Origin of the sequence: Streptomyces sp. NPDC002054 (assembly GCF_040296685.1) — a bacterium.
Lineage (GTDB): Bacteria > Actinomycetota > Actinomycetes > Streptomycetales > Streptomycetaceae > Streptomyces.
Window position 1 is genome coordinate 1 of the sequence record NZ_JBEOXT010000005.1, and the last position, 112,748, is coordinate 112,748.

The window sequence follows — 112,748 nt, forward strand, 5'->3', positions numbered from 1 at the left end:
GGTACGGCGGAGCTGTCCGACCGAGGAGGGAACCCCGCCCAGGCCCGTTGTGGCCGGGCCCGGCCGAGCGAGTGCGGGCCGACGGTGGGAAAAAAGGCCAGGTCAGAGCCCATATCCGGGTTGACCCAACCCCTAGAACATGGTTTAATTAGTGATGTCGGAAGGGGAGGGCAACCCCCGGCCGGCGAACGGCAGGCCGACCGGCCGCCGACAATCTCTCTCACCAGGAGACTGATGATGAACACGCCTCTCACCGTCGCGGAGCTGTCCCACCCGATCGCCCTCGAACTCGGCGGGAACTGGCGACCGCAGCCCGCGCGCCACGGCGTCCAGGAGCTGGACCACGCCGCCACGTTCACGCACCTGGACGGCCGACAGCTCCACCTCTCCGAGCGGTTCGATGACCCCGGACACCTGCACATCCGGGGCGCGTTCCCCGCTACCGACTACCCGTTCCGCAGGGGTGAGCGCGACACGGTCCGAGTCGCCATGAGCGAGGACCCGGCGGACATCGCGGCCCGGATCGCCGCCGATCTCATCCCTGTGCACCGTGACGTTCACGAGCGCGTGAAGGAACACAACCGCGCACAGGCCGAGATGCGCCGGGACGTTGAGGAGGCCGCACGTGATCTCTCCGCCCGGCTCCCCGGAGCGCGAACCCGAATCGACGGCACAACCGCCTTTGTCTACATGGATCTTGAGCCGGGCGAAGTCCGTATCGGACTCGACGGCGACACCGTGAGTCTCGTACTCAATGACGCGCCCCGGATTATCGCCGACGCCGTCGTATTCGCGGTGAGCCGATTCCTTCCCCACGTCCAGACCCCCGAGGGGGAGCGCGGCGAATACGTCGACGGATACACCCTCTAATTCCCCGTGCGTTGCGGCGGCGCGCTGCCCAGCGCGCCGCCCTGCCCAGAAAGGCCCAGGATGAGCGCCGACGTATTCACGATCGAACCGCAATGGATTGTGCAGGCCCCGCACCTCCGGTGCACCCTCAAGCGCGCCCTTGCGCTCCAATCCGTACACAATGTGTGGTCCGGTACGGAGCACATCAACAACGCCGTTGCGATGGCCTACGGCAATGAACTCCCGGATTCCGGCCGATGGGAACTCACCCGCTCCCAACTCCGCACGCTCAAAATCGCCATCGAATGGCGCAGGGTCACGCGCGCGGCCAGCGACAAGAAGACCGCCCCCGATATCCTCGAACGCTGGACGCGAATAGAGGACGAGGTCATAGCCGCATACCGCGCCGTGAGCAACGAGGCGGGGTTGTACTGGATTTAGGGGGTTGCCGATCACCCAAGAACATGGTTTAATTAGTGGTGTCGGAAGGGGGAGGGCAACCCCCCGACCGACACCTCCGAGGGTCAGCCGGCCCCGGATACCTATCTCTCACCAGGAGGACCGCGACATGTCCCGTAAGCCGAAGATGACCGACGAAGAGCGCCGGGCCTACTCCGCCAAGATGCGCGGTGAACTCGAAGCCGTCATGGATCGTGCGTACGGCGCGATGGTCGCCAGCGAAGACTTCTGGGCCGCCGTCATGCGCACGGCCGCGAACCTCACCCACACGGACCGCGACGACCGGAGCCCCACCAACTGCATCGCCGTCGCCGCCCAGCACCCCAACGCCACCCACATACTCAGCTCCGGTGACTGGCGAAAGGTCGGACGCTTCCCGGCCAAGGGCTCCACCTCTCTCCGCATCTGGACGCCGATCAAGTGGCGGCCCGAGGGGGGCCAGGAGGCTACGGCCGCAGCCGCCGACGGCGGGCAGCGAGAGGCCACCGACGAGGCTGCCGGGGGTGGGGCGCGCAAGGCGTCCGGCTTCAAGGCCGGGCCGGTTTTCGACATCAGCCAGACCGACGGCGACGCCTACGAGCCGCCCGCCGCCGCCCCGCTCGCCGCCGAGGCCATCCGCGATGTCCTGGTGAACCAGTACCGCGACCAGTACCACGAGGACCCCGAGCAGGCCGGGGGATTCGACTTCGCCCAGGAAGCCGCCGACAACGCCGTCCGCATCCTCCTGTACGGCCACGCGTGGCGACGCATCACCGAGGCGGACGCGCCCCTTCCCGGCCAGCACGCCGCCGAGGTCGCCTCAGCCGCGCACGTTGCCGCGCTCATCCTCGGAATCACTCCGGGCCCCGCCGTCATGCCGCCGCTCGCGGGCATCATCACCCACGACAAGAAGCCCCCGGTTCACGAGTCCGCCGTACGAGCCATCGAGACCGGCCGCGCCATCGCCCGCGCCGTCAGGGCCGCCGCCGAGCACCCCCGCGAACTTGCCGTGACCGGTTGACCTAGACCCAAGAACATGGTTTAATTAATGGTGTCGGAAGGGGGAGGGCAACCCCCCGACCGACACCCCCGCCGGGGCCGACCGGCCCCGGCGGAACCTCTCACCAGACAGGACACGACATGCTCACCACCGTCCAGAAGCCCACCGTCCAGGACTTCCCCACCGCGACGCTCGTGATCGCCGGACCCTGGCACCGGGGCCACCAGCTCGACACCCGCCCGGCCGTCGTCGTCGGCCCGTTCGGCGGGCCGGAGTTCGCGGATGAGGCCACCATGTCCGTGGTCTGGTACTTCACCCACGGTGCCCCGCAGCCGGGCGACTCCGTCCAGGCGATGTTCCCGCACGAGCTGACCCCGCTGGACGACACGCTCACCACGATGCACCAGGACACGTTCCGCGACATCGTCCGCAGCCTGCGCCGGGGCCGGTTCGCCTACGACGACGGGGACGCGCTCCGCGCCGCCGTCCGTCAGGCGTGGCGCGAGCGGACCGGACTGGCCGACGCCGACCCGGCCGCCCGCCACACGCTCCACCGCAGCTGACACCGAGGCCCGCCGGTCCGGGGGAGGGCAACCCTCCGGATCGGCAGGCCCCCAGCACCCAAGCGGACACCCCTTCGGGGCGGCAGGACAGGTCCGGTGCGTTCACCGCCGCCGGCCGACTCCGCCGCAGGCGGCTCCGCCGACCGACGACGGGCACCGGACCGCAGCGGACGCGCCCCGCGGGGGCGCGACTGCCCCTGTCGCCGCGCAGGCGCGACGACCCGCGAGCCGATCGTCCCTCACGGCCCGCGCCGGTGGTGCAGCGCCGCTGCCAACGCACGGTCCGCCCTGCGGCCGGACCACAAACTCTCACCAGAAAAGACCAGTTCAGTGACTATCGAGATCACCCACACCCGCCGAGAAGGAACCCTGATCGAGGGGACCAGCCGGGGCGACGGATCGGCCGAGATCCTGCGACTCCGTGAGTACGGTCGCACCCAGCGCCAGCCCTTCCGCTGGAGCAGGAACCTTGACTGCTGGTACCTCCCGCACAGCCGCGACCACGCCACCTACACCCCCTCGCTCGAACTCCTCGCGCAGCGACTCCGGGAGAAGGGGTTCGAGGTCACGCTGACCGTCGACAACGCCGACCGCCGCAGCTTCAGCGAGGCCGAGGAGGAGCGGGAGGAGAAGGCCGAAGGCCGCGCGGATCGGTTCGGCGGGTACGCCGCCAGCGCCGCCCAGTCCTCCGAAGCCGCGTGGAAGAAGAGCCACGACATATCCGAGCGGTTCGCCTTCGGTCAGCCGATCCTCGTCGGCCACCACTCCGAGGGCCGCGCCCGCCGCGATCACGCGCGGATGGACGACGCGATGCGTAAGAGCATCGGCGAGAGCGACCGCGCCGCCCACTGGACCGGCCGGGCGCAGGCCGCCGCGAACTACCAGCAGTTCAAGAAGGACCCCGGCCGCACGCTCCGCCGTCTCGACAAACTGCGGGCCGACCTCCGCGCGGTCGAGAAGTGGCAGCGCGGGGAGTCCGCCAAGGGGTTTTCCCGGAACCCGGCAGACCCGGAGCTGGAGATCGAGCATCAGGAGCTGACCGAGGAGATCGACCACTGGGAGAAGGTCATCAAGGACGCCGAAGCCGAAGGCTTCAAGGTGTGGTCGCGCGCCGACTTCACCCGCGGGGACTTCGTTCTCTACCGCGGAACCTGGTACGAGGTTCTGCGCGTCAACCCGAAGTCCGTGACCATCCCGCACATCCACAACAGCATCGGCAAGCGCATCGTCCGCGCCACCGGCAACCAGTACGACGACTGGACGTGGACCGCCCCCTACGACGGCGTGTCCGGGCGTAAGAGCGCCGACGAGATGCAGCAGCCGCCGCAGGCCCCGGCCACCGAAGCGCAGGAACCGGCCGAGCAGTCCCCGGCGGTCGAGGAACCGGTGCCGGTCGGGAAGCCGACCGCCGCAACGGGTGCGAGCTGGCTGGATGGCATGGCACTGGTGCTGATCGCCTCGAAGCACTCCCCGCGCCGTCGCAAGCGCGCCTTGTGGGCGATGACCCGCCGTGAGGCACAGGCCGTATGCGGCGACCCTCGCACCTCCGGCCGCTCCTACATGCTCACCTGGACCGAACAGCCCGGCACCGAGGGCGCCGACTGGGAATGGGTCCCGGACAACGGCAGCCACGCCCCGGTCCTCAACGAGCTGGGCATCACCCCGCGCCGTGAGTGGACCGCCGCCGCCCCGCAGGCCCCAGCCGCCGAGGCCGCGTAACCGCGCCCCCGCCCGCCCCGGCGGCCGAGCTCGCCGGGGCGGGCCCCCTCTCACCAGAACAGGGCACCACCATGACCACGCAACTCCTCGAACGACCCTCGACCATCACCGTCCCCGACACCGAAGCGGGCAGGCTCATCGTCCCCGCGACCGGTGGCAGCAGCACCGTCCCGACGTACCGCGTCGGCACCCCCGACATCCAGTGCCGATACCCCGTGATCATTGGCGAAGACCAGGTCATCGGCCGCGCCTACCGGTGGCACCGAGACTGGCTCGTCCTCACCACCGCAGGCGAACGCAACCTCCGCCGCCCGCCCAAGGGAACCCCCGGCACCGACATGGCCGCCGCCCATCTTGCCAAGGAGTACGCCGCCGGTCGGATCGGCACCGTCCCCCTGGAACAGGTGCTCGCCGAGGCCCCCACGCCCCTGTGCGGACCGGTGCCCCTCCTGCACCCGCGGATGCCGGTCAACGATCGCAACACCGACGGCGCGCAGATCGCGTTCGCGGGACTCGCTGCCCACCACTGGCGGGCAGTCCTCACCGGGTTCCCCGGCAGCGATAACCACTGGTACCTCAGCTGTGAATTGTGTGACTGGGAAGGCCCGAAGTTCTGGAGCCACCTGCGCGGGCGCAACGGAGAGCCGCCGAGCGCGCGCCGCCACAAGGGCGGGTGCATCGGGGAGGACAAGGTCCGCCGACTGATCCCCGCTTACCACTAGCAGCCCGACCGGGGGCGGCGGCAGCGCGTCGCCGCCCCCGCCCTTCCAGAAGGACAGCACCGTGCCGACCCGCCACACCCCCGAGAGCATCGTCATCGCGGACAACCCCGCCGCGATCCTGGAATGGGCCGCGCGCCACATCGAACACGTCGGCATCCACCAGGGCCCGCGCCTATTCGACGGCCCCGGCCGCACCGCCACGTTGCCGTGCTGGCCGCGCGGCGCCCTTCAAGTCGCCGCCGGCCACGGGCGGGGAGCCGCCGGCCGGACGTACGACTGGGACCGCATCGACCGCGCCCGCGACCAGGCATTCGGCATCCTCGCGGAAACCCTCGCCGGTCACCCGGTCCGCGCCGACGACCCCGCCGCCTCCAAGGCCCTGCACCGCCAGGTCATCGACCGGTGGAGCGCCGAGCCCGGACGTACGGCCGCCGACGCCGCCCGCGCCTTCCGAACCGCCGCCGCCCGCGCCGAACACGCCCTGTTCTGACCCCGAAGCCCGCCAGCATCCCGAGTCATCGAAGGCCCACACGATGGACGAGACGACAGAAGACCGCAGCACCACCAGGACGCCGAGCCGCCGAGGAGCCGCCACCCCCAGCCGGGACGGCGTCCACCGACTCAGCATCCCCCTCCACCCCCGGCTCAGCGCGACCGAGCTGATCCGCGTACTCCTCGCGGCCTCCGGAGAAACCGACCTCCCCGCCCTCGACCCCGTACAGGTCCGATCGCTCATTGCCGACGTGCTCACCCAACACGGCTATGACGTGCTCGACCGATCGCCGTACTACCCGGAGCTCGGCCGCCACCAGGACGCCCGCCGCGCCGTGCGCCGCGCGTACGGGCCCCGGTTCCTCGACGCCCCCGACGAACAAGCCGTGCTCGCGGACCCGCTCCGAGAAGTCCTCGCCGCCGGAAGCAGAACGTCGTGACCGCCACCATCGCCGAGCCGACCGGAGCACGGGCACGGCAGACGTACTACTGGCGAGTGCGCAACACACGGACACGCCACCGACCCGAGAGCGCGGCCCAGGCGTGGCACATCCAGCCCGGACACCCCGGCGGCGCGTACAGCGATCTCGGCCACGAACTGGACCCGCCCGCGCAACACACCCCTACCCTGCTCTCCCGGAGCCGGCCGACCGGTCGCCGGGGGGAGAAGCAGGAGTTCCGCGGCGGGTGTCTCGCGTGCCAATGGGAGGGCCCCGTGCACTGCGGCGACGGGTTCGGGGACGGTGACAACGAGGCGGTGGAGCAGGCGCACGACCATGCGTTCCCCGGCTGGAGGACGCTGCCGCCGATCACCACGGTCGAGGACCGATGGGCAGTGCCGCGGAGCCGGAGCCGCTGGGCTCAGCTCACTGCCCGCTACCCGGCCGGCTGGATCGACCAGGGCGCTCCCGTCGTGGCGTGGAGCCGGTACCGCAGCGAAGCTCACGCTCCTCCGCACGCGGGACGCCCCCGCTACGAACTCCGCGTCACCCGGCCACCCATCGACCGGGGCCGACGCCCCACAGATCAAGGGGCCCTCTTCTGATGACCGCCGTCGTCCGGATCAGAGCCCCACCTCGCTCAACTCAAAGGTGGTTTAATTACTCCGCCGTCAGCGGAGCGGGCAACCTCCGACCGGCCGCGCGTCCCACGGGCGCGACGCACCCCAGACAACAGACGACGGCCAGCGCACAAGGGCAACAAGGCGCTGGCCGTCAGTGTTCTCTCACCAGAAAGAACCTCACCATGCTATGCGACCGACACCCCGACTGTCCCCAGCCCGGCGACATCGCCCAGCTCACCAGGGGTAACAGCATCGGCGCCGACCCCGGCGACAGCTTCGTCATCGTCGAGGACTTCCCGCCCACCGGCCGACACCTCGTGCTCAACCTCCCCGGCGACCACCCCGGCCGCGCCGACTGGGCCGCCGCCGTCCCCCCGACCGACATAGCCACCCTCACCCGGCTCGAACCGACAGGCAGCCGTACGTGGGCGCCGGCCCCGGACCCGGACGACATCCAGTGACCACGCCGAGCGGTCACGACCCCGACCAAGAACAGGAGGCGACCGTGCCCCGTAAGACCGGCCGCACGCTCTACTCACGCGCGGACCTGCGCAAGCTCCACGGCATCAGCGAGCCGACGCTTCAGAACCTCTGGACCGACCGGGAGAACAACGGGCACCCGCCCGTCGCGGACACCATCGACGGCGTCATGCACTGGGACGGCGACGCATGGGCGACGTGGCACCACGAGCTTCAGCGGCAGCGCGCCGCCGCCAGCACCACCAACCCGCCGAAGCTCGACGGCGATCCCGAAGAGATGGTCGGCCCCGCCGAAGCCGCGAAGGTCTGCGGGTTCGCCGACTCCACCACCGTCTCCCACTACGTCAAGAACCCGCCCGAGGGGTGGCCCGAGCCTGACGACTGGGACGAGCTTCCGACCCGACGGCGTCCGAAGTGGAAGCGCTGGCGGCTGTGGCAGTACCTCGCGGACCGCAAGGGGCGGGGGCACGCCGGCGGGCGGCCCACCGGCCGCCGCGGACTGGCCTACCCCTACCAGGGAGACGAACGGCTGACCCTCGCACGGCAGGCCATCGCGGCGAACCCCGGCGCGAAGAACGCCGACCTGATCCCCCAGCTCCAGGGGCAGACGGAGAAGACCTACTCCCGCCCGACATGGAACCTCATCCTCAAGTCCGCCCGCGATCACCCCGAGGAGTGACCCGTGCCCGACGTCCGCTGTCCGCGCTGCGGCGGCCCGCTCGGTGACCGCCCCGCACGTTCCCGGCTGACCACCGACCGCGAGGTCTTCATCTGCACCACATGCGGAACAGACGAAGCCGTACGCGCGGCCCACGGTCAGGCGCCGGTGCCGTTCGGCGAGTGGCCCCTGAACACGTAGCCGTCGGCCGAGACACACGGCCACCATGACGAAGGTCCCCGCTCCGACCCGGAGCGGGGACCCTTCGTCATGTCGCATGGCGCTCGTGGGCGAGCAGGGCCCCACCATGACCGCACGACCTGACAGCAGGCGACGGATCAGCGGCTACAGCCCCCACTGAGCGGGAGACCGCTCCGCCCCCGGCCGATCGCCCCGGCTGCGGGGGCGGAGTCTGACGTCCCGGTCCGAACCGGCCCGCCGCGTCGCCCCCGTACGCCGGGGAGTCCGAGGACATCCAGTACGGGCCCGACAACTCGGCGAACCGGCGGGAAGCCGCCTGGTACGGGGTGAGCTCCATACCCGGACCAACGACACAGCCCCGCGCAGGTGCCGCACCGACATCGGATCGTCATACCGCCTCAGCCACGTACGGCACCTGAGCCCCCGCACCTCTCGCAGAGGTAACAGTCCAACAGGATCAGGCTCCACGAGCCTGTTCCTCAGGAGCTACCAGGCCACTCCGAGTGCCCGAGGCTCCCCCTCGTTGATCATGATCTTGATTTGAGAGGACCAAGGTATCGTCACTCCGTGACGATACAATCAGCCAAGACGACCGAAACTGACCGAATGAGACCGGGGGGTGAGTGGGCCGATGGGATGGGTGACCATGATCGGCCCCTCCGACGAGCAGGTTGAGTACCGCCTTACCGGCGGCCACGGATGCGGGAAGTCCGTAGCGGTCGACGCCGCGCCCCTCATTGCCGCCATCGAGGCGAAGGCCGAAGCCGCCGGTGCCCCCGTCGCCTCCCTTCTCGCGAACCGCGAGGCCAAGCGCGCCTTCTTCCGCGCCCGCGGACTCCTCCGCAGCAAGGGCGCTGCGCGGTTCACCGGGTTCGACGCCGTCGAAGTCGCTGCCGCAGCCGGGCTCGACGCCCGCGACCTCTACGGTGAACAGGCCCTCCCCGCTCGGCCCGCGGACGGACAGGTGGACTACCACCTGGACGCCAGCGAAAGGCCCCTGGTCTGGATCGGCGGCGGGCTCACCGAGTTCGACATCACGCCCGGCAGCACCCTCGCCCCCGAGCAATTCCCGGCCGCCCGGCGCCTCATGCTCGGCGAAGACCCCCGGACCGGGCAGACCCTCGTGGACCCCAAGCTGGCCATCGCGCCGGCCGCAAAGCTCCCCGCCGCCCCACTGGCCCGCGCCATCCGCCGCGCCGCCGCCGAACGCAGCGTGAACCCGGCCTCCCTGCTCGACTCCAAGCGCAAGCAGGACGCCTTCCGTCGGATGGAGAGCCAGCTCAAGCGGTTCGGCGAGACGCACCGCGTCCCCGTCTCCACGGTGCTGAAGCTCGCCGACGCCGTCGGCATCAACGCCGTCGACCTTTACGGCGAGGACACGGTGGAGAAGGCCGTCGCCGCCGAGGCGGGCGGCCAACTGGACGCCCGTGCACTCCTGCGCGCGGTCGAGGCCCGCGCCACCGAGACCGGACAGCAGCCCGCCGACCTGTTCGACGCCGCGTCCATGAAGCGCCGGTACGCCCAGACCGAAGGCGAAGGTGCACGTCGTCTCCGGGACCTGCCGATGGACGTCCGGGAAGCCGTCGCGATGGCCAAGGCGGCAGGGCTCACGCCCGAGGACGTGTGGGACGCCGAGGAGATCAAGGCCGCCCTCCTCGAAGGCCGCGTGCAAGTCGGCAACCGCGGTGCCGACGTCACCTTGGACCTGGCGAAGTCGAAGTCCGCGTTCCTCGCCTACGCGCCCGAGGAGATCGCCGCCCAGGTCGAGGGCATCTACACGGCCGCCGGCCGCGAGTCCATCGGCGCCCTGGAGCGGTGGACCGCGTACGCCATGCGCGGCCACCACGGCGACGGCGACGAGGCCGAGACCGTGAAGACGAGCGGGTTCTCCGGCTGGATGATGGTCCACCGCGCCGCCCGCCCCGTCGACGGCGCCACGTACGGAGACCCCCACTTCCACCTGCACTTCACCCTCGCCAACATGGTTAAGGGCACCGACGGCAAGTGGTCCACGATGGCCAGCGGAGGCCGCGACCTCCACCGGCACACCCGCGCGACCCAGTCCCTCATGAACGCCCGCATCCGCCGCGAGCTGACCAACGAGTTCGGCATCAGCTTCCGCCGAGAGGAACGCACCGGAGCCTGGGAGATCGCAGCGATTCCCGAGGCCACGATCCGGCTGTTCAGCAAGCGCGACAGCCAGGTCCGGGACCTGCTGACGAAACTCGGCATCGACTACGACAGCGCCACGACCCGCGAGCGCACTGCCGCTTCCACCGCGTCCAAGGCCGCGAAAAACGGCGAGGCCGCCGGGGTCGGGGACGATGTTCTCCGCGCCTACTGGCAGGCCGAAGGCCGCGCGGCCGGAGACGACCCCGACGCCATCGCAGCCAGCGCGATGGAACAGGCCCGAGCCGACCAGAACCCTGGATTGGACGAGCTGTGCGCCCAGGTCTTCGACCCCAAGACCGGCTTGACCAGCCACTCCAAAGAGTTCACCCACGCCGCCGCCATCGCCGCCGTGCTGGACGCCCTCCCGTACGGCGTCGCGGATGCCGCCGAAGCCGAACAGCTCACCAACTCCGTACTCCGGCACGCCGGATACGCGGTCCAGCTCAACCCGAAGGGCGCCCAGCACTTCGCGCACGCCGACCGGTACACCACGGCGGATGTCGTGGCGGCCGAAGCGCTGATCGTCTCCGAGGCCACGAACCGGCTCGGGACTCAGGCCGCCGTCGTCAGCAGCGACACGGTCGACATGACGCTGTCCACCGTCGAGGCTCAGCACGGTGGCAGCTTCACGTTCTCCGATGAACAGCGGGCCGTCCTCGAACGGCTGCTCACGGCCGGGCACGGAATCGACGCCGTCGTGGGCATCGCCGGATCGGGCAAGACCACGATCATGGACACCGCGCGCCAGGCATGGGAGGCGCACGGTCTCGTCATCGCCGGCGCGAGTACGGCCGCCGTCGCCGCCGCGAACCTGAAGGCCGAGGCGGGCATCGAGTCCCGAACCCTCGCGTCCTGGTTGACCGGCATCCGCAACGGAGGCTCCGGCCTCACCGGCGTGGACGTGTTGGTCGTGGACGAAGCCGCGATGTGCGATGACCGCGACGTCGCCGAACTCCTCACCCACGCCGCGGAAACCGGCACGAAGGTCGTCGGCATCGGTGACCCCAAGCAGCTCCACTCGCCCGGCATCGGCGGCAGCTTCGCCGCCGTGCACCACCTCGTGGGCGGCCTCACCCTCAGCCAGAATTTCCGCCAGAAGGACATGGTCGAGCGCCGGGCCCTGGAGCTGTGGCGCGACGACAACCGTGTGGAATCGCTCCGAACCTTCGCCGGGACCGGCCGCGTGCACGCTCTCGCGGACAAGGACACCACCCTCGCCGCGATGCTCACCGTCTGGGCCGACAAGCGGGCCGCGCACACCGACGACCACACCGCCGTGCAGCAGCTCCTCATGCTCGCCGCCACCAACGAGATCGTCGAAGAGCTGAACACCGGCGCCCGCGCACTTCGGAAGGAGAACGGCGACCTCACCGGTCCCGAGCGCGCATACGCACTGCCCGGTGGCGGCGAGCTGACCCTGTCCGTCGGCGACCAGGTCCTCCTACGGGTCAACGACTACCGAGGCAAGAAGAGCCGAGGGCAGAACGAAGACGTCCTGAACGGCTACCGCGGAATCGTGCGAGCAGTGGACGAGGAACGCCGGGTGCTGGTGGAGTGGCGGGAGAAGACCGAGGACGGTCACCGCGACGTTGCCGAATGGGTGGACGCCGACTACATCGCACAGGGCGGGCTCAGCCTCGGATACGCGATCACCGGCCACAAGTCGCAGGGCCTCACCGTCCAAGAGACTCTGGTCTACGGACCCGGCGCTCAGGCGAACGCCCTCTACACGATGATGAGCCGCGACAAGAAGGAGTCCCACCTCTTCCTGCCGCTCTCCGTCTACGAGACCGACGCCGACCGCGCCCGCCACGGCGACGCACTCACCGACCAGGAACAGCTTGACCGCGCCGTCGCGGGCCTCATCCGCGAGATCGAGAACGGCACCGAGGAACGCATGATCCTCACCGAACTCCCGGAGAACGCGGTCCCCGCCCACGTCCGCCAGGTCGTAGCGGACCTCCCGATCCCGCGCGCCCCCGGAGCCGATGAGCACCACGACGCAGACACTCCCGAAGAGGCTCCGGAGCACGAGGACCGCCCCGCACCGGCGAACGCCGAGCCGACCACGGAGCCGGCCACGCCGTCGGCCCCCGCGCCGACGGCTGACCGTCCATACGCGCACCTCGGTAACCCGGCGCTGCGTGACGCCGTGCGCAAGGCCGCCATCGCTGCCCGCGCCACAAGGACGGCGGCCGAGAAGGCGGAGGCCGCCGCCGATCGTGCCGAACGGGAGGCTGCTGCCGGGGCAGGCCCCAATTCACTCGGGCTCCAACGCCGTCATCAGGACGTTGCCGAACGGGCCGCAGCGATCCGCGAAGTCCGAGCGCTGGACGGCCCGATCGCGGAACGCACCGTCCGACTGAACGCCACGCAGGCCCGTATCGACAGTCTTGAACAGCAGCTGGCCGCGACGGGTCGTTTCGGGCGGTCGGCGCTCCGCGGTGACGAGCGTGCTGCGGTCGAGGCTGACCGGGAAGCACTCCGTCGTACCCGTGAGGAGACCGGTCAGGAGCTGGAGCAGATGGACGCGCGGCTCCAGGAAGTTACCCGGCTGGCGGGACCCGTCAATGAGCACGAAGCTGTGCTGACGGAAGCGGACATGCCGCAGCAGGAGAAGGCCGCGCTGCTTCGGCGGGCCAAGACCAAGGACAACGAGGCAGCCAAGCAGCTTCGGGCCGAGGCCATCAAGGCTCGTAGCACTGCTCACGGCGCAGACCACCGCGTGTCCGGCCTCCAGAAGGAGGCGACTCTGCGAGCCCAGCACGGGCGTCAGCACGTCGATGCCGATGAGTCAGTGGCGCCCTCATCTCCGAAACCCGATTCCTCGTACGCCAACCGAACCGCGATGGACCACACACAGCCCGCACCGCCGGACAGCGTTCACGACGCACCGCCCGTGTAAGAAGGGCACCCCGTACCTTCCTAGGCCGGCGGAGCGAAGACCGCGTTGTCCGGCATCCGGTCGCGGAACGCAGCCGGGATGGTGCCCATGAGCCAGAGTCGGCGCGTCACGTGCACGGTGCCTGTCGGGTCGTCGAGCAGGACGTAGCGGGACTCCCCGCTCCCTACGTAGCCGATCTCCGGCGGGAACCCCTGCTCCTCGGTCCACGACAGGTAATGGACGCCGTCGATCCGAAGGGCACGCCGACCGTTCGGGTCTTGGTCACCGAGCATCGCGTACCCCAGGCACATCAGCCAGAAGTCACACGAGCTACACACCCGATACGCAGCCATCCGCGCACCGACACCTCGGATCTCCCGGTCCGTCCCCTTGTTCGGGCACAACTTGCACTGGAACACCGCGCCCTGCACGGTCGCGGGGCCCGGCCTCATGCGCCGGACCTACGCCGGATGTGCTTGCACCTAACACCGCGCTCGACATCCTGAAGTGAGGGCCTGCGGCGTGCCCCGCAGTCCATGCACTCGCTTTCCCAAGGCATCGAGCGAGCACCGGGGTAAGGCCCCTTAGGCTCGTAGCCGGCCGCTCGCATCACCTCCTCGGTCTCCCGCTCAGCGGCGGTCACCTCGGTGGTGGGCGGGGACCCGGCGACGGGCGGCGGGAGCTCGAAGCTCTGTGTGTTTCCCCCGAACAGCAATCCGAGGCTCACCCATTGCTTCTGCCGCGATGGAATGGTCATGGCAAGTCCTATCTCGCACGACTATGGGTCGCTTCCCCTGGGCCTACAGCTAGTGGCCCCCGGCGGTTCACACGGCTCGCGGCCGACCTATGTCCCACTTTCCTGGTGCAGGATCGCCGCCCTCGCTGCCCAGGCCAAGACGCTCTGTCCCCGCATGGACAGCCCAAGCCGGTTCCAGTGAAAGATCACGTGGTAGCTGAGCACCTGCCTCAGCCCCCGGTCGAGTGTCCCGTCCTGTACGGCACGGCGGAGTTCCTGCCCCGTGCTGCGGAAGGCGGCGGCCCACTCGGCGACGGGCTCCAACAGCCCGCCGGGGCGAAGCAGGACATCACTGTCGGCGAAGAGCAGCGGCCGGATCTCCTGGGCGCGGGCGTCGAGCCGGTCTGTCGGGACGTCGCTGACGGCCGATCGGTGCTCCTCCGTGATGACGCGGTGCCACACGTCACCCTGCTCGTACCACTCCAGGCCCGCGGCGCGCATCATGATCGTGCAGAGGAAAACGGACAGCTCGCGCGGTCCCACGCGCAGGTCTCCGCGGTGCCTCAGTTGCTGCGCCTCTCGGCTGTCGGTGACGAACAGTGCGTGCGCGGCCGTCATGCTGACCGCGCCCCCGAACGCTGCGGTCTCCGGCTCGTAGATCCCGGGCCACCACCGTTGCAGATGCCCGTCGGAGACGAGACGGTCGAAGCCGTCGCCGAGGGTCAGTTTGGTCCCGGTCTCGGCCTGTAGCCGAAGGCGCAGGCGCCAGCACGGATGCTTGCGGGTGTACCACCAGCCGCCCATGATCCCCGCGGCCCCTGCCTCCCGGAGCACGGGGAGCACGTGCGCGGTGAAGGTGGTGTCGGCGTCCGCCCAGTCGGTGAAGTGGAGATACACCTGCCACCACTCGTTGGTGGCGGCGTGGCGGTCCAGGGCCTCCCGGCCGGCCTGGTCGTAGATCGCCACCGCGTCGGAAAGGATCGTCGGTTCCATCCCGTACTGGGCTGCGACCTCGGGGATCGGCAGGCCGGCGAGAGCAGCGGAGACCGCGCGCTGGATCGGGCTCGGCTCCGTCAAGATCAGTTGATCAAGAGACATGCGTCCCATCCGGAGATCGGGGCCTGCTGTGAGGCGTAGGTGGTGAGGGCGAGCGCGGTACCGGCGTCGCCGTTGATCAGGCCGGGCTCGGGAAGGCAAGGCTGGGCGCTCGCTGCGAGGGTGTCGCCGAGGCGCTTCGGGAGGGTCTGAAGGCGGGGGTCGCGGGCATCGGCAGCGGCGCGGGTTGCGGTCTGGTAGATGCCTGCCCAGCCGTGGCACAGACCCGAGTCGGTGACGTGGGCGAGCTGTTCGGGGTCGGTCAGGGCGCGGTACAGGGCGTCCTCGTAGAACGCCTGGACGTCGGGGGCACGTAAGGCGAGCCCGGCGAGTTGCCCGGCCCGTGCGATGCCCGTGGTTCCGTAGCACCAGCTCGGCCGCGTGGGCGCGTCGTGGTGCGGGCGCCCGAGGTCGAGATCGCGGCGCGAGATGTGCTCGGGCCACCAGGGACCGGAGGGACTGAGCTGGCACCAGGCGTCAAGGTGTTCGCAGATGCTCCAGATGGCTTCGCGGTGGCCGCTGACGGCGATGCCGCGGCGCATGGCCTGGGCCAGCAGGAGGAGCGGGCCGGTGATGCCGTGGGCTGCACCGAAGTTGCCGTGGCCGCCCGGGAAGTGGGGGGACTCGCCACGGGCCGGGTCGTGGCGGACCCACCAGCCCGGCAGGCCGCGGCCGTCGGGGACAAGGGGGCGGGTCAGGGCAACGAGGTACTTCAGGACCCGTTCCAGGGGGAGCCCTTCGGGGTCGGTCCGCAGGAGGTACGCCCCGATGCCGGTGAGGCCGTAGAACAGGTCGTACTCGGCGAACGTGGGCAGGTCGCCCTTGCGGATGCGGGTGAGAGCGGCGTCCACCCGGCGGTGGGTCAGGTCGGTGATGTGCTGGTGCAGGGTCCGGCGCGCCGGTTCGTACAGGTGTTGGAAGGACGGCGGGACGGTGGTGAGGACGAAGCCTAGGGCCGGGGCGCCGAGGAACAGCCCGGCGGTGTCGGCCGCGCTGATGTGCCCGGCCGCTGCGGCGGTGATCCACCGGTGAGCGGGGCGCCAGGAGCCGCCGTGACGACTGGCCATCTCGATGTGCAGCAGGCTGATTCCGGCGGCGCCGTCGGCGAGGGACTGCACCGCCCAAGGCTCGTCCGGGGGCGGCGGAGTGGGTTGTGCGAGGTGGGCGGTGTACTGCTCCAGGATCGTCGTGGTGGTGGCGGCCGGCGCGGTCATCGGGCGGCCATCCTGTGCTGGAGGGCTGCCGTTCGTACGAGCCGGATCGTGGTCTCCTCGGCGCGCGGGTCGACGCCCAGGGCCCGGACGTGGTGCTGGTGCAGGAGAGACCGGGCGACGCCCAGGGGATCACGCTGGCCGGTCAAGGCGTTCCGGTAGGTGTCCACGGCGGCGGCGCGGGCCCGCCATGCTTCGGCGACCGCAGGGCCGCCGGGGAGGGCCGCGAGCGCGGAGGCGCCATTCGGCGCTGCGAGTTCGAGCACCTGGGTACGCAGGGCCCGGTTCAGTCGCCCCGTGCTCTGGGGGAGGTTGCGCACCAACCACTCCTCGGCCGCCGCGTTGTTCGGCGCCAGGGGGGTGACGAGGTGCAGGGCGCTGGCCGCGGCGAGGGCCTGCGGGGCGAAGGCGTCAGTGCGCTCGGTGAGCTGGATCTGTGTGAGGGCGGCGGCGGAGTCTGCGGCGAACACCTGGTGCGCGGCGTCCATGGCTGCCTCGCTGCCGAAGCGCCCAGTCTGCGGCTGGTAGGGAGCCAGGACGAGCCCGGCCGCCAGACCGGTCCCGTGCAGGCTGTCCGCCCAGGTACGAACGTGTTGGGCGGCGGCCCCGTATGCGTCCGGCGGCAGGTGCAGCGTGAGGTCGAGGTGCTGGTCGGCGTCCGGGCGGGCCATCTCCCGGTGCCGGGTGAACCACCAGACCGGCGGGGTGTCGCCGAACGCGGCGAGGAGGCTGGGCAGGTGGCGGCTCAGGATCTCGTCGTAGCGGCGCGGGTGGGCGTGGAGCTGCGCGAGCAGGACGTCACCGGCGCCCGGAAGGTGCCGCCCGGGGGTCGGCGGGGCGGCGGGGCGCGGCCGGGGCACATCGGCGGTGTCCGGCTGCAACCGGCCCAGGGAGAGCCAGATCTCGTGTGCCCGTCCGATCCAGCCGTGGGCGTCTGCGTCCGGGACCTCGCGCAGTTCCAGGCGCCGGGCGTTGTCGAGGTGGGCGCGCAGAGCCCGGCGGTGGACCGGGTGGGACAGGTCGAGGGGAAGGCGCTGGTCGTACTCGATGATTGCGACCTGCATGGGGACCCGTAGCCGGTCCCGCCAGGCGGTGAAGGCGTTCTCCCACTCCTCGGTCGAGGCTTTGCGGCCGGGCAGGTCGGCGGCCATCAGCAGCCATCGGGCCTGCGTGAGGATGGTGCGGCGGTAGCGCACGCGTGGGAGGAACGGGAGCCGGGAGCCGGCGCCGAAGTCGAACGGCTTGTAGGCGGCGTACCGCCCGTTGGCCACTTCGGCGAGGAACCGGGCCAGTGGTGGTGTCTGTGTCCCGCCTTCCAGGGCGTGCAGGACCCGCACGTCGATGCGCCGGCCGGTGGAGAGCTGCACGAGGTGGAAGCTGCGCGGGTCCGCGGTGACGGCGATGTCGGCGAGCGGGATCGTCGTCTCGTCCGTCTCCTGGTGGCCGGACAGCTCGATGACGTGCGGCAGCAGCCGCGGCGTACGGGTGACGTTCTCGTTGCGGTGGCGGCGCGGTGGGAACACGAGTTGCGCCGTGAGGGCGTCCGGCGCCCCGTGGTACGTGGCGGCGAGCGCGTCCTGATGCTCGGGCGGCAGGACGTGGGCGAACCGGCCGGCCATGCTGCTGCCGGGGCGGGGGACCGCGGTGAGGAGGACATCGAAGGTGCCGCTGGACAGTGCCCGGGTGCTGGGTGAGTGGACTTCGAAGGCGGCCTCCACCCGGGGCACGAACAGCCGCTCGTCCTCTCCGGCGGCCTTCTCCAAGGCGTCGACCATGGCGTCCGTCAGCCGTAGTTCATCGCTGCCGTCCAGGAGGACTTGCTGCATCAGCGCGAGCAGCAGTTCGTCGCGGTCGGTGCGCACCTTCAGGGCGGCGCCGCGTTCGGAGCCGACGTATCCGGCGGGCAGGCCAAGGCCGCTGTCGGCGACCAGGTCCATCACCGGCACCAGGGCGCCGACGCCGTACCGGGCCCGGAAGCGGCGGTGGTAGTCGCGCCAGTGCTGGTAGCCGTAGGGCTGCGGGGTGGTCCGGTAGAGGGCCGACACGGCTGCTTGCACTTCCGCGATCACGGACTGCGGGAGCTGGGTCTCGCAGTCGAGGGCGGTGTCAATGAGCAGCGGTGTCGGGGTGACGGTGGTGAGGTCGCGCATCCGCACGGCGACGGCGCTCACGCTGGTGTCGGAAAGCGTCGGCTGGTGGGCGGACACGTCGTCGCGCAGCGCGTACAGCGCATGGACCAGGTCCCGCACCTCGGGGACGTCGTCCGCCTGGTGCCGGTCCAGTTCGCGGCACAGGTGCTGAAAGCCGTCCACGGTGGTCATGGGCGCCCACAGGCTGGTGATGAGGAACTGCTGCTCGACCAGGCTGGTGAGAAGGGCGTCGATCTTCTCGGGTGTCGCTTGCGGGAAGCGGTCGCGCAGGTGGCTGTGGAGGTCGCCGTAGGGGATGGGGGTGCGGGCGGCGTCCATGGCGGCGGCCACCGGCCGGGCGTTGCGGACGGATATCTCGACCGGGGCCAGCAGGACGGCGTGGCCGTCGGAGGGCGGACCCGGTGCCACGAGCCGGTCGCCGCGTGCGCGGGCGGCGTTGTTGGCGAAGAGCGGTAACCGCTTCAGCAACGCGGGGGTGCGCTGGAGCCGGAGAACCATGTCGGTGACCCATTCGGCGTCCGGCCGAATCATCGCGCGGTGCTTGTCGCGCCACCGCGCGCTCGCCCGGGGCCCGACCGACACCGGGGCGGTGCCGGCGAACAGCCCGAGCGGGGTCGGCCGGTGCTGCCACCGCAGGAGGTAGGAGACCGTCGACAGCGCGGTGCGGCGGACGTGACGGGGCTCGGTCTGCCGGCCCCGGACGACGGCCTCGATGGCGTCGGACAGGACGGGGGTGGCCAGCTCCAGCGCGCTGCGGAAGTCCTCGCGCTGCCAGATGCGGTTCAGCCATCCGCGGGTGACGGCCACGTTGTCCAGGTCGAGGGTACGGGGGATGTCTGCCGGCCCGGGGCTGGTGGTGGCGCGCAGCATCGCAACGCCTTGCCACTGGTATCCGGCGGCTGCTCGGGAAGCCATGATGCCCTTCCATGAGGCGGCGCGGGGAGGGGGAGAGGGGCCTGTGGGCCGGGCGAAGCGCTTCGCCCGGCCCACAGGGGGTCGGCCTGGATCAGGCCGGGTCCTCGGTGAAGGAACCGCAGGCGGAGGCACCGTTCGCGCAGGTGGTGCCGCAGCCGTCGCCCGTGGTGCACATGAGGTGGCCGTACGAGTGCTCGGCGATGACGACCTTCACGTCCAGGGGCGCGAAGTCATCGTCGTCCAGGTCCGCCGACGGCGCGGGCGCGACCGGGGGCGGGGCGAGAGTGGCGCTCGTCATGATGTGCCCTTCTTCCTGTTGGGGTGGTGCGGGATTTCCTGGCTCCCGGTGTTACGCCGAGGGCCAGAAGAGCGAGACCCGGCTGTGCACCTTGTCGATGACCCGGTCGGCCGGGATCTGGTCATCGGGGGTGCCGGCCGGGTAGACCCGGATGACCGGGCTGGGCCCGCCGCGCCGGTTGGCCTCCCAGTCGCGGAGCACGTCGGCGATCTTGTCGGCGAACTGCTCCGCGTGCGGGCCGAGGGCGTGCGCGCCGTACTCCAGGTGCTTGTTGTCCTCGGTGCGGCGGGTGACGAGGTAGGCGAAGGTGTCGTCCTCGACGGCCGCGAGGGCGAACCGCTTGTTCACGGGGGCGACCAGCCCCGAGTCCGAGTGCTCATCGACGGCCATCGTGCAGAAGCCCGGCAGGGAGATCGCCATCGCCATCTGAAGGGTGTCGATGAGTTCCTGGATGCGGACGGTGACGCCGGTCCACAGTTCGTGGCGCGGAAACGTGACGGCGTTGTCGAGCCGGTGCGGGTCGGCCGGCAGGCCGTCATCGAACTTGAGCCCGATCTCCGGGGTGCCGTTGACCAGGAGGAGTTCTTCCCGGTGGGCGGTCGAGCCCTGCATCGGGACGAAGCCGCAGATCCGCGCCGACTCGCTTTCCAGGTAGGGACCGTGCTCGCCCGTGACCTGGATGAAGGCGACCGACCGGGTCAGGCCGCGCATCCGCAGCGGGACGACGAGCCGGCCGCCCTGCTTGAGCTGCGCGGTCCACGCCGGGGAGACGTCCCAGGCCCCGGCGGTCACCATCACGACGTCGACCTCACCGAGGTCCGGGATGGGCTCAGCGGCGTCGGCGGTGACGACGTGAACTCGGCCGTAGCCGTGCTCGTTCAGGAGCTGGCGCGCGAGATCGGTGACGACGGGGTCGATGTCCACGGTGACGACTTCACCGTCCTCGCCGACGAGTTCGGCGAGGTAGGCCGCGTTCAGCCCGCCCGAGCCGATCTCCAGGACCCGCATCCCAGGCTTCACCTGGGCCTGCTCCAGCATCATGGCCTGGATCTGCGGGGCGGAGACGGAGCTGAGCTGCACGCCGTGCTCGTCCGTCTTGGTGATCACGGCGGCGTACGTGTCGTACGCCTTGTCCAGCGGCGTGTCGGCCGGGGTGAACTCGTGCCGGGGCACCGTGCGCATCACGGCTTCGATCTCCGGGGAGGAGATGTTGCCGTCCGCGCAGAGCTCGTCCACCACCTTGTTCCGCAGGCGGGTCGCCTCGTCGGGCTCGACGGTCGTGTTCGTCATGGACTTCCTTCGGTCGTTCGTGTTCGGGGGCGGGTGGGCCGGCATGCGTGCCGGGGGCCGGGAGGCTATCGGCGAAAGCTCTCCGTTCTCGTCGGACCGCCGAAGGTTGGCGGGTTCGTGCTGGTGGACGGCGCGCGAAGGTCCAGCGCCGGTGGTGAGCCGCCCGGCGGTCCTGTCTGTACCACTCAGGAGAGCCGGGCGGCCGTCTAGGCGGCGGGCACAAGATCGTCCAGGTTGACGACCTTGTACTCCCGCAGTTCCCGTACGAGCTGGGAGGCCAGGAACATGCCGATCTGGGGATGGCGGTAGGGGATGGGGGAGTCCATGTCCGAGAGGGCCTGTAGGCCGTTCGCGCTCCACTGGTACGCGTGGCCGATCACGCCGTACAGCGGGAAACGTGTGGCGAGAAGCGCTACGTGGCCCCTTGCCCTGAGCCGTGGGCACCGGCCTGCCGCCATCCGGGCGTGCTCCAGACAGACCGGCGGCTGCGCGGTCTTCAGTGGACCGTCGTAGCCCTCTTCACCCGCCGTTTCCAGGAAGAGGATGCCGTCGGTGCGCTTCAACTGGACGGTGCATACCTGGCACCGCAGCAGCGCCATCGTCACGCGTTGACGGTGCGGGTGAACCATCCGCCAGCGCGGTGTCCCGCAGGGCTGCCCGAAGGTGTCGAGCGACATGGAGTAGCGGGCCCAGAGCACGCCCTTGAGGTCCCGGTCCGGCGGCGCCTCATCCACGTATCGGAGACGTGGCCGGCCGTCCGGCCCGCGGCCCATGCGTAGATTGAGGAATGAGTCGGCCTCTTCGCCCTCCCGGGCGGTGATGTAGGGCACGACGATCTGGGGAGCGGTGGTCACGCGGTGCTCCCGGCGGCGAGCGCGACCGGCCGGTGCGGAGCGACGATCTGGCCGTCCGGCAACAGCTCGCCGGTGTCCTCGAAGAGCAACACCCCGTTGCACAGCAAGCTCCAGCCCTGTTCAGGGTGGGCCACCGTGGGGCGGGCGGCCTCTCGGTCGGAAGCCTCGGCCGTGGGACACGGCGGGGTGTGCTGGCACATCGTACTCGTCGTCCTCTCAAGGCAGTGTGGGGAAGTTGGGCCCTCTTCGGCGACTACGAAGCCGTGGGGGAACACGGAGTGGAGGTTGCCGAAGAGGGTGTCTGTGGGCGTGCACGTACAAACGAGGTGATGGCGGACTCGCTGTAGCCGTAGAAGCGGCCGAAGACCGCGTCGTCCTCCCACCACTCGGGAGCGGGATCGCCCCACTCGACGGTGTGGCAGGTATCGCGGTACGGCGACCATCGGACGCGGAGGTCCGGAAAGCCGGGTTGATCCGTGAGGAGGCAGCGCGCCGCCGTCGCCAGAGTCAGCAGGTCGAAGGACATGTATCCGCCGCGGCGCGGCCCACCGACGGGAACGGCGAGGAGGGGCGCCCGAAAGACACGGACTGCTACGGCGTCAGCGAGAAGAGCGGGCTCCGCGAGACGGCTACGAAAGTACTCGTAGTCGTACGCTTCCGCAGCAGGGCGAAGGGAGATGGTGGGTGGGCGCGTCAGCGTCGTGACGGTGGTCAGCATTCGACCAGCCCCTTCACGATGCCGGCTTCTTCCAGGCGTTCCGCGAGCTCCAAGGTGACCCGGCCCAGCTTCCGCAGGAACGTCAGGGCCTCGTGCTCGTCGCCGGGCAGTTCTTCGGAACGCAACGTACGTGCTTGTTCGATCAGGTCGGCGATGTCCTGATGCTTCTTGTTGGCGTCGTCACGCAGACCTCGGTTCACGAGCTGCATGAGCGCCCCGCGGAAGCGCTGGGCGAGTACTTCGGCTTCGTCGTACCCGGGACCAGCGGCCCCGGGCCGGCTGCTGCCGCTTGCACCGGCCGCGTGGTGGCTGACTTCCTCGTTCAGGACGGTGTCCAGGCCGTCATAGACCGCATCCCAGTCCACAGGCTCCCAATTGCGCACAGCGCTCAACAGGTCATGGAGACCCAGCCTGCCGAGCGGCGGCGACCAGGGGTTCGTCGGGACCGTCGGGTCCTTGATGCGGACCGGCATGGTCTCCGGTCTCGTCGTCTCGTCGCGTAATGCGGTGTTCGTCATCAGCACGCCACCAAACTCAGCTCGCACCACGTGGTGGCGCCGTTGTCGCTGACACCCCACGCGCCCTGTCTGCTTCGGGCGATCTCCTGCACGAGGACCAGGCCGCGACCGTGTTCGTCGTCGTCTTCGGGGGTCTGTGCCGTGGGGCGGGGCCCTGTCACGCCATCGTGGACGCGGATGCACAGGACGCCATCGCGAAGGTCAAGGGTGAGCTGGATCTGCCTGCCGCCGCTGTGCACGATGGCGTTGGTGATCAGCTCGGAGACGATGAGGGTCGCGTCGTCGGCGACGCAGGCCAGACCGCGAGAGGTGAGTCGTTCCCGGGTTACGTGCCTCATGGCTCGGACGCGGGACTCATCTACCGGTGGGGGGAGTTCGCCGGGAGAGCGCTCGGTGATGGGGAACTTCTCCTCCACCAGGCCGCCGGGGCGAGGCGCGGTCAGGCGCTGCGGCGCCGGGCCGTTCACCGCTCCGTTCCGATCCGTGATGCTCCCTCGTGCCCAGCAGCGGGGACATCGAGCGAGGCGATGGGGTTGGCCCGGTGCCGCTGGCCGGGGACACGCCGCAGCAGACCCGCGAAGGCGGGCATCGGGGTAATCGAGGCGTCGGCGAGATTGCGTCGGCGCGCTCGATCGCCGGGGGTTCGCGCGGTCATCGAGCCTCCCCGTCCGCGATGGGGAAGAGCGCCCCGAGCTTGCCGTGAAGGTCAACCACTTCATCGGCCGTCAAGACCAGCGGAAGGGTCGCGGGCTCCGCGGTCCCCTCGTGCAGGTCGAGGGGGACCGCGAAACGACCGGCCTCCGTGTGCGCGACCCCGGCCTCACGAGCAAGGCGGAGGTGGCGCTTGGCGGGCGGTAAGGGCGCCGCGCCAGCTTCCGTCTGAGCGTGACTTGTCGTCATGACCCGTAAACGTAGGGCCACTTAGAAGTCCCACCCCTGAGAAAAAATCAGGGCTGAGTAACGCTCAGGGTTGTCATATGCCTACGCGGCGAGCCCGATGTGCTTCGCCACCGCACGCAGGTCGTCACGCCACATCGGCTTCTCACGCTTCAGCAGGTCGGCCACTGCTTCCCTGACCAGGGGTGAGAACACGATCTCCTCCGGCGACTGCTTCAGTAGCTTGCCGAGGATATGCACCGTGGCGTAGTCGTCCCGCTGGATGCGGTTGAGGTTCATTACCTCAATCAGGTACCGGGTCCGACGTTCAAGCGGGACCTCTTCGTTGACAGCGACGTGATCGGCAGCGCGGAGTGCTTCGCTGGTGTCGCCCTCCTCCGCCTTCAGATGTACCTCGTGCATGGCGAAGTTCGTCGGCCCGAAGCATGTGTGCCAGTGGTTGAGATCGCCGCCGACCCGGTCCACGGCCTGCTGCGCTCCGTTGTAGAGGTCCCAGGCCCCCGGGCCCTTTGTAGCGCGTACGGCGGCGACGGCGCCTTGCAGGTGCAGTGCTCCGTACGCGGACCAGTGTTCCGGGTTGGAGTCGTCGTGTGGCCGGCACTGGGCGATGGTCTGCCGGGCAAGTTCGTAGCTGTCTTCCACGTCTCCAGCGGAAGTGAGAACGCAGGCCAGGTTCCAGGCCGCAGCTGCGAGGAGGGCCGGGTCACCGGCGTTGTCCGCGAGGGAGAGGCCGCGGTCGGCCGCGATGCGGGCGAGGGTCGGTTCACCGACGCGGCGAAGCCAGATCTGGTGCAGGCCGTAGAGACTGATGAGCTGCCGGAGGACGGTGCCCTCCTGCTCAGACGAGGCGTCGCGCAGAGCGGCATGTCCCTGCCGCAGCAAGGTGGGCAGCCGCTCGCCGACGTCGCGGTACCGGTCGTCAGCCTGTGTCTCGTAGACCTTCCAGGCGTCCGTAACCGAGGACTCGAAGTCGTCGGAGGTGACTGACCCGATCCGCTGCGGAAGGAGGGAGGCGGGCAGCGACAGGGCCTGTCGGATGAGCGGAACGTGCTCGTGCTCCGTGCCTGCCGTAACGATTCCGGACACGTAGCCGCCCGTCAGGTCCTCCAGACTGCATCGCAGCTGCTTACTCAGGGCGATCAGGATCGGAAGCCGGTCCAGGGGCATCCGGTCATTCTCGATCTTGTAGACCCAGTTCTCTGACCTGCCGATTAGGTCTCCCAGCATCCTTTGGGACAAGCCCCGGCGCTCACGCCACCACTTGATCCGTTGGCCGATGCTGAACAACTCTCCGTCATACACCATGGGTTGACCGTTCGCCGTAGTGGACAGGGCACTCGCGTCAAGCGTAGGCCCAGGTGCTTCGGGGAGGGGCGATACTGGGGGTCTCTCCCTCTGGGGAGGGCACTCAACGGTCCCCCTGTCGCCCTGCGGCCGGGGGACCGCGTACACGTACGAAAGATCGGCAAGGAGGCCGCTTTGCCAGCCCCATACCGTGGCCTGATCCTCGACTTCGGTGGTGTGCTCACCACTCGGATGCGACTGAACGGGCAGGCGTTCGAGAGGACGGAGGGATTGACGCCAGGCGCGTATTTCGCGGCGCTGAATGAGCATCCCGACGGCGTCGCGATCTACGCAGCGCTGGAGGTCGGTGAGGCAACCCAGGAGGACTGGAACCGTGTCATCGGCGGCATCCTCGGTATCGACTCCACCGACCTGATGCGGCGCGCTCTGGCCAACCTTCACCCGGAGCCTCAGATCGTCGCTGCCGCGAAGCGCGCTCGCGCGGCAGGGATCAAGGTGGCCATGCTCAGCAACTCGTTCGGGATCGAGCCCTACAACCCGTACGAGGACAAGGGCATGTGGACGGACTTCTTCGATGCCGTGATCTTGTCGGAGCTGGAGGGCGTACGGAAGCCATCGCCGCTCATCTATCAGCGTGCGCTTGACGCCCTAGACCTGACCGGTCCTGAGTGCGTCTTCGTTGATGACCACGCGGAGAACCTGCCGCCCGCCGAGACCCTGGGCATCCGCACCGTGCACCACACGACCGACCCCACCGGCACAGCTGCCATCCTCGACTCACTTCTCCTCGATCCCGCTCCCGCCTGAACGAACAGAGCGAAACAGCTCGCCGGGGACGTCACGCCGGCCAACGAACGGTAGCAGCGTTCGAGGAACCCCTAGGGGCTCCTCGAACGCTGAAGGACAGGTACGGGCTCTTGCTGGAGGACGTTCTAGATCGCTGGGGACTCGGGCCCGTCGGGTTCAACCGGCCCCTCTGAAGGGGACACTCCCCCGTACGTAGGGCGCCTGGTGTCCGCTCTTCCAGGCTGATCATTTTTCGTGCCCGGGTCGGGGGTGACCTCACCAGGCTCCCGGGCGGCGACCTTCGTGAACACCTGCTCCGCGCGATCCAGGGTCAACCGCATCGTGCCGTATGGCCCCGCGGCGTATCCGGTCCGGTGCCCATGCAGGTGCAGTTCCTCCACTGCCTGAATGCCGGCGTCGACCTCCGGCACGTCGTCCGGTGGGACGAGGGCGTGCAGTTCCTCCGTCCACTCCCAACCGAGATCACGGAGCACGGTCCGGGCTTCCTCCTGCTCCCAGCCGCTTCGCGCCACCAGTCCGTGACGAGGGTCCGTCGAGAAGACCATGTTCGGGTCCGTCATCATCCGGCCACCATCTCCTCGACTCGTCCCGCAGATCCCGTCTCCTCGCCCTTGGCCGTGGGCCAGGCCGCGAGCTGGAAGCGCGCCGGACGGTCGTCGTGCCTGCCGACGCGGCATTCGTCGCCTGCCTTGCCCAACGTCTTGTTCATTCGGATGAGGAAGCGGTCGTACTGCTCATGCCAGATCACGGACGAGCCCGCCTCCGTGTACGCGTCTCCCCTTGCGAAGGCCAGGGCCACGATCTCGTATGCCAGGCCCCCGTGCTTCGCCCAGCATGGCGGGATGACGTCCTGCGGCTGCCAGGCGTACGTCCGGTTCAGCCAGCGGCACACGGAATCGAGCCACGCGGGCATCGGCTTGATCAGCTCCGCTGACAGGGCGCCGATGTCCCATGGGACGGGACCGTCGGCGGCCACGGACTCCTCCGTGCTCCGCTCCGCGATGTACTCCAGGATCAGTGCGGGCGGCTCGGGAAAGGGCTCGAATCGGGTCAGGGTCTCGGTCATGCGGCAGCCGCTCCTTCACGGCCGGCCCACGCCACCGCGTGGGCCTTGGCCCGGTTCTTCTTCTCCGTAGCCCGCCGGGTCCGCTCGGCTTCATTGGCGGCTCGAAGGTCACGGACGTGACCCTCGATCTCGGCCCAGGAATCCCAGGTCCACATGCCGTCGAGCCGGGTGACGATCGGCGGGAGGTTGTCCGCGAGGACCAGGGCGTGCCCCTCGGGAAGGCCCCTGATCTCGTCTCCTCGAAGGACGGGTTCGAGCGCCATGTGCGTGGCCGTCGAGTGGCCGCCGCGGTCTCCGCCGGACGTGGTCTTCGTCGTGCGCTCTCGCTCGACCTGACCACACAGGTCGGACATGTCCTTCAGGAAGTCGGGGTCCTTGTCCCCGGGCAGGACGATGACGTTGTTGGTGAAGGCCGCCAGCTCCTTGGCGGTGTCCTCGCCGAAACGGGCACGAGCCGACGCCCACGCCTGGAGGCCGTAGACCACTGTGATGCCTCGGCCCCGACCGTCGGCGACGCGTTGGCGGAGGGAGGGGATAGGCGCGATGTTCGGTGCCTCGTCCAAGGCCGCGAGGAGTGCGGGGTCGAGCCGCCCGGCCGGGGACGCGAGGGCGTGCGCCTCCGCGAAGTCCAGAAGGTCTTCGGCTATCGCGGTGGTCAGCGGCGCGACGCTGTTCACCTCGCTGTCCTTGCCGAGGAGGTAGAGGGTGCCCCCGGCGTCGAGGAACGCGCCGAAGTCCGTGGGGTCCTCTCCGTCTCCCTGAAGGGCGTTGATCACCGACTGGTGCATGAAGGGTTCGAGGGCCGCGTCGAGGGTCGAGGCGGTGTTGCCGACGGTGCGGCTGTCGCCCGTGGTGGCCGTGCGGAGCATGTCCGCCCAGCCGGGGCCGGCGCCCGGGTGAGCGTTGAGGATGCCGAGGGGTGCCGGGTCGGTCAGCTTGCGGGCCCAACGCAGAACCCAGTCGAGTGAGGCGCCGTCGAGGGCGGCGGCGTGGAAGAAGGCGGCGAGGATCTTGGACGCCTGCCCCTTGTAGAAGGCGCTGCCCTCGCTGGACTGTGCCGCACCGTTGGGGGTGCGCGAGCCCGCGACGAACGCCTTCCCGCGCATCATCGCCACCTCTGTGTCGGCTGCGCCGTTGATCGGCGTCCACCGGAAGCGCGGGAGGCTCGGCGCGATGTTCTGCGGGTCGAAGACGGCGACGGGGCGGCCGCCCCGCTGTCGCGCGTCGAGGGTCAGTTCGACCAGATCGGGCTTGGTCGAGGTGGCCAGGACCGGCCCGGCCCAGTTGCGGACGAGCGGGGCGAAGAACCGCAGAGTCTTTCCGCTGCCCATTGGGCCGATGACCCGGCATGCCTTGTCGGCGCGGGACCACAGCTCGACGCCCGTCGGGCGCTGCGACGTGCCCAGCGAGTAGCCGAAATCGTGAGGATCGAGGGGGTGGTGCATGACGTACTCCGGAGCGAGGTGGGCGGGCGACGAGGAAAGAGGGTCAGCGACCGGCGGGGCGGTCCTTCGCGAAGCTCACCCCGGTTGCGCGGCTGGAGTGGCGGTTGTCGCTGGTGAGGGAGGGGCGGATCTCGGTGGCCTTCAGGACTGCTTTGGCCGACATCTGGCGCTTGAGCTGTCCCTTGCTCGCGAATCCGGCGTTGCGCCGTCCGCGGTTCAGCAGGAACCAGAGCGTCACCAGGGCTACCGCGCACACGGCCGTCACGGCGTACAGGACAAGGGAGATGCCGCCGGGCATGATGTCCATTACTCGGCCCTCCGGGCGACGCGGGCCGCCAGGTAGCGCATCCGCCGGCCGCACAGCCGCGACATCGACGCGTCGGGCCCGGCACAGCGCGGGGGCGCGGTGTGAAAGGCGCTGTGCAGGTCCTCGGCGGCTCGCCAGATGTGGGCGACGGCCGTACGTACGCGTCCTCCAGCGGCGGAGTAGTCGCCGTGGTCCAGGACGAGGGCCAGCTCCTTCATACGCCGGGCGAGGTCGAGCGCTTCGGCGTGCAGCTGGTCGAGGTCCTGCCGCACCGCGCGCTCGTCGGCGGGAAGCGCGGTGTGGTCGGTGGTGACGGTCATGGCGAGGGCTCGTTCCGAATCTGCGTGGAAGGGGTCGGCGGTCGACAGGAGGCGGTGCCTGCTCATTCGGCGTCCGGGGAGGTGCTGGTCAGGTCGGTCATCGAGCCGGAGGAGAAACACAGGTGCTGCTCGGCCTCCACCAAGAGGTGCTGGACGCCGGGGTAGATCACCTCGCCGACCTTCCACAGCGCGATTCCGCGGCGCAGGCGCATGATGTGCTCGGCAGTCCAGGACGGCAGACCCAGCCGGGCCACCGTCGCTTCGGCCTCGGCCTTCTTCTGGCTGTAGATCACGATGGTGTCGGCCATCTTCAACGCCGCTTGGGTCTCCGGGCTGTCGTCGATGTCGGACAGGTGATGGACAATGAAGATGCAGCTCAGCCCGTATCCCCGCGCGAATTTCAGGAACTTCTCAAGCAACGAAGCGAGTTGGGGGGTCCCGAGGATGTGCCAGGCTTCCTCGCAGACGAGGATGCGCTTGCGCTGCGTGTAGCGGCGGCAGCCGGAGGCGGGGTTCGGCCCCAGCTCCCAGGCTCCGGAGTTCGCGTCGACCACGACGCGGTCGTGCTGTCCCGGCTCCGTCCCGCATTCGCACAGCGGGCGCAGCCAGACCTCTTCGAGGAAGACCGAGATCACGGCGACGAGGATGGTCATGGCGACGCCGCCCGACGGGACCTTGGTCAGGTCGAAAACGATCATGTCGGCGTCGAGATCCACGCCCAGGCTGGTCGGGCCGTCGAGCATGCCCGTCAGGTCGCCGGTGTCGTCCTGTTCGCTGCCGCACAGACGGTCCAGGACGTAGGACGCCTCCAGGCCGTCACCGAGAAGTTCGTCCCGCGTACGCTTCTTGGCCGTCGCGTCGGACTCCTCCGGGGACCGCAGCGCGGCGGAGACGTCGGCCAGGACCGGGGTTCGGCCGAGTTCTCCCGCCCGCTGGTGGGCCCTGCGGATCGCGATCCGCAGGGCAGAGCCGGCGAACTCGTCCAGGGCCTTGCCGAGGCCGAGTTCAACGATCGTGCGCACCAGCTCGACTTGCCGCTTACCCGCGATGGCCGGGTCCATCGGGTTGATGCACGAGGCACCACGGCCGCCGCCGGGCGCGAACTTCACCGGGGCCTTGCCGGTCAGCGAGCGGCCGAGCGCGGCCCACTCGCCTTCCTCGCGCTCCTTCTGCTCCTTGGTGTCGAGGACGACCACCTGACGCCCGAGGCGGATCTGCCGGGCCGCGTACGTTTTGGTCAGAGCCGACTTGCCCCGGCCCGTGTCCCCCATGACGATCATGTTGCCGCCGGGCAGGCCGTCACCGAACGCCGAGAACGGGCAGTAGATGAACGCCTTGCCCGAGTACAGCTCCCGGCCGATGATCGCGCCCGCCGTGCCGAGGGTCGGCGGGGCGATCGGCAGGTACAGGGCCTGGCTGGTGGTCGTCTCGGTGTAGAGGGGACGGCGCACCGTCTCGTGCATCGGCGACAGCGGGGCGAGGTCGAGGAGGTCGGTCACTTGATGCCTCCGGCGAGGGGCAGGGTCGTGGCGAAGGCACGGGCGTGTTCGAGGTCGAGCCATTCGATCCGCAGGTGCGCGTTGCGGGCGCGGGAGGCGGTGGTGCGCTTGGTGCGCTCCAGCTCTTCGGCGCTGCGCGAGGAGATGGTGATGTAGCCGACGACGGCGGAGCCGGCCGCGCCGGAGGAGGCCAGGGTCATGCCGCGTGATCCGGTGGCGCTGGCGGCGATCTGGTCGCGCGGGTCGATGTTCTTGCCGCGCTTCCGGTCGCGGTCGATTTCGGCCTGGTTGTTCGTGTCCTCCGCGAGCATCCGCTCCACGGCCTTGTCGTTGGGTTCGAGCTGCTGCGTGATCGAGATAGTGCGGATGACGTCGGGCATCCCGATCAGCAGAGGCGAGAGGAAGTCGGGGCCGACTGGGGTCGTGGGCCATCCGACGACGGCGGCCGTGGCGTGGTACCAGCTGTCCGTGGAGCCTGCCGCGCGGGTGGCAACGTGGGCACCGTCGCGGACGTCGACGTTGCGGGGGAAGGCGTGCGCCTGTCGGAGGTCGGTGTCCCAGATGGCGTGGTCAGGGTCGTAGGAGTTGCGGATGAACGCGGTCATCCGGCCTTCGTCCAGAGGCGCGATCACGGAGAGGTCGGCGTCCTCCGCGCGGGACCACAGCTCATCCAGGTACGCGGCCATGGCCGCGGCGATCCCTTCGTCCCCAGTGCCGCGGGCGGCGCCCTCGGCCGCCAGGTCGCGGGTGAACCGGGCGTGGATGGTGATGTAGTAGCGGTGTTCCTCGGCGCTGGTGGAGACGGCGTTGGCCAGTACGTCGTACGAGTCCTTCAGCCACTGCGGGGCGTCCGTCGTAGCGGCCGACTCGTCGCGCTGCGCGATGTAACGCTGGTGGGCGTAGGGGTCCGACTTCATCTGCCGGGCCAGGACCTGGATGCGCTTCACCGGGTGTTCCTCGACGTTCCCGAAGGCGTCGAGAAGTTCGCCCCAGCGTTCCAGGGCCACGATCTGCTCACCGACTTCCTTGCCGCCGAGGCCGGGAGAAGCGATCTCCAGAGTGGCTGTGACGCACCCGGCCTCAGGCTGGAGGACCACGACGGCCCGCTGACCGCGGACCGTGACCGGCACCCACGTCATGCCCGTGACGCCTTCCGGCTCCACAAGAGCGGCGTCCGGGGGCGTGCCGTTGGCTCGCACGCCGGCCTCGACAGCCGGGGACACCCACACGCCGCCGGTACGGCGGAGCGCCTTGCGGTAGTAGCGGTTGATCCGCCACCAGCGGTAGAGGGTGCGCCGCTGGGACGTGCCCTTGGGCCGGTACGGGGCGTACACGATGACCAGGGCGAGCAGGATCGGCAGGACCAGGCACGTCGCGGCGATAGCCGTCACGCCGTTGAAGAGGTAGCCGAAGAGGATGCCGGTGACGGCGCCGCCGCCGAGGACGACCTGTTCGCCGAGGTCGCGGCGGCCGACCAGCCCTGTGGGGCGGTGCTTTCCGAACTGATACGTACGAGTCGACATGGAGGGTCACTGATCCTTGCTGGGGTTCGGTCGTCCGGGTGCCTGGCCGCCCGAGGGCCGCGACGGCGGCGGGGGCGTGACGGAGGGCCCGGTGCCCGAGTTGGTTCCTGATGCGGAGGAGGGGGAGGCGGGTGGTGTCGGGCCCGAGGTTCCCGTGCCGGTTGACGGCGGGGATGGCGGCTGTGCTGTGCTCGGTGCCCCGTTGGCTTCCGGTGCGCGTCCGGCCGAGGCGTGGCCACCGGCCGAGGACCAGTCCGGAGAAGAGCTGACGACCGGGTCGGAGGTCGCTCCCTGGGGACGAGCGGCGGCCGGTGCACCGGACGTTCCGGCGGTGTCCTCGCCGCCCTGCTGGCTTTCGGGCTGTGCGGGCTTGCCGCCGCCTGCGGCGTCGGTGCCCTGCGCGCCCGGGGAGCTGGTGGCCTTGTTCTTCGCCATGTCGACGCCGGCCTTGGCAATGGCGGCCCCGGCCGCGACCGGTCCGGCTACAGCAGTTCCGCCGCCCATCTTCGCGCCAGCGGCCTTGGCGCCAGCGGTCTTGGAGCCGCCGACCAAGGAGTCCTGGACACGAGCACCCATCGCCCTGTTGGCGTGCTGGGCGGGGCCGTCGATCGCGGCGGCCGGGCCGGAGGACTGTGCACTCTTCCGGTCGTGGTGGAGGCTGGCCATCTCGTCGCCGAAGGCGGGCACCCACTTGTAGAGCGTGGCGGACGCGAAGACGGCGAGCAGGAGGATCAACGCGCCGACCAAGGTCTTGGAGACCGCGTCGGACATGCTCCCCGATGTGTCGCTGAGGATCGCGCCGCCCAGGCCCAGCAGGGCGAACAAGATCGGTTTACTCAGGCCGATGGCGAAGATGGCGCCGAACCACTTCTTCGACTTGCCCCACAGGTCGCGATCGACCAGCCCGGCGTTGACGATCGGCCCGAGCGCGACGGCCACGTAGATGGCCGCGCTGCGGATCAGCAGCTCGATCCACATCAGCAGGGCGCCGCACATCATGATGAGGTTGACGACGAGCAGCTGTCCCACGCCCTCCGTGGGGTTGGCTGCCATGACCTTGAGGATGTTCTCCAGGAACGGCTTGAAGTTGCTCGTCGCGTACGGCTCGAAGACGGCCGTGACTTCGTCAATGGCCTTCATCAGCAGCGCGATTGCGCCCGGCGTCATGGCGTTGACCACGAACTGGAGGAGCAGGAAGCCGATCGCCTCGGAGACGGCGGTGGTCAGGGCGACTCCGCGGACCGCCCGCTTGGCGACAGCGATCAACCAGAGGGCCACGGTGAGCAGGCTGGAGGCCGCGAAGATGATCGCGTACTGCTTCAGGAAGCCGGGGCTCGTCAGGTCGATCTTCGTGGTGTTCTGGATCAGCTCCAGCATCTTGCGCAGGAACCAGATGTTCGCCTCGGTGAGCTTCTGGAGCAGGAACCCCAGCGGGTCCTTGACGAAGTCAATGGCTGCCTTCGCCTCACACACCATCGGGATGTAGCAGAAGGGGTTCGCCACCGCCGAAGGCACGAACACGAACCCGATGATCACGTTGACCATCGCCACCGCCTGGAGGCGGCGGCGCCAGCGCCCCGGCGCTCCCCGCTCGATGGTCAGCAGGCCGGGGGCGTCGTCACGCAGTCGCAGGCGCATTGCTGGCACCCCCCACGTCCGCGAAGCTGTCGGCCGGGGTCGCCTCCTGCATGGCCGGCGGAGACGGCACGAGCGGTTCGGACGGCGTGACGGCCGTCGTCTTCCAGGTGCCGTCCTCCCAGACCAGATCCACGGTCATCCGCAGGAAGGCGACCTGCGGGCGCTGCGTCTCGTCCTTCCCGGCGACGCCCCCAACCGACGCCGTCCACAGCTCCATGCTCGCGGCCTGGTCGGAGTAGGAGATCGAGCGGGTGGCGAGCGCCGCAGTCCGCGTGATCAGCTCGCTGCCGTCGGCGGTCGTCCCGTCCGCACCGACACCGCGGTTCTCCATGACCAGACGAGCCGTCGAGTCGGTGTCCGAGGTGACCGAGTGCAGCACGCTCGACGCGGCCGTGGCCGACAGCATCCGGTGCCGCCAGTCCTCATCGGTGAAGAACCGCGGGTCGCCGTAGAGCATGGTGGCGCTGACGGCAGCGGCACGAGCGCCGCGCTCGTTGTGTCCGTACGGTGCCGGGAATCCACTTCGGTCTTCGGCGCCGCTCAGCACGGGGTCTTCTGCAGCGCCCGGGGCGTAGTCCGAGAAGTCGGCCGGCACGTTGGACGCCTGCCGCACGTCGATCGGAGCGACCAGCCCCTTTGAGGCCGAGCTGTCCTTCAGCTTCCAGTCGTTGTCCTCCCAGGTGAGCGTCACCGTCACCGACTGGAAACCCGTCTTCGGTGTCTCGTGCCCGGCCGCGCTGCCGCGAACCGTCGTGGTCCACAGCCGCACCATCGCGCCGTGGGCGTCGAAGCCCAGGACGTGAGCCGACAGGACCCCGGTACGGGTGATGGCCTTCTCGGCGGAGACCTTGGAGGTGTCGCCTCGCAATGAGCCAACCGCGTTCTCCGCCGCGTGGTCGGCCTTCTTCACCACCGTTCCGGCCGTGTCCTTGGCCGCCATGACGGCCACCGCACGGTGCCGAGCGTCCTTGTCCATGAGGAACCGGGAACTGCCGACGATGGTCGTGTAGTTGGCCGCCGCGGCCTTGGCACCGGATCGAGTGCGCGGATAGCCGACAGGGACGCCGTGCAGCTCACGCACGCCTTCGCCGCTCGCCTGCGGAGCTGAGTGAGAGGGTGCTGACGCGGAGGGGGCCGTGGCCGGAGAAGTGCCTGTCGTCATGCTGACGACCACCCCGGCCGCGGTGACGACTGCCGCGCCGCCGGCCGCGATGCCCCAGAGCTTGGCCGACGAGCGGCGCACTCCGCTGGCTTTCGAGGAGGAAACGTTCCTCCGGGATCGGATAGGCATGGATCACACACCCATGCCGTACGTGATGGCGAAGATGGTTCCGAAGCTAGCCACGAGGAAGACGCAGGTCAGACCGCCGACCATCATCCCCTTGCCGCGCGAGCTGTCCATCGTGGAGTGGCCTTCGCCGAACCAGCCCTTCGACTTGCCGACACCGGCCAGGAAGGCGCCGGCGCCGACGACGAGGACGACGGCCGCGATGACGCCGAGGATCACCTTCGCCGTGCCGCCGAGCTTCCCGAAGGGGCCCCAGTCCGGCTTCACGCCGGACACGACATCGGCACCGGCGGCGAGGGTCGTGTGCAGGGAGGGATCGGCGGCGGCAGACAGGAGGTTGTGCATTTTCAGCCCCTTGGTGCTGTAGGTGTCTTTTTTGGATGTTTTGGTGTGATTAGCCGACGTGCCGCATCGCGATGATCTGCGGTTTCCAGTAGCTGAGCGGCTTGATCCGCACCTGAGCCCCGGTGCGCGGGGCGTCGATCACCTGGCCGCCGCCGATGTACATGCCGACGTGCTCAGGTCCGGCGCTGCCGGGAACGGTGAACAGCAGGTCGCCCGGGACGAGTTGGGAGATGTCCTTGACGGCGGTCCCTGCGTGGACCTGGTCGTACGTGGTGCGCGGCAGGTTCACTCCCGCCGCCGACCAGGCCATCTTGGTGAGCGAGGAGCAGTCGCAGCCGCCCGCGCCCTCGTACGGCATGACACAGCTGCCGCCCCAGCGGTACCAGGTACCCAGGGCCGTCTTCGCGGCCGAGATCGCGCGGGCGGCACCCTTGCCGGCCGGTGCGTCCGGGCTGACGGCGTCGGCCCATTCCGAGGCCAGCGCGCGGATGATGCGCACGTAGTTACGGGTCTCGGAATACGGCGGGATGCCGCCGTACTTGATCACCGCGCCGCCGCCCGCGTTGTAAGCGGCCAGCATGTTGTCCGTCGAGTCGCCCGGCACCTTCTTGACCTCTTTGGCCAAGGTGCAGTCGTACGCGGCCTGCGCGGCGATGGCGTCGGCAGGGTTCCGGACATCCTTGACCCCGTCTCCGTCGCCGTCCTTGCCGTGCTGAGCCCAGGTCCCCGGCATGAATTGCGCGATGCCGAGGGCGCCGACGGGTGACGTCGCACCGGAGTTGAATTTGCTTTCGGTGTAGAGCTGAGCAGCAAGGAGCGAAGCTGTGACCTGCGGGCACTCTCCTGCGTGCTTGTTGATCAACTCGCGTACCCAGCCCGGTACGGGTGCGTCCGTCTTGATGCCCCCGCCCGGACCGGTCTCCTGCGCCGAGGCGCTGTCGGCCCCTCCGAACGTGGTCAGCATGGCGACACCAGTGATGAGCCCGGCCGAGACGAGTCCCAGGCCAGCTTGCGTGCCCTTGTTCATCGCGGCCCCGTCACGCCCAGGGCAAGGCGGTGACGCGCCAGCCCTTGGAGGTGTGCTCCAGGCGGAGCGCGAGCTGTTCGCTACTGCTGCGCGGGTGCCCGGACTTGGGGGAGGTCGTGAGGATGTAGCTCACGCGGACGAGAGCGGAGGAGGCCGTCATCGCGGGTGCGCCGTCGGGGACCACGGCGGCCGTGATCTTGGCCGTCTGGCGAGCCTTCTCGTCCCGCAGGGCGGCCCAGGCGGCGTCTTGGCCCGGCCGCTTCTGGGCGAGCACGCCCGCGAGTTCCCCCGAGGCGAGCCGGGCGGCCCGAGCGCCGGCATCCGCGTACGAGCTGTCTGCGCCGTCGCGGGCGTCGTGCTGCGCGTAGGCCACAGTGAAGGCCCGCGCGGTCCGCTCAACGTCGTTCGGCAGGCCGGTAGTTGACGCGGATGCGGTAGCGCCGCTGTGCGGTGTCGCCGTGTCGGGGATGCCCGTCGAGACGGAGTGCGGCTGTGCCGACGCGGTCGGTGCCGCGGAGGTGTCGTTGGCCGAGCTGGAGCAGCCGGTCGACAGGAAGGCCAGAGAACCAGCCACCCCTATTGCGGCCGATATAGGTATGAAACGGGTCGATCGAGGCATGCGGGGACCACAACCTTGGTGCATTGGATTTCGGAAGTGCGAGCGGCGCGGCCCTGCGGGGGCGGGGGCCGCGCCGCTCCTTCGCAGGAAGAAGGGGGATTCCTCCTGCGGGCTTTACCGGCGAATGCCGGGGAATTCGCAGAGCAGGCCGGAGCGTGAAGCTCTATCTGCCTGTCTCATCTGCGGAAGGGTTCGATCGTGTTTCGCATCTGCGGGACGGTTGAGCTGTCGGGCGCGTTACTCATATCAAGGCCATCAGCCCCTTCCGTGAGTCGGGCGAGATCGTGAGTGATCTCTTCGGCCGGAAAGTGCCTTGTGGCGTTGGCCGTGCCTGAATCCTTGCAGGGGTTCGCGGACAACTCGAATCACGCAAAAAGCCGGAACTTAATTCCTGGAATTAAGTTCCGGCTTTCGTCCCGAGGGAGGTTTTGCGGCTCTATGCGGACCCGTGGCGAAGGTGCTCGATCGCCACGCCGACCCACGGTGCGGCGAGGCCGGACAGGAGCAGGGGTGCGCACGTGCTGTACGAGAGCACGACGGCGGGCGGTTCAGCGGCGACGCCGGTCAGGAGGGCGTGGTCGAACGGCATCCACTCACGGGCCCCCACCGGCAGGAGCCGAACCCCGGCCGAGGTGAGCACCACTCGGGCCGCGGTGTGATCGCGCCACTGGGGAAGGGCGGCGTCCTCCGCTTCCTGCCGCCGACGGGCGTCGAGGCGACCGTTGGTCACCCACCGCCGGCCGAAGGTCGGGTGGTTCTCGAAGTACCCGGTCGAGGTCGGATAGTCGACGCCCGTCCCGTAGAAGCGGGCGGCGGAACACATCACGTCCGCGAAGGCGACTTCACCGGCCGCAAGGGCAAGGCCGTTCACCTGGACTGGCCCAAGACCGCCTCCGTCCTGGAGGTGCCGCGTGAGCGCGGACGCTGCCTGTGCGGCATCGGCGCGGACGGCGTCCTCCGCCCGGTCGCGTCGGCGAGACCACATCGTCGTTCCTTCCTGATCAAGCGGGCCGGCCGGGGCCCGCACGGCGCGAGCCGCACAGGCCCCAGGCCCGTCATGAGATGCAATCACCAGAGGGCACTGGAGGCGGCGGCGGGTGCCTTGGCCCCCTCGTCGTCGTCTTCCTTCAGCCTCCCCAGCAGCACACCAAGGCGGTCGTTGCTGATCGCCTGATGCTTGCGGACGGCGTCGCCGACAACCTCACGACTGATCCGTCCGGCCCGCTCGGTAGCGGCCCGCGCGATCGGCAGCAGTTCCGTCAACCAGTCGTCGTCCGCATCCCGATCCTGCGAGCCCTCCGGTCCGTCCGGGACGGACGACTCTTCCCCGTCCGCAGCGTCGCGGACCGCCGCCGGAACGGACGGATCGGCTGCCAACGAAGGCGCGGTGGTCGGCCCCTGACCCGGTGAGCCAGGAACCGGTCCGTCCGCCGTCCCGCCGTCCGTCTTCCCGCCGTCCACCTCCCCGGACGGGGGGACCGCCGTACCGGCAGCGTTCGCATGGTCCTCGGGCTGAACCGCAACTTTGCGCAGGTCAACGGCGGCTGCGGTGGACTGCACCGGTGCGGACGGACCGCCCGGCAACGGTCGGGGAGCCGTCTGCACGGGTGATTCCCGCGGACGAGGACCCGGCTCGACCGCGACGCGTTCGAGCGTCGGAGTCACCTCCCGGACCGGTCCGGGACCAGTCTCCGTCCCGTCCGGGACCGCCCGCTCAGCCGTCCGCGCCATCAGGATGTAGAGGTGGACCGATCCCGCCAGCGCGAGCGGCGCGAGCATCGAAAGCACGCCCACGACGCTGTCCGCCAGGTGCAGCGCGGACCGTCCGGCCTCCGGAGAATCGTTCAGCGTAATCGCGTGCAGAGCGTTCGCGCCGAGGCTCGCCCCGGTCGCCGAAAGGAACAGGACCCACGCGTAGAACCGCGCGGCGAACCGCTCGTGACGCAGGAGAACGATCGCCCGCACGCCGTAAGCAATGAACCCGTCGATGAACACCGGGAACAGGTAGGACAGGTTCTCCCTGGCGTGAATGGCGAGGGCGATCTGACGCAGCGCGTCGTACGAGAAGGCGAAGCCGGCCGCGCCGAGCAGGATGATCGCGCTGCGGTCCCAGGCCGTCATGCCGCGCAGGTTGTAGCCCTGACGTTCGGTTCCCGCCGTCGTGTCTATGTGCGTGTGCGACATCAGAGGTTGCCCCCTTCGCGGGGCGCGATGTCCTGCCAGGCCGGGGTCTGCGAGAGGAGCCGTCCGAGCTGTTCCAGAGACGTCACCTCGTGCACGTGCTGACTCGGGCAGCTCACGCACGAGACCCGCAGCGAGAGCCGTTCCCTGCCGCCTTGGTCGGTGTAGTAGAGCTCCAGGTGCTGGCCCGCGGTCGTGTCGAGCGAGGCGAAGGCTTGCAGGTGCTCTTCAAAGCTGAGCAGGCCCAGCACCTCCCAGTCGAGCGTGACTGCGGCATCCCCCAGGAGGGCGCGGGCGTACTTCGACGCGGCCGTGATCGACCGTGGACCCCAGGTACGGAACGCCGCCTCCCGAGCGGTGTTGCGCCGGTCTTCCGCGGTGGTGAGGTGCTTGGCCGCAGCGAACATGATCGGGTGACTCATCGGGGGCCTTCCAGAAGATCTGTGGTGCGGAGTGCGGTTCCGTCGCCGGACTCGTTGGCGAGACGGAGGAGGACGTCTGCGTGGCACGGAGCATCGAGGGGGCATGTGCACATCAGGTCGAGCCCGTGAAGCGCTCGGGCGAAGCGAGCGGCGTACTGGCGGCCTACCGGGCCCCGGAGCGTGGCGGCGAAGAGATCCACCGCTTCCGCGCCGTCCATCGGAGAACCGAGCGGGGAGCGCACCCCGGCCGTGAAAGGGTTCGCGTACCGGCTGTGGGGGCCGACGTATGCACAGGCTGTGGACAACGCTGCGGCGTCGCGGCGCGCTCCGCAGAGGCGTACGGGCATCAGGCCGCCCTCCCGCCACGGCGCCTGTCGGCGCCGATCATCGGCACGAGGGTCGTGACCATCTCGGCCAGACGGCTCGCCACGCGGGCCCCGACGAAGTCGCTCAGGTCCGGGCCGCTCTCATCGCGGGCCGGAAGGTTGGACGTGATGATCGTCGGCAAGCAGTGGTTGTACCGGTAGTTGATCAGCCGGTACGTGACCTCTTCGGTCCATTCCGAGGTCTTCGCCGTGCCGAGGTCATCGAGGAGCAGGTACTGAACCCGGCTGAGCCGTTGCAGCTCGTGTTCTGCTGCCCCCATGACCTGTGACGGGCGCAGGTTGCCGTACATGTCCGCTGAGTTCACGGCGATCAGCTCGAACCGGTCCGGTCCGCCGGCCGCGATCCTCCGCATGGCCCCGTACGCCTGGTGCGTCTTGCCCGTCCCCGTGAGGCCGGTGAGGAGAAGCGCACCAGCGGCAGCGTTGTCCGTGAGTGCCCGGTCGGCCCAACCGATGACCTCCGGCAGCGTGGCCTCAGCGTCACGGAACCGGGGAGGGGTTGCCCTCTGCCAGCGGCTCACGGCGTAGTCGGCCCGAGCCCGGCAGTGCCACTCACGGTCTCCGGGGTTCTCTTCCGGTGCCTCGTCGGCGGGGGCGGTGTCCGGCACGACCTGAAGTCCTTTCGCAGCGAGTATTCGTTCCATTGCGCGCATCGACTTGGCGCTGCCCGCGCGTTCCGGCTCTGCCATGATCAAAATCCGTTCTGGTAAGCGCTCGGGGCAGCGGTGTTCTGAAAGGGAATCCAGCCTCCGGACTGCCGACGCAACGGCACAACATTCCCCTGGGAGGCTGCTGCGGGAGCGTGCGAGGGCAGATCCGCCCAGATACGCAGCAGATAGCGGGCGGACTGTGGCGGGCGGTCGGCGTTCCATCGCCGCGCCACCATCTCGACCAGCCGTTCATTTCCCCAACGTGCTGCGAGAGCTGTTACCCGATCCCATTCCGATTCGGTCAATCGCCAGCCGACGAGCATTCCAGCGCTTGTTATGGCTGTTACCAGGTCCTGGGCTCCGTCTGGAACCTTCACCGAGTCCTGCTTGGCGGTGGTGTTCTCTCGACGTGACCCCAGCAAGCTAGCTTGCTCTTTGGTGGTGGTAATACTCCCGTAGGGAGTATTACCACCACGTGCGCGCGAGGAAGAAACTTCCGAATCTGTGTGCTGAAACTTCCCACTTCCGGCTTCCGAAGCGGAGTTCTGGGAGAGAAGTTCCTGGAACCTAGTTCCCTCTTCTGAATCTTCAGGGTTGGAAGCAGGAAGTTCTTTCTCTGAACCGATACGGCCGACACCATCGCCGCACAGCAGTATCGAGTAGGTGTTCGGGTTGGAGGCTCCCCCTCCCCGCTCGTGGCTGAGTTCCCCGAGCTTTGCCAGCTCTCCGAGGCACTTCGTTATCGAGCGAGGCGTAAGACGGGTGAGCGTGGATATTTCCTCCAAGGTCAGCGTGGCTTTGCCGTCGTCGTCCGCCTCACGGGCCAGGGCCAGCATGACGAGGCGTGAGCCCCTGCACGACTTTGATTGTGACCAAATCAGTTCGGTTGCTATGTCGCTCATCGGTGCTCACCGCCAACTATTGCTATGCGACGGTGGAGGGAAAGGCCGAAAGAGTGGTCGTCCTCCGGGATGTAGCCGTTCTGGTGCGGCTCCGGGGTGAGGTACAGCGTTTCGGTAGGAAGGTAGAAATCGTGGGCAAGACGCCAGTCTGCGACCTTGCCGAATTCGCGCCTGACCATGCGTGCCACTTCTTCTTCGGTCCTGCGGTCGATAAGCATGCGGTAGAAGTCCGATTCGAAGAGGTGGGTAACAGCGCGCTCGGGATAGACCCGCACGAGTGCGGCTGTAGGTGCAATCTCACGGATTGCGGCACTGGTATTTGCGCGCCGAGATCCGGAGGGGCCGTTCTGAGGCATTGGGAGAACTCCCGTGAACGCAGGCTCCGCCGTGCGGAGGAATCGTTTCCTCGGGGGCGTGTCAGGCCGCGTCTGAGACGACGTGGACCGAGGGCGCGCCCCGCCTGGCCTGCGACTTTCGGTAGCGACGGGCGAGTTTCATCAGATACTCGTGCGTCACGCCAAGCCCGCGGGCGACGGCGGCAGCGTCCAGTGAGGGATCAGTGGCGAAGCGCGCAATCACCGCGTCCCGGGCGGGCTTGGTCAGGGGCTCGGTGCACCCTCTAAGCGCGCCTTCTACAGCTTTTTCGGTGTCCCGGTCTTGCCAAGCGCGCCGCAACTCTGAGCGCTCCGAAGCCAGAAGACCGCCGCGAATTCCGTACTCGTCGTCATCCTTGAGAGATTCCACCAGGCACCGGGCCGCGACGGCCACAGGGCATGACGCGCAGAAATTGCGAGGACGATTGAGGGAGATTCCCGACTTGGCTTTTACCAAGTCGGGATCTTCCCGTGGGCCGTCTGCGAGAGGGACGAACATGTCGATGTCCTGGTTAGCGCATTGGGCAAATTCGGCCCAGTGCTTACCCGAAGCTCTCTTCGACTCCTCCAGAAGGGGCAGCCAGTTTCCCTGGTGCACAGCCTTGATAAGACTGGATATGTCAGTGCTCATTTGTGTCTCGCGATGTTCGCAGCGCCGCGAATTGTTGCTTCGGGCGCGAGAGGAGATCAGAAACGCTTACGAGAGCGCTTGGACGGCTGAAGCGCCATCAGTGCCGACTCGTCATCCCTCTGGGTCCTTGCGCCAGGGTTGACGAAGTGCATATCGGAAATCGAGTGGAGGTCGTCCTCCGTAAACTGCACGAATTTCCCGAACTTCCGGTGTGGGAGCGTCGATATACGCTCACGGAGCCACTTTTCGGGAATGTTCAACCGTTCAGCGGCTTCGCTGTACCCGATGTGCAGACGCTTGTCGCGGGACTCTGTAGCCCGACTGCCCAACAAGGCGTCCAGGCCGCCGGCCTGAGCCAAGAGGCCGACCATGGCCGCGAGTCCCTGCAAGTCCACGGCCGGGCCCGCGTTCGCCGGTGCCACGGCTGCCATCACGCCTCCAGCCCGCGCAGTTCGGCGGTCCGCAGGTCGAAGGCATGCCCGCCGGAGGCCGCCCATCCGGCCTGGGGGAACGAGCGAATGATCCACCGGGCGATGGTGAGCGCCTTCGCCCGAGGGATACGAAGGGTTCGTCCACGAGCGTTCACGGCGGTCAGCCCGAGGTGGGGCCACAGGGTCCGAGGCCCCTGAAGGCGAACTTGTACGACAGCGGCTTCCGGCAGCATGGACGCCAGTTGCGCCGCCAGCCGTTCGGCCGGGCCCGAAGGGATCTCCACCTTCGGGTTGCAGTCCGTAGTAGGGGACATGCGACACTCCTTTATGTGGTACGCCGCTCCGTCGTGCCGTGCGAAAGGACACGGAGTGGCCGTGCGAGTGACCAGCGCCCCTGTAGGGGGCCGCGGGTCACGAGCTGTCTGGCGTCCGAGAGGTGCGAACTCTCGGGCGCCGATGGCGTTTTGAGGGGAGGAACCGCGCCCGAGTGATGCGCGGTAGCCCCTCTCCACCAAATCGGTCCACGATGGGAACCGCAGGTGGGCGAAGGCTGAGAGGGGTGCGAACCCCCTCGTTTTTCGCTAAGATGAAGCTATCTTGGTTCGCATCAAATGTCAACAGTCCGAGATTTCCTCGGGTCACCCAAAAAACGAGGTCCGATGCCAGCTCGCCGTTTCGACAGAGAACGTGTGCGCGCGGTACGTCGAGCCGCCGACGTCTCGCAGGCCGACGTGGCGGCTGCCCTCGGTGCTGCGGACTCGACCGTGGCGGGGTGGGAGTCGGGAGCGACGACACCCGATCAAGAGAAGCTTTCTGCTCTCGCCAGGGTGCTGAACCGGGATCTGGACGACCTGTTCCCGCGCGACGGCTTGCCCGATCTGACCGACCTGCGGTGCGACGCCGGCCTCTACCGGTACGAGACGCGGGCGGTCATCGGGACCAAGAGCGATGGGCCGGTGGCTGGAGCTGAGCAGGGCGTCCGACGGCTCAAGGACCGGTACGTCCCTCTCCTAGCGGCTGCGTATGGGGTGACCGAGGACGAGCTGAAGCGCGCCCAGGATCGGTCTTTCGGAGAGGCTGACGAGGGCGCCGCCGAGGCCGAGAAGGTGCCGGAGACACTGGCTGAGAAGATCACTCTCCTGCTGGAGCGCTCCTACCCGGGCAGAACCGCTCCGGGGGATCAGGAGATCGCGGACTCGGTGAACGCCTACGCGGGCTCCCAGGTCACATCGCCCGAGGACATCGAGGCCCTGCGGACCGGTGGACACGACGCACCGGTGCCCGTGGTTCTCGAAGGGCTGGCCAACTTTTTCGACGTCTCCAAGCTGTACTTCGAGCCGAACGAGTCCGTCGCCCGGCAGGTCTACGAAGGGCTCCGCCTCATGTCGGCGGCCAAGCAGGGCAAGGTGGGCCGAGTCCGGGCACGCGGAATGGGTGCCGAGGGCCTGCCGGCCGATGTCCTCTCGATCCTGAACGACCTCGCCAGCGAGCTGGACAAGAAGGCCGGTCCAAGCACCAGCAATTAGTGCCGCATCAGGCAACGTTCGCCCTGGGCTTTGGTGATCGTCAGGGCGAATGGACGAGCGGGGTCAACTGCACGCCGAGCTGATGTTCCGGCTCGGCGTGCGGGACACCGTCCGCGCCAAGGAACAGGTAGAAGTATTGCGTCGTCAACGACCTCGACGTCGAGGTCCCGCCCTCTGTGGAGCCGCTCAGGGCCCCAGCAGAGTAGAAGTGCGGCAGCCACTTGGGGCCCACGATCGCTTCCACCCAGGCCCGCGCCTCCCCCGGGTCAACTGCCTGGCGAGTGCCGAGCTGCTTGTGCCGTGCGGCGACCGACAGTGTCAGCACAGCCCCCTCCCGGCCGGGACGGTCCAGGAGTAGGGCTTGGTCGATGATGTCCCCGCCGATAGTGAGGACAGCGTGCCGGTCGGTCACCGAGCGCACCGGTCCGAAGCGATGCGGCACCGTCCTACCCTCCGCCCGCAACTGCTCCAGCACGTCATTGGGCAGTGCAGAGGCCAGGCCGCTATCAGCCAGCTCCGTAGAGAACAGGTTCCGGCGAAAGCGCCGCAGCTCATCCTCCTGCTTACGCAATACAGTACGAATATCCACAGACATGCCACTTACGGTACAAGTCGTCATGATAGGCATCGAACCACCCGGCTGTCCTGAAGCGGCACTGGTGTCCTGTTCCCCGGACCCGCGAGGGCCAGGAAACGGGGCACCAGCGTGAGGTCCCTACTGCCCCGTGCCGTTCGGTTCGTGGCGCAGACCGGAGGCGAACACGGTTTGGACTCCGCTCAGTGCGGAGAGATCCGCGAGCGGGTCACCGTCCACCAGGAGGAGATCCGCTCGGTATCCGGGAGCGACCTTCCCTGTGATCTCGCCCAGGCCCAGGGCAGCAGCCGCTTGCGACGTCGCCATGTCGATGATCGAGGCGTTCGACAGACCCAGGTGCGAGTAGAACGACAGGGCCTGAGCAAGCCCGTCGAAGCCAGCACGCTGCACGCCTGCATCTGTCCCCGCGATCAGGCGGACTCCGGCGTCGGCCATCTGCCGCACCAGGTCGAACATCGCGTTGGCGCGCTCCTCGCCGAAGAAGCGCGGGAGCATCTGCCAGTGCGGGCTTACGGCCGGGCAGACAGTGATGTCCTTCGCGATGATCTGCTGAACCACGTCGGGCCGGAAATCCAGGCCATCGCTCGACATCCAAGTGCAGTGCTCGATGGTGTCGACGCCGGCCTCTACGGCTGAGGCGATGCCGTCGGCACCGTGCGCATGGGCCGCGACAGGCACGCCCGCCTTGTGGGCTTCCTCCACAAGGGCGGCCAGCTCCTCCGCCGTGAACTGAGACTGGTGGCTCCTGGGGCCGTCCTTCGTGAGGCCGCCGCCGGTGACCATCGCCTTGATGACGCCTGCCCCGGCCGCGAGATTGCGCCCTACGAGCTCGCGGATCTCGGTCTCGCCGGAGACTTCGCCGCCGAGGAAGTGGCAGTGTCCGCCCACGGTGGTCGCCGGGGTGCCCGCGGAGACGATCCTCGGTCCTGGTGTACGCCGATCACTGATTTCCGCAGCCAGACGAAGCGCCAGTCCGCCACGGTCGCCGAGATCGCGGACGGTGGTGACGCCGCTGCGCAGGAGCTGTTCGCCGCGGCGCCGCATGTCCTCGAACAGGGCTTCATCCGTCGAGCCCTGGAGGGTGGACACCGGATCAGGCCCGCCATCGAAGGCCAGGTGAACGTGAGCGTCGATGAGCCCCGGCAGCACGGTTCCGCCGAACTCGAATCGAGGCACGTCGGCCGCGGCCCGCTCCTCGATCTCCTTGCGCGGCCCGACGGCAGAGATCGACTCACCCTCGATGAGAACGGCACCGTCTTCCAGGTAGGTCCCCGAATCGACGAGCACTCGTCCACCGGTAATCAGCATCGTGACTCCTTGATCTTGCGAGGTCATGCGGCTGCGCGCAGTTCGTCGGATACCGCAATCAGTTGTTTCACATCCGACTCGCGGTCGCTCCCCAGCGCCATCGCGAGCGGGACCGCGCGGCGGGGCGCGGGGACCCCCTTCTCGATCCGAGCGGAGGCCCGGCGGAGCCTGGCGGCGAGCTCGGCGGAGTCGATGTTGAGGACTGTGCTGTCGTCACCCTCGTCCAGCAGGTACGGGCTGATGTCCACCAGGCCGTCGCGGCACTCCACGATGCGGCGGTGGTAGCGCCGGTGCACGCCACGGGCCCGCCATCGGTCCAGTGGAGCAGAGGACGCCGGCCTCAGCACGTTGTCCGGATACGCCTCCGTCAGCAGCTCCCACAGAGGCGAGAGGCGACGGTGATCACGCCGATGTTGTAGCCAGAGTCGTAGGGAGGAAATTCGCGCTCGGGCTCCGGAGTAGGTGACACCCGCGGCGAACAGCAGGATTGATGCGACCAAGAGGAAGGCCACGGCCGCCATGAGGGGATGTGGCACGTCCACGTCCGCCGAGCGAACGGCGACGATGACGGCTCGAATCGCGCACGCTACGGCCATCGCTCCCAGACCGACGGCGGTCATCCAGAGCCCGGTGGAGTGCGGGCGTCGGGACATGCGGGCGTAGCGACGCGTCCACCGAAACGCCATGCCGAGGGCATACATGAGGTAGAGGCCAGCGCCACCGTAGAAGAAGGCGATCTGGGGAATCGTCATGTCGGCTGTGCTGAAGCTGCCGGCGAAGACCTCGTGTGGCACCGACACCGCAGCCACAGTGATCGCGACTGCGACGAACCCAACGAGCACGGCTTCCCTGCGTGCCCGCCGACGCCCCGCTTCTTCGTCAGCGGCGGAGTAGAGGTAGAAGCACATGAGGAAGTAGACCGTCAGGAGCAACAGGACGTTCTGAATCAGCTTCGCCGTCCCGTGGCCGGCGACGGTGTCCACTCCGGACGCGCCGCCGGGCATCGCTACGGGGTACGAGAGCGCGGCACAGAGCAGGCAGAGGGTGACCGAGCGAAGAGGTGCGTCATGAGGGCTTCGCTTCCACTGGTAGAGCTTCCAGACCAGCGCGGCCAGGAGCCCCAGGAGCAGGAGTTCCACGAGTTACAGCCATCCTCGCCGGTCGCCAAGAGCCGCCTCGACCCGGCGCAGGGCGGGATCATCAGCCGGAGGGGTGGAGTTTGCGAGCAGGGCCGACCACTCCAGGATGATCGTCGCCACGAGTTCGACGGAGCACTCCTCGCCGTCGTCGTACGAGCAACGCTGGGCGACACGCTTGACCGCCTCGGTCCCGAAGACCGGCATCAGGGTGGCCCACCCCTCCACGTCGACGGCCGCCGCGTCTTCATCAGGGGCGGTTTCCGGCGTATCCGTCTCCACCTCGCGGGCGGAGTCCTCGGCTGCCTTCTCGTTCTCCGCCACGAGGATGTGTCCGACCTCGTGCAGGATGATCCCATCCTGGTGCAGCTCGGTCGTCTCCTGCTGGTAAAGAATCACGTCGTAGGTGTCGTACTCCGCCCACATGCCCGAGGGGCCGGGCTTGGGCAGCGGAGCTGCACGCAGAAACAGTGGACGCCCGCGCCGCCGGCTCAGCTTCTCGCAAAGATCGTGAACGTCGAGCGGGGGAGTGACCCCGAGGTCTTGCAGCTCCCGCCGAATCAGACGGTGCAGATCCTTCTCCACCGTCCGGGCCGCGGCTGAACGCCAGCGTCCAAGACGTCGGCGGTTGACTCCGTCCTGAGCGGGAACCTTGGACTCCGCCGAGTCTCGACCACTCTTATCCGACCACACTGAGTAATCCCTCCAACCGGCAGGTGATGGCTCCCCCGAGCCAGGCGACACCGCGCCCATGTCGATGACGTCCGGTTCCCGGCGCCGAAAGCGACCGCAGTCGGCTGCGCCTGCGCCCCACAAAACCCCCTTGCAGGGGGCAGGGATGCCAGGCATCCAGGGCTTCCCGTCGGTACGGATGTCACGTAGGTGAACACCCGCTGACGCCCCGAGCGGGGCCGCCCCGTGGAGCTCCCGGGAACCTCTTTGGACAGTACGTGACGCTTCCGACAAGGCATGGCCTGAAAAGCATGATCGATTCGTGTAGGCGGCAGGTAACTTCGGCTGGTCAAAGCGACGTAAATCAACCTTGTTCAATCCCGTACGAGGCTCTGAACTGGGGCTTTGTTGTCTGGCGTGAACGGATCAACTCTTGCGAGTCGCTGGGGGACTCCGTTATCAACCTGAGACTTCAGGTGGGCCGGGCACTCTCGCAAACGCCCTCGAAGTGGACAAAGTGGCTGATCGGAGGGGGTGTGGCGGCGGTCACTCTGGGGCAGTTCGGGCAACTGAGGCGTTTACGCTTTCAGCCATGTCGAACGCGATATCCGCCCAGCCGGACAGTTACCTGGAGTTCTGGAACGAGTACCATCTGTGCACATTGACCACACTGCGGCCCAATGGGCGACCTCATGTCGTACCCGTCGGCGTGACGGTAGATGTCGCCGCTGGAGTGGCCCGAGTTATCACCCGCAAATCGAGTCGTAAAGTGGCCAACATTCTCGCGGGTAGGGGCGAAGCCCGCGTGGCCCTGTGCCAGGTCGACGGAGGCCGATGGGCCACGCTCGAAGGGGTGGCGGAGGTGTGCACCGACGAGGCTGTGGTCGAAGACGCGGTTGCCCGTTACGGAAAGCGATATGGCCGTACGCCGGCCCCGGACCCTGAGCGGGTCGTCATCCTGGTCTCGGTCGAACGGGCACTGGGTCAGACCTTGGGCGCCCGACCCCAGGCAGCCCAGGTCTCTGCGTAGCGTCAAGCGACCCACGACATAGGCATATGCAGACCCTGAGCGTTACTCAGCCCTGAGTTTTCCTCAGGGGTGGGTGACCGAAGTGGCTCTACGTTTGCGGGTCATGACAACAAGTCACGAACAGGCGGACCCCGGCGCGGCACCCTTACCGCCCGCGAAGCCTCACCCCGCGTTGAGCACGGCTCTGCCCGACGGCACTATCCGTAGCATCGTCGCGCGTCTGGACGCCCACCTCAAGGAGCAGGACGTAAGGCCAGCGTCGCCACCCGCGCTGGCTCTCGGCATCTTCGAGAGGGTCGGATCGAACTGGCTGTCCGACTCGTTGCGCGGGGCAATGCCGCAGCACAACGAGCCTTTCCGCCAGCAGCTCGGTCGCGAACACCCGTTGTCGCCTGGTAACCGCGTGCCGCCGAGTCTTCAGGGAACCGGACTCAGCGGCTTGGGCTGGCACCATCTCCTGTGCGCGCTCAGCGACCTGCACGGGCAACCCCGGCACTTGGTCAAGGAGACGAATCTCTTCTTCGCCACGGACACCGTGCTGGGCATGTTGCCTGAATCGCCGGCCGTCGTCCTGACCCGGGCACCCATCGGGATCGCTTCCTCGTTCGCCCGAGGTCGGCTCTGGGACCGATGGCGCTACGGCGACCGCTACGCGCAGGTTGCCGCGACGGCCCGCGCACCCAGGTGGCGCACGGTCTTCGCCCCGCTCCTTCCGCAAGACGATCCCGAACCGGCCACCGCTTTGGGGCGGCTGATCGTCGTGAACGCGCTGCTGCTCGCCCGCGCCCTCTCCGACGGAGACGAGCCGTCCCGCCGTCCCCGCCTGGTCATCCCGTACGAACAGCACGTCAGCGATCCCGGACGTACAGAAGTGGGCCTCACCCAGTTCCTCGGTATCGGAATGCCGGAACCGGCCGACGAGTCGCCTAACGCTGCTGGCGCCACGACTGCGACGGACACCACCTTCGCCACCACCGGACGCAAGGACACCTTGGTCGCCGAATTGGCCGCCGGTGTGGTGGACCTCGTCAGCGCTGCGGTAGAGAAGACGGTCGCCCAGGCTCGCCAACAGCTCGACCCCGAAGTGACCGAGACCGTCACCCAGTGGCTCGCAGGTGACGATCAGTACGAGGTGCACGAACCCGTGCTCCGGCCCAGCCGCCGCGTCCGCCCCCAACCTTCTCCCCAGAGGATGGCCAAGCCGGCCTACAGGCCAGTAGGGCAGGCCCAGTGGCGCAATCTGCTGGTCACCAACGCGGAAATGGCCGAGCTGCTGACCATGCTGCACGCGGGCGGGGCAGTGAACTCCCGGCTCGGTACCAATCTCCTGGTGTGCCCGATGCCCCACGAACGTGGTGGACGACTCCACCAGGACCCGGCCGATCGGCGCTGGCGGGTCAGCCGCGGATACGAGTCCCATCCCGCGTACTGGGTCACGTGGATCGGGGCGGCCGTCGCGGCCGCCTGGTTCGGAGCGCGGTTACCCAGCCGGGCCGAAGCCTTGGCCGCCACGAAAGGAGCGCGGGCGCACAACAGCGGCTATGTCGTGGGCGACAGCTGTCCTGTGGTGGAACCCGGCCTTGGCGATCGGGAGATTCACCACCTGATCGGCAACGTTCAGATCTGGTGTGGCGATGGCCCCCCGCTGCCCGAATCCCAGCCCATGCAGCGGTACTTGTTCGGTGCGGCCTGGAACACTCCGAGCACTGAAGATGCGGTGTCGGCTGTCCGCTCGCGCTACCTGCTGGGCTCGTCACGAGGCGTTGGGGTTCGCTTGGTGCGCGACCCCCACACCACCGATGCCGCCCGGCTCGGAGCATGGGAGCTGGCGCACCGGCTCAATCAGTGGGTCGACGCCGTCAACGAGTCCGCCCGGACCACGCCGGGCGGACTCGACCGGCTGCTGATCAGTTCGCTGGGCTTATAGGCCGATCGCGGACTTCGGCCCCATGTACGAACCCGCGCCCGGGAACCGGTCCCGGCAGAGCTTCACGAACACGTCACTGAAGCCTCGGTCGGGCAGGTCGTCCAGCGCCACGAACTCGACGCCTCGGATCGGCCGCGTGTCCGCACCCTCCTTGACCGCTCCCATCTCTCCGCCCACGATGCGGGCCTCGAAGGTGATGTGAACGACGTGAGCACTCGTGTTGTCGCACAGGTACAGCAGCCGGCCCACTTCAACCTCGGCGCCGGTCTCCTCCTTCATTTCTCTGATCAGCGCCTCTTCCAGAGCCTCGCCGTCCTCGACCTTGCCGCCGGGCAGGGACCAGGTCCTGGGGCCGTCGGTGTCCTGGTTGAGCACCAGGATCTTGTCGTCCTCGATGACGATGCCCGTCACACGTGTATGCATCCGCCGACGCTATCGCTCGGGGGACCGGCCCGAAGGGGACACCGATGAATCTGCCGACAGCCTCTGCGGTGCCCCCCGTGGTTATCGCCGCAGGCGGACTGGGCACTCGGGTGGGTAGCTGGTCGCCGTACCTGCCCAAGGAGCTGCGGCCGGTTTGTGGTCGGCCGGGTCTGGCGCACATCGTGGATGAAGCCGCCGCCCTCGGCAGTGCCCACGCTGTAGTGGTCCACCACCCCTACTACACGCCGCTGATCGACTGGACCCGCCAGGTCCTCGCCCCCGGAGCCTTGGCCCACTACCAGACGCTCACCAACCAGCCTCCAGCCCAGCCCTCGGCAGCTGACTGCCTTCAAGTCGACTTCATCGCCCAGCACGGCAGGTACGCCGACATCACATCCGTGCTGAACGGTGCCGAACACCTGCGCACGGGGGACTTCTACGTGGTCTTCGCTGACAACGTCGATCCCACGCACACGGCGCTGTCCACGCTGGCTAAAGCGACGCCACTGGATACCCCCGCGGTGCTAGCCGCACCGTTCAACGTGGACGCGGCGAGCAACTACGGAGTGATCGTCTGCACGGGCGATGCGCCTGCACAGAGGATGGCGGGGCTGATCGAGAAACCCGACCGTGAGCAGGCGGCCCTACTGGAGGCTGAATGCGGCATCGCCAACCTCCGACTCCTCCAAGGGCGGATGCGAGTAACGCCGGGCCTGCTGGACTACCTCGCCGTAGGCACGCGGAAGGCGGCCAGCGAGCCGAAGCTCTCTCTGGCACTGGCGTCCTACGCGCAATCCCATCGCGTCGACGTGGTCACCAGCACGCAGCCCTTCACAGACCTCGGCCTGCCGAATACGGAAGGAACCGTTGACGACGCGATTCAGACGTCAATGCCTGCTTTGGGCTAGTCCGGCTCCGTGACCGTCGGGTGCGCGCACACTGTTTGCGCGTTTGCCGGACGCGGGGCGGCTGAAAGCCTACAATTCTGGGGTTGAGAGGCGCATCCGAGTTGCAGCCGCAACGGGTTTTGAGGGTGTGCCCACCAGTGGGCACATCGAGTCGGGGCAGCAGGATCGAGCAGGATGGAGCGGGACGGAAACGGGTCGGAAAGTCCGATTCTCTCGCAAAGACTTGGTAAAACCGCAGGTCGGAGCGTCGTCCGTTTCGGGTTCGACTCCCCTAGGCTCCACTCTCACACCCCCTCCGACCTGCGACAACGCGGTCGGAGGGGGTGTTTTTTTCGTGCTCTGGGCCCCGTGCTGTGCGCTTCCCCTGCACCGCCGGTGGTCCGCGCCCCTCCCTCCGGCGGTCTGCGACCGGCCGCGCGGCGCATCGTGGCGGGTGGGGAGGGGTGCGGGGTGGCCCAGCGTGCATCGGGTGGGGCCAGGTGTGTGGTCGGCGCACCTGGGCAACCCCCGGGCCCGGGGCGCACCTTTGAGGTCCTGCCGGTAGCGGCGGGCCGCTGACGGAGGGGGAGACACGGGGATGCGTCTCGTTCGGGAAGAACAGATCGGCCACCGGGTGCCGGAGAGTGCTGTGGGGGCGCTGTGCGCGGAGCTTTTCGCTCCGCTGCCGCGCAGTGACCAGCGGCGCAAGGGCGAGCTGTATGTGCGGGGGCTGCTGTCGGCCGGGGGCCGGAAGTCGATCCGCAATATCGCGGCCTGTGTGGGCGACCGGGCGGCGGAGCAGAGCCTGCACCATTTCATCTCCTCCTCCACCTGGGACTGGAGCCTGGTCCGGGAGGCCCTGGCGCTGCGCCTGGAGCGGTCCCTGCGGCCCCGGGCCTGGGTGGCCCAGTCGGTGGTGATCCCGAAGGCGGGGCAGCACACGGTGGGGGTGGAGCGCCGGTTCGTGCCCAGCCTGGGGCATGTGGTCAACAGCCAGCAGGTGTTCGGGATCTGGGCGGCCAACGACGAGCTGAGCGCCCCGCTCAACTGGCGGCTGATGCTGTCCCAGGAGGACGCCCGGGAGGCCCGGGACGGGCGTGAGGAGCCCGCCTCCGGCCGGTCCGCCGGGGGCGGTCTGCCGGTGACCCCGCTGGAGTGTGTGGCGGGGGCCGCGCTGGAGGCGCAGAGCTGGGTGGGTGGGCGGGCGCGGCCGGTGGTCATGGATCTGCCGGACAGCGAACCGGCCGCGGTGGCCCGCCGGTTCGAGGCGGCCCGGATGCCGTTCCTGGCCTCCGTACGGGGCTCCACGCGGGTGCTGCCCGCGGCGTCGGCCATGCTGGGCTCCGCGCGGCCGGCTTCCGCGGCTCCGGTGCTGGCGGGCCATGACAGCCGTGAGCTCTCCGCCGATCAGCTGCTGCGCATGCTGCGGACCCTGCGGCGCCCGGTGACCTGGACGGATCCGGCGAGCATGGCGGTCCGGACGAGTCTGGTGGCGGCGGTTCCGGTGCGGCTGCCGGGCACCCGGCGGCCCCTGCTGCTGATGGGCGAGTGGACCGGCCCGGGGGTCCGGCCGCAGCAGTGCTGGATCACCGATCTGAGCGCGGTGCCCTGGGGCGGTCTGCTGCGGCTGGCGAAGCTGACCCAGCGCGTCGGCCGGGACTTCGCCGGGATCTCCACCCGGGTGGGCATGGTCGACTTCGAGGGCCGGTCCTTCGAGGGCTGGCACCGGCACACCACCCTGGCGTCGGCCGCGCACGCGGTGCAGGCGCTCACCGGGGCGCAGACGCAGCCGCAGGCGCTGGCGCCGGCCGGGGTGAGGCCGCTGGCCGGGGTGCGGGCAGCTCAGCCGGAGGCCCGGCCCGCCTGATCCCGGCGTCCGCGGACCAGTGCCTGGCGGGTGCGCTGCATCTGCAGGGCCAGCTGGACTTCCAGGGCCTGCGCGGGCTCCAGCCATTCGGGGCCGAGGAGTTCGGTGATCCGTTCCAGCCGGCGGGAGACGGTGTTGGGGTGGACGTGGAGGCTTTCGGCGGCCCGGGTGGGGCTGCAGGCCGACGCGAAGTACGCCTCCAGGGTGCGGGCCAGGTCGGTGCGCTGCTGGGTGTCGTAGTCCAGCACCGGGCCGATGGTGTTGTTGATGAACCCGGCGGTGTTGGGGCTGTCGGACAGCAGCAGGCCCAGGAAGCCCAGTTCCCGGGGCGAGGCGGTGCCGCCCCGGCCGCCGAGTGCGGTGAGGGCGTCGAGGCAGCAGCGGGCTTCCTGGTAGGTGCGGCTGATCGCGGTGAGCTCGGTGACCGGGCCCGCGGTGCCGATCGTGACGGCGTTGTTGAGGGCCGTGGTGAGTTCGTGGGAGACGGTCTTGCCGATGGCCGAGGGATCGGTGCCGGGCAGCAGCAGGATGATGCAGCCGCCGTCCACGCTCTTGAGGCCGGAGTGCTGGTGGGCGTAGGAGGAGGCCCAGATCACGGCCCGGCCCAGGGAGCCGCCCTCGGGGCGGGCCACCACGACCACGTGTGGGCCGTCGAGGTTGACGCCGAGGCGGCGGGCGCGTTCGGCGAGCTTGGCCGCCGGCAACTGGTCCTCCTTGAGGAGGTCGTTGAAGAGCTCGTCGCGTACGTGGCCCTCGGCGGCGGCCGTGCTGCGCTGCATCAGCAGGACCAGGGCGGTGGCCTGGGCGACCAGGGCGAGCAGCTGGATGGTCTCGGGGGCGTCCGAGGACGGCTGCTGGGCCGCCGGGTCGGGGGCCAGCAGGAGGGTGCCGAGGATCTCCTGGCCGGCGAGGGCCGGGGTGACCCAGAGGCCGTCGGCGGAGCGGACCGGACGGCGTTCGGTGTGGGCGTCCAGCGAGGCGGCCCGGATGGTGTTCTCGTCCAGCGTGGGGAACTCGCCGACGGTGCTCATGTCGCGGCCGGTGTGGTCGCGGATGATGAGGGATCCGCCGAGGAGCGGGGCGGCCTCGGCGGCGAGGGCGGGCAGCCCGCCGCCTTCCAGGACCAGTTCGATCAGCCGGCTGTGGGTGTCCCGCAACCGGTGTGCGGCGGCGGAGGAGTGCTTGGCGCGGGTGGTGTCCAGCTCCAGGCCGGCGACCTCGTTGCGGACCCGGTCCAGCAGGCGGGTCTTCTCGATGGCGACGGCGACCAGGTCGGCGAGCGAGCTCATCAGGGAGAGCTCGTCGGGGTCGAAGTGCCGGATGCGCCGGCCCGCGACGTACAGGTTGCCGAGGTCGGTGGATTCGTGGCGGAGCGGCACCGCCATGATGGCGTGCAGGCCCTCGGCGCGTACCACGTTGTCGATGATGTCGGAGTGGACGAAGCTGTCGTCCCGGAGGTAGTCCGCCGACCAGAAGGGGGCGGACCGCTGGCTGGCCTGGCGGCCGACGCCGCCGTTCATCGGGACGGCGAAGCCCACGGTGATCGCCGAGGTGTGGCCGTCGGCGGCGCGCACGATGGAGCGGGACTCGGGGAAGTCGTGGAAGGTCACCCAGGACATGTCGAGGCCCAGCAGCAGGCGGGCGCGGCGGGTGATGATGTTCAGCAGGGTGTCGAGGGTGTAGGGGTGGGTCAGGTCTCGGGCGGTGTCGACGAGGGCGCTGAGGCCGGCCTCGCGCTGCTGGCGGCGGGCGAAGAGGCCGCGGATGTTCAGGGAGAGGTCCTTGGCCCGGGTCAGGCGGGCCAGCTCCTCGTCGGAGGCCCCGGAGTTCCGTGCTTCGTACACGAGCCGCTCGAATTCCTCGGCGGGTGCCTCTCGGGCCAGCAGCTCCAGCATTTCGGACACATCCGTATGCCGCTTTTGACTCCCCGACATCACAATCGTCCCCCTCGACGTACCGCTGTGCTGCCTGCCCCGGTGGAACGTAATGCGGTCAACAGGGCCTGGTCAACATTAACTTGAGTCAAGAGTGCCAGGTCAGAGCGGCGCAGTGTGGCTCGGGCACCGTTCGCCGCAAGTGATGCGGTTGTCTGGCCACCTTCTGGGAGGACCTGTTGCAGATCAGTCTGGTTGGGCGCCAAGTCCGGCGCCGTGCCACGGGTTGTGACGGGGGTCCGATGACGCAGGTCCAGAACTTTGAGCGGTCGCTCCACCGGGTGTTCGCCCCGGTCTTCTGCCCGGCGACCGAACGGGCGGTGGACTTCCTGGATCTGGATGTGCCCGGGGCGCCCCCGCGCGGCGGGTCCTTCCTGGACGTGGGCTGTGGGACCGGGGTGATCGCGGTGATGGCGGCCGTGGCCGGATACGACCGGGTCGTTGCCGCCGACATCAGCCCGCGGGCGGTGGAGAACACGGCCGCGAACGCCCAACGGCACGGGGTGGAGGACCGGTTGAGCGCGCTGCACAGCGATCTGTTCTCCGGTCTCGGGGACGGCGACCGCTTCGACACCATCTTCTGGAGCTCCCCCTGTGTGCGGGCACCGGAGGGCGACCTGTCCGGGGCGCCGTACGGGCGCACCCACCGGGATTCCGGCGACCGGGCCTACCGGCGCTATCTGGAGCAGGCGCCGTACTGGCTCGCGCCGAACGGCTCGGCGCTGCTGCACTTCAGCGACCGGGGCGATGTGCCGGGCCTGTACCGGATGGCCGAGGAGTGCGGGCGGGAGCTGAAGGTGCTGCGCAGTCACCGGGTGCGGGAGGGAGAACCCGGCCGGGAGGCCGAGTACGTCGAGCACCTGCTGATTCAGATCCTGCCGGTCAGGATCTGAGGACCCAGGCGTGCTGGAGCCGGTTGAGCTCCACGGTCTCCAGCACGTCGGCGACGTCCGCCATGCGGACCCCGAGGGTTTCCAGGATGTCCAGCGCGCGGCGGCCCTCGATGTGTGCGTTCAGCAGGGTGTCCCCGCGCAGTTCCACCTGCGTCGCGGCGCTCTCCAGAACCTCCAGGGAGGCCGCGTGGGCGGTGTTGGTGCCGACGAGTTCGCTGATGTGGCGGGGGCGGACCGCGGTCCACAGCAGACCCGGAGGGAGCGCGCCCGCGGCCCGGAGCACCCGCCACCATTCGCCGCTGAGCCGTTCCTCCCGGAGCCGGTAGATCTGCCGGGCGAGGGCGACGGCCGCGGTGTCCTGCGCCCGGACGGCGGGCCCGCTGCGGGAGGGGAGCGCGGAGAGGCGGGCGTTGACCTCGGCGTCGAGCAGACCCACCGGCACGGAGGCCACGGCGGCTATCCCGTCGAGCGGCCGGCCGGCCGTGAGGGCCCGCTCCAGACCGTTCAGGTAGGCGCCGATCACCTGGTCGTACCGTTCGACGGAGAAGACGAGATCGGCATCGACACCGATGCCGAGGGCCACGCACTCCTCCAGGGCGAGGAGTCCTGCCTCGGTCGCCGGGATGCGCAGGAGCAGATTGGGCCGGCCCACCTCGGCGTGTACGGAGCGGGCGTCCGCCACCATGGCCTGCGCATCGTGAGCCACCCGCGGGTCCACCGGTACGGACACCCGCCCGTGCCGGCCCTCACTCGCCAGGTAGGTGTCCCACAGGGTGTCGCAGGTCCGCCGGGCGGTGTCGGGGTCGGCATCGGTGGCCACGGCGCCGTGGAGCAGCGCCGCTTCGGCGGGGCGGTACAGCGCGCCCGGCATGAGGTCCGCGTTGCTCGCGGCCAGCCAGGGCGATACTCCCTCCGCCGCCAACTGCTTCAGCAGCGCCATGGCAGGTTGGCTCATCATGAGCCGAGCGTAGGCGGGTGCGCCCCTTTGCTGCTGATTTTCCCCGGCTCCTTGTCAGGTCGGCGCGGGTCGAGATCTCGACTACCGAAGATTGTCTGAAAACCGCTCCAGAAATCGTCAGGATGCAGTGGCGGGCGATGCCTCGCGTTTCACGTGAAACATCGTCGGTGGATCCCCCGGACGGACCCGTCACCCGGCCGACCGGCCCCAGGTGAACGACAGTGGATAAGGGGCACACGGCTCAGGGGGGCAACCACGCCGGAGGCGTACCACCATGGGAATCTTCGACTTCCTCAAGTCCGACCGGAAAAAGGCGCAGGAAGCCGCCGGGAAACCGGCGGAACAGGCCCGTTCGGCAGCTCCTGCCGCGCCCCCCAGGCCCGCGCCCGGCACACCGACCACCCACACGCCGCCGGAGGCGGCCAAGCGCTCTGCCCCACCGCAGCACACCCCGCTGCCCGGCGCCGCCCAGCCGAAGCAGGTCACCCCGCACGTCCCGCCGGGTACCGCCAAGCGCTCCGCGCCCAAGCCGCCTCCGCATCCCGAGAAGCACCCCGACTAGCGGAAGAAGGGGCCCGGATTCGGGCCCCTTCTTTTCTTTCTTCTCCTGCGCTGCTCAGTGGTTCTTGTCGGCGTCGGCCTCGGCCTCCGCCGCCTCCTTCGCCTGGAGCTCGTCGTCGAGGTTCGGCGGCTCGCTGTCCCGCGCGGACAGCTCCGTCGCCGCCGGCGGCTCCACCAGCCAGTCCGGGTTCGACTGCCGGTCCCACCACTTCCATGCCACGAACGCCGCCCCGGCCAGCAGCCCGACCAGGGCCACCCCGCGGAGCGCCCGCCCGCACTTCTCGCGCCGTTCCCGACGCCGCACCAGCCGGTGCACTTCCTTCGCCGACACCTTGCCGCTCAGCGCCGCGTACGCCGCGGCCGACCGGGACGCGGCCTCCTCGGCGACCGGCTGCGTCGCGGCGATCGCGTGTTCGATCTTCGGTGTCGTGTAGTCGGCTGCCTGCCGGGCGGCCTTGCGGGTCTGCAGTACGGCAGTCGTCGCCGCCCGGTCCACCGGCGGCGGCACGTGCGTACGGGCCTGCTGCATTCGTGGATGCAGGTGGGTGTCATAGGCCGAACGGGCCTGCCGTGCCGCCTCTTGGGCCGCGGACGACACCATGGGCGTCAACCGCACATTCGCCTCGTGCGCGTAGCGCACCGCTGCTTCCTTGGCGGTCTCTGCGTACGGCACCACCACGTCCGCGGCGTAGCGCACGGTGTCCTTCGCACTATCGGCCGCTGCGCGCACGCTGTCCTTGCGGGTCGTCACAGGATCCTCCTCCTCGGTGGCGGACACAGTTCACCTTTCCACCCTTTGTCGGATCATGCCTCCCATAACGCCTCGCGGCATGCGTGACAGGGCATACGGGTGGCCGATTCCGACGATTTCTTGACCAAGCGGCACACCGTGCGAGGATCTGGAACCGACAGTGATGACTATGGAAGGCAGATCCGTGGCCGAGAAGCTCTACGCCACCCTGAAGACCAACCACGGCGACATCGAGATCGAGCTGCTGCCGAACCACGCGCCGAAGACCGTCCGCAATTTCACCGAACTCGCCACCGGCGAGCGTGAGTGGACCCGCCCCAGCGACGGTCAGAAGACCACCGACCGTCTCTACGACGGCACCGTCTTCCACCGGGTCATCAGCGGCTTCATGATTCAGGGCGGCGACCCCCTCGGCAACGGCATGGGCGGCCCCGGCTACCAGTTCGCCGACGAGTTCCACCCCGATCTCGCCTTCACCGAGCCCTACCTGCTCGCCATGGCCAACGCCGGGCCGGGCACCAACGGCTCGCAGTTCTTCATCACCGTCGCCCCCACCGCCTGGCTGACCCGCAAGCACACCATTTTCGGCAAGGTCACCGGCAAGGCCGGCCAGGCCGTCGTCGACGCCATCGCCAAGCTCCCCACCAACCCGCGCACCGAGCGGCCCCTGACGGACGTGGTCCTCGAATCCGTTGTGATCGAGAAGCGCTGACCCGCGCCCGGGAACCATTGCGCCCTGTCCGTCCGTACTCGATACGTACCGGACCGGCGGGGCGGCGTCCCGCCTTCGTCGCCGCCGACCGAGGGAACCGATGGACACCTGCTACCGGCATGCGGACCGGGAGACCGGCATCCGCTGCACCCGCTGCGAGCGGCCGATCTGCCCCGACTGCATGATCAGTGCCTCGGTCGGCTACCAGTGCCCCGAGTGCGTCCGCGGAGCCCCCGTCGCCGTCCCGCGCAATGTCGCGGGCGCCGCCCTCACCGCGGGCGACCCGCACCTGGTCACCAAGATCCTCATCGGGATCAATGTGACCGTCTTCCTCGCGGTGCTGGCCTCTCCCGCCCTCGCGGTCCATCTGGAGCTGCTGGGCCGGTATGTGGAATACATCGGCGGACCGGTGCAGGGGGTTTCCACCGGTGAGTACCACCGGCTGCTGACCTCGGTCTTCCTCCACCAGGAGTGGTGGCACCTGGCGGGCAACATGCTGGGCCTGTGGGTGGTCGGCGGCCCGCTGGAGGCGGCCCTGGGGCGGGCCCGCTATCTGAGCGTGTACCTGCTGTCCGGCCTGGCCGGCAGCGCCCTGGTCTATCTGCTCACCCCGCCGAACCTGGCCACCCTCGGCGCCTCGGGTGCCGTCTTCGGCCTGTTCGGCGCCACCGCCGTGCTGATGCGGCGGATGCGGTATGACATGGCGCCGGTCGCCGGCATGCTCGTGCTGATGCTGGCGATGACCTTCATCCCGTCCGGTGTCTCCTGGCAGGCCCACATCGGCGGCCTGGTGGCGGGAGCCCTGGTCGGGGCGGCCATGGTGTGGCCCACGGCCGGCGGCCGGAACCGGGTCGCCGTGCAGTGGGCCGTCTGCGTCCTGGTCTTCTGCACATCCGCCGCGATGATCCTGCTGCGGACGGCCGAGCTGACTCCCTGACCCCCGGCCCGACCCCCCGGCCTGCCCCCGACCGACTGATCACACCGGCGTCAACCGGGGGCCGCCCACTTACTTATCCACAGACCTTCGTATCTTTTCCTCAGGTGTGGATAGCGCTGTGGATAACTAAGGGGAGAGCTTGCGCCGGAACCCCTGGAGTGCTTCGGCTCGCGCGGCTACTTCCACTGGGTGGATACGCCGAAACCCGCCGCAATAAAGCCGAAACCGACTACAATGTTCCAATTGCCCAGTGCCTCAATCGGCAGCTGGGTCTCCGTGACATAGAAGACGACGATCCAGGCCAGCCCGATCAGGAACAGTGCCAGCATCACCGGAGCGACCCAGCTGCGGCTGGTCAGCTTGATGGCCTGCGCCTGCCTCGCCGGCGGCGGCGTGTAGTCGTCCTTCTTGCGGATACGTGACTTCGGCACGAGGGTCTCTCCTGTCGATGCGCTGGGGACCTTGCCTCCCCCGGGCGTCCGTTAGCGTAGTGGGTCTTCGGCGTGTTGAAGGAGAAGGGTACGTTGAGCAATTCCGACGGCTCCTCCGCGGGTCCCCGTCGCCGGGCCAGACCGGTCCGGCTGCTGACCGCCGCCGTGTTCGCCCTGGCCGGCCTGATTTTCGTGACCAGCTTCAACACCTCCAAGGGTACGAACATCCGCACGGACGATTCACTCCTCAGGCTCTCCGACCTGATCCAGGAGCGCTCCCAGAACAACAAGGAGCTCGGGGAGGGCACCGCGGCCGTCCGCCGCGAGGTCGACGCCCTCGCCGACCGCGACGACGGCAGCACCCGGGCCGAGGACGCCAGGCTGCAGGCGCTGCGCACCGCCGCCGGCACCGAGGAGCTCTCCGGCAAGGGCCTGACCGTCACCCTCAACGACGCCCCGCCCAACGCCACGGCCAAGATCCCCAACGTGCCCGAGCCGCAGCCCAACGATCTGGTCATCCACCAGCAGGACCTCCAGGCCGTGGTCAATGCGCTCTGGCAGGGCGGAGCCAAGGGCATCCAGGTGATGGACCAGCGGCTGATCTCCACCAGCGCGGTGCGCTGCGTCGGCAACACCCTGATCCTGCAGGGCCGGGTCTACTCGCCGCCGTACAAGGTGACGGCCGTCGGGGACCAGGACCAGCTGAAGAAGGCGCTGGCCGCCTCCCCGGCGCTGCAGAACTACCAGCTGTACGTCAACGCGTACGGGCTGGGCTGGAAAGTCGACGAGCACAAGGCGGTGACTCTGCCCGGCTACTCCGGCACAGTTGACCTCCACTATGCGAAGCCCGTGGCAAGCGCCGAGAGTTCCGCGTGACGTCGTCGTCCGCCTGGTGGTCCGGACGTTCAGCGAGGTGTGCCTGACGGTCGGCACGGTGATCGTGCTGTTCGTGGCGTACGTCGTGTTCTGGACCGGGGTGAAGGCCGACCGGGCCATGGACGGCGAGATGGAGCGGCTGCGTGGCCGCTGGGCGGCGGCCCCGCAGGCCGGGCAGGCTCCGGGCGCTCCCCGGCCCTCCGGCGCCCCAGAGCCCCCTCTGGCCCCGCAGGAGCCGGTCTCTCGCCCCCGGGGCCGGGCCTTCGCGGAGATGTACATTCCGCGCTTCGGGGCAGACTGGGTCAAACCGGTCATCGAGGGGACTGGTGCCGAGCTCCTGAAGAAGGGCCTGGGCCACTACGAGGGCACCGCACCGCCGGGCGGAACCGGGAACTTCGCGGTGGCCGGCCACCGGCGCACCTACGGCGACCCCTTCAAGGACTTCCCCGAGCTGCGCCCCGGCGACACGGTGGTGATCAAGGACGCGACCAGCTGGTACACGTACACGGTCCGCAACCGGCCCCTGCGCACACTGCCGACCGAGACCGGGGTGGTCGATCCGGTACCGAAGCGCTCCCCGTTCACCGGCCCGGGCCGCTACCTGACACTGACGACCTGCGATCCGGAGTGGGGACACAGCCACCGCCTTATCGTGTGGGCGGAACTGACCGAGACAAGGCCGGTGAAGCGCGCCAGCCTTTAGGCTGTTCCGGAACACCCACGGGGGGTACGGGAAGGACAACGGGCGGTTATGTACGGCTGGATCTGGCGGCATCTGCCGGGCAACGCGTGGATTCGCGCGCTGATTTCCCTGGCGCTGGTGCTCGCCGTGGTGTTCGTGCTGTTCCAGTACGTCTTCCCGTGGGCCGAACCACTTCTCCCGTTCAACGATGTGACAGTCGACGAGGGATCGGGAGCCAATCGGTGAGCGCGCGCATTCTGGTTGTGGACAACTACGACAGCTTCGTCTTCAACCTGGTCCAGTACCTGTACCAGCTCGGTGCCGAGTGCGAGGTGCTGCGCAACGACGAGGTGGAGCTGTCCCACGCTCAGGACGGCTTCGACGGCGTCCTGCTGTCCCCCGGCCCGGGCACCCCCGAGGAGGCCGGCGTCTGCGTGGACATGGTCCGGCACTGCGCCGCGACCGGCGTCCCGGTCTTCGGCGTCTGCCTGGGCATGCAGTCCATGGCGGTCGCGTACGGCGGCGTGGTGGGCCGCGCCCCGGAGCTGCTGCACGGCAAGACCTCCCCCGTCACCCACGAGGGCCTGGGCGTCTTCCAGGGCCTCCCGTCGCCCTTCACGGCGACCCGCTACCACTCGCTGGCCGCCGAGCCCCAGACCGTCCCGGACGAGCTCCAGGTGACGGCCTGGACCGAGGACGGAATCATCATGGGGCTGCGGCACCGGGAGCACGACGTCGAGGGTGTGCAGTTCCACCCGGAGTCGGTGCTCACCGAGTGGGGCCACCGGATGCTGGCGAACTGGCTGGTCCGGTGCGGTGACACCGGGGCCGTGGAGCGTTCGGTGGGACTGGCCCCGGTGGTGGGCAAGGCCGTCGCGTGACCGCGTACGCGCCGCCCGTGCCCTCCGGGGGCCGGGCTGCGCGGCGCAGGGCTGCCCAGGAGGCGGCCAAACGCGCCCGCCGGCGCCGGCGGGGCGGCCCGCTGGTGATCGCGAGCCGGGCGGCCGGGGAGCTGTTCATCACGGCCGGCCTGGTGATGCTGCTGTTCGTGACGTACCAGCTCTGGTACACGAACGTGCTGGCGGAGCGGCAGGCGAACGGGGCGGCGGGCTCGCTCCGGGAGGACTGGGACGCGGGCGTTCCGGGGCCCGCGGTGTCGGAATTCTCGCCGGGCCAGGGATTCGCGATCATGTACATCCCCAAGCTGGACGTGAAGGTGCCGGTGGCCCAGGGGATCAGCAAGCCGAAGGTGCTGGACCGGGGCATGGTCGGGCATTACGCGGACGGTGCGCTGAAGTCGGCGATGCCCGGGGACAAGGCGGGGAATTTCGCGGTGGCCGGCCACCGGAACACCCACGGCGAACCCTTCCGGTACATCAACCGGCTGCGGCCCGGGGACCCGATCGTGGTCGAGACCCGGGATGCGTACTACACGTACGAGATGACCTCGATGCTGCCGCAGACGCCGCCCACGAATGTGTCGGTGATCAAACCGGTGCCGGAGGGGTCCGGGTTTTCCGGCCCGGGCCGGTACATCACGCTGACCACGTGCACGCCGGAGTTCACGAGCACCTACCGGATGATCGTATGGGGCAGGATGGTCGACGAACGCCCCCGGAGCCAGGGCGCTCCGCCCGTGCTCGCCAGCTCGTAGAGGACCACCGCAGTGTCACACGCCGTCCGTCCCCGTCGTCACCGGATCGCGGGCTTCCTGAGCCTGCTGGGCGAGCTGCTGATCACGGCAGGCCTCGTGCTGGGCCTGTTCGTCGTGTACTCGCTGTGGTGGACCAATGTCCTGGCCGACCGGACCGCTTCGGCGAAGGCCGATGCCGTCCGCGAACGGTGGCTGGCAGCACCGGCGCCTTCCGCGCCGGCCGCGGGGCCGGGCGCGCTGGACACGGCCGGCGGGATCGGCTTCCTGCACGTGCCGGCGCTGCGCAACGGCGAGGTGCTGGTGAAGCGGGGGACCTCGGCGGAGGTGCTGAACGACGGGGTGGCCGGGTACTACACGGATCCGGTGAAGTCGGCGCTGCCCTGGGACGCGTCGGGGAACTTCTCGCTGGCGGCGCACCGGGACGGGCACGGGGCGAAGTTCCACAACATCCACAAGCTGCGGACGGGTGATCCGATCGTCTTCGAGACGAAGGACACCTGGTACGTGTACCGGGTCTACGCGGAACTGCGGCAGACCTCGAAGTACAACGTGAACGTCCTGGCCCCGGTACCGAAGGAATCGGGCCGGACGACGCCGGGCCGGTACATCACCCTGACCACCTGCACCCCGGTGTACACCTCGAAGTACCGGTACATCGTCTGGGGCGAACTGGTCCGCACGGACAAGGTCGACAAGAACCGCACCAGGCCACCGGAACTCCGCTGACCAGCTGACCCGCTGACCGGCCCGCGGCCCGGCCCGCCGGCTCAGCGCAGCGCCTGGAGGGCAACGCCGGAGCTCCAGGCCTCGAGCAGGCCGCGGTGGACGGCGGTGACGCCGGTCTCTGCGGCGATGGCCAGGGACTCGCGAGTGAAGGCGCAGGTGGCCACGAAGAGGGCCACGTCGGCCTGGTGGAGCACTTTGGCGGCGCCGAGGAACTTCTGCATCTCGGCGCTGAGGACGTGCCGGAACGGGGCGAAGTTCTTGCACTGGACGGCGACCTTGCGGCCGTCGGCGGTGCGGGCGCTGATGTCGACGCCGCGGTCGCCGTGGCCGCCGTGGACGACGACGTCGGTGCATCCGTCGCGCCGGAGCAGGCCGGCGACGTGGTGCTCGAACTGCCGCCAGTTCATGGCGTCGATGGTGCCCATGATGCCGGTGAGGGCGGGGACGCCCCGGGCGGGCTCGTGCCGGTCGAGTCGCTGCCGGATCCGGTCCACGTCCTCGCGGAGCGAGATGAGCTCCTTGCGCTGCTCGCCGGCGGTCTCGATGAGCGCGTTCAGCATGGGCGTGACGGTCATCCGGAGCACGTCGGTGATGCGGTCGTCGATCCGCTCGTCGATCGCCTCCCACGGAGGCCTGTGGACAACTTTATCCACAGGCTGCGTGCGGGCCGCGTGCTCGGTGTCGAGGAGATACGTACGCACCTGACGTGCGACTTCGCTGTCCCGCAGCAGCATTCCGATGTTGAGGACGGCCCGCCTGCTGTAGATGGTGAGGCTGCGGCGGTGCGTCGAGAGTGACAGGTTGTCACTCTCGAATTGTCGCATTTGCTCGCCCTGGAGAACCGTCATTCCGTTGATCGAGAGTTCGCCGCGGTGGCGTTGGGAGAGTTGCCGGATCACGTTGTCCGTGACTTCGTAGTACGCCGCCACCATCGCCGTGGTCACGTGCAGCCCGTCCGGCAGCAGGGAGAGTGTCCTCACGCGGTCCAGCACGTCTGTGCGGTCCAGGACTCCTGCCCGGAGCGTCTGCGATTCCAGCAGTACCGATTCGTTGATCACGACTACTCCCACCCTTCCGGGCGGAGTCCGACACCCCACCCCATTCGGATCAACGAGTCCCGACATATGAAGACACGATCGGGCTTCGTGGAAATGTGCGGAGTGCGGTACGCCATACAAAAAGCACATAGCCCGGCCCCTCCTTGGAGGGGCCGGGCTATGTGTTGGGCAGGGGTGGGTCTCAGCGGCGGCCGAGGCCGAACCAGCCGCTGTTGCTGCCGTTGGCGCCGCCGTCCTGCTGCTGGATGATCGGGGTGCCGGGCAGCGTCCAGACGTTGACCGCGCTGTTCGGGGCGACCGGCTGGTTGGCGCCGGGCACGGAGACGGTGATCCTGGCGGTCTCGTCCGTGGGGCCGGTGACCGTGCCGAGGGTCAGGCCCCTCTGCGCGAGCAGGGCCGTTGCCTCGGCGAGGGTCCGGCCGGTCAGCGGCGGCACCGTGATCTGTGCCGCGGCCTTGGCGATCTCCACGTTGACCGCGGTGTTCGGCTCGACCTCGGAGCCTGCGGTCTCGCTCTGGCCGACGATGCTCTTCGGCTTCTCCGCGGACTCGACCTCGGTGGTGCTGCCGAGCTTGAGGCCGTTCTCCTGGAGCTTCTTCTTCGCCTCGTTCACCGTCAGGCCCTTGAGGTCCGGGACGGTGGCCTTCGACACTTCCTTGGACACGGTCAGGACGACCGTGGAGCCCTGGTCGACCTGGGTGCCGCCCGTCGGGCTCTGCTTGATGACGGTGCCCGGGGTGCGGGCCGACTCCTCGGTCTTCCGCTCGACCACGAAGCCCTTGTCCCGCAGGTCCTTCTCCGCGGCGTCGGCCGGCACGTTGAGCACGTCGAGCATCGCGATCTTGGGCTTGCCGGTCGAGACCTTGACCTTGATCTCGCCGCCCTTGTCGAGGCGGGAGCCGTTGGCCGGGTTCTGCGAGCACACCATGCCCTTGGGCTGGGTGTCGCAGGCCTCTTCGGCCTCCTTGACCACCTTCAGCCCGACGTTGTCTGCGTTGCGCACGGCCTCGTCGAAACCGATGCCGACGAGCTGGGGCACGCTGGGCCGGTTGTCGGCATTGCCGCTGAACAGCGAGCGGCCGATCAGTATGGCGCCGACCAGCACCAGGATGCCCGCCGCGACCAGCAGGACCGTGGAGGCCCGGCTCTTCTTCTGGCTGCCGCGGCGGCGCTGGCCGCCCTGGTCGTAGCCCTGGTCCGGGTAGTAGCCGCCGTCCCCGGGGGGCATCGGCGGCATCATCGAGGTCTGGCCGGGCTCAGCGGCGCGCAGGGCGGTGGTGGGCTGGTCGTAGCCCTGGTGCCCGTAGCCGTGGTTCTGGTCGGGGTAGCCGTAGCCTCCGGCGTTCATGGAGGCGGTGGCGGCGACGGGCTGGCCGTCGAGGCAGGCCTCGATGTCGGCGCGCATCTCGTCGGCGCTCTGGTACCGGTAGTCGGGGTCCTTGACCAGCGCCTTCAGGACGATCGCGTCCATCTCGGGGGTGATCTCGGAGTCGAAGTTCGACGGGGGCTGCGGTTCCTCGCGGACGTGCTGGTAGGCCACCGCGACCGGGGAGTCGCCCACGAAGGGCGGCCGGACGGTCAGCAGCTCGTAGAGCAGGCAGCCGGAGGAGTACAGGTCGGACCGCGCGTCGACCTGCTCGCCCTTGGCCTGCTCCGGGGAGAGGTACTGGGCGGTGCCGATGACCGCGGCGGTCTGGGTCATGGTCATGCCGGAGTCGCCCATGGCGCGGGCGATGCCGAAGTCCATCACCTTGACCTGGCCGGTGCGGGTGAGCATGACGTTGGCGGGCTTGATGTCGCGGTGGACGATCCCGGCCCGGTGGGAGTACTCCAGGGCCTGGAGGATGCCGATGGTCATTTCCAGGGTGCGCTCGGGCAGCAGCTTGCGGCCGGAGTGCAGGAGCTCGCGCAGGGTGGATCCGTCGACGTACTCCATCACGATGTACGGGATGGAGATGTTGTCGACGTAGTCCTCGCCGGTGTCGTAGACCGCGACGATCGCCGGGTGGTTGAGCGAGGCGGCCGACTGGGCCTCGCGGCGGAACCGGGCCTGGAAGGACGGGTCGCGTGCGAGGTCGGCGCGCAGAGTCTTGACGGCGACGGTACGACCGAGCCGGGTGTCGTGGGCGAGGTAGACCTCGGCCATGCCACCTCGGCCGAGCACGTGGCTCAGCTCGTACCGGCCGCCGAGGCGACGCGGCTCTTCCATAACTTCCAGCCCTCTCCGTCAGTCCCGACCGCACCGGTGTGTGGTCCGGCGGTGTGCTGCTCGCGCAAAGGCTACCGGCCGATCGTGGTCGATCGGCTCGTGACCACAGGCCGATACCGGACCGGTACCGTCTGCGGTCGCCTCCACCGGCCGGTGCCGGTGCGCGTGCTCAGCTCTGGCTCTTGAGTACGGCCTCCATGACGGCCTTGGCCACCGGGGCGGCGAGGCCGCCGCCGCTGATGTCCTCGCGGTCGGCCTCGCTGTCCTCGATCACGACGGCGACGGCGACCGGAGAGCCCTGGTCGGTCTTGGCGTAGGAGATGAACCAGGCGTAGGGGCGCTTGGCGTTCTTCTCGCCGTGCTGGGCGGTGCCGGTCTTGCCGCCGACCGTGACGCCCTTGATCTTGGCCTTGCCGCCGGTGCCGTTGTCGACGACGTTGACCATCATCTCCTGGACCTTCTGGGCGTTCTCGGCGGAGAGCGGGCGGCTCATCTCCTCCGGGTCGTTCTTCTCGACGAGGTCGGCGTGGGGGGAGGTGAGCTGGTCGACCATGTAGGGCTTCATCAGCTTGCCGTCGTTGGCGACCGCGGCGGCGACCATGGCCATCTGCAGCGGGGTGGCGGCGGTGTTGAACTGGCCGATGGAGCTCTGGGCGTTGCCGTCCCGGCTCATGGTCTTGTCGTAGACGCTGGCGAAGGCGCGGACCGGGGTGTCGATCTTCTCGTTGTTGAAGCCGAACTTCTCGGCGGTCTTCACCATGTTGTCCCGGGTCACCTTGTCGCCGAGGTTGGCGAACACGGAGTTGCAGGACACCTTCAGTGCCTCGTTCAGGCTGGCCTTCTCGCAGCCCTTGGCGTGGTTGACCATCGGGGTGCGGGTGCCGGGGAGGATGTACGGCTCGGGGGTGTCGGTGGGGGCGTTGATGTCGGTGACGACACCGTGCTCGAGGGCCGCGGCGGCGGTGACCACCTTGAAGGTGGAGCCGGGCGGGTAGGTCTCCCGCAGGGCGCGGTTGACCAGCTTCTTGTCCTCGCTGTCCTTGAGCGCGACCCAGGCCTTCTCGTCGTTCTTGGAGTTGCCGGCGAAGGACGAGGGGTCGTAGGACGGGGTGGAGACGAGGGCCAGGATCGCGCCGGTGCGCGGGTCGATCGCGGCGACGGCGCCCTTGCGGTCGCCGAGCTTGTCGAAGGCGGCCTTCTGCGCGGCGGCGTTCAGGGTGGTGACCACGTGGCCGCCCTGCTTCTTGTCGCCGGTGAACATGCCGATGGTGCGGTCGAAGAACAGCCGGTCGTCGTTGCCGGTGAGGATGCCGTCCTCGAGGGATTCGAGCTGGTTGGAGCCGAAGGCCTGGGAGGCGTACCCGGTGACGGGGGCCCACATTGGGCCGTTCACGTAGGTGCGCTTGAACTTGTAGTCGCTGCCGTTGGTGACCATGGAGCCGGTGATCGGCTCGCCCTGGACGATGATGTTGCCGCGTTCCTGGGCGTACTGGGCGATCTGGACCCGGCGGTTCTCCTTGCGGGTGGAGAGCTCTTCGGCCTGCACGTACTGGAGCCAGTTGGTGCGGATCATCAGCGCGAGGACCAGCAGCCCGCAGAAGATCGAGATGCGGCGCAGGGGCTTGTTCATGACGGGCGGACCACCTGGGTCATCTCGGAGTCGGGGGACGGTGCGGGGGCCGGGGCGGGGCGGCGTGCGGTGTCGCTGATCCGGATGAGGATGCCGATGAGGGCCCAGTTCGCGAGGACGGAGGAGCCGCCGGAGGCGAGGAAGGGCATGGTCATGCCGGTGAGGGGGATGAGTCCCATCACACCGCCGGCGACCACGAAGATCTGGAGGGCGAAGGCGCCGGAGAGGCCGATGGCGAAGAGCTTGCCGAAGGGGTCGCGGGCGGCGAGGGCGGTGCGTACGCCGCGCTCGATGATCAGGCCGTAGAGCAGGAGGAAGGCCATGACGCCGGCGAGGCCGAGCTCTTCGCCGACGGTGGCGAAGATGAAGTCGGAGTTGGTGGCGAAGCCGATCAGGTCGGAGTTGCCCTGGCCCCAGCCGGCGCCGAGGACACCGCCTGAGCCGAAGCTCATGATCGATTGGGCGATCTGCTCGCAGGCGCCGGCGTCGGCCTCGGCTCGCTGCCAGCAGCCGAAGGGGTCCATCCAGGCGCTGACACGGGCCCCGACGTGGCTGGAGAAGGAGGCGACCACGACGGCGCCGCCGACCGACATCAGCAGGCCGATGATGATCCAGCTGGTCCGCTCGGTGGCCACGTACAGCATGATCACGAACATGCCGAAGAACAGCAGCGAGGTGCCGAGGTCGTTCTCGAAGATCAGGATGAGCAGGCTCATCGCCCAGATCGCCAGGATCGGGCCGAGGTCGCGGCCTCGCGGCAGGTAGAGCCCCATGAACCGGCGGGAGGCCAGGGCCAGGGCGTCGCGCTTGACCATCAGGTACCCGGCGAAGAAGACCGCGAGGACGATCTTGGCGAACTCGCCGGGCTGGATGGAGAATCCGGCGACGCGAATCCAGATCTTGGCGCCGAAGACATTCGCGCCGAGGCCGGGGACGAGCGGCAGCAGGAGCAGCACCAGGGCGGTGACCATGGAGATGTAGGTGAACCGCTGGAGGACGCGGTGGTCCTTGAGGAGCAGGAGGACGCCGGAGAACAGGGCGATGCCGAGCGCCGTGTAGAGCATCTGGTTGGGCGCGGATTCGGAGAACGCGCCGAAGATCGCCTTGGCGCGGTTCTGCAGGCGAACCGACTGGTCCAGCCGCCAGATGAGCACCAGGCCGAGGCCGTTGAGCAGGATGCCGAGCGGCAGCAGCAGCGGGTCGGCGTACTTGGCGAAGCGCCGTACGACGAGGTGGGCGATGCCGGCGAGCAGGGCGAGGCCGAAGCCGTACGCGAGCATGCCGGGGGGCAGCTTGCCATCGATCGCGAGGCCCACGTTGGCGTAGGCGAAGATCGGGATGACCACGGCGAACCCGAGCAGCATCAGCTCGGTGTTGCGCCGGCTCGGTAGCTCGATGGCGCCGATGGTGGTCGTGTTGGTGACAACGCTCATGGTGTGACGGGCCCCCTGTGCCCGCGTGTGACTGCCGCTACTGCTGTTACTGCTTTCCGCACAGACTGACCAGCTTCTGCTCTTCCGGAGTCAGTGCGCTGTCGGCGGGCGGTGTCTGGTTGGCCGCCTCGGCGTTCCGGCGGATTTCGTCCTTCTTGCAGGCGGAGACCTGGGTGGAGAATTCGTCGACCTTCTGGCGGGCGCCGTCGAGGGTGCCCTCGCTGATGGTGTCCTCGACGAGCTTCTTCTTGAACGGCGGCAGGTACTTCAGTTCGATGTCGGTGCGGTCGGTCTCCACCTCGGACAGCTTGATGGGGCCGAGGTTCTGGTTGATGCCGCGGTAGAGGGCGACGTGATCGCCCTTGACGCCGACGAAGTACTGGGTCTGGGTCCAGCGCCAGCCGGCGTAGAGACCGCCGCCGATGACGCCGAGGACGAGCAGCAGGATCAGGGAGCGGCCGACCCAGCGGGTGCCCTTGCTGCGGCGCCTGCGGGGGTGGTCGTACGTGTCCTCGTACGAGGCGTCCTCGGCGTACGGGTCGGGTTCGCCGAAGGTTCCGTAGCCGCCGCCGCTGCCGCCGTATCCGCCGTCGGAGGAGCCGTAGCCGGGGGCTTCGCCGCTGCCGGGCGGGCCGAAGGCGCCGCCGGGCGGCGGGGCCTGGCGGCCGAGGCCGGAGGCGCGGCCCGCCGGGGTCTGCATGGCGTTGCCGCCGTCGAAGAGCTGGTGCTGGTTCTCGGCGACGGCGCCGACGACGACCGGGGTGTCGTTCAGCTGGGCGGCGAGGGTGTCGCCGCTGTCGGTGTCGAGGACGTCGGCGACGATGCAGGTGATGTTGTCGGGTCCGCCGCCGCGCAGGGCGAGCTGGATCAGGGCCTGCACGGTCTCGTGCGGGCCGTGGTAGTCGGCGAGGGTCTCTTCCAGGGTCTGGTGGGAGACGACGCCGGAGAGCCCGTCGGAGCAGATCAGATACCGGTCGCCGGCCCGGACCTCGCGGATGGAGAGATCGGGTTCGACGTGTTCGCCGCTGCCCAGGGCGCGCATCAGCAGGGAGCGCTGCGGGTGGGTGGTGGCTTCCTCTTCGGTGATGCGGCCCTCGTCGACGAGGCGCTGCACCCAGGTGTGGTCCTGGGTGATCTGGGTGAGGATGCCGTCGCGGAGCAGGTAGGCGCGGGAGTCTCCGACATGGACCAGGCCGAGCCGCTGGCCGGTCCACAGCAGGGCGGTCAGGGTGGTGCCCATGCCTTCGAGCTGCGGGTCCTCCTCGACCATGACGCGCAGGACGTCGTTGGCCCGCTGCACGGCGATGCCGAGGGAGGTGAGGATGTCGGAGCCGGGGACGTCGTCGTCGAGCTGGACGAGGTTCGAGATCACCTCGGAGGAGGCGACCTCACCGGCGGCCTGGCCGCCCATGCCGTCGGCGATCGCGAGGAGACGGGGGCCGGCGTAGCCGGAGTCTTCGTTCCCCTCGCGGATCATGCCCTTGTGCGAACCGGCGGCGAACCGCAGGGACAGACTCATGGGCACCTGCCCTGTCGACGCTGACTCCGGGTACAACCGGTCTCGAGCCACACTGCCCACCCTCCGGTCGGGAGCGCGCGCGGGGCCGTGTTTCCGGCGGGACCGGGGGTCCGGCCGGTTCGGCCCGCTGCGGCTCGCTCGCTCCGCTCGCTCATTCTCGTACTACTTCCGCAGCTCGATGACGGTCTTGCCGATGCGGATCGGGGCGCCCGGCGGAATGGGCGTCGGTGTGGTCAGGCGGGTCCGGTCGAGATACGTGCCGTTGGTGGACCCGAGATCCTCGACGATCCACTGGCCGTCACGGTCGGGGTAGATCCTGGCATGCCGGCTGGAGGCGTAGTCGTCGTCCAGCACGATCGTCGAGTCGTGGGCGCGACCGAGGGTGATGGTCTGGCCCGCGAGGGTGACCGTGGTGCCCGTCAGAGTGCCTTCGGAGACGACCAGCTTGGTGGGTGCGCCACGGCGCTGCCGCTGCTGCGGGGGCGCGGCGGCCTGGCGGCCACCGCCCTGCGCCGCCTGGGCGCGGCTGTCCGCGCCGCCGCGGCGGGAGCCGCGCTGCGTCACCCGCGTCCCGAAGAGATCGCTGCGGATGACCTGGACGGCCACGATGACGAACAGCCACAGAACGGCCAGGAAACCCAACCGCATGACCGTAAGGGTCAGCTCTGACATTGCCCCCGCTTCACCCTTCGGCTTGCCGGTAAATGATGGTGGTGCTGCCCACGACGATCCGCGAGCCGTCGCGGAGCGTAGCGCGGGTGGTGTGCTGCCCGTCCACCACGATGCCGTTGGTGGACCCGAGATCCTGGATCGTCGAGGGCGTTCCGGTCCGGATCTCACAGTGCCGGCGGGAGACGCCGGGGTCGTCGATCCGCACGTCGGCTTCGGTGCTGCGGCCGAGTACGAGCGTCGGGCGGGAGATCTGGTGGCGGGTGCCGTTGATCTCGATCCAGCGGCGCGTGCCCGCGCCGCCGGAGGGTACGGGGGCCGGGCCGGTGGGCCCGGCGGGGCGGCGCTGCGGGGCGCCGGGCGGCGGCGCGCTGGGCATGGGCGGCGCGGCGACCGGGGGGTAGCCGTAGCCGCCGGGGGCGCCCTGGGCGGGCTGCGCGGGCTGCTGCGGCTGGGAGGTGGAGGAGGCGAGGGTGCGGCTGCGGACCCGGTAGAGGCCGGTGTCGAGGTCCTCGGCCTTCTCCAGGTGGACCTTGATGGGACCCATGAAGGTGTAGCGCTGCTGCTTGGCGTAGTCGCGGACCAGGCCGGCGAGCTCGTCGCCGAGCTGGCCGGAGTACGGGCTCAGGCGCTCGTAGTCACCGGCGGACAGTTCGACGATGAAGTCGTTGGGTACGACGGTCCGCTCGCGGTTCCAGATGGTCGCGTTGTTGTCGCACTCGCGCTGCAGTGCGCCGGCGATCTCGACGGGCTGCACCTCGGACTTGAACACCTTGGCGAAGGTGCCGTTCACCAGACCTTCGAGTCGCTGTTCAAACCTCTTCAGGACTCCCATGGGGCACCTCCTCCGTTGATGTCGCCCTGTACTGCTTACTGATCGTATCCACGCGTGGGGGATTCGGCTGGTTCCCCTCGTGGCCCGTGGTGAGGAGTGTTGCTCCTCACTAGGGATCGTAGGGGTGGCCCAGGGACAGTGTCCCGCACCCGGAGGTGAGTACGGGAGGGCACTCCGGATGGGCGGCTCCGGGAGGGTGCTCCGGGAGGCCCTCGCGGGCCCCCGGGGGCGGCCGGGAAAGCGATTTCAATCCGCCCTCTCTGACGTGCTAATGTTCCGATGTCGCCAGGGGAACGGCCCGAAAGGGAAGATCCACTGGGACGCTGCTCGGGCGAGTGGCGGAACGGCAGACGCGCTGGCTTCAGGTGCCAGTGTCCTTCGGGACGTGGGGGTTCAAATCCCCCCTCGCCCACAGATTGAACCCCCGATTCGGAGAGATCCGGATCGGGGGTTCTTCGTTGTGCCCGCGTGGTGGCGCGGCCGTTCGACTTTCGTCGGCGGGCGCGCGACGAAAGAGGGGTGATGGCGGGATGGAGCGTTGCCTAGGGTCGGGCGGGTGGATGTGACTGTGAAGGCGCGGGCCGGCTGGGAGTGGCTGAAGGGTCCGGAGCCGTGGACCCGGCGGGCGATCGCAGGGGACCTGGTCGCGGCCTCGGTCCTGGTGCTGCTCGGGTTCGGGATCGAGGAACTCGACAACGGCGGCTGGCTGCGCGAGGCGGCGAGCGCGGTGACGGTCATCACGCTGGTGTTGCTGCGGCGGCGGATGCCGGCCGGGACGCTGGTGGCCGGCGCGGCGCTGGGCGGGCTGCTGCCCGGTGCGGTGCTGGTGACCGTACTGCTGGGCTGGTCGGCGGGCCGGCGGATCGTGGGCGCCGGGCGGGCCGTGGGGGTGTTTGCGCTCTCCTTCCTGCTGTATGTGGGGTTGTCGGTGGCGATGGAGTGGTCGCAGCAGCGCCCGCTGCTGCTGATCGCGTTCACCACGCTGATGTATCTGGCGACGGTCGTCACCCCGGGTCTGGCCAGCCGGTACTGGTACCAGCGGCGGACCCTGCTGCACGCGCTGCAGGAGCGCAACAGCCAGCTGATGCGGGAACGGGCGATGGTGGCGGGCCAGGCGCGGCTGCTGGAGCGGCAGCGGATCGCCCAGGACATGCACGACAGCCTCGGCCACCAGCTGGCGCTGATCTCGGTGCACACCGGCGCGTTGGAAGTGGACCCTGAGCTGACGGACCGTCAGCGCGAGGCGGTGGGGGTGCTGCGCCAGGCATCGGTGTCGGCGATGCACGAGCTGCGCGAGGTGGTCGGCATCCTCCGGGACGGGGTGGAGGCGCCGCTGCGGGAGGACGAGCAGGTGGCCCGGGGGGTCGCCGGCATCGAGGGGGTGGTGGCGGCTGCGCGGGCTGCGGGCACCCCGGTGGCGCTGCGGACGGTGGGGGAGCCGCGGCCGTTGGCCCCGGCCTGCGACCACGCGGCGTACCGGATCGTGCAGGAGGCGCTGACCAACGCGTACAAGCACGCCCCGGGTGCGGCGATTTCGGTGGAGCTGCGGTACGAGGACGACTCGCTGGTGGTGGAGATCGCCAACGGTCCGTCGGCCGGTCCGGGCCGCGGCGAGGTGGTGTCCGGCGGGCAGGGTCTGACGGGGCTGCGGGAGCGGGCCCGGCTGGTCGGCGGGATGGTGCACGCGGGGGCGGTGGACGGCGGCGGATTCCGGGTGGCGGGCGTCCTGCCGTACGGCGCCGAGCCGGCCGGGGGGCCGGCCCTGCCGGGGATCGCGGACGACTTCGGGCAGCAGGTGCTGCCGCCGGGGGCGCCGCCGATGGACTGGGCGGCGGTGGACCGGGAACTGGTGGGTGGCCGCCGGAGCCGGACCGGCGGGGTCGCCGTGGGCTGCGGCATCGCCTTCGCGGCGGTGGTGCTGCTGGTGATCGTGGTGGGTGCCGGGGTGGCCCTGATGGTCTCCTCGATGACCAAGGGGATGATCGACCGCTCCGAGTACGACGCGATCACCGTCGGCACCGCGGAGCAGGAGGTGCGGGACCGGCTGCCCAGCGGGGACAGCGTCTTCGTGCAGGGGCTGGACAAGGGCGGCCCGCCGCGGCCGGCCGACGCGAGCTGCCTGGTGCTGATGTCCACCGAGTCGGGTGACAGCCTGGAGGACGAGCCGGTGTTCCGGTTCTGCTTCAAGGACGGCAAGCTCGTCGAAAAGCAGGCGTACGAGATCAGGCGGTAGACGTGGGTGCAGCGGGCGGGACGGGCCGCACGGTCCGGGTGGTGATCGCCGACGACGAGCCGTTGATCCGTGCCGGGATCAGGATGATCCTGACCTCGGACCCGGAGATCGAAGTGGTCGCGGAGGCATGCAACGGGCGCGAGGCGGTGGACCTGGCGCGGTCGCACCTGCCGGACGTGGTGCTGCTGGACATTCAGATGCCGGTGCTGGACGGGCTGACGGCGCTGGGGGAGCTGCGCCGCGCGGTGCCGTCGGCGCGGGCGCTGATCCTGACCACCTTCGGGGAGAAGGAGAACGTGCTGCGGGCGCTCTCCCAGGGCGGTGCGGGATTCCTGCTGAAGGATTCGGCGCCGGGCGAGCTGATCGGTGCGGTGCGGGCGGCAGCTGCGGGGGATGCGTACCTGTCGCCGGCGGCGACCCGGCACGTGGTGGACCAGCTGGCCTCGGGGAAGGCGGCGGCGCGCGGCGAGGAGGCGCGGCGGCGGGTGGCGGAGCTGAGCGAGCGGGAGCGGGGGGTGCTGGCGCTGCTGGGGGAGGGGCTGTCGAACGCGGAAGCGGGGCGCCGGCTGCATATGAGCGAGGCGACCGTGAAGACGTACGTGAGCCGGATCCTGGCGAAGCTGGAGTGCGACAACCGGGTCCAGGCGGCGCTGCTGGCCAGGGACGCCGGACTGTAGACGCCGGACTGTGTCGGGTCTGCTGTCGGAGGGCCCGGAGGTGGCCCCCCGGCGGCCGGATCGGTACGGTCGTCCGCGGACATGTGGATGATCGAATCGGGGGCGGCAATGGCGGGGACCACGGCGAACGTGCCGGCGGCGGTTGCGGGCGGGCCGGTGGGTGACCCTGCGGGCGGGCCTGCGGGCGCGGCGGCTGCGGATGTGGCGGCTGCGGCTGCGGGGCGGGTTCCGGTGGTCGCGGGTTTCGCCTCGCGGGGTGCCGCGGCCGGTGCGCCGAAGGAGGCGGGCCGGGCGCTGCGTACCAGGGTGCCGCGCGCCGAGCAGGCCCGCTTTGAACCCGGCGCGGACCGGCCGGACGCGGTGCGGGCGGTGGTGGAGTCCAACCACGGGCGGGTACCGGAGCTGACCCCGATACGGGTCGGGCGGATGGCGGCGAGCCCGTTCGCGTTCCTGCGCGGGGCGGCCGGGCTGATGGCGTACGACCTGGCGGGCACGCCGGTGACCGGGGTGGGCGCGCAGCTGTGCGGGGACGCGCACGCCGCGAACTTCGGTCTGTACGGGGACGCCCGGGGCCGCTTGGTCATCGACCTCAACGACTTCGACGAGACCGTGTTCGGGCCGTGGGAGTGGGACGTCAAGCGGCTGGCGACCTCGCTGGTGCTGGCCGGGCGGGTCGCGGGTGCCGACGAGGAGACCTGCCGGGCGGCGGCGCAGGACGCGGTGGGCGCGTACCGGCGGACCATGCGGCTGCTGGCCCGGCTGCCCGCGCTGGACGCGTGGAACGCGATCGCGGACGAGGAGCTGGTCTCGCACACCGATGCGCGGGATCTGCTGGGCACGCTGGCGCGGGTTTCGGAGAAGGCCCGCAACAACACCAGTGCCCGGTTCGCGGCCAAGTCCACGGTGGTGGACGAGAACGGCGCGCGCCGCTTCGTGGACGCGCTGCCGGTGCTGCGGCGGGTCGGCGACGCGGAGGCCGCGGCGGTCGCTGCCTCCCTGGCGGCGTACGCGGAGACGGTGCAGGCCGACCGGCAGCCGCTGCTGGCCCGGTACGCGATCCACGACGTGGCCTTCCGGGTGGTCGGCACGGGCAGTGTGGGCACCCGGTCCTATGTGGTGCTGCTGCTGGACCACCGGGGCGAGCCCCTGGTGCTCCAGGTGAAGGAGGCCCGGCCGTCGGTGCTGCTGCCGCATCTGCCGGCCGGTTTCGACCGGGCCGGGGCCGGGCACGAGGGCCGGCGGGTGGTGGCGGGCCAGAAGCGGATGCAGGTGGTGTCGGACATCCTGCTGGGCTGGACCACGGTGGAGGGCCGGCCGTTCCAGGTGCGGCAGTTCCGCAACCGCAAGGGCAGTGTGGACCCGGCGGCGCTGGCGCCCGAGCAGTTCGACGACTACGGCCGGATGACGGGTGCGCTGCTGGCCCGGGCGCACGCGCACAGCGCGGATCCGCGGCTGCTGGCCGGGTACTGCGGCAAGAACGAGGAGCTGGACGAGGCGGTGGCCGCCTTCGCGGTGGCCTACGCGGACCGTACGGAGGCGGACCACGCGGATCTGGTCGCGGCGATCCGGGCGGGCCGGATCGCGGCGGAGGAGGGCGTCTAGGTCCGGCCGGGACCGGGCCTGGCGAGGGCCCGGCGGGTGCCCGGCGAGGGCCTGGTGGGTGCCTGGTGGGTGCCCGGCGGGCCGTGACCGGGCATGATCACCCGGACACCCCCTAGGCTGGCCGGGTGAGCGAGCAGACTGTCCCCGAAGGTGAGGCCGGCCCCGAAGGCGAGGCCGGCGCCGAGCGCCCCGAGGCGCGGCTGGAGCGGGCCGTGCGTGCGGCCGAGCAGGCGCTGATCGAGTTCGAGATCGCGGTGGAGACGTTCCGGGTGGAGGTGGAGAACTTCTCCCGGCTGCACCACCAGCGGCTCGGCCCGATGTACACCCGCCTCGACGAGCTGGACGCGCTGATCGCGGAGGCGCGGGCGGCGCGGACCGGGGACGCCGAGGACCTGCGCCGGGCGAGCGAGGCGCGCGCCCTGGTCATGCCGATGCCCGGGGTGGACGAGCTGTTCCACGACTGGATCGGCCCGGACGGCATGCACGACGATGCCGCCGCCATGCTCACCGACCAGCCGGTCAGGCCGCCGGAGCGGGTGCGGCCCTCGGAGGAGGCGCGGCGGCTCTACCGGGAGCTGGTGCGGCAGGCGCACCCCGATCTCGCGCAGGACGAGGAGGAGCGGGCCCGCCGGGACGCCTTCCTGGTGAAGGTGAACGCGGCGTACGGGCGGGGCGACGAGGGTCTGCTGCGCGAGCTGGCCGAGGAGTGGGCGGCCGGGCCGGTGCCGGAGGCGGCCGGGCCGACCGAGAGCGAGGAGCTCTACGCCCGGCTGGAGTGGCTGGCCCAGCGCAAGGAGCTGCTGGCGCTGGTGGCGCGGGAGCTGGAGGACAGCGCGATCGGGGCGATGCTGCGGATGGCCCCGGACGACCCGGACCGGCTGCTGGAGGAGATCGCCGAGCAGCTGCTGGCGCAGGTCTCCGAGCGCGAGGCCGAGCTGGCGGAGCTGACGGCGGAGGCCTGACGGGGCCCGGCCGGGCCGGTGAAGCGGGTACCGTGGCGGTGCGGGCGGGACCCGCACCAGCGACGAGTAGAAGGCGACACAGCATGCACTTCGGCACGCTTCCCACGGTCGGTGTCGACGCGCTCGGCCCCGACAGCTTCATCCTCGACGTCCGGGAGGACGACGAGTGGGCCGCCGGTCACGCCGAGGGCGCGCTGCACATCCCGATGAGCGAGTTCGTGGCCCGCTTCGGTGAGCTGACCGAGGCCGCCCCTCAGGGGCGGCAGATCCATGTGATGTGCCGGGTGGGCGGGCGCTCCGCGCAGGTCACCCAGTACCTGGTGCAGCAGGGCATCGACGCGGTGAACGTGGACGGCGGCATGCAGGTGTGGGAGGCCTCGGGCCGCCCGGTCGTCGACAGCGCGGGCGGCGCCGGCACCGTCATCTGACCAGCGGCGCCGCCGAGACTCAGCCGAGGGGGTGGGCGGCCAGCAGGTCGCCCAGGGCCTCTTCGTGTGCGGCGGCCGGGCCGAGCGAGAGCTCCAGCTGCTTGGCCCAGGCGTGGTAGCGGTGCAGTGGGTAGTCGGTGTCCGCGCCGAAGCCGCCGTGCAGGTGCTGTGCGGTCTGTACGACCCGCCGTACGCCGTCCGCCGCCCAGATCTTGGCCACGGCCACATCGCCGGCGACGGGCAGCGGCCCGCCGGCCCCGCCGGGGGCCGTGTCCAGCCGCCAGGCGGCCTGCCAGAGGGTGACCTCCATGGCGCGCAGGTCGATATAGCGGTCGGCGGCCTGAACCGCGACGGCCTGGAAGGTGGCGACGGGGAATCCGAACTGTTCCCGCTTGCCGGTGTACTGGGCGGTCATGGCGAGGACTGCCTCGCCCAGGCCGAGGGCCAGGGCGCAGGTGCCGGTGGCCAGCAGCAGGCGCAGCCGCTCCCAGGCGCCGGGCGTCTCGATGACATGGCCGGCCGGGATCCGTACGCCGTCCAGGGTGAGCTCGGCGAACCGCTCGCCGTTGGTGGAGTACTGGTCGGCCAGGGTCAGGCCCTGCGTGCTGCGCGGAACCAGGGCCAGCACCGCCTCGCCCTCCCCGGTGTGCGCGGGGACGGCGATCCAGTCGGCGCTGTGGGCCCAGGGGACGGCGGTCTGGCTCCCCTCCAGCACCCAGGCGGAGCCCTCGCGTGCGGCGGTGACGGCGAGCTCGGCCGGGTCGTGGCCGGTGCGGCCGTTCGCGGCGGCGGTCAGGACGAGTTCCCCGCGGCCGGCCGCGGGCAGCAGGGCGGCGGCCAGCTCGGGGGAGCTGTCGGCCTGGACGGCCATGGCGGTGGCGCAGTGCTCCAGCAGCGGCACCCGGGCCAGGACCCTCGCGGACTCGCGGAGCACCAGGCAGAGCGCGACGGTGTCGAGGCCGGCGCCCCCGTGCTCCTCGGCCAGGACCAGGCCGATCAGGTCGGAGCCGGCCAGCCGGGCCCACAGCGGGCGGTCGAACTCCTCGGCGACCGCGCCCGGGGTGAGCGCGGGACTGCGCACGCCGTCGGGCGCGACGTCCGCGAAGACCGCCTTCGCCGCTTCGACGGCCGCCTGCTGCTCCTCGGTGAAGGTGAAGTCCACTGCCTGTCCTCCCTGTCCTCCCGCTCGGACCGCGCCGCGGCCTCACACTGCGGCCTGACGGTGCGTCAAGATAGAACAGGTTCTGGAATTTTGACAGGGGCGGACCCACTCACCGGTCGAAGTCGATTTCCACTTCTTCCGTCACCGGATGGGACTGGCAGGCCAGCACGAACCCGGCTTCCGTCTCGTCGGACTCGAGCGCGAAGTTGCGGTCCATCCGGATCTCGCCGCGCACCAGGAACGCCCGGCAGGTGCCGCACACACCGCCCTTGCACGCGTACGGCGCGTCCGCGCGGTTGCGCAGCACCGCGTCCAGCAGGGACTCGCCGTCCTGGACCGGCCAGGTGCCCGACCGGCCGTCGAGGCGGGCGGTGACCCGGCTGTGGGAGGAGGAGACGGTCCGGGCGGTCGGGGCCGGTGCCGGAGCGTCGTCCACATGGAAGATCTCCTCGTGGATCCGGTTCCGGGCGACGCCCAGCCCGCGCAGGGCCCGCTCGGCGCCCTGGACCAGCCCGTACGGTCCGCAGAGGAACCAGCCGGCCACCGATTCGACCGGCAGCAGCGCGGGCAGCAGGGCCGTCAGCCGCTCCTCGTCGAGCCGGCCGGACGGCAGTCCGGCCTCCTGCTCTTCCCGGGACAGCACGGTGACGAGCTGGAACCGGTCGGGGTAGCGGTCCTTGAGGTCGGCCACCTCCTCCAGGAACATCGTCGAGGCGGCCGTGCGGTCGCTGCGGATCAGGCAGAACCGGGCGTCGGGCCGGGCGGCCAGCAGGGTCGCGGCGATCGACAGCAGCGGGGTGATGCCGCTGCCGCCGACGACCGCCGCATAGTGGGCGGCCTGCGGCGCGGCGGCCGGGTCCAGCACGAAGCGGCCGGCCGGGACCATCACGTCCAGCACGTCCCCGGGGGCGACCTCCTTGTGGGCGAAGGTGGAGAACTCGCCGCCCTCCACCAGCCGCACCCCGACCCGCAGTTCCCGCGGCCCGGGTCCGGTGGGGGCCGGTGCCGGGGAGCAGATCGAGTAGGTGCGGCGCACCTCGCCGACCTCGGCCGAGCGCCGCCGCAGCGCCAGGTGCTGGCCGGCGGCGTGCCGGTAGTCCTCGCTGAGCTCTTCGGGGATGCGCAGGGTCAGGGCCACGGAGTCGTCGGTGAGCCGGTCGACCGCCGCCACCGTCAGCGGGTGGAAGGCGCCGTGGCGTGGGGCGGCCATCTACAGCTCCTTGAAGTGGTCGAAGGGTTCGCGGCAGGACACACAGCGCCGCAGCGCCTTGCAGGCGGTGGAGGAGAACCGGCTGAGCAGTTCGGTGTCGGTGGAGCCGCAGTTCGGGCAGCGCACCGAGAGGGTGAGCGGGACCGGTCCGCCCGCCGCGTGCGGCCGGGGCGGGGCGATGCCGAACTCGGCGAGCTTGCGGCGGCCTTCGGCACTGATGTCGTCGGTGGACCAGGCGGGAGCCAGCACGGTGTGCACGGTCACCTCGTGGATGCCGTGCTCGCGCAGGGCCCGCTCGATGTCGGCCGACATAGCCTCGATGGCCGGGCAGCCGGTGTAGGTGGGGGTCAGGGACACGTCGACCCCGCCGTCCTCCCGCATCCGGACGCCGCGCATCACGCCCAGCTCGGACAGGGTCAGCACGGGCAGCTCCGGGTCGGGGACCGCGCCGGCAATGGCGGCGAGCTCCTCTTCCAGGCGGGTGGCGGTCACCATGACGCCCCCGGGTGGCTGCGGTGCAGGTGCTGCATCTCGGCGAGCATCCGCCCGAAGGATTCGGTGTGCAGGCCCTGCCGGCCGGCGCCGGCCGCCCACGCTCCGGTGCGGGGGCCCTGCGGGAGGGTGAGGGTGGCCTGTTCCAGGACCTCCGTGACGGCGGCGAGCCAGGCCGTCTCCAGTGCGGCCCAGTCCACCTCCAGGCCGTCGACCGGCTGGAACATCTCGCCGGTGAACTTCCACAGCGCGTTCACGGCGGACTGGATCCGGTGGTGGCTCTCTTCGGTGCCGTCGCCCAGCCGCAGGGTCCACTGGGTGGCGTGGTCGCGGTGGTACTCGGTCTCCTTGACCGCCTTCGCGGCGAGCGGGGCGAAGGGGCCGGACCCGGCGGCCAGCGCCCCGTACAGCAGGTGCTGGTGGACGGAGAAGAACAGCTGCCGGGCGATGGTGTGGGCGAAGTCGCCGTTGGGCTGCTCGACCAGCTGGAGGTTGCGGAAGGCCCGCTCCTCGCGGAGGAAGGCCAGCTCGTCCTCGTCACCGGCCATGGAGAGCAGCACGCGGGCCTGGCCGAGCAGGTCGAGGGCGATGTTGGCGAGGGCGACCTCCTCCTCCAGGACCGGGGCGTGGCCGGCCCATTCGCCGAGGCGGTGGGAGAGGATCAGGGCGTCGTCGCCGAGGGCGAGCGCGGCCGTCGTGGGCACGGTGGCGGTCACAGGTGGCGCACCCCCTCCGGGATCTCGTAGAACGTGGGATGCCGGTAGGGCTTGTCGGCGGCCGGGGCGAAGAACGGGTCCCGCTCGTCGGGCGAGGACGCGGTGATCGCGGTCGAGGGCACCACCCAGACGGACACCCCCTCGCTGCGCCGGGTGTACAGGTCGCGGGCGTTGCGCAGGGCCATTTCCGCGTCGGGGGCGTGCAGGCTTCCCGCGTGGGTGTGCGAGAGTCCGCGGCGCGAGCGCACGAACACCTCCCACAGCGGCCAGTTCTGCGTCATACCCGTGCCTCCTCGTGCCGACCGGCGCTGCCGGTGTGCTTCTTCGCGTACGCAGCGGCTGCGTCCCGGACCCAGGCGCCCTCTTCGTGCGCCTGCCGCCGCTGGCTGATCCGCTGTTCGTTGCAGGGGCCGTTGCCCTTGAGGACATCCCAGAACTCGGTCCAGTCGATGGCTCCGAAGTCGTGGTGCCCGCGCTCCTCGTCCCACCGGATGTCCGGGTCGGGGAGGCTCAGGCCGAGGCTTTCGGCCTGCGGGACGGCTATGTCCACGAACCGCTGGCGCAGTTCGTCGTTCGAGTGCCGCTTGATGCGCCAGGCCATGGACTGGGCAGAGTGCGCCGACTCGTCGTCCGGCGGGCCGAACATCATCAGGGACGGCCACCACCAGCGGTCCACGGCGTCCTGCGCCATTGCGTGCTGTGCCTCGGTGCCCCGGGACAGGGCGAGGAGCAGCTCGTACCCCTGGCGCTGGTGGAAGGACTCCTCCTTGCAGATCCGGACCATGGCGCGGGCGTACGGCCCGTACGAGCAGCGGCACAGCGGCACCTGGTTGGTGATCGCCGCGCCGTCCACCAGCCAGCCGATGGCGCCCACGTCGGCCCAGGTCAGGGTCGGGTAGTTGAAGATCGAGGAGTACTTCTGGCGACCGGTGTGCAGCTTGTCGAGCAGCTCTTCGCGGTCGGTGCCGAGGGTCTCTGCGGCGCTGTAGAGATACAGGCCGTGGCCGGCCTCGTCCTGGACCTTGGCCATCAGGATGGCCTTCCGGCGCAGCGAGGGCGCGCGGGTGATCCAGTTGGCCTCGGGCTGCATGCCGATGATCTCGGAATGCGCGTGCTGGGCCATCTGACGGACGAGTGAGGCGCGGTACTCCTCGGGCATCCAGTCCCGGGGCTCCACGCGCTCGTCGGCCGCCACCGCGGCCTCGAAAGCCGCCGCGAGGTCCCTGTCCTGCCCCGTTTCCGGGGTTACTGCCACCATCCCGGCCCCCTTGCCGATGGACGTGCCGTTGGGCTTGTCGCCGGACCGGCGATGGCCGGCTGCCGCTTGCGGCCGACCGACCGATCGTTCGGTTCATGCTCTTCAATGGTGAGACGGCGGCCCGTAGGGTGTCAACCTCTGTGGGCTACTCGCTGTGGACGGCGCTCCGCCGGAGCGGATGGGAACGGGATGGATTCGAACCGGAACCGGAACCGGGAGAACGGGGGGATAGCGGCCCTGCCCAGGCCGTACCGGGTCGTCGCCGCCCTCGCCCTCGGTGCCGTCGCCGTGGCCGGCTCCCTGCACCTCGCCCTGGTCTTCCTGCACGTGGCCCCGCCCAACACGGTCGGCAAACGGCACGCGCAGACGGTCGACGACTGGATCTACCCCGAGTTCGAACAGAACTGGAAGCTGTTCGCCCCCAACCCGCTGCAGCAGAACATCGCCGTCCAGGTCCGGGCCCAGGTGCGGACGGCGGAGGGCGAGCGGATCACCACCGGCTGGCGGGACCTCTCGGCGGAGGACGGCGCCGCGATACGCGGCAATCCCTTCCCCAGCCATGTGCAGCAGAACGAGCTGCGCCGGGCCTGGGACTTCTTCACCGGGTCGCACGACGAGGAGAACCGCTCCACCGGCGAGCGCGGCGAGCTCTCCGAGGCCTACCTGCAGCGGATCGTGCTGGGCCGGCTCCGGCCGGAGTATCCCGGGGGCCGGGTGCTGAAGGTGCAGCTGCGCTCGGCGACCACGGCGGTCCCGGCGCCGAAGTGGAACCCCGAGAAGACCGATACGCAGACCTACTTCCGGGAGCTCCCGTGGTGGACCGTCTGAGCCGCCCGGCGACGCGTCCGGTGGCCGCGGCGCGCGCCGCGGCCGGGCGGGGCCTGGCCAAGGTCACCGGGCAGGCCCTGGGCCCGTACCAGAGCGCCGTGGTCCGGATCGGCTTCGCGGCGACCTGGCTGGTCTTCCTGCTGCGCGAGTTCCCGCACCGCCGCGAGCTGTACGGGCCGGACAGCCCCTGGGGCTTCGACCTGGCCCGGCGCCTGGTGGCGTCCAACGACGCCTTCACCGTGCTGCTGTGGAGCGATTCGGCGGTCTGGTTCGAGGCCGTCTACGCGCTGGCCGTGCTGTCCGCAGTGCTGATGCTGCTCGGCTGGCACACCCGGGCCTCCTCCGTGCTGTTCATGGTCGGGGTGCTGTCCCTGCAGAACCGCAGTGTGTTCATGGGCGACGGCGGCGACAACGTGATCCATCTGATGGCCCTCTACCTGGTGCTGACCCGGTGCGCGCAGGTGTGGTCGCTGGACGCCCGCCGGGCCGCCCGGGCGGGCCCCGCGCGGGGCGCCGCCGGGCCGCTGCTGTGGGGCGTGCTCGGCCTGTTCCTGGTGTACGCGGTGGTCACGGACCGGCTCGGCGCCGGCTGGTCGGCGTTCTTCCTGTGGCTGTGGATCGTCCAGGGCGTGTGGTGGGCGGTGGAGCGGCGCGACCCGGCCGGGGACGGCCGGGCGCTGCTGGACGTGCTGGCCAACCTGGTGCACAACGCGGGCCTGCTGGTGATCATGGCGGAGGTCTGCCTGATCTATGCGACGGCGGGCTGGTACAAGATCCAGGGCTCGCGCTGGCAGGACGGGACCGCGCTGTACTACCCGCTGGGGCTGGACTACTTCACGCCCTGGCCCGCGCTCTCCGGGCTGGTGGCGGGGAGCGGGACCCTGGTGATGCTGCTGAGCTACGGGACGGTTGCGGTTCAGGTCGCCTTCCCGTTCACCCTGTTCAACCGGCGGATCAAGAACGTGCTGCTGGCCCTGATGATGCTGGAGCATCTGGGGATCGCGGTGCTGCTGGGGCTGCCGGTTTTCTCGCTGGCGATGATCGCGGCGGATGCGGTGTTCCTGCCGACGGCCTTCCTGCTGTGGGTGGGGGCCGGGGCGGCGGCCCTGCGGGGGCGGTTCCCCGCCCTGTCGGCTGCGGCACCCGGGGCGCGTTTTCCGCACCCACGCGGCCCCGCCGACGGCGAGGGCGCCGGAGGCGGGCCCGAGGCGGCGGGTACGCCCGTGGGTGGGCCCGTGGGCCGTGGGACCGCTGCGGCTTCGGAGGCCGCAGAGGCCTCGTAGGCTCGTGCGCATGAGTGACGGACAGCAGGCGGCGGAGACGGTACGGGCATGGCGGGAGGCCGCGGCGGAGGACCGGGTCGTCCTGCTCGACGGGTTCCATGCGCTGAAGCACGCCCTGCGGTTCGGCGCGGAGCTGCGGGCCGTGGTGGCCGAGGACCCGGCGGCAGTGCTCGCGCTGGCCGACGACCTTGCCCCCGACGTCCGCAAGGACCTTGAGGGCCTGGTCCGGCCCGGCCCGCTCGGGGAGCTGGTGGCCCGGGTGCACCCGACCCGGGTGGCGGCCCTGGCCGTCCGGCCGGACCCCGCTGCCGGGCGGGCGGCGCTGGACCGGCTGCCCCGCAGTGCGCCCGTCGTCCTCCTCGACAACCCCCGCAACCTCGGCAACGTGGGCGCCGTCGTCCGGCTCGCCGCCGGTTTCGGCGCCACCGGCGTCGTCACCCGCGGCGATCTCGACCCCTGGCACCCGAACGTGGTGCGGGCCGGTGCCGGGCTGCACTACGCCACCACCGTCGACCGGGTCACCCTCGACACCCTGCCGCCCGGCCCGCTGTACGCACTCGACCCGGAGGGGGCGGACATCCGCGCCGTCACCCTGCCCGACGACGCGGTGCTCGCCTTCGGCTCCGAGCGGCAGGGGCTGTCGCCGGAGCTCCGGGCCCGGGCCGATCAGCTGGTGTCGCTGCCGATGCGTCCGCAGGTCTCCAGCTACAACCTGGCCACCAGCGTGGCCATGGCCCTCTTCCACTGGGGTGGGCCGCTGGCTGAGGGTGCAGGCGGTGCCTAGGCCGCCCGCACCCTGGCGCAGAGCCGGGGCGCGGGCAACGCTGCGCGAGCGGCGCGGGCCGGTGTGCCGTGTGCCCACCCGTGCCGCCCTGCGGCACGCCTGCCCACACGGCGGAACCCGCTATGCCTGGCGGCGGACTTCCACCACGCGGAAGCGGTTGGAGACGAATGCGCCGTCGCACAGGGCCGCGTTGGCTGCCGGGTTGCCGCCGGAGCCGTGGAAGTCGGAGAAGGCCGCGGTCTGGTTCACATACACCCCGCCCGTGAGGTTCAGCGAGAGCTGCGCGGACTCCTCCAGGCAGACCTCCTCGACCGCCCGCTCGGTGTCGACCGAGGTCGTGTACGCGCCGACGGTCATCGCGCCCTTCTCCCGGACGGTGCGCCGCAGCAGGGCGAGCGCGTCGTCCGTGGAGTCCACGGCCACCGCGAAGGAGACCGGGCCGAAGCACTCCGACAGGTAGGGGGCCGAGTCGTCGGGCTTGGCGGCGTCCAGCTTGACCAGCACCGGCGTACGGACCACGGCGTCGGGGAAGTCCGGGTTCGCGACCTCGCGGGAGGCCAGCGCGACCTCACCGAGCCCGGCCGCCGCCTCCAGCCGCGTCTTCACATCCGGGTTGACCAGCGCGCCCAGCAGGGCGTTGGCCCGCGCGTCGTCGCCCAGCAGTCCCTGCACGGCGGCGGCCAGGTCGGTGACCACCTCGTCGTACGACTTGTGGCCGGCGTCCGTGGCGATGCCCTCGCGGGGGATCAGCAGGTTCTGCGGGGTGGTGCACATCTGGCCGCTATAGAGGGACAGGGAGAACGCCAGGTTGGACAGCATCCCCTTGTAGTTGTCGGTGGAGTCCACGACCACCGTGTTGACGCCGGCCTTCTCCGTGTAGACCTGCGCCTGCCGGGCGTTGGTCTCCAGCCAGTCGCCGAAGGCGGTGGAGCCGGTGTAGTCGATGAGCTTGATCTCCGGGCGGACCGCCAGGGTCTTGGCGATGCCCTCGCCCGGGTTCTCGGTGGCCAGCGCGACCAGGTTCGGGTCGAAGCCCGCCTCGGCCAGTACTTCGCGCGCCACCTGCACGGTCAGGGCGAGCGGCAGCACGGCCCGGGGGTGCGGCTTGACCAGCACCGCGTTGCCGGTGGCCAGGGAGGCGAAGAGGCCCGGGTAGCCGTTCCAGGTGGGGAAGGTGTTGCAGCCGATGACCAGCGCGATGCCGCGCGGCACGGCGGTGAAGGTCTTGCCCAGGTTCAGCGGGTCCTTCTTGCCCTGCGGCTTCGACCAGTCGGCCGTGCCCGGGACCCGGGTCTGCTCCTCGTACGCATACGCCACCGCCTCCAGGCCGCGGTCCTGCGCGTGCGGGCCGCCGGCCTGGAACGCCATCATGAAGGCCTGGCCGCTGGTGTGCATCACCGCGTGCGCGAACTCGTGCGTGCGGGCACTGATCCGGGCCAGGATCTCGATACAGACCAGGGCGCGCGCCTCCGGTCCGGCGTCCCGCCAGGCGGCCATGCCGGCCTTCATGGCGGGCAGCAGCACGTCCGGGTCGGCATGCGGGTACTCCACGCCCAGCTCCGGGCCGTACGGCGACACCTCGCCGCCGGTCCAGCCGTCGGTGCCGGGCTGGCCGAGGTCGAGCCGCGAGTGGCGGACGTCCTCGAAGGCCTTCAGCCCGTCGGCCGGGGCGGTCTCCCCGTATGCCTTGGGGTGCTCGGGGTGCGGGGACCAGTAGGCGCGGCTGCGGATGGCGTCCAGTGCCGCATCGAGCGTGGGTCGGTGCTTGTCGGAAAGCTGAGCGGCGGACAGGTCGGCGGCGGCCATCAAGACCAACTCCTCGTTGAGCCGGGCGTAGCGGAGCAGACTGGAGTTAGAGTAACCGAACGATCGGTCGGGACAAGAGGGCCTGCGTCCCCCTGTGGACAACTCATGCGAGAGGATCGGGGACATGACAGCTATCGAGCGCTCCCGCACCGTGGCGGTCGTCGGGGCCGGGACCATGGGCCAGGGCATCGCCCAGGTCGCCCTTCTCGCAGGTCACCGCGTACTGATCCACGATGTCGACGAGGAGCGTGCCCGGGCCGGCCGGGACGCCGTACGGGACCGTCTGGTCCGGTTGATCGACAAGGGCCGGCTGGACCGGGAAGAGGCCGACGACGCGATCGGCCGAATCGATGCGGCCGGTGACCTGTCCGAGCTGGCCGGGGCGGCCTTGGTCGTCGAGGCCGTCGTGGAGGACCCCGACGTCAAGCGCCGACTGTTCGCCGCGCTGGAAGAGGTGGTCGCGCCGGACGCACTGCTGGCCACCAACACCTCCTCCCTCTCCGTCACCGAGATCGCCGCCGGTCTGGCCCACCCCGGCCGGTTCCTCGGCCTGCACTTCTTCAACCCGGCCCCGCTGCTTCCGCTGGTCGAGGTGGTCAGCGGGTTCGCCACCGACCCGGAGGCCGCCGAGCGTGCGTACGAGACGATGATCGGCTGGGGGAAGGCCCCGGTCCGCTGCGCCGACACCCCGGGCTTCATCGTCAACCGGATCGCCCGCCCCTTCTACGCCGAGGCCTTCGCGGTGTACGAGGAGCAGGGCGCCGACCCCGCGACCATCGATGCCGTGCTCCGCGAGAGCGGCGGCTTCAAGATGGGCCCGTTCGAGCTCACCGACCTCATCGGCCAGGATGTGAACGAGGCCGTCACCCGCTCGGTGTGGGAGTCCTTCTTCTGCAGCCCCAAGTTCCTGCCCTCGCTCGCCCAGCGCCGGCTGGTCCAGTCCGGCCGGCTGGGCCGCAAATCGGGGCAGGGCTGGTACCCGTACGGACCGGACGCCAAGGCTCCGGTACCGCACACCGCCGGCCCCGAGGACGCCCCGGCCGCCGTGACCGTGGTCGGTGACCTGGGGCCCGCGGCCGGCCTGGTCGAGCTGATCGGGGAGGCCGGGATCGAGGTCACCGAGGTCGCCTCAGGCGGCCCCTACATCCAGCTGCCCGGGGAGGGCCAGCTGGTGCTCGCCGACGGCAAGACCGCGATCGAGTTCTCCGACGTCGTCTACTTCGACCTCGCCCTCGACTACCGGGGTGCCACCCGGATCGCGCTGTCCGCCTGCGAGGACACCTCCGAGCAGACCCTCGCCGAGGCGGTCGGCCTGTTCCAGCGGCTCGGCAAGAAGGTCAGCGTCATCGGCGACGTCCCCGGCATGATCGTCGCCCGGACCGTCGCCATGCTGATCGACCTGACTGCCGACGCGGTCGCCCGCGGCGCGGCCACCGCCGAGGACATCGACACCGCGATGCGGCTGGGCGTCAACTACCCGCTCGGACCGGGTGAATGGCACGACCGGCTGGGCCGCGACTGGGCGTACGACCTGCTGCACCACCTCGACGAGCGGGTTCCGGGCGGTCGCTACGCGCCCTCGCTCGCGCTGTACCGGCTCGGCTACCAGGCCGGCGAGGAAGCCGACGCGGAAGTCGGCGCCGACGCGGAAGGCGCAGCGGAATGACCACGGCCCGCCGGGACACCTACACCCCCGAGACGCTGCTCACCGTCGCCGTCCGGATCTTCAACGAGCGAGGCTACGACGGCACCTCGATGGAGCACCTCTCCAAGGCCGCCGGAATCTCCAAGTCCTCGATCTACCACCATGTCGCGGGCAAGGAGGAGCTGCTGCGCCGGGCCGTCAGCCGGGCCATCGACGGCCTCTTCGGCATCCTTGACGAGACGGGTGCCACCCGTGGCCGCCCCATCGAGCAGGTCGAGTACGTCACCCGGCGCACCGTCGAGGTACTGCTCGCCGAACTGCCCTACGTCACCCTGCTGCTGCGGGTCCGCGGGAACACCCGCACCGAGCGCTGGGCGCTGGAGCGGCGCCGCGAGTTCGACCACCGGGTCGCCGACCTGCTCAAGGCCGCCGCGGCCGACGGCGACCTGCGGGCGGACGTGGACATACGACTGGCCACCCGGCTGCTGTTCGGCATGGTGAACTCGCTGGTCGAGTGGTACCGGCCGCACCCCGAAACGGAGGCCCGGGAAGCCGACGCGCTGGCCGACGCGGTGGTCCGGATGGCCTTCGAGGGCCTCCGGGTGGCCTAGGCCGGCCGGGCAGGGCCCCAGCCGGCCGGGTGGTGAGGGCCCTACTCCTCGCCGACCGGCGGGCCGGGCAGGGGTGAGCCGTCCGAGGCCAGGTCCGTCTCCTCGAACACCAGCAGCGTCCGGGTGGAGAGCACCTCCGGCATGGACTGCAGGCGGGTCAGGACCAGCTCGCGCAGGGTCCGGTTGTCCGGGGTGTGGACCAGCAGCAGTACATCGAAATCGCCGCTGACCAGGGCGATGTGTGCGGCGCCCGGCAGCTCGCGGAGCTTCTCGCGGACCGTCCGCCAGGAGTTCTGGACGATTTTCAGGGTGATGTAGGCGGAGGCGCCTTGCCCGGCCCGCTCGTGGTTGATCCGGGCCGCGAACCCGCGGATCACTCCGTCGTCGATCAGGCGGTTGATCCGTGCATAGGCATTGGCGCGGGAGACGTGCACCTGCTCGGCGACCGAGCGTATCGAGGCGCGTCCGTCGCCCTGCAGCAGCTGGATGATCGAGCGGTCGATGGGGTCGAGGGGCCGGGGCGGCACCGCGGGCACCTCACCCGAGCGGGCCATTTGTTCATCCGTCATTGCCCCCGGCCTCCCTGTTGTGGACGTCCTGTATCCATCCCAGGCTGTGGACATCCGTTTGTCCACAGCCTGAAGCCGCCTGTAGCCAAAATGCGCCCACGATCGAACAATCGGTAGGTGAGGCGCCTCACACCGCAGTGCGCCGCCCAGCCCGCTTCCCACGAGGAGGTGTACGCCGCCATGACGGTCCAAGAGCTGCCCGGTGCCGGTGCGTCGTCGTCCTACCGGCCCACCCCGCCGCCCGCCTGGCGCCCGCGCACGGACGCCGCTCCGCTGCTCCCGGACCCCGAGCCGTACCGGGTGCTGGGCACGCCTGCAGCCGACAAGCTCGACCCCGAGCTGATGCGGCGCTGCCATGCCGAGCTGGTGCGCGGTCGCCGGTACAACGCGCAGGCCACTGCGCTCACCCGGCAGGGCCGGCTCGCGGTGTACCCGTCCACCGTCGGCCAGGAGGCCTGCGAGATCGCGGCGGCGCTGGTCCTTGAGGAGCAGGACTGGCTGTTCCCCAGCTACCGGGACACCCTGGCGGCCGTGGCGCGGGGCCTGGACCCGGTGCAGGCGCTGACCCTGCTGCGCGGTGACTGGCACACCGGATACGACCCGCACGAGCACCGGATCGCCCCGCTGTGCACCCCGCTCGCCACCCAGCTGCCGCATGCGGTGGGGCTGGCCCACGCGGCCCGGCTGCGCGGCGACGACGTGGTGGCCCTGGCCATGGTCGGCGACGGCGGCACCAGCGAGGGCGACTTCCACGAGGCGCTGAACTTCGCCGCGGTGTGGCAGGCCCCGGTGGTCTTCCTGGTGCAGAACAACGGCTTCGCGATCTCCGTCCCGCTGGCCAAGCAGACGGCCGCGCCGACCCTGGCCCACAAGGCCGTGGGGTACGGCATGCCCGGCCGGCTGGTCGACGGCAACGACGTGGCCGCGGTGTACGAGGTGCTGGCCGAGGCGGTCGCGCGGGCCCGGTCCGGCGGCGGACCGACCCTGATCGAGGCGGTCACCTACCGCATCGAGGCCCACACCAATGCGGACGACGCCACCCGCTACCGCGGCGACGCGGAGGTCGAGGCCTGGCTGGCCCACGACCCGGTGCAGCTGCTGGAGCGCGAGCTGACCGCGCGCGGCATCCTCGACGAGTCGGACATACGTGCGGCCAAGGAGGCGGCGGAGACGATGGCGGCTGCCCTGCGCGAGCAGATGAACGCGGACCCGGTGCTGGACCCGATGGATTTGTTCGAAAACGTGTATGCGGAGCAGACCGGCCGACTGCGGGAGCAGGCGGCGATGCTGCGCGCCGAGCTGGAAGCGGAGACCGAGTGATGGCCGTGTCGCAACTGGCGGCGAAGCCCGCCACGATGGCGCAGGCCCTGACCCGGGCGATGCGGGACGCAATGGCGGAGGACCCGACGGTCCACGTCATGGGCGAGGACGTCGGCACCCTCGGCGGGGTCTTCCGGATCACCGACGGACTGGCGAAGGAGTTCGGCGAGGACAGGTGCACGGACACCCCGCTCGCCGAGGCCGGCATCCTCGGCGCGGCGGTGGGCATGGCCATGTACGGGCTGCGCCCGGTCGTGGAGATGCAGTTCGACGCGTTCGCGTATCCGGCGTTCGAGCAGCTGATCTCGCACGTGGCCCGGATGCGGAACCGGACCCGGGGCGCCATGCCGCTGCCGATCACCATCCGGGTGCCGTACGGCGGCGGAATCGGCGGGGTGGAGCACCACAGCGACTCCTCCGAGGCGTACTACGTGGCGACTCCGGGCCTGACGGTGGTCACCCCGGCGACCGTGGAGGACGCGTACGGGCTGCTGCGGGCCTCGATCGCCTCGGACGACCCGGTGGTGTTCCTGGAGCCGAAGCGGCTGTACTGGTCGAAGGCGGAATGGTCGCCGGAGGCCCCGGCCGAGGTTCCCGGCATCGGCCGGGCAGTGGTCCGGCGTCCCGGTACGGGCGCCACCCTGATCACCTACGGCCCCTCGCTGCCGGTGTGCCTGGAGGCCGCCGAGGCGGCCCGCGAGGAGGGCTGGGACCTGGAGGTCCTGGATCTGCGCTCGCTGGTCCCCTTCGACGAGGAGACGGTGGTCGCCGCGGTCCGCCGGACCGGGCGGGCGGTGGTGGTCCACGAGGCGAACGGCTTCGGCGGCCCGGGCGCGGAGATTGCCGCGCGCATCACGGAGCGCTGCTTCCACCACTTGGAGGCGCCGGTGCTCCGGGTCACGGGGCTCGACATCCCGTACCCGCCGCCGATGCTGGAGAAGCACCACCTGCCCGGTGTGGACCGGATCCTGGACACCGTGGCCCGCCTGCAGTGGGAGAACTGATGCCTCAGGTGATGGAGTTCAAGCTCCCCGATCTCGGCGAGGGGCTCACCGAGGCCGAGATCGTCCGCTGGCTGGTGGCGGTGGGCGATGTGGTCGCGGTGGACCAGCCGGTGGTCGAGGTCGAGACGGCCAAGGCGATGGTGGAGGTCCCCTGCCCGTACGGGGGCGTGGTGACGGCGCGGTTCGGCGAGGAGGGCACCGAGCTTCCGGTCGGCGCCCCGCTGATCACGGTCGCGGTCGGTGCAGAGTCGGCGGAGCCGCTGAGCTCCGGCTCCGGCCCGGCCGCGGGGGCCGACTCCGGCTCTGACGCGGGCTCCGGCTCCGGGTCCGGCAATGTGCTGGTCGGCTATGGGACCGACCACTCCCGACCGGCTCGGCGGCGCCGGATCCGGCCGGCGGAGCCGGCCGGTGCGGCCCGCCCCGCAGTGTCGGTGGCCGCGACCGCCCCCGCGCCGGTGCCCGCCGCTGCCCCGGTTCCGGCCCCGGCTCCGGCCCGGGCTGTTGCCGCCGCCGGTCCCGTACCGGTGATCTCCCCGCTGGTGCGCAAGCTCGCCCGGGACAACGGGGTCGACCTGCGCGGGCTGCACGGATCGGGGCCGGAGGGCCTGATCCTGCGGGCCGATGTGGAGGCGGCTCTGCGCGCTCCCGAGCCGATGGCGGTCGCGCCCTCCGCCGCCGGTGCGGTCGAGGGGACGCGGATCCCGCTCAAGGGCCTGCGGGGTGCGGTCGCCGAGAAGCTGTCGCGCAGCCGTCGGGAGATTCCGGACGCCACCTGCTGGGTGGACGCGGACGCGACGGAGCTGATGGCGGCCCGCGCCGCGATGAACGCGGTCGGCGGCCCGAAGATATCGGTGCTCGCGCTCCTCGCCCGGATCTGCACGGCAGCGCTCGCCCGGTACCCGGAACTGAACTCGACGGTGGACCTCGCGGCCAACGAGATCGTCCGGCTGCCCTCGGTGCACCTGGGCTTCGCGGCCCAGACCGAGCGCGGTCTGGTCGTCCCGGTGGTCCGCCAGGCCCAGTCCATGAACCCGGAGGCCCTGTCCGCCGAGTTCGGCCGGCTCACCGAGCTCGCCCGGACCGGCAAGCTGGCACCGGCGGACCTCACCGGCGGCACCTTCACGCTCAACAACTACGGGGTGTTCGGAGTGGACGGCTCCACACCGATCCTCAACCACCCCGAGGCGGCGATGCTCGGCGTGGGCCGGATCGTCCCCAAGCCCTGGGTGCACCAGGGCGAGCTGGCGGTCCGCCAGGTGGTGCAGCTGTCCCTCACCTTCGACCACCGGGTGTGCGACGGCGGGACGGCAGGCGGATTCCTCCGCCATGTCGCGGACTGCGTGGAGAACCCGGCGGTGCTGCTGCGCAGCCTGTAGTACCTGCCCGGGCGGCGGCTCGTTCCGCGCGCCGCCCGGGCCCCTGCGCAAGGCTGCCGGACAGGGCCTAGCCCCAGAGATTGCGGGCGATCGTCCAGAGTGCGGCGACCGTGAGGATCGCCGTGATGCCGCGGCGGCCCAGGGGCAGGCGGTAGCGCCGGCCTTCCAGGGTGGCCGTGGCGAACCAGCGGCCGTAGCCGAAGGCCGCGAGCGGGAGGACGCCCAGCAGGAGTGCGTTCGCCCGGACGGCGGCTGCGAGGTCGCCGTGCAGCAGGCTGTACGCCATGCGCGTGCCGCCGCAGGCCGGGCAGGACAGGCCGGTCGCCCAGCGCCAAGGGCACTGCGGGAGCAGTTGCGAAGGGTCGTAGGGGCTGTGCCCGTATACGTACGCCGCTCCGGCCACGGCCGCGGCGCCGAGCACGACCGGCAGGGCCCGTACCGTCCACGGTACGGGCCCTGCAGGCGTGTTCGGCAGGCTCATGCTCAGCCGCGCAGAACCCGGCCCTGGGAGTCGGTGGTGTTGCTGCCGACCAGCAGCATGATGGCGTCGATCAGGGCCCAGATGCCCAGGCCGCCACAGGTCAGGAGCTGGCCGATGGCCATGCCGGTGTGGCCCGTGTAGAAGCGGCCCACGCCGAAGGCGCCGAGGAACAGCTGCAGGACGCCGGCGACGATCTTGGACTTCTCGGAGTACGGGACACCGTTGGGGGCGTAGCCGAAGGGCGCGTTGGGGTCGGGCTGCTGCGGGAAGGACATGAAAGGGCTGACCTTTTCTGAAGAATGACGTGTGCTCAGGAATATGCGATCACATGGTCGCACTTACGCTCACCTTATATGTCGCTGAAAGCCGCCAGGGAGAGGGGCGAAGGTCACAGATCAGCGACTGAATCGGCGAACCGAGATCGAACCAAGATCGAACCCGGAGCAGCCGGAATCAGCGAATGAGCAGCAATTTCCCTACGTGTGATCCGGAATCCAGCATTCTGTGCGCCTCTGCCGCCTCCGCCATCGGAAACGTTCCGTGCACCACCGGCCGGATCCGCCCGGCCTCGATCAGCGGCCACACGTGCTCCCGTACGGCCGCCACGATCGCCGCCTTCTCCTCCAGCGGCCGGGCCCGCAGCGAGGTCGCCGTCACCGCCGCCCGCTTCGACAGCAGCGCACCCAGGTTGAGTTCGGCCTTCACCCCGCCCTGCAGCCCGATCACGGCGAGCCGGCCGTTCACCGCCAGCGCCTCCACGTTCCGGGAGAGGTACTTGGCGCCCATGATGTCCAGGATCACATCCGCGCCGGCCCCGTCCGTGGCCGCGCGGAGCTCCGCCACGAAGTCCTGCTCGCGGTAGTCGATCAGGATGTCCGCACCCAACTCCTTGCAGCGCGCCAGCTTCTCGGGACCGCCGGCCGTCACGGCCACCCGCGCACCCACCGCCTTGGCCAGCTGGATCGCCATGGTGCCGATGCCGCTGGCCCCGCCGTGCACCAGCAGGGTCTCGGCCGGACGCAGATGGGCCACCATGAACACGTTCGACCAGACCGTCGCGACCACCTCGGGCAGCGCCGCGGCGGTGACCAGGTCGAGTCCGGCCGGGACCGGCAGCAACTGCCCGGCCGGGACCGCGACCTGCTCCGCGTAGCCGCCGCCCGCCAGCAGGGCGCACACCTCCTCGCCCACCGACCAGCCGGAGACCCCCGGGCCGAGGGCGGCGATCCGGCCCGAGCACTCCAGGCCGGGGTACCGGGAGGCGCCGGGCGGGGGATCGTAGAAGCCCTGTCGCTGGAGCACATCGGCCCGGTTCACGGCGCTGGCCGCGACCTCGACGAGGACCTCGCCCTCGCCGGGCACCGGATCGGGTACGTCGGCCCAGACCAGGGCCTCGGGGCCGCCGGGCTGCAAGATGGTGATCGCATGCATGGCCCGGACAGTAGTACGCGCCCTCAGTCGGCGGGAGGCAGCGTCACCGCCGGGGTGGCGGGTGGCACCGCACGGACGATGACGATCAGCCGGTCGGTCAGCTGCAACGGGCTGGCATGCCGATCGTCGTAGGGCAGCAGCCGATGGCCGCGCAGCACGCTCACCACCAGGTCCGCGGTATCCCGGACGCTCTTGCCCACCTCGGACTTGGTCACCGGACGCTCGATCAGGTCCAGGCCGCTGCCCTGCTGGATCAGGTCCTCCATCACGGTGCCTGCGCTGGGGCTGAGGACGGACAGACCGAGCAGCCGGCCGGCCGCGCTGGCACTGGTGATGACGGCGTCGGCCCCGGACTGGCGGATCAGCGGGGCGTTCTCCTCCTCGCGCACCGCGGCGACGATTTTCGCCCCGCGGTTGAGCTGGCGGGCCGTCAGTGTGACCAGGACCGCGGTATCGTCCCGCTGGGTGGCGACGACGATCTGACGCGCCTTCTGCAGCTCGGCACGGAGCAGGACATCGGAGCGGGTGGCATCGCCGATCACCCCGGTGAAGCCCTCGGAGTTGGCCATCTCGATCACCTTGGCACTCGGGTCGACGATGACGACCCGTTCCTTCTCCAGGCCGGTCGAGAGCAGGGTTTGCAGGGCCGAGCGGCCCTTGGTGCCGAAACCGACGACCACCGTGTGGTCCCGCAACTGCTTCCTCCAGCGGTTCAGCCGCCACTCCTCCCGGGTCCGTTCGGTGAGAACCTCGAGAGTGGTGCCGACCAGGATGATCAGGAACAGCACACGCAGCGGCGTGATCAGCAGAATGTTGATCAGCCGGGCGCTGTCGCTGTAGGGGACGATGTCGCCGTAGCCGGTCGTCGAGAGGGTGACGGTGGCGTAGTAGACGCAGTCGAGGAAGTCGAGCGTCTCGTTGGCGTTGTCGTGATAGCCGTCCCGGTCGACATAGACGAGGAGAACGGTCAGGATCATCACGCACAGGGCCATCAGCAGGCGCTTGCCGACCTGCCGGAGGGGCCTCTCCACCACCCGCCGGGGCAGTTTGACCGGTCGTGAGACGAGTTTCTCGTCGGCCTGGCGGGCCATGGCGTCCTGGCCGTGCAGTTTCACTGGGGGTACCACCCAACGGAGTTGGGGGAGAAACACTCCCCGGCGGGCGAGGCCCACGGCAGTTCGAGAATCTCCAGCTCCTGCCCGGCCCGCGCACCGCCCTTCGGTACGACGGCCAGCGCGTCGGCGGCGGCGACCCCGCGCAGCATCGCCGGCCCGTTGTAGCGCAGCGGTACGGCGTGCTCCCCGGAGAGGACGACCGGGACCAGCCGGGTGTCGTACGGGTGGCCGGGCACATCGCCGTGTACGGCTGCGGTCCACCGCGGGCGGGGGCCGAGTCCGGCGAGGCCGCGGAGCAGCGGCTCGGCGAGGGTCAGCAGCCCGGAGACCGCGGCCAGCGGATTTCCGGGCAGGCCGACCAGGTACCGGTCTTCGTCCAGGCGGGCCATCAGCATCGGGTGCCCGGGGCGGACGGCCACCCCGTCCACCAGGAGCTGCGCCCCGGCCCGGCGCAGGACCGGGTGAACGTGGTCCACGGGGCCGGAGGCCGTGCCGCCGGTGGTGATGACCAGGTCGGCGGTGGAGCCGGTGAGGGCGCGGTACAGCTCCTCGGCTCCCGCCGGGTCGTCGCCGAGCCGCCGGGTGGCGAGGACCTCGGCGCCCAGCCGGCCCAGCCAGGGCCCGAGCATCGGGCTCAGGGCGTCCCGGATCAGCCCGTCCTGCGGCAGGCCTTCGGTGAGCAGTTCGTCGCCCAGGACCAGGATCTCCACCCGGGGCCGGGGGCGGGTGGCGAGCGTGTCGTAGCCGGCGGCGGCGGCGAGGCCGAGCACGACGGGGGTGACCCGGGCGCCGGCCGGCAGCAGCCGGTCGCCGGAGTGGCATTCCTGGCCGCGCGGCCGGATGTCCTGGCCGGAGACGACCGCGCGCTCGGCGTGGACCCGGCCCTTCGGCTCTTCGAGCCGGGCGTGCTCGCTGCGGATCACCGCGGTGGTGTCGGCGGGGATCCGGGCGCCGGTGGCGATCCGGACGGCCTCGCCGTCGGCGAGCGGCGCGGGCCGGTCGGAGCCGGCCAGTACGCCGCCGCCGGGCCGCACGGTCCAGGGGCCGGGGCCGGAGACGGCCCAGCCGTCCATGGCGGAGGTGTCGAAGGAGGGCAGATCGGTCAGGGCGTCCAGCGGCTCGGCGAGCACCTCGCCAAGGGCTGCGCCCAGCGGGACCCGGTGGGCCCGGACTGCGCGGCTCGCGCCGGCGCGCGCGGCCGTGTCCCGGGCGCGGGCCCAGCCGGCTGCGCGGTGCCTTTCGCCGTCCGGCTTCCGGGCAACCAGAGCCAGCGCCTGGTCCAGTGCCTCCTCGGCCGTGGTCCGGCCCGACTCCGCGACCGCCCCGGCCGCTTCGCCCGGCTCGGCCGACGCGGCCGGTTCGCCCGGCTCCGCCGCTGGCCGGGACCCGGCTGCTTCGCCCGGCTCGGCCTGTTCGGCCCGGTCCGCCGCTTCGGCCGGTTCGTTCGGTGTGGCCGATGCGGCCGGTTCGTGCGGCTGCGCCGCTGGCCCGGCCCCGGCTGCTTCGCGCGGCACGGCCGATGCGGCCGATTCGCCCGGCTCCGCCGCCGTCCCGGCCCCGGCCGCTTCGCGAGGCTCGGTCCGTTTGGCCCGGTCCGCCGCTTCGGCTGCTTCGCCCGGTTCGGCCGATGCGGCTGGTTCGCGCGGCTCCGCCGCTGGCCTGGATCCGGCTGCTTCGCCCGGTTCGGCCGATGCGGCCGGTTCGCTCGGCTGCGCCCCCGTCCCGGCCCCGGCCGCTTGGCCCGGCTCGGCCCGTTTGGCCCGGTCCGTTGCTTCGCTCGGTTCGGCCGATGCGGCCGGTTTGCTCGGCTCTGCCGCTGTCCCGGACCCGGCCGCTTCGCTCGGCTCGGCGAGTTCGGCCCGGTCTGCCGCTTCGGCTGCTTCGGCCGGTTCGTTGGGTGTGGCCGACGCGGCTGGTTCGCGCGGCTCCGCCGCCGTCCCGGTACCGGCCGCTTCGCTCGGCTCGGCCCGTTCGTCCCGGTCGGCCACTTCGGCCGGTTCGTTCGGTGTGGTCGATGCGGTCGGTTCGTTCGGCTCTGCCGCTGGCCCGGGCCCGGCTGCTTCGCCCGGCGCGGCCCGGTCCGTCGCTTCGGCCGGTTTGCTCGGTTCGGCCGGCGGGGTCGGTTCGCTCGGTTCTGCCGCTGGCACGGGTCCGGCCGGTTCGGGCGGCTCCGTCTGGTTCGGGTTTGGTGTGGCGTTCGTAGCCGTTCGTAGGGCGAGGTCGGCTGCGCTCTCCACGGGGACCGCCTCCCGGTCCGGCGCCGTACCCGGGCCCGGGGCGGCCAGTGTGGTGGTGGGGCGGCTTAGGCGGGTGGCGAAGTCCAGGGCTTCGTCCAGGGCGGTCTCGGGCGTGGCCGGGGTGCCGGGGGTGTGGGGCGGGGTCATTCGGCTGCGGGCCCTTCGCCGGACTCGGTTTCGGCGGCCCACCGGAGGGCGAGCGACGCCGCCTGTTCTGAGGCGCGGGCCACCGCTTCGGCGGGGTCGGCACCGGCGGCCTGGGCCTGGCCGGCGGCGTAGCCGACCAGGAAGGTGGTCAGCGGCGCAGCGGGCCGGGCGACGCCGTGGGCGGCGTCCCGGGCGAGGTCGAGCAGGGTCTTGGTGTCGACGGCGAGGTCGATGCCCAGCTCGTTCTTGACGGCGGTGATCCATTCGTCCAGCACGGACCCATGCTCCCTGATCCGGGCACGGGCAGCCGCGAGATCATCCCAGGTGTCGCAGTCGAAGGAGGCCGACGGCTCCGCCTCGACACGGGTGAGGTCCAGTTCGGCGGTGAGCGCCCGGACCGGCAGGCCGGTGAGGTTGCCGTGTTCGGCCGCGAGCAGCGCGAGCTCGCGGCGGAGCGGCTCCGCACGGTAGGCGGCGACGAGCGGCTGGTCCCGGCCGGCCGGGTCGCGCAGCAGCGCCCCCTCGCGGCCGGCGGGCGCGGCCAGCAGGGCCCGTACCGTGTCCGGCCCCAGGAACGGCAGATCCGCGGAGAGGACGAGGACCAGCTCGGCGGTGGTCCGCCGGAGCCCGGCGTCCAGTGCGGCGAGCGGGCCGGCGCCGGCCGGCTCCTCCCGGGCCCAGGTCACCGGCCGGGCGGTGGCCCGCCGGCCGCCGACGACCACCGTGGTGCCGGCGTCGGCGCAGGAGTCGAGGACCCGGTCCAGGAGGGCGCGCCCGCCGACGCTGAGGCCGGGCTTGTCGGCCCCGCCGAGGCGTCGGGCGGAGCCCCCGGCCAGCACGATGGCGTCGTAGGTCATGCCCCCGAGTATGCGCGGCTCATGTTTCCGGCGCCGACGCCCACTTACCCGGGGCTTATCGGTCCACACGACAGAACTCCGCCCGCACGGCCCGGAAGGCCGGCGGACGGAGTCCTGTGCGCGGATCGTTTGCGGAAGGGGTGGAGTTAGGGCCCTTACAGGTACGGGCCCGAGCGGATGGCGCCGTGCGGGCCGTCCTCGTCGTCGTGCGGAGCGCCCGGCGGCAGGGCCCTGCGCATCTGTTCGAGCTGGGCCCGCGCGGCCATCTGCTGCGCGAACAGGGCGGTCTGGATTCCGTGGAACAGGCCCTCCAGCCAGCCCACCAACTGCGCCTGCGCAATCCGCAGTTCCGCCTCGGACGGAATGGCCTCGTCCGTGAAGGGCAGAGAGAGGCGCTCGAGCTCCTCCACCAGCTCGGGGGCCAGGCCGTCCTCGAGCTCCTTCACCGAGGAGGCGTGGATGTCCTTGAGCCGGACCCGGCTGGCCTCGTCGAGAGGTGCAGCGCGGACTTCTTCCAGAAGCTGCTTGATCATGCTGCCGATCCGCATGACCTTGGCTGGCTGTTCGACCATTTCCGTCACCGGGACCTCGCGCGACTCGTCATCGGCGCCGCCGACCGCCATCCCGTCCTGGCCCACGATCAGAACCTGCGGGGGGCTGTCCTGCGACCGTTCACTCCTCGGCATCTCCATGCCGCCATTCTCTCGCACACCGTTGTCATCACACGGTGTGCCCCCGTGGAGGGGTGATCCACCCTCCACGGGGGCCCGGATCCCTCAGCCGGCCGCCCGGCGGGCCAGTGCGCCGCTGGAGCGGGTGACCAGGGCGGCCAGCAGGGCCGCGCCCAGGGGAACCAGGACCAGCAGGGCCGCGAGGGTCTCCCAGGGCACCACCACGGGCACGTACGGCTTGGGGCCGGCCCCGTAGCCCTGGGCGATGGCCTCCTCGTACCAGCCGATCTGTTCGCGCCGCTCGGTCAGCCGGAGCCCGATCGCCGGCAGTACGCCCGCCGCGGAGCCCAGCACCACGCCCATCGCTGCCACCACCCCGCACTGGAAGCCGCTGAGGGTGCGCCGCACCCGCGGGGCCGCGCCCACCGCCGCGAGGGTCTTGAGGTCGGCCTCGGCATCGGCCTGGGCGAGGCCGGTGGCGATACCGGCCGCGCCGATGGTGACCAGGCCGGCGAAGACGGTCAGGATCAGCACCATCATCTCGGTGCCGCCCTGGTAGCCCGACTCGATCTTCAGGGCCGCGTCCACGCCCATCCGGTCGAGTTCTCCCTCCAGCTTCTGCCGCTGCTCACTGCTCGCCTTGCCGTCCAGGGTGAAGTACGAGCCGACCGGGACGACGGTGAACCCGGCGGCCTTGGCGGTGGCGGCCGGCAGGATCAGCTTGAACCCCCAGGCGTTGACGGAGTCCGGAGCCTGGTGGACCGGGAGGACCTTGTCCTGGCCGGGGGCGTCCTCACCGCGCATGCTCGCGTCCTCGGCCTTCTCCAGGTCGGTGATCACACGGAGGGTGACCTTGCCGTCCTTGACGTTGCGCCGGTCGAAGGAGACGGCCTGGCCGGCGGCGAGGGCCTTGGCGGCGGCCGGGTCGTCGACCGCCAGCGCGGTCAGCAGCTTCCCGTCGGCGATCACGGTGTCGTGTTCGGCGTAGTGCGGCGTGTCCTGGCAGCGCCAGTCGGAGCGCAGGGCCTGCGCCTGTTCGGGGGTGAAGTCGTCGGGTCCCTTGGTGCCCTCGAACAGCGGGCAGCGCTGCTCCTTGGGCACCAGGATCTCGGCCCGGCCGCAGCCCTTGTCCGAGGAGTAGGGCTCGCAGTCGGGCCGGCCGACCGAGATCCGGTCCACGTCCGCCCGGACGGACACCGGCAGTTGCCGCGTCAGTGCCTCGCGGACCGCGGGCACGTCCCGGTGTGCGCCGGCCTCGCTGACCATCACCCGCCCGGCGCCGTCGGGCAGTTCGGCCACGTACTCGTGGCGCATCTGCACGTCCTGGCTGTGCTGGTACGTCGCCACCGCGACGGTGCCGGCCACTGCGGCCAGTACGGCGGCCACGGCCGGGGCGGTACGCCCCCGGTTGCGGACGGCGTCGCGCAGGGCGAGCCGGGGCGACAGCGGGAGCCAGCGTCCGAGCCGGCCGAACAGGCCGACCAGCACCGGGGTCAGGGCGACGATGCCCAGCTCGGCGATGGCGCTGCCGCCCGCGACGACAGCGAAGCCCATTCCGGAGGCCGTGCCGAGCAGGGCGATGGCGACACCGAGGGCGACCGCCACCAGGCCGATGACGGGCAGCACCCGGTTGGCGCGGCGCACGCCGCGGCGTCCGGTGAGCGAGGCGAGCACGGTCTGCCGGGAAGCGGTGATCGCGGGGGCGATCGCGGCCAGCAGGCCGGTGAGCACGGCGAGCGCGGCAACGCCGGCCAGTTCCAGCGGACGCACGTCGAAGTGGCCGAAGCGGTTGCCGAGCCGGTCCTCCAGCACCGGCTGCAGCAGGAAGGTCAGCAGCACGCCGAGGGCGATGCCGACCACGGCCGCCGCGACGCCGATGACCAGGCCGCCGGAGAGCACGATCGCCCGGATGTGGCTGCGGGCACCGCCGTTGGCGCCGACCAGGCCGAGCTGGCGGCGGGAGCGGCGGGCGCCGACCGCGAAGGCGGGGCCTGCCAGCAGGCAGATCTCCAGCATGGCCAGGCCGACGACGGTGGCGAGGATGGCCAGTTCGGTGGCCCGGGTCGCCATGCCGGGGGAGTAGGCGTCCTTCCGCTGCTGCTGGTAGAGCGGCACCTCGGAGTCGGCGGGCGGGTCCAGGACCACGGCACGGGAGACGACCACGGCGCCCTTGGCATTGGCCGCCTTGACCATGTTCCACGTGAAACCTTCCCCGCCGACCTTGACGAGGTAGCTGTCGTCGGCGCCGACCCCGCGCAGGCCGCCGGCCCGCAGGGCCTGGTCGAGCGGGCTGAGCAGGGTTCCCGGCGGGGCCAGCAGCTGGCTGTCGTTCAGCCGGTCGGGCAGCTCGTACGCGCCGACGATCTTGTAGCTCTTGGTGGTGCCGCGCGGGGTGACGGAGGAGCCGACGTAGAGGCCGGACTCCTCGAGGAAGGCGTTGGTCGCGGCGACTTCACCGGCCTGCTGGGGCATCCGGCCGCGGTCGAGGGTGAGAAGGCCCTTCACCAGCGGTCCGGTGGTGTCCAGTTCGCGCAGCGAGGTGTCCAGGAGACCGTGCCGGGTGCGGATCTTGGCGTTGCCCGTCGAGTCCTTGACGGTCTGCGCGCCGGGCGGGAGGGCTGCGGCGAGGTTGGCGGGCGCGTCCTCGGAGCGCCCCGGGCGGGTCATCCGGTCGTAGCCGCCGACCGGGGCGTACATCTCGCCGCTCGGGTCCTGGTAGATGGGCTCGCCGCCCATGCCGGAGAGCTGCACCGTGGCGTCCGCGGTGCCGAGGGTCCGTTCCAGCTTCTGTTCGGGGGAGAGCTGGGCGCTGCGCACGGTCAGGTCGGCCGCGCTCACGCCGAGGATCGGCAGCGCGATCATGGACAGGACCAGCAGGCTGCGGCCTTTGGAGCGCCAGGCGTCGCGGCGGGCGATCCGGATGGCCGCGATCCAGGAGTGGTACCAGGACTTCACCGGCCGGCCGCCCGCCCGGAGAGCAGGCTGTCGGCCTCGGTGCGCAGGGTTTCGTCGACCACGCTGCCGTCGCGGAGGAAGACCACCCGGTCCGCCCAGGCCGCGAACCGGGGCTCGTGGGTGACCAGGATGCCGGCCGCGCCGGCATCGCACCGGGCCCGCAGCAGGGCGAGCACGGACTCTCCGGTCTCGGAGTCCAGGGCTCCGGTGGGCTCGTCGGCGAGGACCAGACGGCGGTCGCCGACCAGGGCGCGGGCGATGGCCACGCGCTGCTGCTGGCCGCCGGACATCTCGTCGGGGAACCGGTCGGCGAGCTGCCCGAGGCCCATCTCCTCCAGCGCGGCGAGCGCGGAGACCCGGGCCTTGCGGGCGGAGACCCCGTCCAGCTCGCGGGGCAGGGCCACGTTCTCCGCGGCGGTCAGGGCCGGTATGAGGTTGTAGTCCTGGAAGACGTAGCCGATGCTGCGGCGGCGCAGGGCGGCCAGCTGCTTGCGGTTGGCGGTGGTGATGTCGGTGCCCTCGACGATCACCCGGCCGCCGCTCGGCGTGTCCAGTCCGCCGGCCAGGGTGAGCAGCGTGGACTTGCCGGAGCCGGACGGGCCCATGACGGCCACCAGTTCGCCGGGGTAGACGGCGAGGTCGATGCCGCGCAGGGCGTGCACCTCGGTGGCTCCGCTGCCGTGCACGCGGGTGAGCTGCTGCAGTTGCAGCACGGGCTGCGGCTGCTGGGAGTGGTGCTGGTCGGACATGTGGTGTGGTCCCCCCTGGGACGGTTCAGCCTTGCGGCGTACGGGCCGAAGGCCGAGCGGTTGAGGTCGGGGTCGGGGTCACGGCCGCGGTGGCGGCGGTGGCCGCGGTGGCCGCGGTGGCCGCAGTAGTGGCGGCATCGGCGGTGTCGGCGGTGTCGGCGGTGTTGGCCTGGGGGCGATCGGCTTCGGCCCTCCGGTCGGCCAGGACGGAGAGCCGCACCAGCCTGGTTTCGGAGTGGTCGAGCCAGCGCGCCTCGGCCTCGGTCTGGAAGATCAGCTGTTCCAGTACGAGCAGCCAGGCCACGTCGTCCCGCTCCCGGGACTGCCCGCTCTCGATCGCGGCGAGTGCCTGCGCCTTGAGCCGGGTGTAGTCCTGCATCGCCTTGATCGTGGCGTGCCGCTGGGCCTGGATCACGGCGCGGATGTCCACGCCGGGAGCGCCGACGGCCATGGCGAGCTTGATGGACAGTTCGTCGCGGGGCGGGTGGGTGCGGTCGACGGGCCGCTCGTACCAGGAATGCAGTTCGGTACGGCCGGCCTCGGTGATGGCATAGAGCGTGTGGCCGGCATCGTCCTCGCCGCCGGGCGCGACGAGCCCGTCGCGCTCCAGCCGGGCCAGGGTCGTATAGACCTGCCCGACGTTGAGCGGCCAGGTGGAGCCGGTGCGCGACTCGAATTCGGTACGCAGCTGTGAGCCGTACCGGGGGCCGCGTTCCAGCAGGGCGAGAAGGCCGTGGCGGATCGACATACTCAGTATGTATACCGAGTATGCTCTGCCTCGCAACCGTCTCGGGATGTACGTCTCAGGGGGGACCAGCCCGGGATCAGCCCGGGATCGGCCCCGGGATCGGCCCGGAATCAGCCCCGGCGCAGGCGCATGCCGATGAAGCCGAGGCCCACACCCATCAGGGCGAATCCGGTGCCGAGCGGCAGTATGTGGGCGGCCAGATCCGCGGCCCGCGCATTGGGCTCGGTGCCGAGCGCCGACGCCGACGGCGGCGGGCTGCCGGTCTCGGGGCGGTCCGCGGCCGGGGACGGCGGCCGGGACGGGGACTGGGGCTGGAGCTGCGGCTGGTGCTGGGGCTGTTCCTGGGGCTGCTGCTGGGGGCGGTGCTGGTTCGGGTGCTCGTGCTGCGGCCGGTCCGGGAGGCGGGCCGGAGGCGGGGGCGGCAGCGAGGGCGGCGGCGGCTCGGGCCGCAGCTGCACCGGGCGGTCGGCGAGGGCCGCCTCCGGGTTCACGGCTTCGGTGACGGGCCGGCCGGGCCGCTGCCGTCCGGCGCCAGCGGCACTTCCGGCGAGCTGCGGCGGCCGTGGGTCGTCCCGGCCGTCAGCGGGACGGGCCACCGCCCAAGCGCGGGGCGCCGCCGAGGCTCGGGCCGCTGCCGACGGCGCGGACGCGCAGGCCAGGCCGTACGCGGGCGCCGCCGGAAGCAGCACGGCACAGCCCAGCGCCGCGGCGGCGGGCCAGCGCAGCAGGCAGAGTCGCGTCACGGGGAGCCCCTCCCGTCCCGAACAGGCGAGATGTCAGGCTCAGGTTGACATAAGGGGGCAAATCCGGCATCCCGGGCGGTTATGTGTCCTGAGCAGGACCCACCATCGCCGGTCTGGGTCTACTGCGGGTTGCCGGTGGACACGACCAAGGTGAACTCCGCGTCGTCCTTCGACACGCTGGTGCCGGCCGCCGGCAGCTGCTCCAGGACCATGTCCTGGCCGTACACCGCCTCGTCCCGCTCCTGCGTCTTGACCTTCCAGCCGGCCGCCTGGATGCACTCCTTCACCGACCGCAGGTTCTTGTACCGGAAGTCCGGAGCGGTGACCTTCTTCGGGTCGCTCCAGTCCTTGTACGCCTCTTTGCACTTCTCCGGCTCGATCGTCCGGGAGGGGTCGGGACCCTTGTGGCCCGTCTTGGCCGACCCGGAGGCCGTGGCTCCGCCGGTGGCCGCCGGAGTGCCGGTGCCGCCCTGCGCGTTGGGCTTGTCACCGCCCTCCGGGTCGTCCCCGTTCATCGAGATCGCCGTGATCAGGCCGCCGATCGCCAGCAGCGCCACCGCGATTGCGCCGACCACCACCGGCATGTTGCCGCGCCCGCCGGCCGCGGCCGAGCCCGTCCGGGCGGGCGCCGGGGCCACCGGCGAGATGGTGAACGGCGGCGGGGTCTGCGGCGCGTAGCCGTGCTGCGGCACCGGCGGCGGGGTCTGGTGCTGCGGCGGGTAGGCGTAGCCCTGCTGCGCCATCGGGGCCGGCGTGTGCTGCGCCATCGGCGGCGGCGTGTGCTGCTGCTGCGGTGCCGGGGTGGCGTACGGAGAGGGCTGGTACGGCTGCTGCACCGCCTGCGGCGGCGGCTGCGGAAGCGAGGAGTCCACCGGCGGGAACACGGCCGAGCCGACCCCCGCACCGCTGTTCACGGGGCCGCCCTGGACGATCATCGGCGCCCCGGTCTGCCCGGCCGACGCCACCCGCGCGATCTCGTCCCGCATCGCCGCCGCCGTGGGGAAGCGCTCGTTCGGGTTCTTCTTCAGCGCCCGCGCCACCAGCGCGTCCATCGCCGGAGAGACGGACCGGTTGATGACGGACGGGGCGACCGGCTCCTCCTGGACGTGCGCGTACGCGATCGCCAGCGGCGAGTCCGCGTCGAACGGCAGCCGTCCGGTCAGCAGCTGGAAGAGCATGATGCCGACCGAGTACAGGTCGGAGCGGGCGTCCACGCCGCGCCCCAGCGCCTGCTCGGGCGACAGGTACTGCGGGGTGCCGACCACCATGCCGGTCTGGGTCATCGAGGTGACCCCGGACTGCATCGCGCGGGCGATACCGAAGTCCATCACCTTGACCACACCGCGCTTGGTCACCATGACGTTGCCCGGCTTGATGTCACGGTGCACCAGGCCGACGTCGTGGCTGGTCTCCAGGGCGGCCAGCACATCGGCCGTCACCTTCAGCGCCTTGTCGGCCGGCATCGCCCCGTACTGGGCGATGTCCGCCTGCAGCACCGAGCCGAGCGGCTTGCCCTCGACGTACTCCATGACGATGTACGGCATCATCGTGCCGTCCAGATCGCCCTCACCGGTGTCGAACACGGACACGATGTTGGTGTGCGACAGTTTCGCTACAGCCTGGGCTTCGCGGCGGAACCGCTCGCGGAAGGACTGCTCGCGCCCGAGCTCGCTGTGCAGGGTCTTGATGGCCACCTGCCGGTCGAGCGCCGCGTCGTAGGCGAGATAGACGGACGCCATGCCGCCCTCGCCGAGCAAATCCCTTAGCTGATAACGGCCACCGGCCAGGGAACGGCCTGCGTACCGGCCCTGAGTGCCGTCCTGGCTCATGACTGTTGCTTCCCCTCGCCACACTTGTGTCGGGCCCAGTCTGCCGGAGGGCAAGCACACGTCAAGCCGGGTACCCGTTCCGTGACCACGGGGTTGTCACACGGTCACAGCTGGTCCATGCCCGAACGGTGACCGGCGCAGAGGCTGTAGCGTTCATCGGAGCACCCCGAGACGAATGCACCGCACGCGCGGCCGAGAGAGATGACGGCGAGGACGGACTGATGGCACCCGAACCCGAGGCAGGTGGCGCCGGGATGGCCGAGGATCCGTCGCACTGGGGAGCAGGCGGCCTGGTGGGCGACGGCCGTTACCGGCTCACCCACCGGCTGGGCCGGGGCGGCATGGCCGAGGTGTTCGCCGCCGAGGACGTACGGCTGGGCCGCACCGTCGCCGTCAAGCTGCTGCGCGCCGACCTCGCCGAGGACCCGGTCTCCAAGGCCCGCTTCACGCGCGAGGCACAGTCGGTGGCCGGCCTCAACCACCATGCCGTGGTCGCCGTCTACGACTCGGGCGAGGACCGGGTCGGGCCGAACACCGTCCCCTACATCGTGATGGAGCTGGTCGAGGGCCGCACCATCCGTGACCTGCTGATGAGCGCCGAGGCCCCGGGCCCCGAGCAGGCGCTCATCATCGTCTCGGGTGTGCTGGAGGCGCTCGCCTACTCCCACCAGCACGGCATCGTGCACCGCGACATCAAGCCGGCCAACGTCATCATCACCCACGGCGGTGCGGTGAAGGTGATGGACTTCGGCATCGCCCGCGCCCTGCACGGCGCGCAGTCGACGATGACTCAGACCGGCATGGTCATGGGCACCCCGCAGTACCTGTCGCCGGAACAGGCCCTCGGCAAGGCCGTGGACCACCGCAGCGACCTGTATGCGACCGGCTGTCTGCTCTACGAACTCCTCGCGCTGCGGCCTCCCTTCACCGGCGAGACCCCGCTCTCGGTGGTCTACCAGCACGTCCAGGACGCGCCCGTGCCGCCCTCGCAGCTCGGCACCGGGGTGCCGCCCGAGCTCGACGGCCTGGTGATGCGCTCGCTGGCCAAGGACCCGGACGACCGGTTCCAGAGCGCCGAGGAGATGCGCGGGCTGGCTCAGTACGGGCTCCAGATGCTCCAGGAGCAGGGCGCCAACACCGGCACCTGGAACACCGGTCCGGTCACCATGGCCCTGCCGCACGGCCGGGGCCCGGCGGCCACCACGGCCATGCCGATGGGCGCCACCGGCCCGCAGCCCGGCTACCCCTCGCACGGCGCCACCTCGCAGTTCCAGCAGCCGATGGTGCCCCCGCTCAACCCGGACGACGGCTCGGCCTACCCCGGCGGTGGCGGTGGCGGCGGTTACTACGACAACGGCCAGGGCGGGTACGGCAACGGCGACGGGCGTGGCGGCGGTGGCGGTCGCTGGAAGGTGTGGCTGTTCGCGGTCCTCGCGGTGATCGCCATCGCTTCCGGCGTGGTCTTCGCCTTGGACAAGGCGGGGAACAAGGGGACGCCCGGCGACAACGTGAAGACGAGCCAGAGCCCGCCCACTCCGACGCAGAGCACCCCGAGCGCCCCGCAGACGGAGGAGACCGAGGAGACCCGCGAGCCCACCCGGCGGACGGACACCTGGTCGTCGACCCCGGGCCGGACCCGGAGCCACTCGCAGAGCTCCAGCCCGTCGGTGACGCCCTCGCCCACGCTCACCGCGCCGACCACGGACCCGAGCGACGATCCGACGACGACGCCGCCGACGAAGTCGAAGCCGCCGACGACTCCGCCGACCAAGAGCCCGGACAACCCGCCGCCGGACCCGGACGACAACGCCGGCGGCGAAGGCGAGTAGCCCTGCCTACGCACCCCCGCACGCCCTGTCGCTCACAGGGCGTGCTGGTGCTCCCGGTCGAG

At 70.4% G+C, this 112,748-nt stretch carries 112 protein-coding genes, 1 tRNA gene and 2 pseudogenes (1 of these 115 running past the window's edge); 44 read left to right on the forward strand and 71 right to left on the reverse strand.

What is annotated here, in order from left to right; translation table 11 throughout:
• The 13 genes from ABT123_RS05730 to mobF form a co-directional block, all read left to right on the forward strand.
• The coding region (locus tag ABT123_RS05730) for a hypothetical protein (protein WP_351310147.1) at positions 1-870 on the forward strand (870 nt) is incomplete at its 5' end.
• 60 nt (positions 871-930) lie between these two features.
• The gene (locus tag ABT123_RS05735; protein ID WP_351310149.1) at positions 931-1,290 is read left to right on the forward strand and encodes a hypothetical protein; all 360 of its coding nucleotides are present in this window, start codon (positions 931-933) and stop codon (positions 1,288-1,290) included.
• A gap of 127 nt (positions 1,291-1,417) precedes the next feature.
• Positions 1,418-2,308, forward strand: coding sequence for a hypothetical protein (locus ABT123_RS05740; RefSeq protein WP_351310151.1), 891 nt, complete (start codon positions 1,418-1,420; stop codon positions 2,306-2,308).
• 119 nt (positions 2,309-2,427) lie between these two features.
• Positions 2,428-2,850 (forward strand): DUF6409 family protein, encoded by a 423-nt coding sequence (locus ABT123_RS05745; RefSeq protein WP_351310153.1) that lies wholly within the window; start codon positions 2,428-2,430, stop codon positions 2,848-2,850.
• Between the two features lie 330 nt (positions 2,851-3,180).
• Entirely contained in the window at positions 3,181-4,569 is a 1,389-nt protein-coding gene (locus tag ABT123_RS05750) for a DUF3560 domain-containing protein (RefSeq protein WP_351310155.1), read from the forward strand.
• Positions 4,570-4,640: 71 nt separating this feature from the next.
• On the forward strand, positions 4,641-5,291 hold the full coding sequence (locus tag ABT123_RS05755; protein ID WP_351310157.1) for a hypothetical protein: 651 nt from the start codon (positions 4,641-4,643) through the stop codon (positions 5,289-5,291).
• Between the two features lie 61 nt (positions 5,292-5,352).
• Positions 5,353-5,781, forward strand: coding sequence for a DUF6197 family protein (locus ABT123_RS05760; protein WP_351310159.1), 429 nt, complete (start codon positions 5,353-5,355; stop codon positions 5,779-5,781).
• A 43-nt stretch (positions 5,782-5,824) separates the two neighbouring features.
• Entirely contained in the window at positions 5,825-6,223 is a 399-nt protein-coding gene (locus tag ABT123_RS05765; protein WP_351310161.1) for a DUF6181 family protein, read from the forward strand.
• Positions 6,220-6,828, forward strand: coding sequence for a DUF6349 family protein (locus ABT123_RS05770; RefSeq protein ID WP_351310163.1), 609 nt, complete (start codon positions 6,220-6,222; stop codon positions 6,826-6,828). The genes ABT123_RS05765 and ABT123_RS05770 overlap by 4 nt, the downstream gene beginning before the upstream one ends.
• Positions 6,829-7,028: 200 nt before the next feature.
• Positions 7,029-7,307 carry a DUF6211 family protein gene (locus ABT123_RS05775; protein WP_351310165.1) on the forward strand — a complete coding sequence of 93 codons (279 nt, stop codon included), beginning with the start codon at positions 7,029-7,031 and terminating at the stop codon, positions 7,305-7,307.
• A 44-nt stretch (positions 7,308-7,351) separates the two neighbouring features.
• Positions 7,352-8,005, forward strand: coding sequence for a hypothetical protein (locus ABT123_RS05780; protein WP_351310167.1), 654 nt, complete (start codon positions 7,352-7,354; stop codon positions 8,003-8,005).
• A 3-nt stretch (positions 8,006-8,008) separates the two neighbouring features.
• Entirely contained in the window at positions 8,009-8,185 is a 177-nt protein-coding gene (locus ABT123_RS05785) for a hypothetical protein (protein WP_351310168.1), read from the forward strand.
• A 646-nt stretch (positions 8,186-8,831) separates the two neighbouring features.
• A complete protein-coding gene (mobF, locus tag ABT123_RS05790; RefSeq protein WP_351310170.1) occupies positions 8,832-13,262 on the forward strand; it encodes a MobF family relaxase in 4,431 nt (1,476 codons plus the stop codon).
• A gap of 20 nt (positions 13,263-13,282) precedes the next feature.
• On the opposite strand, the gene ABT123_RS05795 is transcribed toward mobF, so the two are convergent.
• The 12 genes from ABT123_RS05795 to ABT123_RS05850 form a co-directional block, all read right to left on the reverse strand.
• A complete protein-coding gene (locus ABT123_RS05795) occupies positions 13,283-13,534 on the reverse strand; it encodes a hypothetical protein (protein ID WP_351310172.1) in 252 nt (83 codons plus the stop codon).
• Between the two features lie 551 nt (positions 13,535-14,085).
• The gene (locus ABT123_RS05800) at positions 14,086-15,054 is read right to left on the reverse strand and encodes a thiopeptide-type bacteriocin biosynthesis protein (protein WP_351310174.1); all 969 of its coding nucleotides are present in this window, start codon (positions 15,052-15,054) and stop codon (positions 14,086-14,088) included.
• Positions 15,055-15,056: 2 nt separating this feature from the next.
• On the reverse strand, positions 15,057-16,286 hold the full coding sequence (locus ABT123_RS05805) for a lanthionine synthetase C family protein (protein ID WP_351310175.1): 1,230 nt from the start codon (positions 16,284-16,286) through the stop codon (positions 15,057-15,059).
• Positions 16,283-19,348, reverse strand: a complete 3,066-nt coding sequence (locus tag ABT123_RS05810) for a lantibiotic dehydratase (protein WP_351310177.1) — start codon at positions 19,346-19,348, stop codon at positions 16,283-16,285. Before ABT123_RS05810 ends, ABT123_RS05805 begins: the two co-directional genes overlap by 4 nt.
• Before the next feature lie 91 nt (positions 19,349-19,439).
• Positions 19,440-19,646 (reverse strand): FxLD family lanthipeptide, encoded by a 207-nt coding sequence (gene fxlA, locus ABT123_RS05815; RefSeq protein WP_351310179.1) that lies wholly within the window; start codon positions 19,644-19,646, stop codon positions 19,440-19,442.
• A 51-nt stretch (positions 19,647-19,697) separates the two neighbouring features.
• Entirely contained in the window at positions 19,698-20,936 is a 1,239-nt protein-coding gene (gene fxlM, locus ABT123_RS05820) for a methyltransferase, FxLD system (protein ID WP_351310180.1), read from the reverse strand.
• A 206-nt stretch (positions 20,937-21,142) separates the two neighbouring features.
• On the reverse strand, positions 21,143-21,790 hold the full coding sequence (locus tag ABT123_RS05825; protein ID WP_351310182.1) for a hypothetical protein: 648 nt from the start codon (positions 21,788-21,790) through the stop codon (positions 21,143-21,145).
• Positions 21,787-21,990: a DUF5999 family protein gene (locus ABT123_RS05830; protein WP_055643646.1), complete on the reverse strand. Its 204-nt coding sequence runs from the start codon at positions 21,988-21,990 to the stop codon at positions 21,787-21,789. Before ABT123_RS05830 ends, ABT123_RS05825 begins: the two co-directional genes overlap by 4 nt.
• Before the next feature lie 53 nt (positions 21,991-22,043).
• On the reverse strand, positions 22,044-22,508 hold the full coding sequence (locus ABT123_RS05835) for a DUF6302 family protein (RefSeq protein ID WP_351310184.1): 465 nt from the start codon (positions 22,506-22,508) through the stop codon (positions 22,044-22,046).
• Entirely contained in the window at positions 22,502-23,026 is a 525-nt protein-coding gene (locus ABT123_RS05840) for a DUF6415 family natural product biosynthesis protein (protein ID WP_351310186.1), read from the reverse strand. Before ABT123_RS05840 ends, ABT123_RS05835 begins: the two co-directional genes overlap by 7 nt.
• Positions 23,026-23,442 carry an ATP-binding protein gene (locus ABT123_RS36705; RefSeq protein WP_502970888.1) on the reverse strand — a complete coding sequence of 139 codons (417 nt, stop codon included), beginning with the start codon at positions 23,440-23,442 and terminating at the stop codon, positions 23,026-23,028. Before ABT123_RS36705 ends, ABT123_RS05840 begins: the two co-directional genes overlap by 1 nt.
• A 565-nt stretch (positions 23,443-24,007) precedes the next feature.
• Positions 24,008-25,210 (reverse strand): helix-turn-helix domain-containing protein, encoded by a 1,203-nt coding sequence (locus ABT123_RS05850; protein WP_351310190.1) that lies wholly within the window; start codon positions 25,208-25,210, stop codon positions 24,008-24,010.
• A 192-nt stretch (positions 25,211-25,402) separates the two neighbouring features.
• Here ABT123_RS05850 and ABT123_RS05855 point away from each other — a divergent pair, with 192 nt between their 5' ends.
• Positions 25,403-26,035 carry an HAD-IA family hydrolase gene (locus ABT123_RS05855; RefSeq protein ID WP_055643649.1) on the forward strand — a complete coding sequence of 211 codons (633 nt, stop codon included), beginning with the start codon at positions 25,403-25,405 and terminating at the stop codon, positions 26,033-26,035.
• 125 nt (positions 26,036-26,160) lie between these two features.
• On the opposite strand, the gene ABT123_RS05860 is transcribed toward ABT123_RS05855, so the two are convergent.
• The 22 genes from ABT123_RS05860 to ABT123_RS05965 all read right to left on the reverse strand — a co-directional run bounded on the left by ABT123_RS05860 (position 26,161) and on the right by ABT123_RS05965 (position 43,403).
• Positions 26,161-26,598 (reverse strand): hypothetical protein, encoded by a 438-nt coding sequence (locus tag ABT123_RS05860; protein WP_351310192.1) that lies wholly within the window; start codon positions 26,596-26,598, stop codon positions 26,161-26,163.
• Positions 26,595-27,101, reverse strand: coding sequence for a hypothetical protein (locus ABT123_RS05865; RefSeq protein ID WP_351310194.1), 507 nt, complete (start codon positions 27,099-27,101; stop codon positions 26,595-26,597). Before ABT123_RS05865 ends, ABT123_RS05860 begins: the two co-directional genes overlap by 4 nt.
• A complete protein-coding gene (locus tag ABT123_RS05870; RefSeq protein ID WP_351310196.1) occupies positions 27,098-28,546 on the reverse strand; it encodes a type IV secretory system conjugative DNA transfer family protein in 1,449 nt (482 codons plus the stop codon). Before ABT123_RS05870 ends, ABT123_RS05865 begins: the two co-directional genes overlap by 4 nt.
• Before the next feature lie 43 nt (positions 28,547-28,589).
• The gene (locus ABT123_RS05875) at positions 28,590-28,853 is read right to left on the reverse strand and encodes a hypothetical protein (RefSeq protein WP_351310198.1); all 264 of its coding nucleotides are present in this window, start codon (positions 28,851-28,853) and stop codon (positions 28,590-28,592) included.
• Positions 28,853-29,239 carry a DUF6238 family protein gene (locus ABT123_RS05880; RefSeq protein ID WP_351310200.1) on the reverse strand — a complete coding sequence of 129 codons (387 nt, stop codon included), beginning with the start codon at positions 29,237-29,239 and terminating at the stop codon, positions 28,853-28,855. The genes ABT123_RS05875 and ABT123_RS05880 overlap by 1 nt, the downstream gene beginning before the upstream one ends.
• Positions 29,236-30,672, reverse strand: a complete 1,437-nt coding sequence (locus ABT123_RS05885; protein ID WP_055643655.1) for a putative type IV secretion/conjugal transfer ATPase — start codon at positions 30,670-30,672, stop codon at positions 29,236-29,238. The genes ABT123_RS05880 and ABT123_RS05885 overlap by 4 nt, the downstream gene beginning before the upstream one ends.
• Positions 30,669-32,195, reverse strand: a complete 1,527-nt coding sequence (locus ABT123_RS05890; protein WP_351310202.1) for an SCO6880 family protein — start codon at positions 32,193-32,195, stop codon at positions 30,669-30,671. The genes ABT123_RS05885 and ABT123_RS05890 overlap by 4 nt, the downstream gene beginning before the upstream one ends.
• A 6-nt stretch (positions 32,196-32,201) precedes the next feature.
• On the reverse strand, positions 32,202-33,833 hold the full coding sequence (locus tag ABT123_RS05895) for a hypothetical protein (protein ID WP_351310204.1): 1,632 nt from the start codon (positions 33,831-33,833) through the stop codon (positions 32,202-32,204).
• Positions 33,814-34,914, reverse strand: a complete 1,101-nt coding sequence (locus tag ABT123_RS05900; protein ID WP_351310206.1) for a hypothetical protein — start codon at positions 34,912-34,914, stop codon at positions 33,814-33,816. The genes ABT123_RS05895 and ABT123_RS05900 overlap by 20 nt, the downstream gene beginning before the upstream one ends.
• A gap of 213 nt (positions 34,915-35,127) precedes the next feature.
• Positions 35,128-35,466, reverse strand: a complete 339-nt coding sequence (locus ABT123_RS05905; protein ID WP_007447287.1) for a DUF8827 family protein — start codon at positions 35,464-35,466, stop codon at positions 35,128-35,130.
• A gap of 49 nt (positions 35,467-35,515) precedes the next feature.
• Entirely contained in the window at positions 35,516-36,493 is a 978-nt protein-coding gene (locus tag ABT123_RS05910; RefSeq protein ID WP_351310208.1) for a C40 family peptidase, read from the reverse strand.
• 10 nt (positions 36,494-36,503) lie between these two features.
• The gene (locus tag ABT123_RS05915) at positions 36,504-37,067 is read right to left on the reverse strand and encodes a hypothetical protein (RefSeq protein ID WP_351310210.1); all 564 of its coding nucleotides are present in this window, start codon (positions 37,065-37,067) and stop codon (positions 36,504-36,506) included.
• Positions 37,068-37,548: 481 nt separating this feature from the next.
• Positions 37,549-38,097 (reverse strand): hypothetical protein, encoded by a 549-nt coding sequence (locus ABT123_RS05920; protein WP_351310212.1) that lies wholly within the window; start codon positions 38,095-38,097, stop codon positions 37,549-37,551.
• A gap of 83 nt (positions 38,098-38,180) precedes the next feature.
• Positions 38,181-39,296 carry a DUF2637 domain-containing protein gene (locus ABT123_RS05925; protein WP_351310213.1) on the reverse strand — a complete coding sequence of 372 codons (1,116 nt, stop codon included), beginning with the start codon at positions 39,294-39,296 and terminating at the stop codon, positions 38,181-38,183.
• A complete protein-coding gene (locus ABT123_RS05930) occupies positions 39,296-39,715 on the reverse strand; it encodes a DUF6195 family protein (protein ID WP_351310215.1) in 420 nt (139 codons plus the stop codon). Before ABT123_RS05930 ends, ABT123_RS05925 begins: the two co-directional genes overlap by 1 nt.
• Positions 39,712-40,062, reverse strand: coding sequence for a DUF4326 domain-containing protein (locus ABT123_RS05935; protein WP_351310217.1), 351 nt, complete (start codon positions 40,060-40,062; stop codon positions 39,712-39,714). Before ABT123_RS05935 ends, ABT123_RS05930 begins: the two co-directional genes overlap by 4 nt.
• On the reverse strand, positions 40,062-40,790 hold the full coding sequence (locus ABT123_RS05940; RefSeq protein WP_351310219.1) for an ATP-binding protein: 729 nt from the start codon (positions 40,788-40,790) through the stop codon (positions 40,062-40,064). The genes ABT123_RS05935 and ABT123_RS05940 overlap by 1 nt, the downstream gene beginning before the upstream one ends.
• A 2-nt stretch (positions 40,791-40,792) precedes the next feature.
• Positions 40,793-41,653, reverse strand: a complete 861-nt coding sequence (locus ABT123_RS05945) for a hypothetical protein (RefSeq protein ID WP_351310221.1) — start codon at positions 41,651-41,653, stop codon at positions 40,793-40,795.
• A complete protein-coding gene (locus tag ABT123_RS05950) occupies positions 41,650-41,928 on the reverse strand; it encodes a hypothetical protein (protein ID WP_351310223.1) in 279 nt (92 codons plus the stop codon). The genes ABT123_RS05945 and ABT123_RS05950 overlap by 4 nt, the downstream gene beginning before the upstream one ends.
• Before the next feature lie 142 nt (positions 41,929-42,070).
• On the reverse strand, positions 42,071-42,658 hold the full coding sequence (locus ABT123_RS05955; protein WP_351310225.1) for a WhiB family transcriptional regulator: 588 nt from the start codon (positions 42,656-42,658) through the stop codon (positions 42,071-42,073).
• Positions 42,659-42,714: 56 nt separating this feature from the next.
• Complete coding sequence (locus tag ABT123_RS05960; RefSeq protein WP_351310227.1) at positions 42,715-43,089, reverse strand: helix-turn-helix domain-containing protein; 375 nt, start codon at positions 43,087-43,089, stop codon at positions 42,715-42,717.
• Positions 43,089-43,403 (reverse strand): transcriptional regulator, encoded by a 315-nt coding sequence (locus ABT123_RS05965; protein ID WP_351310229.1) that lies wholly within the window; start codon positions 43,401-43,403, stop codon positions 43,089-43,091. Before ABT123_RS05965 ends, ABT123_RS05960 begins: the two co-directional genes overlap by 1 nt.
• A 375-nt stretch (positions 43,404-43,778) precedes the next feature.
• On the opposite strand from ABT123_RS05965, the gene ABT123_RS05970 reads away from it, so the two are divergent.
• On the forward strand, positions 43,779-44,615 hold the full coding sequence (locus ABT123_RS05970; protein WP_351310231.1) for a helix-turn-helix domain-containing protein: 837 nt from the start codon (positions 43,779-43,781) through the stop codon (positions 44,613-44,615).
• A gap of 40 nt (positions 44,616-44,655) precedes the next feature.
• Here the strand turns inward: ABT123_RS05970 and ABT123_RS05975 are convergent, their stop codons facing one another.
• The 4 genes from ABT123_RS05975 to ABT123_RS05990 form a co-directional block, all read right to left on the reverse strand.
• A complete protein-coding gene (locus ABT123_RS05975) occupies positions 44,656-45,210 on the reverse strand; it encodes a hypothetical protein (protein ID WP_351310233.1) in 555 nt (184 codons plus the stop codon).
• Positions 45,211-45,330: 120 nt separating this feature from the next.
• Positions 45,331-46,518, reverse strand: coding sequence for an amidohydrolase family protein (locus tag ABT123_RS05980; RefSeq protein WP_351310235.1), 1,188 nt, complete (start codon positions 46,516-46,518; stop codon positions 45,331-45,333).
• Positions 46,519-46,541: 23 nt separating this feature from the next.
• Positions 46,542-47,657: an MAB_1171c family putative transporter gene (locus tag ABT123_RS05985; protein WP_351310237.1), complete on the reverse strand. Its 1,116-nt coding sequence runs from the start codon at positions 47,655-47,657 to the stop codon at positions 46,542-46,544.
• Between the two features lie 3 nt (positions 47,658-47,660).
• Positions 47,661-48,239, reverse strand: coding sequence for a hypothetical protein (locus ABT123_RS05990; protein ID WP_351310239.1), 579 nt, complete (start codon positions 48,237-48,239; stop codon positions 47,661-47,663).
• A gap of 679 nt (positions 48,240-48,918) precedes the next feature.
• Here ABT123_RS05990 and ABT123_RS05995 point away from each other — a divergent pair.
• Together ABT123_RS05995 and ABT123_RS06000 are read left to right on the forward strand one after the other, a co-directional pair.
• On the forward strand, positions 48,919-49,356 hold the full coding sequence (locus ABT123_RS05995) for a pyridoxamine 5'-phosphate oxidase family protein (protein ID WP_351310241.1): 438 nt from the start codon (positions 48,919-48,921) through the stop codon (positions 49,354-49,356).
• 172 nt (positions 49,357-49,528) lie between these two features.
• On the forward strand, positions 49,529-51,283 hold the full coding sequence (locus tag ABT123_RS06000) for an SUMF1/EgtB/PvdO family nonheme iron enzyme (protein WP_351310243.1): 1,755 nt from the start codon (positions 49,529-49,531) through the stop codon (positions 51,281-51,283).
• Here the strand turns inward: ABT123_RS06000 and ABT123_RS06005 are convergent.
• Entirely contained in the window at positions 51,278-51,706 is a 429-nt protein-coding gene (locus ABT123_RS06005; RefSeq protein ID WP_351310245.1) for an NUDIX domain-containing protein, read from the reverse strand. The genes ABT123_RS06000 and ABT123_RS06005 overlap by 6 nt on opposite strands.
• 44 nt (positions 51,707-51,750) lie before the next feature.
• Here ABT123_RS06005 and ABT123_RS06010 point away from each other — a divergent pair, with 44 nt between their 5' ends.
• Positions 51,751-52,614 (forward strand): NTP transferase domain-containing protein, encoded by an 864-nt coding sequence (locus ABT123_RS06010; protein WP_351310247.1) that lies wholly within the window; start codon positions 51,751-51,753, stop codon positions 52,612-52,614.
• 577 nt (positions 52,615-53,191) lie between these two features.
• Positions 53,192-54,460: an IS701 family transposase gene (locus ABT123_RS06015; protein ID WP_351310249.1), complete on the forward strand. Its 1,269-nt coding sequence runs from the start codon at positions 53,192-53,194 to the stop codon at positions 54,458-54,460.
• Here the strand turns inward: ABT123_RS06015 and ABT123_RS06020 are convergent.
• Positions 54,436-56,355: a helix-turn-helix domain-containing protein gene (locus ABT123_RS06020; RefSeq protein WP_351310558.1), complete on the reverse strand. Its 1,920-nt coding sequence runs from the start codon at positions 56,353-56,355 to the stop codon at positions 54,436-54,438. The genes ABT123_RS06015 and ABT123_RS06020 overlap by 25 nt on opposite strands.
• A 281-nt stretch (positions 56,356-56,636) precedes the next feature.
• Here ABT123_RS06020 and ABT123_RS06025 point away from each other — a divergent pair, with 281 nt between their 5' ends.
• Positions 56,637-57,287 carry a methyltransferase gene (locus tag ABT123_RS06025; RefSeq protein WP_351310251.1) on the forward strand — a complete coding sequence of 217 codons (651 nt, stop codon included), beginning with the start codon at positions 56,637-56,639 and terminating at the stop codon, positions 57,285-57,287.
• On the opposite strand, the gene ABT123_RS06030 is transcribed toward ABT123_RS06025, so the two are convergent.
• Positions 57,277-58,245 (reverse strand): transaldolase family protein, encoded by a 969-nt coding sequence (locus ABT123_RS06030; RefSeq protein ID WP_351310253.1) that lies wholly within the window; start codon positions 58,243-58,245, stop codon positions 57,277-57,279. The two genes, ABT123_RS06025 and ABT123_RS06030, sit on opposite strands and share 11 nt — an antisense overlap.
• Positions 58,246-58,519: 274 nt before the next feature.
• Between ABT123_RS06030 and ABT123_RS06035 the strand changes: the two genes are divergently transcribed.
• Positions 58,520-58,807, forward strand: a complete 288-nt coding sequence (locus ABT123_RS06035) for a hypothetical protein (RefSeq protein WP_351310255.1) — start codon at positions 58,520-58,522, stop codon at positions 58,805-58,807.
• 54 nt (positions 58,808-58,861) lie between these two features.
• Here ABT123_RS06035 and ABT123_RS06040 read toward each other — a convergent pair whose 3' ends face one another.
• Positions 58,862-59,557: a DUF5324 family protein gene (locus ABT123_RS06040; RefSeq protein ID WP_351310256.1), complete on the reverse strand. Its 696-nt coding sequence runs from the start codon at positions 59,555-59,557 to the stop codon at positions 58,862-58,864.
• Between the two features lie 184 nt (positions 59,558-59,741).
• Here ABT123_RS06040 and ABT123_RS06045 point away from each other — a divergent pair, with 184 nt between their 5' ends.
• Positions 59,742-60,269 (forward strand): peptidylprolyl isomerase, encoded by a 528-nt coding sequence (locus ABT123_RS06045; protein WP_351310560.1) that lies wholly within the window; start codon positions 59,742-59,744, stop codon positions 60,267-60,269.
• A 100-nt stretch (positions 60,270-60,369) separates the two neighbouring features.
• The gene (locus tag ABT123_RS06050) at positions 60,370-61,206 is read left to right on the forward strand and encodes a rhomboid family intramembrane serine protease (RefSeq protein WP_351310258.1); all 837 of its coding nucleotides are present in this window, start codon (positions 60,370-60,372) and stop codon (positions 61,204-61,206) included.
• A gap of 176 nt (positions 61,207-61,382) precedes the next feature.
• On the opposite strand, the gene crgA is transcribed toward ABT123_RS06050, so the two are convergent.
• Entirely contained in the window at positions 61,383-61,637 is a 255-nt protein-coding gene (gene crgA / locus ABT123_RS06055) for a cell division protein CrgA (protein WP_351310260.1), read from the reverse strand.
• 93 nt (positions 61,638-61,730) lie between these two features.
• Here crgA and ABT123_RS06060 point away from each other — a divergent pair, with 93 nt between their 5' ends.
• From ABT123_RS06060 to ABT123_RS06085, 6 genes and pseudogenes are all read left to right on the forward strand, one after another.
• Positions 61,731-62,513 (forward strand): DUF881 domain-containing protein, encoded by a 783-nt coding sequence (locus ABT123_RS06060; RefSeq protein ID WP_351310262.1) that lies wholly within the window; start codon positions 61,731-61,733, stop codon positions 62,511-62,513.
• Complete coding sequence (locus tag ABT123_RS06065) at positions 62,476-63,216, forward strand: class E sortase (RefSeq protein WP_351310264.1); 741 nt, start codon at positions 62,476-62,478, stop codon at positions 63,214-63,216. Before ABT123_RS06060 ends, ABT123_RS06065 begins: the two co-directional genes overlap by 38 nt.
• Before the next feature lie 48 nt (positions 63,217-63,264).
• Positions 63,265-63,441 carry a hypothetical protein gene (locus ABT123_RS06070; RefSeq protein ID WP_351310266.1) on the forward strand — a complete coding sequence of 59 codons (177 nt, stop codon included), beginning with the start codon at positions 63,265-63,267 and terminating at the stop codon, positions 63,439-63,441.
• Complete coding sequence (locus tag ABT123_RS06075) at positions 63,438-64,076, forward strand: aminodeoxychorismate/anthranilate synthase component II (protein ID WP_351310268.1); 639 nt, start codon at positions 63,438-63,440, stop codon at positions 64,074-64,076. Before ABT123_RS06070 ends, ABT123_RS06075 begins: the two co-directional genes overlap by 4 nt.
• Positions 64,019-64,849 (forward strand): annotated as a pseudogene (locus ABT123_RS06080) (class E sortase); the annotation flags it as partial. The gene ABT123_RS06075 and the pseudogene ABT123_RS06080, both read left to right, overlap by 58 nt.
• Positions 64,850-64,861: 12 nt before the next feature.
• A complete protein-coding gene (locus ABT123_RS06085; RefSeq protein WP_351310270.1) occupies positions 64,862-65,575 on the forward strand; it encodes a class E sortase in 714 nt (237 codons plus the stop codon).
• Between the two features lie 41 nt (positions 65,576-65,616).
• On the opposite strand, the gene ABT123_RS06090 is transcribed toward ABT123_RS06085, so the two are convergent.
• The 7 genes from ABT123_RS06090 to ABT123_RS06120 form a co-directional block, all read right to left on the reverse strand.
• Positions 65,617-66,633, reverse strand: coding sequence for a restriction endonuclease (locus tag ABT123_RS06090; RefSeq protein ID WP_351310272.1), 1,017 nt, complete (start codon positions 66,631-66,633; stop codon positions 65,617-65,619).
• Between the two features lie 181 nt (positions 66,634-66,814).
• Positions 66,815-68,842, reverse strand: a complete 2,028-nt coding sequence (gene pknB / locus ABT123_RS06095) for a Stk1 family PASTA domain-containing Ser/Thr kinase (protein WP_351310274.1) — start codon at positions 68,840-68,842, stop codon at positions 66,815-66,817.
• 169 nt (positions 68,843-69,011) lie between these two features.
• On the reverse strand, positions 69,012-70,472 hold the full coding sequence (locus ABT123_RS06100) for a peptidoglycan D,D-transpeptidase FtsI family protein (protein ID WP_351310276.1): 1,461 nt from the start codon (positions 70,470-70,472) through the stop codon (positions 69,012-69,014).
• On the reverse strand, positions 70,469-71,905 hold the full coding sequence (locus ABT123_RS06105; RefSeq protein WP_351310277.1) for an FtsW/RodA/SpoVE family cell cycle protein: 1,437 nt from the start codon (positions 71,903-71,905) through the stop codon (positions 70,469-70,471). Before ABT123_RS06105 ends, ABT123_RS06100 begins: the two co-directional genes overlap by 4 nt.
• Positions 71,906-71,951: 46 nt before the next feature.
• Positions 71,952-73,424, reverse strand: coding sequence for a PP2C family protein-serine/threonine phosphatase (locus ABT123_RS06110; protein ID WP_351310279.1), 1,473 nt, complete (start codon positions 73,422-73,424; stop codon positions 71,952-71,954).
• Positions 73,425-73,586: 162 nt separating this feature from the next.
• Positions 73,587-74,096, reverse strand: coding sequence for an FHA domain-containing protein FhaB/FipA (locus tag ABT123_RS06115; protein WP_351310281.1), 510 nt, complete (start codon positions 74,094-74,096; stop codon positions 73,587-73,589).
• A gap of 10 nt (positions 74,097-74,106) precedes the next feature.
• Positions 74,107-74,928, reverse strand: a complete 822-nt coding sequence (locus ABT123_RS06120) for an FHA domain-containing protein (protein WP_351310283.1) — start codon at positions 74,926-74,928, stop codon at positions 74,107-74,109.
• 329 nt (positions 74,929-75,257) lie between these two features.
• On the opposite strand from ABT123_RS06120, the gene ABT123_RS06125 reads away from it, so the two are divergent.
• The 6 genes from ABT123_RS06125 to ABT123_RS06150 all read left to right on the forward strand — a co-directional run bounded on the left by ABT123_RS06125 (position 75,258) and on the right by ABT123_RS06150 (position 80,830).
• Positions 75,258-75,340: transfer RNA gene (locus ABT123_RS06125), tRNA-Leu, on the forward strand.
• 144 nt (positions 75,341-75,484) lie between these two features.
• Positions 75,485-77,161 (forward strand): histidine kinase, encoded by a 1,677-nt coding sequence (locus ABT123_RS06130; protein ID WP_351310285.1) that lies wholly within the window; start codon positions 75,485-75,487, stop codon positions 77,159-77,161.
• Between the two features lie 2 nt (positions 77,162-77,163).
• A complete protein-coding gene (locus ABT123_RS06135; RefSeq protein WP_351310287.1) occupies positions 77,164-77,838 on the forward strand; it encodes a response regulator in 675 nt (224 codons plus the stop codon).
• A 108-nt stretch (positions 77,839-77,946) separates the two neighbouring features.
• On the forward strand, positions 77,947-79,440 hold the full coding sequence (locus ABT123_RS06140; RefSeq protein WP_502970889.1) for a DUF2252 domain-containing protein: 1,494 nt from the start codon (positions 77,947-77,949) through the stop codon (positions 79,438-79,440).
• 125 nt (positions 79,441-79,565) lie between these two features.
• Positions 79,566-80,402, forward strand: coding sequence for a J domain-containing protein (locus tag ABT123_RS06145; protein WP_351310289.1), 837 nt, complete (start codon positions 79,566-79,568; stop codon positions 80,400-80,402).
• Between the two features lie 83 nt (positions 80,403-80,485).
• Positions 80,486-80,830, forward strand: coding sequence for a rhodanese-like domain-containing protein (locus ABT123_RS06150; RefSeq protein ID WP_351310291.1), 345 nt, complete (start codon positions 80,486-80,488; stop codon positions 80,828-80,830).
• A 19-nt stretch (positions 80,831-80,849) separates the two neighbouring features.
• Here the strand turns inward: ABT123_RS06150 and ABT123_RS06155 are convergent, their stop codons facing one another.
• The 6 genes from ABT123_RS06155 to paaA form a co-directional block, all read right to left on the reverse strand.
• Positions 80,850-81,992, reverse strand: coding sequence for an acyl-CoA dehydrogenase family protein (locus ABT123_RS06155; protein WP_351310293.1), 1,143 nt, complete (start codon positions 81,990-81,992; stop codon positions 80,850-80,852).
• A 109-nt stretch (positions 81,993-82,101) separates the two neighbouring features.
• Entirely contained in the window at positions 82,102-83,202 is a 1,101-nt protein-coding gene (gene paaE, locus ABT123_RS06160) for a 1,2-phenylacetyl-CoA epoxidase subunit PaaE (protein ID WP_351310295.1), read from the reverse strand.
• Positions 83,203-83,697, reverse strand: a complete 495-nt coding sequence (gene paaD, locus ABT123_RS06165; RefSeq protein ID WP_351310297.1) for a 1,2-phenylacetyl-CoA epoxidase subunit PaaD — start codon at positions 83,695-83,697, stop codon at positions 83,203-83,205.
• Positions 83,691-84,410, reverse strand: a complete 720-nt coding sequence (gene paaC, locus ABT123_RS06170; RefSeq protein WP_351310299.1) for a 1,2-phenylacetyl-CoA epoxidase subunit PaaC — start codon at positions 84,408-84,410, stop codon at positions 83,691-83,693. The genes paaD and paaC overlap by 7 nt, the downstream gene beginning before the upstream one ends.
• A complete protein-coding gene (paaB, locus tag ABT123_RS06175; RefSeq protein WP_150208784.1) occupies positions 84,407-84,691 on the reverse strand; it encodes a 1,2-phenylacetyl-CoA epoxidase subunit PaaB in 285 nt (94 codons plus the stop codon). The genes paaC and paaB overlap by 4 nt, the downstream gene beginning before the upstream one ends.
• Positions 84,688-85,668: a 1,2-phenylacetyl-CoA epoxidase subunit PaaA gene (gene paaA, locus ABT123_RS06180; RefSeq protein ID WP_351310301.1), complete on the reverse strand. Its 981-nt coding sequence runs from the start codon at positions 85,666-85,668 to the stop codon at positions 84,688-84,690. The genes paaB and paaA overlap by 4 nt, the downstream gene beginning before the upstream one ends.
• Positions 85,669-85,857: 189 nt before the next feature.
• On the opposite strand from paaA, the gene ABT123_RS06185 reads away from it, so the two are divergent.
• The 3 genes from ABT123_RS06185 to ABT123_RS06195 are packed head-to-tail and all read left to right on the forward strand — an operon-like array spanning position 85,858 to position 88,563.
• A complete protein-coding gene (locus tag ABT123_RS06185; RefSeq protein WP_351310303.1) occupies positions 85,858-86,496 on the forward strand; it encodes a DUF5819 family protein in 639 nt (212 codons plus the stop codon).
• Positions 86,493-87,779 (forward strand): HTTM domain-containing protein, encoded by a 1,287-nt coding sequence (locus ABT123_RS06190; RefSeq protein ID WP_502970890.1) that lies wholly within the window; start codon positions 86,493-86,495, stop codon positions 87,777-87,779. The genes ABT123_RS06185 and ABT123_RS06190 overlap by 4 nt, the downstream gene beginning before the upstream one ends.
• 10 nt (positions 87,780-87,789) lie before the next feature.
• Positions 87,790-88,563, forward strand: a complete 774-nt coding sequence (locus ABT123_RS06195; protein WP_351310305.1) for a TrmH family RNA methyltransferase — start codon at positions 87,790-87,792, stop codon at positions 88,561-88,563.
• A 120-nt stretch (positions 88,564-88,683) separates the two neighbouring features.
• Here the strand turns inward: ABT123_RS06195 and paaN are convergent, their stop codons facing one another.
• Entirely contained in the window at positions 88,684-90,369 is a 1,686-nt protein-coding gene (paaN, locus tag ABT123_RS06200) for a phenylacetic acid degradation protein PaaN (protein WP_351310307.1), read from the reverse strand.
• A gap of 124 nt (positions 90,370-90,493) precedes the next feature.
• Here paaN and ABT123_RS06205 point away from each other — a divergent pair, with 124 nt between their 5' ends.
• Together ABT123_RS06205 and ABT123_RS06210 are read left to right on the forward strand one after the other, a co-directional pair.
• On the forward strand, positions 90,494-92,035 hold the full coding sequence (locus ABT123_RS06205; RefSeq protein WP_351310309.1) for a 3-hydroxyacyl-CoA dehydrogenase: 1,542 nt from the start codon (positions 90,494-90,496) through the stop codon (positions 92,033-92,035).
• Positions 92,032-92,625: a TetR/AcrR family transcriptional regulator gene (locus tag ABT123_RS06210; RefSeq protein WP_351310311.1), complete on the forward strand. Its 594-nt coding sequence runs from the start codon at positions 92,032-92,034 to the stop codon at positions 92,623-92,625. Before ABT123_RS06205 ends, ABT123_RS06210 begins: the two co-directional genes overlap by 4 nt.
• A gap of 41 nt (positions 92,626-92,666) precedes the next feature.
• Here ABT123_RS06210 and ABT123_RS06215 read toward each other — a convergent pair whose 3' ends face one another.
• Entirely contained in the window at positions 92,667-93,194 is a 528-nt protein-coding gene (locus ABT123_RS06215) for an Lrp/AsnC family transcriptional regulator (RefSeq protein WP_351310313.1), read from the reverse strand.
• Positions 93,195-93,374: 180 nt separating this feature from the next.
• Between ABT123_RS06215 and pdhA the strand changes: the two genes are divergently transcribed.
• Genes pdhA through ABT123_RS06230 form a run of 3 tightly spaced genes read left to right on the forward strand, consistent with a single transcriptional unit; the run spans position 93,375 to position 96,894 of the window.
• Positions 93,375-94,514 (forward strand): pyruvate dehydrogenase (acetyl-transferring) E1 component subunit alpha, encoded by a 1,140-nt coding sequence (pdhA, locus tag ABT123_RS06220; protein ID WP_351310564.1) that lies wholly within the window; start codon positions 93,375-93,377, stop codon positions 94,512-94,514.
• Positions 94,514-95,518 (forward strand): alpha-ketoacid dehydrogenase subunit beta, encoded by a 1,005-nt coding sequence (locus ABT123_RS06225; RefSeq protein ID WP_351310315.1) that lies wholly within the window; start codon positions 94,514-94,516, stop codon positions 95,516-95,518. The genes pdhA and ABT123_RS06225 overlap by 1 nt, the downstream gene beginning before the upstream one ends.
• Positions 95,518-96,894: a dihydrolipoamide acetyltransferase family protein gene (locus tag ABT123_RS06230; RefSeq protein WP_351310317.1), complete on the forward strand. Its 1,377-nt coding sequence runs from the start codon at positions 95,518-95,520 to the stop codon at positions 96,892-96,894. Before ABT123_RS06225 ends, ABT123_RS06230 begins: the two co-directional genes overlap by 1 nt.
• A gap of 67 nt (positions 96,895-96,961) precedes the next feature.
• Here the strand turns inward: ABT123_RS06230 and ABT123_RS06235 are convergent, their stop codons facing one another.
• The 12 genes and pseudogenes from ABT123_RS06235 to ABT123_RS06290 all read right to left on the reverse strand — a co-directional run bounded on the left by ABT123_RS06235 (position 96,962) and on the right by ABT123_RS06290 (position 110,857).
• Positions 96,962-97,375, reverse strand: coding sequence for a DUF2752 domain-containing protein (locus tag ABT123_RS06235; RefSeq protein WP_351310319.1), 414 nt, complete (start codon positions 97,373-97,375; stop codon positions 96,962-96,964).
• 2 nt (positions 97,376-97,377) lie between these two features.
• Positions 97,378-97,629: pseudogene (locus ABT123_RS06240) on the reverse strand (TM2 domain-containing protein); the annotation flags it as partial.
• A 199-nt stretch (positions 97,630-97,828) separates the two neighbouring features.
• Positions 97,829-98,806, reverse strand: coding sequence for an NAD(P)H-quinone oxidoreductase (locus ABT123_RS06245; RefSeq protein WP_351310321.1), 978 nt, complete (start codon positions 98,804-98,806; stop codon positions 97,829-97,831).
• 23 nt (positions 98,807-98,829) lie between these two features.
• The gene (locus ABT123_RS06250; protein ID WP_351310323.1) at positions 98,830-99,921 is read right to left on the reverse strand and encodes a potassium channel family protein; all 1,092 of its coding nucleotides are present in this window, start codon (positions 99,919-99,921) and stop codon (positions 98,830-98,832) included.
• The gene (locus ABT123_RS36710; RefSeq protein ID WP_502970883.1) at positions 99,918-102,305 is read right to left on the reverse strand and encodes a molybdopterin molybdotransferase MoeA; all 2,388 of its coding nucleotides are present in this window, start codon (positions 102,303-102,305) and stop codon (positions 99,918-99,920) included. The genes ABT123_RS06250 and ABT123_RS36710 overlap by 4 nt, the downstream gene beginning before the upstream one ends.
• Positions 102,302-103,162 carry an NTP transferase domain-containing protein gene (locus tag ABT123_RS06260; protein ID WP_351310325.1) on the reverse strand — a complete coding sequence of 287 codons (861 nt, stop codon included), beginning with the start codon at positions 103,160-103,162 and terminating at the stop codon, positions 102,302-102,304. The genes ABT123_RS36710 and ABT123_RS06260 overlap by 4 nt, the downstream gene beginning before the upstream one ends.
• 155 nt (positions 103,163-103,317) lie before the next feature.
• Positions 103,318-103,854 carry a bacterial proteasome activator family protein gene (locus ABT123_RS06265; protein WP_351310326.1) on the reverse strand — a complete coding sequence of 179 codons (537 nt, stop codon included), beginning with the start codon at positions 103,852-103,854 and terminating at the stop codon, positions 103,318-103,320.
• Positions 103,855-103,938: 84 nt separating this feature from the next.
• Positions 103,939-106,788 carry an FtsX-like permease family protein gene (locus ABT123_RS06270; protein ID WP_351310328.1) on the reverse strand — a complete coding sequence of 950 codons (2,850 nt, stop codon included), beginning with the start codon at positions 106,786-106,788 and terminating at the stop codon, positions 103,939-103,941.
• Complete coding sequence (locus ABT123_RS06275) at positions 106,785-107,537, reverse strand: ABC transporter ATP-binding protein (RefSeq protein WP_351310329.1); 753 nt, start codon at positions 107,535-107,537, stop codon at positions 106,785-106,787. The genes ABT123_RS06270 and ABT123_RS06275 overlap by 4 nt, the downstream gene beginning before the upstream one ends.
• Positions 107,538-107,562: 25 nt before the next feature.
• Entirely contained in the window at positions 107,563-108,285 is a 723-nt protein-coding gene (locus ABT123_RS06280; protein ID WP_351310331.1) for a PadR family transcriptional regulator, read from the reverse strand.
• A 110-nt stretch (positions 108,286-108,395) separates the two neighbouring features.
• A complete protein-coding gene (locus ABT123_RS06285) occupies positions 108,396-109,028 on the reverse strand; it encodes a hypothetical protein (protein WP_351310333.1) in 633 nt (210 codons plus the stop codon).
• Between the two features lie 119 nt (positions 109,029-109,147).
• Complete coding sequence (locus ABT123_RS06290; protein WP_351310335.1) at positions 109,148-110,857, reverse strand: protein kinase domain-containing protein; 1,710 nt, start codon at positions 110,855-110,857, stop codon at positions 109,148-109,150.
• Positions 110,858-111,078: 221 nt separating this feature from the next.
• Between ABT123_RS06290 and ABT123_RS06295 the strand changes: the two genes are divergently transcribed.
• Entirely contained in the window at positions 111,079-112,686 is a 1,608-nt protein-coding gene (locus tag ABT123_RS06295) for a protein kinase domain-containing protein (RefSeq protein WP_351310337.1), read from the forward strand.
• Positions 112,687-112,718: 32 nt separating this feature from the next.
• Here the strand turns inward: ABT123_RS06295 and ABT123_RS06300 are convergent, their stop codons facing one another.
• Positions 112,719-112,748 carry the final stretch of a pyridoxamine 5'-phosphate oxidase family protein gene (locus tag ABT123_RS06300; protein ID WP_351310338.1) on the reverse strand. Its footprint extends 396 nt past the window's final position, so the window shows 30 of its 426 coding nt (coding positions 397-426); its start codon lies beyond the right edge, outside the window; the stop codon is at positions 112,719-112,721.

Bases quoted from the DNA above. Each gene is read 5' to 3' on its own strand.
- ABT123_RS05735 (WP_351310149.1), top strand. From the start codon at position 931: ATGAGCGCCGACGTATTCACGATCGAACCGCAATGGATTGTGCAGGCC.
- ABT123_RS05740 (WP_351310151.1), top strand. From the start codon at position 1,418: ATGTCCCGTAAGCCGAAGATGACCGACGAAGAGCGCCGGGCCTACTCC.
- ABT123_RS05745 (WP_351310153.1), top strand. From the start codon at position 2,428: ATGCTCACCACCGTCCAGAAGCCCACCGTCCAGGACTTCCCCACCGCG.
- ABT123_RS05755 (WP_351310157.1), top strand. From the start codon at position 4,641: ATGACCACGCAACTCCTCGAACGACCCTCGACCATCACCGTCCCCGAC.
- ABT123_RS05765 (WP_351310161.1), top strand. From the start codon at position 5,825: ATGGACGAGACGACAGAAGACCGCAGCACCACCAGGACGCCGAGCCGC.
- ABT123_RS05775 (WP_351310165.1), top strand. From the start codon at position 7,029: ATGCTATGCGACCGACACCCCGACTGTCCCCAGCCCGGCGACATCGCC.
- mobF (WP_351310170.1), top strand. From the start codon at position 8,832: ATGATCGGCCCCTCCGACGAGCAGGTTGAGTACCGCCTTACCGGCGGC.
- ABT123_RS05795 (WP_351310172.1), bottom strand. From the start codon at position 13,534: ATGCTCGGTGACCAAGACCCGAACGGTCGGCGTGCCCTTCGGATCGAC.
- ABT123_RS05805 (WP_351310175.1), bottom strand. From the start codon at position 16,286: ATGACCGCGCCGGCCGCCACCACCACGACGATCCTGGAGCAGTACACC.
- ABT123_RS05810 (WP_351310177.1), bottom strand. From the start codon at position 19,348: ATGGCTTCCCGAGCAGCCGCCGGATACCAGTGGCAAGGCGTTGCGATG.
- fxlA (WP_351310179.1), bottom strand. From the start codon at position 19,646: ATGACGAGCGCCACTCTCGCCCCGCCCCCGGTCGCGCCCGCGCCGTCG.
- fxlM (WP_351310180.1), bottom strand. From the start codon at position 20,936: ATGACGAACACGACCGTCGAGCCCGACGAGGCGACCCGCCTGCGGAAC.
- ABT123_RS05830 (WP_055643646.1), bottom strand. From the start codon at position 21,990: ATGTGCCAGCACACCCCGCCGTGTCCCACGGCCGAGGCTTCCGACCGA.
- ABT123_RS05835 (WP_351310184.1), bottom strand. From the start codon at position 22,508: ATGCTGACCACCGTCACGACGCTGACGCGCCCACCCACCATCTCCCTT.
- ABT123_RS05840 (WP_351310186.1), bottom strand. From the start codon at position 23,026: ATGACGAACACCGCATTACGCGACGAGACGACGAGACCGGAGACCATG.
- ABT123_RS05860 (WP_351310192.1), bottom strand. From the start codon at position 26,598: ATGATGACGGACCCGAACATGGTCTTCTCGACGGACCCTCGTCACGGA.
- ABT123_RS05865 (WP_351310194.1), bottom strand. From the start codon at position 27,101: ATGACCGAGACCCTGACCCGATTCGAGCCCTTTCCCGAGCCGCCCGCA.
- ABT123_RS05870 (WP_351310196.1), bottom strand. From the start codon at position 28,546: ATGCACCACCCCCTCGATCCTCACGATTTCGGCTACTCGCTGGGCACG.
- ABT123_RS05875 (WP_351310198.1), bottom strand. From the start codon at position 28,853: ATGGACATCATGCCCGGCGGCATCTCCCTTGTCCTGTACGCCGTGACG.
- ABT123_RS05880 (WP_351310200.1), bottom strand. From the start codon at position 29,239: ATGAGCAGGCACCGCCTCCTGTCGACCGCCGACCCCTTCCACGCAGAT.
- ABT123_RS05890 (WP_351310202.1), bottom strand. From the start codon at position 32,195: ATGTCGACTCGTACGTATCAGTTCGGAAAGCACCGCCCCACAGGGCTG.
- ABT123_RS05895 (WP_351310204.1), bottom strand. From the start codon at position 33,833: ATGCGCCTGCGACTGCGTGACGACGCCCCCGGCCTGCTGACCATCGAG.
- ABT123_RS05905 (WP_007447287.1), bottom strand. From the start codon at position 35,466: ATGCACAACCTCCTGTCTGCCGCCGCCGATCCCTCCCTGCACACGACC.
- ABT123_RS05910 (WP_351310208.1), bottom strand. From the start codon at position 36,493: ATGAACAAGGGCACGCAAGCTGGCCTGGGACTCGTCTCGGCCGGGCTC.
- ABT123_RS05920 (WP_351310212.1), bottom strand. From the start codon at position 38,097: ATGTGGTCTCGCCGACGCGACCGGGCGGAGGACGCCGTCCGCGCCGAT.
- ABT123_RS05925 (WP_351310213.1), bottom strand. From the start codon at position 39,296: ATGTCGCACACGCACATAGACACGACGGCGGGAACCGAACGTCAGGGC.
- ABT123_RS05930 (WP_351310215.1), bottom strand. From the start codon at position 39,715: ATGAGTCACCCGATCATGTTCGCTGCGGCCAAGCACCTCACCACCGCG.
- ABT123_RS05935 (WP_351310217.1), bottom strand. From the start codon at position 40,062: ATGCCCGTACGCCTCTGCGGAGCGCGCCGCGACGCCGCAGCGTTGTCC.
- ABT123_RS05940 (WP_351310219.1), bottom strand. From the start codon at position 40,790: ATGGCAGAGCCGGAACGCGCGGGCAGCGCCAAGTCGATGCGCGCAATG.
- ABT123_RS05945 (WP_351310221.1), bottom strand. From the start codon at position 41,653: ATGAGCGACATAGCAACCGAACTGATTTGGTCACAATCAAAGTCGTGC.
- ABT123_RS05955 (WP_351310225.1), bottom strand. From the start codon at position 42,658: ATGAGCACTGACATATCCAGTCTTATCAAGGCTGTGCACCAGGGAAAC.
- ABT123_RS05960 (WP_351310227.1), bottom strand. From the start codon at position 43,089: ATGGCAGCCGTGGCACCGGCGAACGCGGGCCCGGCCGTGGACTTGCAG.
- ABT123_RS05965 (WP_351310229.1), bottom strand. From the start codon at position 43,403: ATGTCCCCTACTACGGACTGCAACCCGAAGGTGGAGATCCCTTCGGGC.
- ABT123_RS05975 (WP_351310233.1), bottom strand. From the start codon at position 45,210: ATGTCTGTGGATATTCGTACTGTATTGCGTAAGCAGGAGGATGAGCTG.
- ABT123_RS05980 (WP_351310235.1), bottom strand. From the start codon at position 46,518: ATGCTGATTACCGGTGGACGAGTGCTCGTCGATTCGGGGACCTACCTG.
- ABT123_RS05995 (WP_351310241.1), top strand. From the start codon at position 48,919: ATGTCGAACGCGATATCCGCCCAGCCGGACAGTTACCTGGAGTTCTGG.
- ABT123_RS06005 (WP_351310245.1), bottom strand. From the start codon at position 51,706: ATGCATACACGTGTGACGGGCATCGTCATCGAGGACGACAAGATCCTG.
- ABT123_RS06010 (WP_351310247.1), top strand. From the start codon at position 51,751: ATGAATCTGCCGACAGCCTCTGCGGTGCCCCCCGTGGTTATCGCCGCA.
- ABT123_RS06015 (WP_351310249.1), top strand. From the start codon at position 53,192: ATGCGTCTCGTTCGGGAAGAACAGATCGGCCACCGGGTGCCGGAGAGT.
- ABT123_RS06020 (WP_351310558.1), bottom strand. From the start codon at position 56,355: ATGCTGGAGCTGCTGGCCCGAGAGGCACCCGCCGAGGAATTCGAGCGG.
- ABT123_RS06025 (WP_351310251.1), top strand. From the start codon at position 56,637: ATGACGCAGGTCCAGAACTTTGAGCGGTCGCTCCACCGGGTGTTCGCC.
- ABT123_RS06030 (WP_351310253.1), bottom strand. From the start codon at position 58,245: ATGATGAGCCAACCTGCCATGGCGCTGCTGAAGCAGTTGGCGGCGGAG.
- ABT123_RS06035 (WP_351310255.1), top strand. From the start codon at position 58,520: ATGGGAATCTTCGACTTCCTCAAGTCCGACCGGAAAAAGGCGCAGGAA.
- ABT123_RS06050 (WP_351310258.1), top strand. From the start codon at position 60,370: ATGGACACCTGCTACCGGCATGCGGACCGGGAGACCGGCATCCGCTGC.
- ABT123_RS06065 (WP_351310264.1), top strand. From the start codon at position 62,476: ATGCGAAGCCCGTGGCAAGCGCCGAGAGTTCCGCGTGACGTCGTCGTC.
- ABT123_RS06070 (WP_351310266.1), top strand. From the start codon at position 63,265: ATGTACGGCTGGATCTGGCGGCATCTGCCGGGCAACGCGTGGATTCGC.
- pknB (WP_351310274.1), bottom strand. From the start codon at position 68,842: ATGGAAGAGCCGCGTCGCCTCGGCGGCCGGTACGAGCTGAGCCACGTG.
- ABT123_RS06100 (WP_351310276.1), bottom strand. From the start codon at position 70,472: ATGAACAAGCCCCTGCGCCGCATCTCGATCTTCTGCGGGCTGCTGGTC.
- ABT123_RS06105 (WP_351310277.1), bottom strand. From the start codon at position 71,905: ATGAGCGTTGTCACCAACACGACCACCATCGGCGCCATCGAGCTACCG.
- ABT123_RS06110 (WP_351310279.1), bottom strand. From the start codon at position 73,424: ATGAGTCTGTCCCTGCGGTTCGCCGCCGGTTCGCACAAGGGCATGATC.
- ABT123_RS06115 (WP_351310281.1), bottom strand. From the start codon at position 74,096: ATGTCAGAGCTGACCCTTACGGTCATGCGGTTGGGTTTCCTGGCCGTT.
- ABT123_RS06120 (WP_351310283.1), bottom strand. From the start codon at position 74,928: ATGGGAGTCCTGAAGAGGTTTGAACAGCGACTCGAAGGTCTGGTGAAC.
- ABT123_RS06140 (WP_502970889.1), top strand. From the start codon at position 77,947: ATGGCGGGGACCACGGCGAACGTGCCGGCGGCGGTTGCGGGCGGGCCG.
- ABT123_RS06150 (WP_351310291.1), top strand. From the start codon at position 80,486: ATGCACTTCGGCACGCTTCCCACGGTCGGTGTCGACGCGCTCGGCCCC.
- paaE (WP_351310295.1), bottom strand. From the start codon at position 83,202: ATGGCCGCCCCACGCCACGGCGCCTTCCACCCGCTGACGGTGGCGGCG.
- paaD (WP_351310297.1), bottom strand. From the start codon at position 83,697: ATGGTGACCGCCACCCGCCTGGAAGAGGAGCTCGCCGCCATTGCCGGC.
- paaB (WP_150208784.1), bottom strand. From the start codon at position 84,691: ATGACGCAGAACTGGCCGCTGTGGGAGGTGTTCGTGCGCTCGCGCCGC.
- paaA (WP_351310301.1), bottom strand. From the start codon at position 85,668: ATGGTGGCAGTAACCCCGGAAACGGGGCAGGACAGGGACCTCGCGGCG.
- ABT123_RS06185 (WP_351310303.1), top strand. From the start codon at position 85,858: ATGGATTCGAACCGGAACCGGAACCGGGAGAACGGGGGGATAGCGGCC.
- ABT123_RS06195 (WP_351310305.1), top strand. From the start codon at position 87,790: ATGAGTGACGGACAGCAGGCGGCGGAGACGGTACGGGCATGGCGGGAG.
- paaN (WP_351310307.1), bottom strand. From the start codon at position 90,369: ATGGCCGCCGCCGACCTGTCCGCCGCTCAGCTTTCCGACAAGCACCGA.
- ABT123_RS06205 (WP_351310309.1), top strand. From the start codon at position 90,494: ATGACAGCTATCGAGCGCTCCCGCACCGTGGCGGTCGTCGGGGCCGGG.
- ABT123_RS06210 (WP_351310311.1), top strand. From the start codon at position 92,032: ATGACCACGGCCCGCCGGGACACCTACACCCCCGAGACGCTGCTCACC.
- ABT123_RS06215 (WP_351310313.1), bottom strand. From the start codon at position 93,194: ATGACGGATGAACAAATGGCCCGCTCGGGTGAGGTGCCCGCGGTGCCG.
- pdhA (WP_351310564.1), top strand. From the start codon at position 93,375: ATGACGGTCCAAGAGCTGCCCGGTGCCGGTGCGTCGTCGTCCTACCGG.
- ABT123_RS06225 (WP_351310315.1), top strand. From the start codon at position 94,514: ATGGCCGTGTCGCAACTGGCGGCGAAGCCCGCCACGATGGCGCAGGCC.
- ABT123_RS06230 (WP_351310317.1), top strand. From the start codon at position 95,518: ATGCCTCAGGTGATGGAGTTCAAGCTCCCCGATCTCGGCGAGGGGCTC.
- ABT123_RS06235 (WP_351310319.1), bottom strand. From the start codon at position 97,375: ATGAGCCTGCCGAACACGCCTGCAGGGCCCGTACCGTGGACGGTACGG.
- ABT123_RS06245 (WP_351310321.1), bottom strand. From the start codon at position 98,806: ATGCATGCGATCACCATCTTGCAGCCCGGCGGCCCCGAGGCCCTGGTC.
- ABT123_RS36710 (WP_502970883.1), bottom strand. From the start codon at position 102,305: ATGACCCCGCCCCACACCCCCGGCACCCCGGCCACGCCCGAGACCGCC.
- ABT123_RS06260 (WP_351310325.1), bottom strand. From the start codon at position 103,162: ATGACCTACGACGCCATCGTGCTGGCCGGGGGCTCCGCCCGACGCCTC.
- ABT123_RS06265 (WP_351310326.1), bottom strand. From the start codon at position 103,854: ATGGAGATGCCGAGGAGTGAACGGTCGCAGGACAGCCCCCCGCAGGTT.
- ABT123_RS06275 (WP_351310329.1), bottom strand. From the start codon at position 107,537: ATGTCCGACCAGCACCACTCCCAGCAGCCGCAGCCCGTGCTGCAACTG.
- ABT123_RS06280 (WP_351310331.1), bottom strand. From the start codon at position 108,285: ATGTCGATCCGCCACGGCCTTCTCGCCCTGCTGGAACGCGGCCCCCGG.
- ABT123_RS06290 (WP_351310335.1), bottom strand. From the start codon at position 110,857: ATGAGCCAGGACGGCACTCAGGGCCGGTACGCAGGCCGTTCCCTGGCC.
- ABT123_RS06295 (WP_351310337.1), top strand. From the start codon at position 111,079: ATGGCACCCGAACCCGAGGCAGGTGGCGCCGGGATGGCCGAGGATCCG.